General features: G+C 71.3%; 109 protein-coding genes, 1 pseudogene and 2 riboswitches (2 of these 112 cut by a window edge). Of the genes and pseudogenes, 60 read left to right on the forward strand and 50 right to left on the reverse strand.

What is annotated here, in order from left to right; all coding sequences use genetic code 11:
* Together ACZ3II_RS10360 and ACZ3II_RS10365 are read right to left on the reverse strand one after the other, a co-directional pair.
* Positions 1-249 carry the 5' end (the start) of a glutamate synthase-related protein gene (locus ACZ3II_RS10360; RefSeq protein WP_465517315.1) on the reverse strand. 1329 nt of this gene lie to the left of the window's left edge, so only the first 249 of its 1578 coding nucleotides appear in the window; the start codon lies at positions 247-249; its stop codon lies beyond the left edge, outside the window.
* Positions 250-259: 10 nt separating this feature from the next.
* A complete protein-coding gene (locus tag ACZ3II_RS10365; protein WP_465517316.1) occupies positions 260-1219 on the reverse strand; it encodes a hypothetical protein in 960 nt (319 codons plus the stop codon).
* 78 nt (positions 1220-1297) lie between these two features.
* Between ACZ3II_RS10365 and ACZ3II_RS10370 the strand changes: the two genes are divergently transcribed.
* Positions 1298-1738, forward strand: a complete 441-nt coding sequence (locus ACZ3II_RS10370; protein WP_465517317.1) for a hypothetical protein — start codon at positions 1298-1300, stop codon at positions 1736-1738.
* Between the two features lie 4 nt (positions 1739-1742).
* Here ACZ3II_RS10370 and ACZ3II_RS10375 read toward each other — a convergent pair whose 3' ends face one another.
* Positions 1743-3317 (reverse strand): serine/threonine protein kinase, encoded by a 1575-nt coding sequence (locus ACZ3II_RS10375; RefSeq protein ID WP_465517318.1) that lies wholly within the window; start codon positions 3315-3317, stop codon positions 1743-1745.
* 146 nt (positions 3318-3463) lie between these two features.
* Between ACZ3II_RS10375 and ACZ3II_RS10380 the strand changes: the two genes are divergently transcribed.
* Positions 3464-4624, forward strand: a complete 1161-nt coding sequence (locus tag ACZ3II_RS10380; RefSeq protein WP_465517319.1) for a hypothetical protein — start codon at positions 3464-3466, stop codon at positions 4622-4624.
* Positions 4625-4662: 38 nt separating this feature from the next.
* Here ACZ3II_RS10380 and ACZ3II_RS10385 read toward each other — a convergent pair whose 3' ends face one another.
* Positions 4663-5217, reverse strand: coding sequence for a hypothetical protein (locus tag ACZ3II_RS10385; RefSeq protein WP_465517320.1), 555 nt, complete (start codon positions 5215-5217; stop codon positions 4663-4665).
* Between the two features lie 282 nt (positions 5218-5499).
* Between ACZ3II_RS10385 and ACZ3II_RS10390 the strand changes: the two genes are divergently transcribed.
* Together ACZ3II_RS10390 and ACZ3II_RS10395 are read left to right on the forward strand one after the other, a co-directional pair.
* Complete coding sequence (locus tag ACZ3II_RS10390; RefSeq protein ID WP_465517321.1) at positions 5500-5637, forward strand: hypothetical protein; 138 nt, start codon at positions 5500-5502, stop codon at positions 5635-5637.
* Positions 5638-5658: 21 nt separating this feature from the next.
* Positions 5659-6864 (forward strand): glycosyltransferase 87 family protein, encoded by a 1206-nt coding sequence (locus ACZ3II_RS10395; RefSeq protein WP_465517322.1) that lies wholly within the window; start codon positions 5659-5661, stop codon positions 6862-6864.
* On the opposite strand, the gene ACZ3II_RS10400 is transcribed toward ACZ3II_RS10395, so the two are convergent.
* Positions 6827-7744 (reverse strand): hypothetical protein, encoded by a 918-nt coding sequence (locus ACZ3II_RS10400; protein ID WP_465517323.1) that lies wholly within the window; start codon positions 7742-7744, stop codon positions 6827-6829. The genes ACZ3II_RS10395 and ACZ3II_RS10400 overlap by 38 nt on opposite strands.
* A 126-nt stretch (positions 7745-7870) precedes the next feature.
* On the opposite strand from ACZ3II_RS10400, the gene ACZ3II_RS10405 reads away from it, so the two are divergent.
* Together ACZ3II_RS10405 and ACZ3II_RS10410 are read left to right on the forward strand one after the other, a co-directional pair.
* Positions 7871-8191 (forward strand): PRC-barrel domain-containing protein, encoded by a 321-nt coding sequence (locus ACZ3II_RS10405; protein ID WP_465517324.1) that lies wholly within the window; start codon positions 7871-7873, stop codon positions 8189-8191.
* Between the two features lie 73 nt (positions 8192-8264).
* Entirely contained in the window at positions 8265-8417 is a 153-nt protein-coding gene (locus ACZ3II_RS10410) for a hypothetical protein (RefSeq protein WP_465517325.1), read from the forward strand.
* 6 nt (positions 8418-8423) lie between these two features.
* Here the strand turns inward: ACZ3II_RS10410 and ACZ3II_RS10415 are convergent, their stop codons facing one another.
* The 4 genes from ACZ3II_RS10415 to ACZ3II_RS10430 all read right to left on the reverse strand — a co-directional run bounded on the left by ACZ3II_RS10415 (position 8424) and on the right by ACZ3II_RS10430 (position 11871).
* Positions 8424-9020, reverse strand: coding sequence for a MarR family winged helix-turn-helix transcriptional regulator (locus tag ACZ3II_RS10415; protein ID WP_465517326.1), 597 nt, complete (start codon positions 9018-9020; stop codon positions 8424-8426).
* Between the two features lie 45 nt (positions 9021-9065).
* Positions 9066-9854: a hypothetical protein gene (locus ACZ3II_RS10420; protein WP_465517327.1), complete on the reverse strand. Its 789-nt coding sequence runs from the start codon at positions 9852-9854 to the stop codon at positions 9066-9068.
* A gap of 66 nt (positions 9855-9920) precedes the next feature.
* Positions 9921-10469, reverse strand: coding sequence for a carboxymuconolactone decarboxylase family protein (locus ACZ3II_RS10425; RefSeq protein WP_465517328.1), 549 nt, complete (start codon positions 10467-10469; stop codon positions 9921-9923).
* Between the two features lie 223 nt (positions 10470-10692).
* Complete coding sequence (locus tag ACZ3II_RS10430) at positions 10693-11871, reverse strand: PP2C family protein-serine/threonine phosphatase (protein WP_465517329.1); 1179 nt, start codon at positions 11869-11871, stop codon at positions 10693-10695.
* A 101-nt stretch (positions 11872-11972) separates the two neighbouring features.
* Here ACZ3II_RS10430 and ACZ3II_RS10435 point away from each other — a divergent pair, with 101 nt between their 5' ends.
* The gene (locus ACZ3II_RS10435; RefSeq protein ID WP_465517330.1) at positions 11973-14597 is read left to right on the forward strand and encodes a putative bifunctional diguanylate cyclase/phosphodiesterase; all 2625 of its coding nucleotides are present in this window, start codon (positions 11973-11975) and stop codon (positions 14595-14597) included.
* Here ACZ3II_RS10435 and ACZ3II_RS10440 read toward each other — a convergent pair.
* On the reverse strand, positions 14587-15606 hold the full coding sequence (locus ACZ3II_RS10440; protein ID WP_465517331.1) for a helix-turn-helix transcriptional regulator: 1020 nt from the start codon (positions 15604-15606) through the stop codon (positions 14587-14589). The genes ACZ3II_RS10435 and ACZ3II_RS10440 overlap by 11 nt on opposite strands.
* Positions 15607-15669: 63 nt before the next feature.
* On the opposite strand from ACZ3II_RS10440, the gene ACZ3II_RS10445 reads away from it, so the two are divergent.
* From ACZ3II_RS10445 to ACZ3II_RS10455, 3 genes are all read left to right on the forward strand, one after another.
* Positions 15670-17136, forward strand: coding sequence for an MFS transporter (locus ACZ3II_RS10445; RefSeq protein ID WP_465517332.1), 1467 nt, complete (start codon positions 15670-15672; stop codon positions 17134-17136).
* Between the two features lie 158 nt (positions 17137-17294).
* The gene (locus ACZ3II_RS10450) at positions 17295-17720 is read left to right on the forward strand and encodes a hypothetical protein (RefSeq protein WP_465517333.1); all 426 of its coding nucleotides are present in this window, start codon (positions 17295-17297) and stop codon (positions 17718-17720) included.
* Positions 17721-17758: 38 nt separating this feature from the next.
* The gene (locus ACZ3II_RS10455) at positions 17759-18457 is read left to right on the forward strand and encodes an HAD family hydrolase (RefSeq protein WP_465517334.1); all 699 of its coding nucleotides are present in this window, start codon (positions 17759-17761) and stop codon (positions 18455-18457) included.
* Positions 18458-18511: 54 nt separating this feature from the next.
* Here ACZ3II_RS10455 and ACZ3II_RS10460 read toward each other — a convergent pair whose 3' ends face one another.
* Positions 18512-20797, reverse strand: a complete 2286-nt coding sequence (locus ACZ3II_RS10460; protein ID WP_465517335.1) for a putative bifunctional diguanylate cyclase/phosphodiesterase — start codon at positions 20795-20797, stop codon at positions 18512-18514.
* Positions 20798-20944: 147 nt separating this feature from the next.
* Between ACZ3II_RS10460 and ACZ3II_RS10465 the strand changes: the two genes are divergently transcribed.
* The 5 genes from ACZ3II_RS10465 to ACZ3II_RS10485 all read left to right on the forward strand — a co-directional run bounded on the left by ACZ3II_RS10465 (position 20945) and on the right by ACZ3II_RS10485 (position 27829).
* Positions 20945-22936, forward strand: a complete 1992-nt coding sequence (locus ACZ3II_RS10465; RefSeq protein ID WP_465517336.1) for a cellulase family glycosylhydrolase — start codon at positions 20945-20947, stop codon at positions 22934-22936.
* A gap of 107 nt (positions 22937-23043) precedes the next feature.
* Positions 23044-23703 (forward strand): lytic polysaccharide monooxygenase auxiliary activity family 9 protein, encoded by a 660-nt coding sequence (locus ACZ3II_RS10470; RefSeq protein ID WP_465517337.1) that lies wholly within the window; start codon positions 23044-23046, stop codon positions 23701-23703.
* Positions 23704-23836: 133 nt separating this feature from the next.
* Positions 23837-24382 carry a hypothetical protein gene (locus ACZ3II_RS10475; protein WP_465517338.1) on the forward strand — a complete coding sequence of 182 codons (546 nt, stop codon included), beginning with the start codon at positions 23837-23839 and terminating at the stop codon, positions 24380-24382.
* A gap of 85 nt (positions 24383-24467) precedes the next feature.
* Entirely contained in the window at positions 24468-26075 is a 1608-nt protein-coding gene (locus ACZ3II_RS10480; RefSeq protein WP_465517339.1) for an RICIN domain-containing protein, read from the forward strand.
* Between the two features lie 530 nt (positions 26076-26605).
* Positions 26606-27829: an alkaline phosphatase gene (locus tag ACZ3II_RS10485; RefSeq protein ID WP_465517340.1), complete on the forward strand. Its 1224-nt coding sequence runs from the start codon at positions 26606-26608 to the stop codon at positions 27827-27829.
* On the opposite strand, the gene ACZ3II_RS10490 is transcribed toward ACZ3II_RS10485, so the two are convergent.
* Positions 27816-28811 (reverse strand): LacI family DNA-binding transcriptional regulator, encoded by a 996-nt coding sequence (locus tag ACZ3II_RS10490; protein ID WP_465517341.1) that lies wholly within the window; start codon positions 28809-28811, stop codon positions 27816-27818. The two genes, ACZ3II_RS10485 and ACZ3II_RS10490, sit on opposite strands and share 14 nt — an antisense overlap.
* A 155-nt stretch (positions 28812-28966) precedes the next feature.
* Here ACZ3II_RS10490 and ACZ3II_RS10495 point away from each other — a divergent pair, with 155 nt between their 5' ends.
* Genes ACZ3II_RS10495 through ACZ3II_RS10510 form a run of 4 tightly spaced genes read left to right on the forward strand, consistent with a single transcriptional unit; the run spans position 28967 to position 34237 of the window.
* A complete protein-coding gene (locus ACZ3II_RS10495; protein ID WP_465517342.1) occupies positions 28967-30271 on the forward strand; it encodes an ABC transporter substrate-binding protein in 1305 nt (434 codons plus the stop codon).
* Positions 30268-31185, forward strand: a complete 918-nt coding sequence (locus ACZ3II_RS10500; protein ID WP_465517343.1) for a carbohydrate ABC transporter permease — start codon at positions 30268-30270, stop codon at positions 31183-31185. Before ACZ3II_RS10495 ends, ACZ3II_RS10500 begins: the two co-directional genes overlap by 4 nt.
* Positions 31182-32018: a carbohydrate ABC transporter permease gene (locus ACZ3II_RS10505; RefSeq protein ID WP_465517344.1), complete on the forward strand. Its 837-nt coding sequence runs from the start codon at positions 31182-31184 to the stop codon at positions 32016-32018. Before ACZ3II_RS10500 ends, ACZ3II_RS10505 begins: the two co-directional genes overlap by 4 nt.
* 17 nt (positions 32019-32035) lie before the next feature.
* Positions 32036-34237, forward strand: coding sequence for an alpha-L-rhamnosidase (locus ACZ3II_RS10510; protein WP_465517345.1), 2202 nt, complete (start codon positions 32036-32038; stop codon positions 34235-34237).
* A 462-nt stretch (positions 34238-34699) separates the two neighbouring features.
* On the opposite strand, the gene ACZ3II_RS10515 is transcribed toward ACZ3II_RS10510, so the two are convergent.
* Complete coding sequence (locus tag ACZ3II_RS10515) at positions 34700-35131, reverse strand: MarR family winged helix-turn-helix transcriptional regulator (protein ID WP_465517346.1); 432 nt, start codon at positions 35129-35131, stop codon at positions 34700-34702.
* An 84-nt stretch (positions 35132-35215) separates the two neighbouring features.
* Here ACZ3II_RS10515 and ACZ3II_RS10520 point away from each other — a divergent pair, with 84 nt between their 5' ends.
* On the forward strand, positions 35216-36265 hold the full coding sequence (locus ACZ3II_RS10520; protein WP_465517347.1) for an alkene reductase: 1050 nt from the start codon (positions 35216-35218) through the stop codon (positions 36263-36265).
* Positions 36262-36843, forward strand: a complete 582-nt coding sequence (locus ACZ3II_RS10525) for an NAD(P)H oxidoreductase (protein ID WP_465517348.1) — start codon at positions 36262-36264, stop codon at positions 36841-36843. Before ACZ3II_RS10520 ends, ACZ3II_RS10525 begins: the two co-directional genes overlap by 4 nt.
* Here ACZ3II_RS10525 and ACZ3II_RS10530 read toward each other — a convergent pair.
* Positions 36809-37396 carry a TetR/AcrR family transcriptional regulator gene (locus ACZ3II_RS10530; RefSeq protein WP_465517349.1) on the reverse strand — a complete coding sequence of 196 codons (588 nt, stop codon included), beginning with the start codon at positions 37394-37396 and terminating at the stop codon, positions 36809-36811. The genes ACZ3II_RS10525 and ACZ3II_RS10530 overlap by 35 nt on opposite strands.
* A 97-nt stretch (positions 37397-37493) precedes the next feature.
* Between ACZ3II_RS10530 and ACZ3II_RS10535 the strand changes: the two genes are divergently transcribed.
* Entirely contained in the window at positions 37494-38408 is a 915-nt protein-coding gene (locus ACZ3II_RS10535; protein WP_465517350.1) for an alpha/beta hydrolase family protein, read from the forward strand.
* A gap of 321 nt (positions 38409-38729) precedes the next feature.
* Here the strand turns inward: ACZ3II_RS10535 and ACZ3II_RS10540 are convergent, their stop codons facing one another.
* Positions 38730-38906, reverse strand: coding sequence for a hypothetical protein (locus tag ACZ3II_RS10540; RefSeq protein ID WP_465517351.1), 177 nt, complete (start codon positions 38904-38906; stop codon positions 38730-38732).
* A 213-nt stretch (positions 38907-39119) separates the two neighbouring features.
* The gene (locus ACZ3II_RS10545) at positions 39120-39944 is read right to left on the reverse strand and encodes a poly-gamma-glutamate hydrolase family protein (protein ID WP_465517352.1); all 825 of its coding nucleotides are present in this window, start codon (positions 39942-39944) and stop codon (positions 39120-39122) included.
* Positions 39945-40342: 398 nt separating this feature from the next.
* On the opposite strand from ACZ3II_RS10545, the gene ACZ3II_RS10550 reads away from it, so the two are divergent.
* Positions 40343-40615, forward strand: a complete 273-nt coding sequence (locus ACZ3II_RS10550) for a zinc ribbon domain-containing protein (RefSeq protein WP_465517899.1) — start codon at positions 40343-40345, stop codon at positions 40613-40615.
* On the opposite strand, the gene ACZ3II_RS10555 is transcribed toward ACZ3II_RS10550, so the two are convergent.
* The 5 genes from ACZ3II_RS10555 to ACZ3II_RS10575 all read right to left on the reverse strand — a co-directional run bounded on the left by ACZ3II_RS10555 (position 40612) and on the right by ACZ3II_RS10575 (position 44188).
* Positions 40612-41784 carry a spore photoproduct lyase family protein gene (locus ACZ3II_RS10555; RefSeq protein ID WP_465517353.1) on the reverse strand — a complete coding sequence of 391 codons (1173 nt, stop codon included), beginning with the start codon at positions 41782-41784 and terminating at the stop codon, positions 40612-40614. The two genes, ACZ3II_RS10550 and ACZ3II_RS10555, sit on opposite strands and share 4 nt — an antisense overlap.
* Positions 41785-42174: 390 nt before the next feature.
* Complete coding sequence (locus ACZ3II_RS10560) at positions 42175-42348, reverse strand: hypothetical protein (protein ID WP_465517354.1); 174 nt, start codon at positions 42346-42348, stop codon at positions 42175-42177.
* A 31-nt stretch (positions 42349-42379) separates the two neighbouring features.
* A complete protein-coding gene (locus ACZ3II_RS10565) occupies positions 42380-42571 on the reverse strand; it encodes a hypothetical protein (RefSeq protein WP_465517355.1) in 192 nt (63 codons plus the stop codon).
* A 111-nt stretch (positions 42572-42682) separates the two neighbouring features.
* Positions 42683-43726: a hypothetical protein gene (locus ACZ3II_RS10570; protein WP_465517356.1), complete on the reverse strand. Its 1044-nt coding sequence runs from the start codon at positions 43724-43726 to the stop codon at positions 42683-42685.
* 87 nt (positions 43727-43813) lie between these two features.
* Entirely contained in the window at positions 43814-44188 is a 375-nt protein-coding gene (locus tag ACZ3II_RS10575; protein WP_465517357.1) for a DUF6223 family protein, read from the reverse strand.
* 190 nt (positions 44189-44378) lie between these two features.
* On the opposite strand from ACZ3II_RS10575, the gene ACZ3II_RS10580 reads away from it, so the two are divergent.
* The 3 genes from ACZ3II_RS10580 to ACZ3II_RS10590 all read left to right on the forward strand — a co-directional run bounded on the left by ACZ3II_RS10580 (position 44379) and on the right by ACZ3II_RS10590 (position 49045).
* The gene (locus ACZ3II_RS10580) at positions 44379-45467 is read left to right on the forward strand and encodes a sensor histidine kinase (protein WP_465517358.1); all 1089 of its coding nucleotides are present in this window, start codon (positions 44379-44381) and stop codon (positions 45465-45467) included.
* Positions 45464-46129 carry a response regulator gene (locus ACZ3II_RS10585; RefSeq protein WP_465517359.1) on the forward strand — a complete coding sequence of 222 codons (666 nt, stop codon included), beginning with the start codon at positions 45464-45466 and terminating at the stop codon, positions 46127-46129. Before ACZ3II_RS10580 ends, ACZ3II_RS10585 begins: the two co-directional genes overlap by 4 nt.
* Positions 46130-46261: 132 nt before the next feature.
* Complete coding sequence (locus tag ACZ3II_RS10590; RefSeq protein ID WP_465517360.1) at positions 46262-49045, forward strand: FAD-binding and (Fe-S)-binding domain-containing protein; 2784 nt, start codon at positions 46262-46264, stop codon at positions 49043-49045.
* Positions 49046-49619: 574 nt separating this feature from the next.
* Here the strand turns inward: ACZ3II_RS10590 and ACZ3II_RS10595 are convergent.
* The 3 genes from ACZ3II_RS10595 to ACZ3II_RS10605 form a co-directional block, all read right to left on the reverse strand.
* Positions 49620-50084 carry a MarR family winged helix-turn-helix transcriptional regulator gene (locus ACZ3II_RS10595; RefSeq protein ID WP_465517361.1) on the reverse strand — a complete coding sequence of 155 codons (465 nt, stop codon included), beginning with the start codon at positions 50082-50084 and terminating at the stop codon, positions 49620-49622.
* A complete protein-coding gene (locus tag ACZ3II_RS10600) occupies positions 50081-51307 on the reverse strand; it encodes an FAD-dependent oxidoreductase (RefSeq protein ID WP_465517362.1) in 1227 nt (408 codons plus the stop codon). Before ACZ3II_RS10600 ends, ACZ3II_RS10595 begins: the two co-directional genes overlap by 4 nt.
* An 83-nt stretch (positions 51308-51390) precedes the next feature.
* Positions 51391-52572 (reverse strand): LacI family DNA-binding transcriptional regulator, encoded by a 1182-nt coding sequence (locus ACZ3II_RS10605; protein WP_465517363.1) that lies wholly within the window; start codon positions 52570-52572, stop codon positions 51391-51393.
* 59 nt (positions 52573-52631) lie between these two features.
* On the opposite strand from ACZ3II_RS10605, the gene ACZ3II_RS10610 reads away from it, so the two are divergent.
* On the forward strand, positions 52632-54047 hold the full coding sequence (locus ACZ3II_RS10610) for an MFS transporter (protein ID WP_465517364.1): 1416 nt from the start codon (positions 52632-52634) through the stop codon (positions 54045-54047).
* Between the two features lie 88 nt (positions 54048-54135).
* Positions 54136-54675 (forward strand): Rho termination factor N-terminal domain-containing protein, encoded by a 540-nt coding sequence (locus tag ACZ3II_RS10615; protein WP_465517365.1) that lies wholly within the window; start codon positions 54136-54138, stop codon positions 54673-54675.
* 35 nt (positions 54676-54710) lie between these two features.
* On the opposite strand, the gene ACZ3II_RS10620 is transcribed toward ACZ3II_RS10615, so the two are convergent.
* Genes ACZ3II_RS10620 through ACZ3II_RS10635 form a run of 4 tightly spaced genes read right to left on the reverse strand, consistent with a single transcriptional unit; the run spans position 54711 to position 57290 of the window.
* The gene (locus ACZ3II_RS10620; protein WP_465517366.1) at positions 54711-56015 is read right to left on the reverse strand and encodes an alpha-amylase family protein; all 1305 of its coding nucleotides are present in this window, start codon (positions 56013-56015) and stop codon (positions 54711-54713) included.
* Between the two features lie 21 nt (positions 56016-56036).
* Positions 56037-56261 carry a helix-turn-helix domain-containing protein gene (locus ACZ3II_RS10625; protein ID WP_465517367.1) on the reverse strand — a complete coding sequence of 75 codons (225 nt, stop codon included), beginning with the start codon at positions 56259-56261 and terminating at the stop codon, positions 56037-56039.
* Entirely contained in the window at positions 56261-56827 is a 567-nt protein-coding gene (locus ACZ3II_RS10630; RefSeq protein WP_465517368.1) for a DUF2975 domain-containing protein, read from the reverse strand. Before ACZ3II_RS10630 ends, ACZ3II_RS10625 begins: the two co-directional genes overlap by 1 nt.
* A gap of 55 nt (positions 56828-56882) precedes the next feature.
* Complete coding sequence (locus ACZ3II_RS10635; protein ID WP_465517369.1) at positions 56883-57290, reverse strand: DUF6157 family protein; 408 nt, start codon at positions 57288-57290, stop codon at positions 56883-56885.
* A 123-nt stretch (positions 57291-57413) separates the two neighbouring features.
* Between ACZ3II_RS10635 and ACZ3II_RS10640 the strand changes: the two genes are divergently transcribed.
* Positions 57414-57665 (forward strand): hypothetical protein, encoded by a 252-nt coding sequence (locus tag ACZ3II_RS10640; RefSeq protein WP_465517370.1) that lies wholly within the window; start codon positions 57414-57416, stop codon positions 57663-57665.
* Positions 57666-57698: 33 nt separating this feature from the next.
* Here ACZ3II_RS10640 and ACZ3II_RS10645 read toward each other — a convergent pair whose 3' ends face one another.
* On the reverse strand, positions 57699-58505 hold the full coding sequence (locus ACZ3II_RS10645; protein WP_465517371.1) for an SDR family NAD(P)-dependent oxidoreductase: 807 nt from the start codon (positions 58503-58505) through the stop codon (positions 57699-57701).
* A gap of 106 nt (positions 58506-58611) precedes the next feature.
* On the opposite strand from ACZ3II_RS10645, the gene ACZ3II_RS10650 reads away from it, so the two are divergent.
* Together ACZ3II_RS10650 and ACZ3II_RS10655 are read left to right on the forward strand one after the other, a co-directional pair.
* Positions 58612-59451, forward strand: coding sequence for a polysaccharide deacetylase family protein (locus ACZ3II_RS10650; protein WP_465517372.1), 840 nt, complete (start codon positions 58612-58614; stop codon positions 59449-59451).
* Between the two features lie 134 nt (positions 59452-59585).
* Positions 59586-60425 carry a hypothetical protein gene (locus tag ACZ3II_RS10655; RefSeq protein ID WP_465517373.1) on the forward strand — a complete coding sequence of 280 codons (840 nt, stop codon included), beginning with the start codon at positions 59586-59588 and terminating at the stop codon, positions 60423-60425.
* Between the two features lie 55 nt (positions 60426-60480).
* Here ACZ3II_RS10655 and ACZ3II_RS10660 read toward each other — a convergent pair whose 3' ends face one another.
* Complete coding sequence (locus ACZ3II_RS10660) at positions 60481-61488, reverse strand: enoyl-CoA hydratase/isomerase family protein (RefSeq protein WP_465517374.1); 1008 nt, start codon at positions 61486-61488, stop codon at positions 60481-60483.
* A gap of 61 nt (positions 61489-61549) precedes the next feature.
* Positions 61550-61758: riboswitch (cobalamin riboswitch) on the forward strand.
* 122 nt (positions 61759-61880) lie between these two features.
* On the opposite strand from ACZ3II_RS10660, the gene ACZ3II_RS10665 reads away from it, so the two are divergent.
* The 4 genes from ACZ3II_RS10665 to ACZ3II_RS10680 are packed head-to-tail and all read left to right on the forward strand — an operon-like array spanning position 61881 to position 67922.
* Positions 61881-64250: a ribonucleoside-diphosphate reductase subunit alpha gene (locus ACZ3II_RS10665; RefSeq protein ID WP_465517375.1), complete on the forward strand. Its 2370-nt coding sequence runs from the start codon at positions 61881-61883 to the stop codon at positions 64248-64250.
* Positions 64250-65245, forward strand: a complete 996-nt coding sequence (locus ACZ3II_RS10670; RefSeq protein ID WP_465517376.1) for a ribonucleotide-diphosphate reductase subunit beta — start codon at positions 64250-64252, stop codon at positions 65243-65245. The genes ACZ3II_RS10665 and ACZ3II_RS10670 overlap by 1 nt, the downstream gene beginning before the upstream one ends.
* 38 nt (positions 65246-65283) lie before the next feature.
* Positions 65284-66048, forward strand: coding sequence for an ABC transporter ATP-binding protein (locus ACZ3II_RS10675; protein ID WP_465517377.1), 765 nt, complete (start codon positions 65284-65286; stop codon positions 66046-66048).
* Positions 66033-67922, forward strand: coding sequence for a hypothetical protein (locus ACZ3II_RS10680; RefSeq protein ID WP_465517378.1), 1890 nt, complete (start codon positions 66033-66035; stop codon positions 67920-67922). Before ACZ3II_RS10675 ends, ACZ3II_RS10680 begins: the two co-directional genes overlap by 16 nt.
* A gap of 153 nt (positions 67923-68075) precedes the next feature.
* On the opposite strand, the gene ACZ3II_RS10685 is transcribed toward ACZ3II_RS10680, so the two are convergent.
* Both ACZ3II_RS10685 and ACZ3II_RS10690 read right to left on the reverse strand, forming a co-directional pair.
* Positions 68076-68513, reverse strand: coding sequence for a hypothetical protein (locus tag ACZ3II_RS10685; RefSeq protein WP_465517379.1), 438 nt, complete (start codon positions 68511-68513; stop codon positions 68076-68078).
* Between the two features lie 255 nt (positions 68514-68768).
* Positions 68769-69842, reverse strand: coding sequence for an aldose epimerase family protein (locus ACZ3II_RS10690; RefSeq protein ID WP_465517380.1), 1074 nt, complete (start codon positions 69840-69842; stop codon positions 68769-68771).
* Positions 69843-69922: 80 nt separating this feature from the next.
* Here ACZ3II_RS10690 and ACZ3II_RS10695 point away from each other — a divergent pair, with 80 nt between their 5' ends.
* The 9 genes and pseudogenes from ACZ3II_RS10695 to ACZ3II_RS10735 all read left to right on the forward strand — a co-directional run bounded on the left by ACZ3II_RS10695 (position 69923) and on the right by ACZ3II_RS10735 (position 76940).
* A complete protein-coding gene (locus ACZ3II_RS10695; protein ID WP_465517381.1) occupies positions 69923-71104 on the forward strand; it encodes a PP2C family protein-serine/threonine phosphatase in 1182 nt (393 codons plus the stop codon).
* Positions 71104-71472: an STAS domain-containing protein gene (locus ACZ3II_RS10700; protein WP_465517382.1), complete on the forward strand. Its 369-nt coding sequence runs from the start codon at positions 71104-71106 to the stop codon at positions 71470-71472. Before ACZ3II_RS10695 ends, ACZ3II_RS10700 begins: the two co-directional genes overlap by 1 nt.
* A complete protein-coding gene (locus tag ACZ3II_RS10705) occupies positions 71472-72347 on the forward strand; it encodes an amidohydrolase family protein (RefSeq protein ID WP_465517383.1) in 876 nt (291 codons plus the stop codon). The genes ACZ3II_RS10700 and ACZ3II_RS10705 overlap by 1 nt, the downstream gene beginning before the upstream one ends.
* Before the next feature lie 11 nt (positions 72348-72358).
* Positions 72359-73276 carry an MBL fold metallo-hydrolase gene (locus ACZ3II_RS10710; RefSeq protein ID WP_465517384.1) on the forward strand — a complete coding sequence of 306 codons (918 nt, stop codon included), beginning with the start codon at positions 72359-72361 and terminating at the stop codon, positions 73274-73276.
* A 69-nt stretch (positions 73277-73345) separates the two neighbouring features.
* Entirely contained in the window at positions 73346-73555 is a 210-nt protein-coding gene (locus ACZ3II_RS10715; RefSeq protein WP_465517385.1) for a hypothetical protein, read from the forward strand.
* A gap of 214 nt (positions 73556-73769) precedes the next feature.
* Complete coding sequence (locus ACZ3II_RS10720) at positions 73770-74360, forward strand: hypothetical protein (protein WP_465517386.1); 591 nt, start codon at positions 73770-73772, stop codon at positions 74358-74360.
* A gap of 54 nt (positions 74361-74414) precedes the next feature.
* Positions 74415-75026 (forward strand): annotated as a pseudogene (locus ACZ3II_RS10725) (DedA family protein); the annotation flags it as partial.
* 85 nt (positions 75027-75111) lie between these two features.
* Positions 75112-76305 carry a sensor histidine kinase gene (locus ACZ3II_RS10730; RefSeq protein ID WP_465517387.1) on the forward strand — a complete coding sequence of 398 codons (1194 nt, stop codon included), beginning with the start codon at positions 75112-75114 and terminating at the stop codon, positions 76303-76305.
* Complete coding sequence (locus ACZ3II_RS10735; protein WP_465517388.1) at positions 76296-76940, forward strand: response regulator; 645 nt, start codon at positions 76296-76298, stop codon at positions 76938-76940. The genes ACZ3II_RS10730 and ACZ3II_RS10735 overlap by 10 nt, the downstream gene beginning before the upstream one ends.
* Before the next feature lie 318 nt (positions 76941-77258).
* Here ACZ3II_RS10735 and ACZ3II_RS10740 read toward each other — a convergent pair whose 3' ends face one another.
* The 4 genes from ACZ3II_RS10740 to ACZ3II_RS10755 all read right to left on the reverse strand — a co-directional run bounded on the left by ACZ3II_RS10740 (position 77259) and on the right by ACZ3II_RS10755 (position 79984).
* Positions 77259-77768, reverse strand: a complete 510-nt coding sequence (locus ACZ3II_RS10740) for a PepSY domain-containing protein (protein ID WP_465517389.1) — start codon at positions 77766-77768, stop codon at positions 77259-77261.
* A 95-nt stretch (positions 77769-77863) separates the two neighbouring features.
* Positions 77864-79129, reverse strand: a complete 1266-nt coding sequence (locus ACZ3II_RS10745; RefSeq protein WP_465517390.1) for a sensor histidine kinase — start codon at positions 79127-79129, stop codon at positions 77864-77866.
* Positions 79122-79799 (reverse strand): response regulator transcription factor, encoded by a 678-nt coding sequence (locus ACZ3II_RS10750; protein ID WP_465517391.1) that lies wholly within the window; start codon positions 79797-79799, stop codon positions 79122-79124. Before ACZ3II_RS10750 ends, ACZ3II_RS10745 begins: the two co-directional genes overlap by 8 nt.
* 41 nt (positions 79800-79840) lie before the next feature.
* A complete protein-coding gene (locus tag ACZ3II_RS10755) occupies positions 79841-79984 on the reverse strand; it encodes a hypothetical protein (RefSeq protein WP_465517392.1) in 144 nt (47 codons plus the stop codon).
* A gap of 294 nt (positions 79985-80278) precedes the next feature.
* Between ACZ3II_RS10755 and ACZ3II_RS10760 the strand changes: the two genes are divergently transcribed.
* Positions 80279-81457 (forward strand): macrolide family glycosyltransferase, encoded by a 1179-nt coding sequence (locus ACZ3II_RS10760; RefSeq protein WP_465517393.1) that lies wholly within the window; start codon positions 80279-80281, stop codon positions 81455-81457.
* Here ACZ3II_RS10760 and ACZ3II_RS10765 read toward each other — a convergent pair.
* Entirely contained in the window at positions 81441-82409 is a 969-nt protein-coding gene (locus ACZ3II_RS10765) for a CU044_5270 family protein (RefSeq protein ID WP_465517394.1), read from the reverse strand. The two genes, ACZ3II_RS10760 and ACZ3II_RS10765, sit on opposite strands and share 17 nt — an antisense overlap.
* On the reverse strand, positions 82406-82900 hold the full coding sequence (locus ACZ3II_RS10770) for an RNA polymerase sigma factor (protein WP_465517395.1): 495 nt from the start codon (positions 82898-82900) through the stop codon (positions 82406-82408). Before ACZ3II_RS10770 ends, ACZ3II_RS10765 begins: the two co-directional genes overlap by 4 nt.
* 157 nt (positions 82901-83057) lie before the next feature.
* Between ACZ3II_RS10770 and ACZ3II_RS10775 the strand changes: the two genes are divergently transcribed.
* The 3 genes from ACZ3II_RS10775 to ACZ3II_RS10785 are packed head-to-tail and all read left to right on the forward strand — an operon-like array spanning position 83058 to position 85638.
* Positions 83058-83711 carry a response regulator gene (locus ACZ3II_RS10775; RefSeq protein ID WP_465517396.1) on the forward strand — a complete coding sequence of 218 codons (654 nt, stop codon included), beginning with the start codon at positions 83058-83060 and terminating at the stop codon, positions 83709-83711.
* Positions 83708-84787, forward strand: coding sequence for a sensor histidine kinase (locus ACZ3II_RS10780; protein ID WP_465517397.1), 1080 nt, complete (start codon positions 83708-83710; stop codon positions 84785-84787). The genes ACZ3II_RS10775 and ACZ3II_RS10780 overlap by 4 nt, the downstream gene beginning before the upstream one ends.
* A gap of 29 nt (positions 84788-84816) precedes the next feature.
* Complete coding sequence (locus ACZ3II_RS10785; protein ID WP_465517900.1) at positions 84817-85638, forward strand: cytochrome c biogenesis CcdA family protein; 822 nt, start codon at positions 84817-84819, stop codon at positions 85636-85638.
* 12 nt (positions 85639-85650) lie between these two features.
* Here ACZ3II_RS10785 and ACZ3II_RS10790 read toward each other — a convergent pair whose 3' ends face one another.
* On the reverse strand, positions 85651-85977 hold the full coding sequence (locus ACZ3II_RS10790; RefSeq protein ID WP_465517398.1) for a DUF7638 domain-containing protein: 327 nt from the start codon (positions 85975-85977) through the stop codon (positions 85651-85653).
* 93 nt (positions 85978-86070) lie between these two features.
* Between ACZ3II_RS10790 and ACZ3II_RS10795 the strand changes: the two genes are divergently transcribed.
* The gene (locus ACZ3II_RS10795; protein ID WP_465517399.1) at positions 86071-87159 is read left to right on the forward strand and encodes a hypothetical protein; all 1089 of its coding nucleotides are present in this window, start codon (positions 86071-86073) and stop codon (positions 87157-87159) included.
* Between the two features lie 65 nt (positions 87160-87224).
* On the opposite strand, the gene ACZ3II_RS10800 is transcribed toward ACZ3II_RS10795, so the two are convergent.
* The 3 genes from ACZ3II_RS10800 to ACZ3II_RS10810 form a co-directional block, all read right to left on the reverse strand.
* A complete protein-coding gene (locus tag ACZ3II_RS10800) occupies positions 87225-89024 on the reverse strand; it encodes a flavin-containing monooxygenase (protein WP_465517400.1) in 1800 nt (599 codons plus the stop codon).
* Between the two features lie 143 nt (positions 89025-89167).
* Positions 89168-89806 carry a TetR/AcrR family transcriptional regulator gene (locus ACZ3II_RS10805; protein WP_465517401.1) on the reverse strand — a complete coding sequence of 213 codons (639 nt, stop codon included), beginning with the start codon at positions 89804-89806 and terminating at the stop codon, positions 89168-89170.
* Positions 89803-90891, reverse strand: a complete 1089-nt coding sequence (locus ACZ3II_RS10810; protein WP_465517402.1) for an ArsR/SmtB family transcription factor — start codon at positions 90889-90891, stop codon at positions 89803-89805. The genes ACZ3II_RS10805 and ACZ3II_RS10810 overlap by 4 nt, the downstream gene beginning before the upstream one ends.
* Before the next feature lie 66 nt (positions 90892-90957).
* Here ACZ3II_RS10810 and ACZ3II_RS10815 point away from each other — a divergent pair, with 66 nt between their 5' ends.
* From ACZ3II_RS10815 to ACZ3II_RS10845, 7 genes are all read left to right on the forward strand, one after another.
* The gene (locus ACZ3II_RS10815; protein WP_465517403.1) at positions 90958-92190 is read left to right on the forward strand and encodes an MFS transporter; all 1233 of its coding nucleotides are present in this window, start codon (positions 90958-90960) and stop codon (positions 92188-92190) included.
* Between the two features lie 36 nt (positions 92191-92226).
* Positions 92227-92313, forward strand: a riboswitch (ZMP/ZTP riboswitch).
* Positions 92314-92333: 20 nt separating this feature from the next.
* Positions 92334-93545 carry a benzoate/H(+) symporter BenE family transporter gene (locus tag ACZ3II_RS10820; RefSeq protein ID WP_465517404.1) on the forward strand — a complete coding sequence of 404 codons (1212 nt, stop codon included), beginning with the start codon at positions 92334-92336 and terminating at the stop codon, positions 93543-93545.
* 209 nt (positions 93546-93754) lie between these two features.
* Complete coding sequence (locus ACZ3II_RS10825; protein WP_465517405.1) at positions 93755-94759, forward strand: ABC transporter ATP-binding protein; 1005 nt, start codon at positions 93755-93757, stop codon at positions 94757-94759.
* The gene (locus ACZ3II_RS10830; RefSeq protein WP_465517406.1) at positions 94756-95394 is read left to right on the forward strand and encodes an ABC transporter permease; all 639 of its coding nucleotides are present in this window, start codon (positions 94756-94758) and stop codon (positions 95392-95394) included. The genes ACZ3II_RS10825 and ACZ3II_RS10830 overlap by 4 nt, the downstream gene beginning before the upstream one ends.
* Positions 95391-96047: an ABC transporter permease gene (locus ACZ3II_RS10835; protein ID WP_465517407.1), complete on the forward strand. Its 657-nt coding sequence runs from the start codon at positions 95391-95393 to the stop codon at positions 96045-96047. Before ACZ3II_RS10830 ends, ACZ3II_RS10835 begins: the two co-directional genes overlap by 4 nt.
* Positions 96047-96976 carry an ABC transporter substrate-binding protein gene (locus ACZ3II_RS10840; protein ID WP_465517408.1) on the forward strand — a complete coding sequence of 310 codons (930 nt, stop codon included), beginning with the start codon at positions 96047-96049 and terminating at the stop codon, positions 96974-96976. Before ACZ3II_RS10835 ends, ACZ3II_RS10840 begins: the two co-directional genes overlap by 1 nt.
* Before the next feature lie 173 nt (positions 96977-97149).
* Positions 97150-98931, forward strand: coding sequence for a carbohydrate-binding module family 20 domain-containing protein (locus ACZ3II_RS10845; protein ID WP_465517409.1), 1782 nt, complete (start codon positions 97150-97152; stop codon positions 98929-98931).
* A 47-nt stretch (positions 98932-98978) separates the two neighbouring features.
* On the opposite strand, the gene ACZ3II_RS10850 is transcribed toward ACZ3II_RS10845, so the two are convergent.
* The 7 genes from ACZ3II_RS10850 to ACZ3II_RS10880 all read right to left on the reverse strand — a co-directional run bounded on the left by ACZ3II_RS10850 (position 98979) and on the right by ACZ3II_RS10880 (position 104892).
* Positions 98979-99893 (reverse strand): DUF7710 domain-containing protein, encoded by a 915-nt coding sequence (locus tag ACZ3II_RS10850; protein ID WP_465517410.1) that lies wholly within the window; start codon positions 99891-99893, stop codon positions 98979-98981.
* A 13-nt stretch (positions 99894-99906) separates the two neighbouring features.
* A complete protein-coding gene (locus tag ACZ3II_RS10855) occupies positions 99907-101370 on the reverse strand; it encodes a serine/threonine-protein kinase (protein ID WP_465517411.1) in 1464 nt (487 codons plus the stop codon).
* 71 nt (positions 101371-101441) lie between these two features.
* A complete protein-coding gene (locus ACZ3II_RS10860; protein WP_465517412.1) occupies positions 101442-102188 on the reverse strand; it encodes an anti-sigma factor in 747 nt (248 codons plus the stop codon).
* A 61-nt stretch (positions 102189-102249) separates the two neighbouring features.
* A complete protein-coding gene (locus tag ACZ3II_RS10865; RefSeq protein WP_465517413.1) occupies positions 102250-102870 on the reverse strand; it encodes a sigma-70 family RNA polymerase sigma factor in 621 nt (206 codons plus the stop codon).
* A 251-nt stretch (positions 102871-103121) separates the two neighbouring features.
* On the reverse strand, positions 103122-103412 hold the full coding sequence (locus ACZ3II_RS10870; RefSeq protein WP_465517414.1) for a hypothetical protein: 291 nt from the start codon (positions 103410-103412) through the stop codon (positions 103122-103124).
* A gap of 5 nt (positions 103413-103417) precedes the next feature.
* Positions 103418-103870: a carboxymuconolactone decarboxylase family protein gene (locus ACZ3II_RS10875; protein WP_465517415.1), complete on the reverse strand. Its 453-nt coding sequence runs from the start codon at positions 103868-103870 to the stop codon at positions 103418-103420.
* Between the two features lie 173 nt (positions 103871-104043).
* A complete protein-coding gene (locus ACZ3II_RS10880; protein WP_465517416.1) occupies positions 104044-104892 on the reverse strand; it encodes a helix-turn-helix domain-containing protein in 849 nt (282 codons plus the stop codon).
* Positions 104893-104989: 97 nt separating this feature from the next.
* On the opposite strand from ACZ3II_RS10880, the gene ACZ3II_RS10885 reads away from it, so the two are divergent.
* Both ACZ3II_RS10885 and ACZ3II_RS10890 read left to right on the forward strand, forming a co-directional pair.
* A complete protein-coding gene (locus ACZ3II_RS10885) occupies positions 104990-105940 on the forward strand; it encodes an LLM class flavin-dependent oxidoreductase (protein WP_465517417.1) in 951 nt (316 codons plus the stop codon).
* Positions 105894-109115, forward strand: a complete 3222-nt coding sequence (locus ACZ3II_RS10890) for an AfsR/SARP family transcriptional regulator (protein ID WP_465517418.1) — start codon at positions 105894-105896, stop codon at positions 109113-109115. Before ACZ3II_RS10885 ends, ACZ3II_RS10890 begins: the two co-directional genes overlap by 47 nt.
* 37 nt (positions 109116-109152) lie before the next feature.
* Here the strand turns inward: ACZ3II_RS10890 and ACZ3II_RS10895 are convergent, their stop codons facing one another.
* Positions 109153-110094 (reverse strand): LysR family transcriptional regulator, encoded by a 942-nt coding sequence (locus ACZ3II_RS10895; protein WP_465517419.1) that lies wholly within the window; start codon positions 110092-110094, stop codon positions 109153-109155.
* 65 nt (positions 110095-110159) lie between these two features.
* On the opposite strand from ACZ3II_RS10895, the gene ACZ3II_RS10900 reads away from it, so the two are divergent.
* Together ACZ3II_RS10900 and ACZ3II_RS10905 are read left to right on the forward strand one after the other, a co-directional pair.
* Complete coding sequence (locus ACZ3II_RS10900; protein ID WP_465517420.1) at positions 110160-111044, forward strand: EamA family transporter; 885 nt, start codon at positions 110160-110162, stop codon at positions 111042-111044.
* Between the two features lie 302 nt (positions 111045-111346).
* Positions 111347-111589: the beginning of an NAD-dependent epimerase/dehydratase family protein gene (locus tag ACZ3II_RS10905; RefSeq protein ID WP_465517421.1), read on the forward strand. 507 nt of this gene lie beyond the right edge of the window; only the first 243 of its 750 coding nucleotides appear in the window; the start codon lies at positions 111347-111349; its stop codon lies off the right edge, out of view.

Consider the following 111589-nt stretch of genomic DNA (forward strand, 5'->3'; position numbering starts at 1 on the left):
GTTGTTCTCCTTCTTCGCCGACGCGTACACCCATCGGCGCTGGTCCCGGGTGAACGGGCGCTCCTCGTCGTTGGCCGCCACCACGTACTGCCGCAGCTCCGGCCCGATCGCCTCGATCAGATAGCGGCCGTGCCCGATCACCGGGAAGTTGCGCAGCAGCGCGTGGTTCCTCTGGAGCAGATCCCGGACGGCGACGGCGGCCACCGCGGACACAGCGGCGGCAGCGGCCGCCCGTAAGCCTCGACCCATGCCCCGGAGGTTAGCCGCCGGTCCCCAGCTCTAAACAATCATCCAGCCACGTGGAGACGGCCGGCAGCGACAGCAGCAACAGGGCCACCAGATGCAGCACCGCGCCGATCGAGAAGATCACCACCGCGGTCCAGGCATGGAACACCGCGCTGTCCCCGGCCGCCGCCCGCAATCCCAGCGCGACCAGGGTGACGGCCGCGAACTGCCACACCATCACGAGCATGCCTGTTCCGTACGCGGCCCCGCGCACCGCCCGCCGCCCGGTCAGCCGGGTCAGCACCACCGCGCCGAGCAGCAGGATCGCGGCGACAGCGGTGCCCCCGGCGGCCACCGTCGCCCGGGTGAGATCGCCGGCCGGCCTCTCCTGCGGCGCGAAACTCATCAGCGCCGCGGCGCCGACCGCGAACAGCACCGTCCCGCCGAGCAGCCCGGCCGCGGTGCTCACCAGGGCCCGGCCCAGGCTGCCGCGGTTCTCGTCGCGGTACTCGGCGAGATCGGCGCGGGCCGCCGGCAGCAGCCACAGCAGCGCCGACACGGTGATCGGCACAGTGAACAGGAGCGTCCCCACCGGGACCAGGACCAGCATCAGATAGATCGGCCCGATCCGGTTCCACGAGTGCGACAGCTGATCCACCGCACCGAGGAGCATCAGCCCGCTCAGGGCCACCGCGAGCGGCCCGAACGTCCACAGCACTGACCGCCCGGCCGGCCGCCCGTTCGCCGCCCGGATCGCCGCGAACGCCACCAGCGCCGGGACCGCCAGGATCACGGCGACCACGGTCAGAAAGATGACAGACTCGCCGGGCGCGCTCGCCGCCCCGCCGATCGACGGGCTGAGCGCCTGCGTGACGAAGACGCCGAGCATGGCTCCGAACTGCACCGACGCGCCGGCGAGGGCCAGCCAGGCGGTCCAGCGGGCGGCCCGGACCGCTGCCGGTTCGACGGTGACCTCGAGCGCGGGGATCGGCATGCTCAACTTTCTACCGGATATCCATTTGGGGGCGTCGACTACTGTCTTGATGGATCTTGAATGACGGGGAGTGGAACGATGTGGAAACGATGGCCGATTCTGGCCGTCACGGTGACGGTGTGCGCGCTGGCCGGATGCGGCGGCACGACCTCAGCCTCCGGAAGCGGTAGCAAACCCAAGAGCACGACGACGAAGTCGACGACCAAGACGACGACCAAGACCACCACGAAGCCGACGACGAAACCGCCGACGGCGCCCGCCGACCGTTTCGTCACCGTGGTGAAGACCGAGCTGCCGGCGGTCGCGGCCGGCCGCACCGACCAGGAGATCCGGGCGATCGGCGACACCGCCTGCGACGACCTGGCCGCCGGCAGGAAGGCCGACGTGATCGTGGCGACCACTCGGACCCTCGGCACTCTCGACGCCGAGGCCACCGACCAGGCCACCGCCCGCGAACTGATCAAACTCGCCATCGACGCGATCTGCCTGGACCAGTCCCCTCGCGTCGACGAGTTCTAGCGGCTCACGTCGGGGAAGGGCTGGGCATCGGTCCGCGGTCGACGAAACTGAACGTCGACGCCGGCGGGGCGTCGCCCAGCTCCTGTACGTAGAACTCCTTGTCGTCCCACTGCAGGAACCCGTAGTCCTCGCTGGAGATGGTGAAGGTCGGCCGGCCCCTGTCGTCCTTCTGCCCGGTCGCCTCGATCTGGAACAGGGTGCCCACGCTGAGGAAGCACTCGGCTTTCACCACGGCCGCCGCGGCGTCCGGGTCCAGCTGCACGCCGAGACAGTTCTGCTCGTCGGGGGCCTTGGGGTCGTGCAGCGACTTGATCAGGAAGTCCTTGCCCATCGGGACCAGCCGGAACTCCGACCGGATCCCGGTCCCGTCACCGGCCTGCAGCTCGAGGTTGCCCTTGTCCATCGCCAGATCCTTGTTGATCTCCGCGACGTGGATCAGGGTCTTGCGCTGGCCGCGCCGGATCTCGTCCAGCTTCTGCGCGGCCGTCAGCGCCTTTGCGGTCGTCGCCGACGGCTTGGGCGCGAGGCTGGCGCTGCCGCTCGGCGCCGGGCCCACGGCTTCGGGGGAGCCGCTCGGCAGGAAACGGATCGCGGCCCCCACCCCGGCTGCGGCGAGGATGGCGGTTGCGGCGACGGCCACCGCGGTCGTACGCCCACGCGTCGCCTTCTTCTCCGGCGGTGCCGGGACCGGTGCCGGGTCCGCGGCTCGCACCGGCGCGGGGATCACCATCGTGTCCGCCTCCACCAGCCCGGCAGCGACCGGGGCCTCGCCCGCCAGCAGCAGGTCGAGCAGCTCACGCGCGGTCGGGCGGTCCGCCGGGTCCTTGGCCAGGGTCCGCTCGACCAGGCCGCGCAGCGGCTGGGGGACACCGGTCAGGTTGGGTTCCTGGGTGAGGATGCGCATCGCGGTCGCTGCCGCGGAATCGGCGGCGAAGGGGGTCCGGCCGGTTGCCGCGAACATCACCACCGCGCCCCAGGCGAAGATGTCGGCGGCCGCTGTGACCGGCCTGCCGTCCGCCGGGTCGAAGCGTTCCGGCGCCATGTAGGACACCGTTCCGACCATCTGGTCGGTGCGGGTGTGCTGGCTGGTCGCCTCGAACGCCCGGGCGATCCCGAAGTCGATCACCTTGATGCCGCCGCGGGCGAACAGCACGTTGCCCGGTTTCAGGTCGCGGTGGATCACCCCGGCGCCGTGGATCGCGGTGAGCGCCGTCGCGATGCCGACCGCCACGCCCTGCAGCGCCGCCCCGGACAGCGGGCCCCGCTCGCGGACCTCCACGGCCAGGCTGGGGCCGTCCACGTACTCGACCACCAGGTACGGCGGCTCGTGGTCGGGGTCGGCGTCCAGGACCTCCGCGGTGGAGAACGACGGCACCTGCTTGGCCCGGTTCACCTCGCTGCGGAACCGGCCCCGGAACTCGGTCTCGTGCGCGAACTCCGCCCGCACCATCTTGATCGCGACCAGCCGTCCCCCGTCGCTGTCGCGTCCCAGGTAGACGGACCCCATGCCGCCTTCACCGAGCCGCCCCACCAGCTCGTACCGCCCGAGAACCGCCGGGTCCCCCGGGCGCAGCGGCATGCTCATCTTTCTCTGGCCCCCCTCTGGCTTCGCGCCCCGGGAGTCTACTCACCCTGATCATCCGGCCCGGCCCGGCGTCCACCGCGCGGACCTCCGGCATTGACGGCGGGCGATAGGTTGGCGTTTTCGACCGACCTGGGGGATCGATGCGACGATATCTGTCCTGGCTGACGGCGCTGAGCGCGGCGCTGACCATCGGTTTGTCCGTCACCGCGGTGGCGCCGGCCTCGGCCGGCCCACCGGATCGCGACCGCCAGTTGCGCGCCCGGATCACCGCCCTGCTGCCGGACGACTACCGGGCCCGGCTCGCGGAACTGGACGAGCGGCTCGGCGTGACCGAGGGCGACCCGCGTGACATCGCCGAGGCCGTCATCGACCCGGACGACTACGAGTGCGACACCACCGAGCTGATCACCTGGCTCGAGGCGAGCATCGCCGACTGGACGCCGGAGGACATCGAGAACGTCCTCGTGGTCATCGTGCTCAACCTGGTCTTCTACGACGCGCTGCTGTTCCCGGAGCCGGCCGCGGGCCGCTATTTCGGCGCCGACGGCGAGTACACCACCAAGCTCCAGCGCTCGTTCGGCAACCTGAAGCGGTTCTGGGACATCGACGGGCGCGACATCGAGATGGTGCCGGCGCACGGCAGCACGCTGCGCGACGTGCCCCGCATGACCCGCGTCCTGCAGATCGCCCTCGAACTCTCCGAGGCCGAGGCCACCGAGGCCGCCACCGCGCTGGCCGCGATCGTGAATCAGCCGAAGTACGACTACGGCAACCACCCGATCTTCACGTTCAACGCGTTCGCCTTCACCGCCGACGGGCAGGAGTTCCCCGGCGCCGGCATCCCCACCGACAAGATCATCATGGGGGACGGGATGCTCGACGGGTTCCGGGCCATCGGCCTGTCCGACGTCGCGCCGAACGCCATCCTCGGCCACGAGTACGGCCACCACATCCAGTTCGAGCGTGACCTCTTCACGTCACCGCTGACCGGCCCGGAGGCCACCCGCCGCACCGAGCTGATGGCGGACAGCTTCAGCACGTACTGGGCGTCGCACCAGCGTGGCGACGATCTGCGCTGGAACCGGGTCCGCAAGACGCTGCAGACCTTCTACAACATCGGCGACTGCGCCTTCGACGACAACGGCCACCACGGCACGCCGAACCAGCGGCTGCGTGCCGCCGACTGGGGCCACGACCTGGCCGTACGGTCGTGGCCGCCGACCCGGGTCCTGCCCACCCTGACGTTCGCCCGCCTGTTCGAGCGCAAGCTCCCGGCCCTGGTGGCCCCGGACGCCGGCTGACCGGTGACGGGCCGCCCACGGCGGGCGGCCCGTCACCGTCAGCGGGGTTGCAGGGTCTTCAGGACGCCGGTGAGGACGGTGGTCAGCTCCGGGACGTGTCTCGCCGCGTCCGCCTCCGAGGTGACCGGCGCCGTCAGCTGGAGTTCGGCGCTGATCCGGGCGTTGCGCGAGTACGCCGCGGCGTGCACCGTCCTGCCCGCCTTCAGGCGGTTCGCGGGGTCGGCGAAGACCACCGCGCGGTCGCCCACCCCGTCCAGCGGCAGCACCAGGAGCTGCCTCTCCCGGGCCGCCTGCTCGTCGACGGTGAAAAGCTCACGCCGGTCCTGGCCGGACCTGTCGATGTCCACGGTGATCCGCAGGCCGTCGCCGCCGGGAACGCCGTAGTCGCAGATCAGGTAGTACTTCGCCGCGATGTCGTGGGCGCTCGGCGCATCCTGTGGGATCCGGTCCCGCCCGTCGACCTCGGGGCACCCCCCGTTGACCGTGTGCCACGGTCCGGCCGGGGGCGCGGACGGCGCCGGCGCGGCGGATGTGCTCGCACACCCGCCGGCCAGCGCCAGGGCAGCCACGACCGGGGCCATTCGCTGACGCATCACTCCTCCATGGACGCTCTCCTCGTTGATCTTGTCAAGCGCGTGCAACACGGGGTCCCGGCCAGGGACGGTCCGGCGGACGTGCCGGCGCTGGTGATGTCCCGTGCGGGGAGGTCTGGCGGCTGCACGAGGTGGGCGTGACGCGCCACCACGACCTCAGGCGCTGCTGGTCCTGCCGCCCCGCTCGGCTCGGCCGGCCGCGACAAGCCGCGGCTCCTGGTCGCCACCGGCGGCGATCTCCCCATGTCCTTCAAGTTTGAGACACAGGAGAGAGGGTTCGCCATGAGAGCAGTGCGATTTCACGAGCACGGGACCCCGGACGTCCTGGGCTACGAGGATGTCGAGCAGCCCGTCCCCGGTGCCGGTGAGGTGCGGATCCGGGTGGCCGAGACATCGTTCAACCCAGCCGGACGCCTCTGATCCACGTTCTACGATGTGATCATGGTTTCCTGGAGTGCCCGCCGGCTCGTGGCGTCCGGCCCGATCCTGATCGTGATCGTCGTCGCCGCCGCCGTGACCGGCGTGGCCGCCTGGCTGGACGCGCCCGCCGTCCTGAGCGTCCACGGCAGGTTCGTGGATCTCTCCGTCTACCAGTACGGGGGCCAGTTGCTGCTCGACGGGTCGCCGCTCTACGGCTCCCGGGACCCGGCGACCAACCTGCGATTCACCTATCCGCCGTTCGCGGCGGTGGCGATGACGCCGCTGGCCGTGCTGCCCGGCTGGCTCGCCGTCGCGTTCTGGACCGCCGCGTCGGTGGCCGCGCTCGCCGTCACCGTCGTGGTGGCGGGCCGCGCGTGCGGCCGTACCCTCGCCACCCGGACCGTCGCCCTGCTGACCGCCGGCGCGCTGGCCCTGGAGCCGGTCTGGCAGAACCTCACGTTCGGCCAGATCAACCTGCTGCTGATGCTGGCGATCCTCGCCGATCTGGTACGACCCGAGCGGCGCTGGGCGGGCGTGCTGATCGGGATCGCCGCCGGCGTGAAACTGACGCCACTGGTGTTCGTCGTGCTGCTGGTCCTGGTCGGCAGGCGGGCGGCGGCGGTCCGGGCGATGCTCGCCTTCGCCGCCACCGTCGCGATCGGATTCGCTGTCGCCCCGTCCGCGGCGGCCACCTACTGGACCGACAACCTGATCAAAGCCGGCCGGGTCGGCCCACCGGAACTGGCCCACAATCAGTCGATCTTCGGCCTGCTCACCCGGCTGCTCGACCATCCGCCGTCGACCCGGTCGTGGCTCCTGGTCGCCGGGCCGATCGCCGTGGCGATCGTGGTCGTCGCCGCGGTGTGCTGGCGCCGCGGCGACCGCGTCCTCGGCGCCGGCCTGGGCGCGCTGGCCATGCTGCTCGCCTCCCCGGTCTCCTGGTCGCACCACTGGGTGTGGGCCGTGCCGATCGGGCTGGCGCTGTGGCAGCGCAGCCGGTGGGTGAGCGTGGCGTGGACGGCGGTGTTCCTGTTCCGCCCGTTCGTGTGGCCGGCGTGGGGGGACCGCCGGGAGTACCGCTGGGGCCCGCTCGATCACCTCGCCGGCAACGCGTACGTCCTGGCCGCTCTCGCCCTCACGCTGTGGGTGGCGGTGCTGCTGTGGTGGCCCCGCACGCCGGCCGGCAGCCCTACGGAACGCGGAACCCTGACCGGGCGTTCAGCCTGACCGGCTCGCGGGTGTAGCACAGGTGGCGCAACTGTTCCGCGGGTGAGCTGATGTTCCAGTCGCGGAGCATGCCGAGGACGATCCCGGCGGCCCGCTCGCCGCCGTCGACTCCCAGCGGCAGCTTCGTGTGCTCGGCGTCCGTCGTACCGAAGGTGATCCGCTGGACGTTGACGCCGTACTCGTTGACCCAGCCGCTGATCTCCTGATTCACGCTCCTGTCCACCGGGGTGATCTCCCAGCCGAAGTGCGGCACGTACGCGGCCAGCGCCGGAAGATCCGCGGCGAGCGACACGAGCAGGCCGCGCAGACTCGCCGCGAAGTCGTCCCAGGTGGTCGCCTCCGGCGCTTCGTAGAGCATCATGCCGATCAGCGACCGGCTGGCGTCGCTGCGTTCGTCCGGCTCGGCGTTCCAGAGGTGGCGGGGCCGCCAGCCCTCGCTCCATTCGGCGTTGCTGTACTCCTCGTTCTCGGCCGCCTCGGCCGGCTCCACCCACACTGTCACCGAGGAACGTCGCAGGTCGCGCTCCACCCTTACCCGCGGTCTGCGCCAGAACGCGAACGCGTCCGGCCCGCCGACCAGCACCGGCGGCCCGAGCACGGCGGTCACCGCGGCCAGCGTGGCCGCGTGCAGCGCCGGCAGGTCGCCGGGCGGGCAGACCTCGGTGACCTCGAGGTCGGTCTGCTCGCCGAACCCGAAACCGTCCTGGCCGTAGCTGATCTTCGTGGACCAGGCCCGGAGCGGGCCGCCCGTCTCGATGGCGAGCCGGTACTCACCGTCCTGAACGGACCAGCCGGCGGCCCCGGCGATCCGCTCGATGTCGGACCGCGCCCACGCCCCGAAGTCCTGACCGGCAAGCATCCCCGCAACATTCTCGATCATGGCGGCGATGATAGGCGCAGACCGGGTGATCTTCCTGCGCCGATGGGGTGACCTGGCCTGACTCCAGGTGCGATCGGTACGGGGGCGGGTAGCCGCAGATCCAGCACGCCGATACGAGGAGGCACGGTGAACGCGAACTCGCTGTACGGGTACGACGTCCACGACTGCACCGGCGACAAGATCGGCACCATCAAGGAGGTGTGGAACGACGACAACGGTGGCCCGGCATGGGCCGGTGTCCGCACCGGCTGGTTCGGCACGGGGGAGTCCCTGGTGCCGTTACGGGACGCCGACCTGCAGGGCGAGCGGGTCGTGGTGCCGTTCGAGAAGGCGTACGTCACGAACGCCCCGGACGTCGGCGAGCCGCTGTCCGGAGACGGGGTCGCCCGGCTCCACCAGTACTACGCGATGCGGTGGGACGGCAGCGGCCGTGCCCACCGTGCGTAGACCCCGGGGCCGGTGGGTATCGCAGAGCGTGTCCACCGGCCCGACCCTGAGGGGAAATACGATGAACTCCGCCGTGAGCATCGCAGTGAAGACCGCGCTGCCGCTCGTGACCAGTGCCGCGACCGCCTACGTGATGCGCCGGACGCGGCTGCCGAGCATGGCCACCCCGGTCGTCAGCCTCGTCGTCGGCGGCGCGGTGGCGAAGCTGGCCCAGCGCATCCGCTGACCGCGGTCACGCGTTCTCGTGGTCCGGGCAGCTCACCCGCAGCTCGGCGTCGCCGAACGGGGCGTCGACGAAGTTGCAGTGATGCGGCCGCGCCGGGCCGGGGTGGGCGTCCGGCACGAAGAACCGGCACGTCAGGCACATGCGGGAGATCGGGATGGCGTTCCGGTCCTGCAGTTCGCGGATCAGCGTGGTGGTGCCGCGCAGCATCGCCGCGAAGTCGTCGCCGGACAGGGCCGCGACCGCCCCGGTCAGCTCCTCCGACTGGACGCTGAGCCGGGCCGCCTCCTCGCGGCCGGCCGCGGTCAGCCCGAGCAGCAGGGCCCGGGCGTCGGCGGGGTCACGCGTACCCTCCAGAAGCTCCTTCTTGCGGAGCACCTTGACCGCGTCGGAGACCGTCGGCGGCGTGGACGCCAGCTCCTCCACGATCTCGCCCTGCCGCAGCGCGCGGCCCCTGCCGTGCAGCAGGGTGACGATGTCGGCCTGCAGCGGGGACAGGTTGTGCGGGCCGGTGTTGCGCCATGCCTGCATCCGCACGGCCTGGCCGAGCCGGGCCAGGCCGATCAGCAGCTGATTCGCCGGCGGCGGCCCCGGGACATCCGGCATGTCGACCACCTCTTCCGTACCGGCGAGTGATCATATCCTGCCCGGTCAGCGCCGGAACGTGCCCGGCAGGGAGAGGTCCCCGGAGGCGACGTCGAAGACGTTCTCCACCCGCAGCAACGGGTCGTGCAGGTCGGCGTTGACCTTGAGCGCCGCGGTGACCCCGTCGAACCGGAAGGACTCCGGGAAACCCATCGCGGTCAACGGCACCGCGATGCGTACGGTCTGACCGGTCAGTTTCGTCGGATAGGACGGGCTGTCGATGTAGATCGGCGCGCCCGGCCACGTCTTCGGCAACCGGGGCTTCTCGCCGGGGGCGATGTCGCGGACCTTGAGCGCGCCGTCCGGGCGGGTGGTGTCCGGCACGAGCACCACCCAGTGCGAGTGCCACAGGCCGCCGTCGTCGTCCTTGCTGCCGTTGCGGTTCTCGTCGGCCAGGGGAGTGTCGTCGAAGTCGGGATGGCTGGTCGCGGCCAGCGCGAGCACGCCGCTGTCCCTGGTGAAGCCGACGGTGGACGCGTTCAGCGAGATCGGCCAGACGTAGCTGAGGACCTCGCTGCCGGCGAACTGGCCGGCCTTCTCCGGTGTGACCGAGCCGGCCCGGCCGCGGACCTTCTCGGTGAAGACGACCTTGTCGCCCTGTCGCCGGACCTGGGTCTGGACCAGGTCGAACGCGGCCGGCTTCGTGTCGCCGGGCTTCGAGGTGATCGTGTCGCCGTGGTGGTGGTGACCGGCGTGGTCGTGCGCCTCCGCCGAGACCTGGCGCGGGCCGGCGATCAGTGCGGTGGCGGTGACGGCGGTCAGCGCGGCGGCCGCCGGGATGATCCAACGAGGCATGATCGTGCCTTTCTCCGGGATGGTGGGTGGGCGGCGGCGGCGCGGGGTTGCGCCGCCGCCGGTGCATCAGTCGCGCAGGGTGACGCCGTCGACCGCCGGGAAGTCGAGAATGGTCTGGCCGACCGAGTTGAAGTAGTTGGTGAAGGTGTTCAGGGCGACCGCGGCGACGATCTCGCCGATCTCCCCGTCGCCGTACCCGGCCTTGCGGACCGCGTCGAGGTCCTCGTCGGCGACGAAGCCCTTGGTGGCGAGGACCTGCTTGGCGAAGGTCAGCGCGGCCTCCACCTTGGGGTCGGAGGAGCGGGCGTCCCGGCTCGCGACCAGGTCGCCGGGGGAGACGCCGGCCTTGGCGCCGAGCACGGTGTGCGCCGCGAGGCAGTAGCCGCACTCGTTCTGCACGGCGGCGACCAGGGCGATCTGCTCCTGCACCCGGGTCGGGAGCAGGCCCTTGGACAGGGCGCCGGAGAACTGCAGGTAGGCGTCGAGCACGGCGGGCGAGTTCGCCATCGCCCGCATCATGTTCGGCGTGACGCCGAGGGCTCGTTCGACGCGGCCGAGCAGGGTGCGGGCCTGGCCCTCGGCGGTGGCGGGGTCGACGGTGGCGAGACGAGGCATGTCGGTTGCTCCTTGCTGTTTCCGGTTTATTTGGCACTGCCAACAATATGCCTCTGAGCCGGTGCCGCAAGACGGGTGGGATGTGGGCTGGGACACCCCCGCATACCTGGGGCGCGCCGCCACGTGGCACCGGAGACGTTCGTGTTGATCGGGACACGTCACCCGCGTGCCGGGCGGTTTCCTCTGCGAACAGCGTGCCGGGGGGTGTTCTCGCGCTCGGCTGTCAGCCGTCGCGGCGCCATTGCAGCATCGCGGCGGTGGCGTCGTCGTGGAGTTCGCCCTCCTCGTAGGAGACGATCGTGTGGATCAGCCGCCGCATCGTCTCCGGGGCCGGGATGCCCTCACCCAGCGTGGCCAGCAGGAACTCACCCAGCTGTTCCACCCCGAACAGCGTGCCGGAGGCGTCCCGCGCCTCGGTGATGCCGTCGGTGAAGAAGACCAGCGTGTCACCCGGTTCCAGCTGCTGCTCGACGGCCCGCGGCGGCCGGTTGACCATGCCGCCGAGGCCGAGCGGCAGCATGTTCGGCGCCGGAAGCTGCGGCAGGGACCGGCCGTCACGCAGGAACAGTTCGGCCGGATGGCCCGCGCTGATCCGCCGGTAGACCCCGGAGACGATGTCCAGCTCGGCGAGCAGCGCGGTCACGAACAGTCCCGGGTACTGGGCGTGGATCCACTTGTCGATCGACCGGTAGGTGTCGGCCAGGGAGAGGCCGGAGCGACGGGCGTTACGGTACGTGTTCAGCGTCAGGGTGGTGAGGGCGCTCGCGCTGATCCCGTGCCCGACGGTGTCGAACAGCGCCACGTGCAGCACGTCCCCGTTCGCCGCGTAGTCGAAGGCGTCCCCGCCGACCTCGTAGCAGGGTTCCAGCACGGCGGTGACCATGGTCCCGTCGACGGCGAACGTGAGCGGCGGCAACTGGTTCCAGATGATCTCGGCGGCGAGTTGCATCGGCATCCGGCGCCGGGTGTGCTCGACCGCGTCACCGTAGAACCGGCGGCTCGCGATCAGCTCCGCCACCAGCGCGGCGATCACCTCGAGATCGTCGCGGGCCGAGTCCGGCGGCTGGGCCTTCATCGACAGTTCCAGCACTCCGAGCCGTTCCGCGCCGTGCAGCAGCGGCAGCCACAGCAGCCCACCGGCCCCCGTCGTCAGCCACTGGTGCCGCGCGGTGGTGAACGCCCGGCCGGCCGGCGTGTCCTCCACCTGCAGGGTGGTCGCGGTGTCGACGGTCGTGCCGCGCAGCGGATGCAGCGCCATCTGCCCGTAATCGATCAACAGCACGGTGGCGGTCTCCGCGCCGAACAGCGGCGCCGCCTCGGCGAGCACCGCGGGCAGGTCCTCGGCCCGGCCCCGATGGCGGAGATCCATCAGCCGGCGTACGGCTTCCATCGCTGCGAGCATCCCCTCCATCTTCCCCACCCGGCCCTCTCCGAAGCAGCCCTCGTCGACCGCCGATCCGGGTAAGGGCTCAACTTCGGCGGAGTGGTGTCGATCGGGGGGACGTGCCGCGTCCGCCGCTATTCGCTGATCGGGCGTTCCAGGCTGTCACCGGGCTGGCGATCGCCGACGTCGCGGCCTTCCTGCTGCAGGAGCGGATCGGGCGGCTGTGGCCGGAAGCGGTGGACTGGCTGCTGCTGATCGCGGTGATCGTGCCGACCCTGATGCTGTGCCGGCGGGTGCGTACCGACCCGGCGTCCGCGCCGGCGGTCCGCCGCTACTGGTATTCGGTGCAGATCGGGATCACCCTGTTCGTCGGCGTCGCACTCCTGCGCGTGCTCGCCGGGCTGGGCCTGGACGGGTGGCTGCTGCCGGCGTCGGTGGTGCTGCACGTCGTCGGCGGGCTGGTGCTGACCTGGCCGCTGGTCGGCCTGCCGTTCAGCGCGCACGGTAGGGCCCGCCGCGCCGGGGTCTGGCTGGACCTGGGCACCCTGACGGCCGCCGCCGGGCTGCTGATCTGGCATTTCGTCGCGTCCGAGCAGTTCGCCGACGGCCGGGTCACCGTGCCGCGGGTGCTGGCCGCGACGGTGATGATGGGCGCCGGGACCAACCTGGTGTTCCTGGCCGCCAAGGTGGTGCTGGCGGGAGTCGACTCGTTCGCCCGGCACGGGCTGTACTGGATCGGCGCCTCCGCGCTGATCGGCGGCTTCGGGTCGGCGATCGCCTTCCTGCATCCGCGTCAGCCGGACGGGAACCTCCTGGTCCTGGTCCTGCCGCTGGCGGCGTACGCGGCGGCGGCCGGCGCCCGGGTGCAGGTGGTCGACACCGCGGCGGGCGACCGGACGCGGCGCACTCCTGACGGTTACAACCTGATGCCGTACGTGGCCATCGCCGCCGTCGACACCATGGTCATCTACCAGGAGCTTCGCGGCGCCGGGAACGGCCTGCTCATCGACGGTGTCGCGGTCACGCTGACCGCGCTGGTGGTGATCCGGCAGCTGATCGCGTTCCGGCTGAACGACGCTCTGCTCGCCCGGATCGGGGTGCAGGAGAACCGTTTCCGGCTGCTGGTGCAGAACTCCACCGACATGGTCACCATCACCGACCCGTCCGGCGTGCTGACCTATGTCAGCCCGGCGGCCCGGCGGATCCTCGGCGTGGAACCGGACGAACTGGCCGGCACCGACATGACGCTGCGGGCGCATCCGGACGACGTGGCGGCGGCCGGCGGCGACACGGCGACGTACCAGGTGCGGTTGCGGCACGCCGACGGCACGTACCGATGGCTCGAGGTGATCTCCACGGACCTGACCGGCGAGCCCAGCGTCGGCGGGATCGTGCGCAACGCCCGGGACATCACCGAGACCCGGGAAGTACGCGACCGGCTCAGCTACGAGGCCGGCCACGACGTGCTGACCGGCCTGGCGAACCGGGCGCTCTTCACCAAACGCCTGGCGGCCGCGGTGACCGGCCCGGGACCGGTCGGCATCGTGCTGGTCGATCTGGACGACTTCAAGACCGTCAACGAGACGTCCGGGCACGCCACCGGGGACGCGCTGCTGGTGCACGTGGCCGAGCGGGTGCGGGCCAGCGTACGGCCCACCGACACGGTCGCCCGGCTCGGCGGCGACGAGTTCGCGATCCTCTTCGACGGCGCCCCGCCGGCGGACGTGAACCTGGTGCTGACCCGGATCGCGGCGGCGCTGCTGGAGCCGGCCCTGGTCGCCGGCGAGCCGATGACCGTACGCGCCAGTTTCGGGGTGGTCGACGGCCGCGGCGGGGACGACCCGGGCGAGCTGCTGCGGCAGGCCGACATCGCGATGCACGAGGCGAAGGCGCGCGGCGAGGGCGGCGTCGAGCGCTACCAGCCCGGCATGGAGGCCCGGGGCGCCGAGCGCAGCCGGCGGGCCGCCGCCCTGCGTACCGCGATCCTCGAGGAGCAGCTGGTCGTGTACTTCCAGCCGGTGGTGACCCTGCCGGACGGCCGGATCACCGGCGCGGAGGCGCTGGTGCGCTGGCAGCATCCGGTCGACGGGCTCCTCGGCCCGGGCGCGTTCATCGACGTCGCCGAGCAGACCGGGCTGATCATTCCGCTCGGCGGCTGGGTGCTGCGCGCGGCCACCCGGGAGGCGGCGACCTGGCCGGATCCGCTGACGGTGTCGGTGAACGTGTCGGCCCAGCAACTGCGCGAGCCCGGCTTCGTGGCGGTGGTGGCGGCGGCGTTGCGCGACAGCGGCCTGCCGGCCCGCCGGCTGACGGCCGAGATCACCGAGTCGGTCGCGGTCGGCGGCGGGGCGACGGGTGACAACCTGCAAGGCTTGCGGGATCTGGGGGTACGGCTGTCGCTCGACGACTTCGGCACCGGCGCGTCCACGCTCACGCTGCTCGCCACCTGCCCCGTCGACCAGATCAAACTGGACCGTTCGTTCGTGCCGGACGGCGGCTCGGAGGCGATCGCCGCGGCGGTGGCGCAGATGGCGCGGGCGTTCGGGCTGGACGCGGTGGCCGAGGGGGTGGAGACCGCCGGGCAGGCGGCCCTGCTGACCCGCTTGGGGTACGGCAAGGCGCAGGGTTTCCACTTCGCCCGCCCGATGCCCGCCGCCGATCTGCGGGCCCGTCTCGGCGGTCCGGCCGCCGGCGAGGCGGTGGGTTCGGGCCGGGCGGCCCCGGCGGCCGGTGTCAGCGGCTGACCGGGTTCGGGCCCCGGCCGCCGGTCGCGGTGGCGAGCCGCTGGCCGATCCGGTTCATCGCGGCGCGCAACTCCGGCGGCTCGACGTCGCTCAGATCGCTGTCGAAGGTGACGAACAGACCCGCGATCCCGGCCCACGACCAGCCGCCGATGGTGAGCCGGCTGCGACTGTCGCCGGCGGGCTCGACGACGGAGCCGCCCGGCGCCCAGCGGGCGACGACGGAGGCGGGCAGATCGAGGACCGCCGAGCCGACGCACTGCCACCGGCCGGGGGTGTCGCCGCGGTCCGGGTTCCGGACGACCAGGCGGGTCAGGTCGTCGTGGGTGAGTGGCTGCGGGGTGAAGACCGCGCCGCCGCCGGTGCGGGGGAGGATCCGGTCGACCCGGTAGGTGTGCCAGGTACGGTCGCGCTGGTCACGGGCGATCAGATACCAGCGCCCGGCCCAGACGGCCAGGTGATGCGGCTCCACCGCACGGGGCGGGCGGAAACCGGGCTCGCCCGGATCGGGAACGGCGCCGTCGGGGTTGCGGTAGTCGAACGACAACACCCGGGTGGTACGGATCGCGGCGCCGACCGTCCGCAGCGTGGCCACGTCGACCGGCGCGGCCGAGAAGTCCCAGTAGTTGCGCAGCGAGGTGACCTCGAACGCCTCGCTCGCCGCGCGGAGCCGGGCCGGCATGACCTGGCGCAGAGTGGTGAGCGCCCGGGCGACGGCGTCGTCGATGCCGGACACCGTCGCCGGCGCGGTCTGCAGGGCCAGCGCGATCGCGATCGCCTGGTCGTCGTCGAGGACGAGAGCCGGCAACCGGCCGCCGGCGCCGAGCCGGTAGCCGCCACCGGCGCCCATCACGGCGTTGACCGGATAGCCCAGCTCACGAAGGGTGTCGACATCCCGCCGCAGGGTCCGCGCCGACACGTCGAGCCGGGCGGCGAGGTCGGCGCCGCGCCACTCGACGCGTGCTTCGAGCAGGGACAGCAGGCGCAGGATCCGCGCGGAGGTGTCGGCCACGGAGCACACGCTTCCAGATGTGGCGGTCAGTCCGTGACCGCCACGGTTGCCACTGTGCCCGGCATGAGCACACATTCCCCTTCCGCCGGGACTCTCCGGCCGCCCGCGATCACCGACCGGCGGGCGTCGATCGCCCTGCTGGTCGTCCTGTTCGCCTCGTTCATGGACCTGCTCGACGTCACCATCGTCACGGTCGCCGCCCCGGACATCGCCGCCGATCTCGGCGCCGGCCGGGCGCAACTCCAGTGGACGGTGGCCGCGTACACCCTGGCCCTCGGATCGGGCCTGATCACCGGAGGGCGCATCGGGGACGCGTACGGTCGCCGCAAGATCTTCCTCGTCTCCCTGGCCGGCTTCGCTGTCGCGTCCGCGGCCTGCGCGCTCGCCCCGACCGCCGAGGCGCTGATCGCCCTGCGCGCGGTGCAGGGCCTGGCGGGCGGATTCATGGTTCCGCAGGTCTTCGGGATCATCCGCTCCTCGTTCGCGCCCGCCGCGATGGCCAAGGCGTTCGGCGCCTACGGAGCGGTGCAGGGCCTGGCCGCGGTCGCCGGCCCCCTGCTCGGCGGCGCGCTCGTCGACGCGGACCTGTGGGGCCTGGGCTGGCGCACGGTCTTCTGGATCAACATCCCGGTCGCTGTCGCCGCCCTGCTGCTCGGGTTCCGGGTGCTGCCCGAGTCCACCGCGCCGCAGCGGGCCCGCCCGGACATCGGCGGCGCGGTGCTGTCCGCGGCCGCCGTCGTGCTGGTGCTGCTGCCGCTGGTCCAGGGCCGGGAGTGGGGCTGGCCGTGGTGGGGCTGGGCCCTGCTGGCGGCCGGGCTGATCCTGTTCGCGGGTTTCCTCGCATACGAACGCCGGGTGCCCTCCCCCATCCTGGACCCGGCGCTGCTGACCGTCCGCCCGTTCACCGCCGGGCTCGCGGCGTCGGTGCTGTTCTTCGGCGCGCTGGCGTCGTTCTTCCTGGTCCTGTCGATCTACCTGCAGTCCGGGACGGGCCGCTCGGCGTGGGAGACCGGCCTGGTGATCCTGCCGTACGCGATCGGTTCGATGCTCACCTCCGGCGCCGGGGTGGCGCTCGCCGCCAAGGCCGGCCGGGCCCTGCTGATCACCGGCTCCCTGACGCTGGCCGCTTCGCAGGGCCTGCTGTGGCTGCTGGTCCGCGACGGTGACACCCCCGGATACCGGACCCTGGCCGGCGCGCTGTTCCTCGGCGGCCTCGGCCTCGGACTGGCCGCGCCGATCCTGGTCACCGTCGTGCTGGCCGGTGTGCCCGGCCGCCAGGCCGGCGCCGCCGGCGGGGTGCTGTCCACCGTCACCCAGGTCGGCGGGGCGGCCGGGATCGCCGTGCTCGGCACCGTCTTCTTCAACGCCCTCGACGACCCGGCAGTGGCGGGCGGCGCCCCGGCGCTGTTCGGGCACGGTCTCGCCCGGGTGATGCCCTGGCAGGTCGCCGCCTACCTGCTGGCGGCGCTCGCGATGCTCGCCCTGCCCCGCACCACCGCGGCCCCTGATCCGGGTACGGCATCCCCGTGACCTGCCACCGGGTGGACTCGATCTCTCCCGATAGTCCTTCATGCACTCGCAGTCCTCGGAATGGCATAGATGAGTGGCGATGCCTTCGGTAGCTTCGCCTCGACCAGGCTGTCGTCGACGCGATGAACGCCGCCACCGCGGATTGGTAGGTTGAACCGATGAGGGTGCGGCCGTCACTTCCACTTGCTGCCTGGCTTCTGGTCGTGGTGGCCGCGCTGTCCGGCTGCGACGCCGCGGGCGAGCCCGGCGGCGACACGTCCGGCGTACGAGCCCCGACCGGCCCGGCACAGCCGCAGACGTTGCCGGTCCGGAGCGACCTCGTCGACGCGCGGGTCGTCCAGTGGCGCGACTGGCGCAGCGTCGACGATCGGACCCTCCAGGTGACCGTGACGGCCGGGCCCGCCGACTGCTACGGCGCCGACCCGGAAGTGGCGGAGAGCACGACGGTGGTGGGCATCCGGGTCCGTGTCGGACTGCTGCCCGAGGCGGCACGCAAGGACTGCGTGACCATCGCCAAGGAGTCGGTGGTCACGGTACGGCTCACCGCTCCTCTGGGCGGCCGCACTGTCGAACCCATGAGCTGACGCCGGACGGGAGCGGGCCTGCCGTTAAGGTCACCGTCATGGTTACCCCGTACGACGCCGTGCTCTTCGATTGTGACGGTGTCCTCGTCGACTCCGAGCGCATCACCAACGGCGTGCTCCGGACGATGCTGCACGAACTCGGCTGGCAGATCTCCGAGGCCGACTGCTTCCGCCTGTTCGTCGGCCGGGCGCTGCGTGACGAGACCGCCGTGATCACCGCCCACACCGGTTTCACCGTGACCGGCGCCTGGCTCGACGAGTTCCGGCAGCGCCGCAACGAGGCGCTCGTCCGCGACCTGCTGCCGATTCCCGGCGCGGTCGCCGCGGCCCGCGACATCGACCGGCGGTACGGGGGCAACGTCGCCTGTGCCAGCGGCGCCGACCGGCACAAGGTGGAGTTGCAGCTGGCCAAGGTCGGCCTGGACACGACGTTCGCCGGCAAGGTCTTCAGCGGGATGGAGACGCCCCGCAGCAAACCGGCCCCGGACGTGTACCTGGCCGCCGCGGCCGCCCTCGGCGTCGACCCGGCCCGCACCGCCGTCGTCGAGGACACCCCGACCGGGGTTCGGGCGGGCGTGGCCGCCGGCGCCACCGTCTACGGCTTCTGCCCGCCGGGGAGCCCGTCGCACAACGTTCCGCGGGTGCTGCTGGACGCCGGCGCCGCCCACATCTTCACCGCCATGACGGAACTGCCCGCCCTTCTGGCCGGCCGTCCCGTCTCCCGTACGCCGGTCTGAGCGCACCGGGCCGGCTGCCGCATGGCACATGCCGGTTGACCTGACGGCGGGGCCTCACGTCGCGGCGGTCTGCCACTGCCGGCTGAGAAGGGCGCTGATATCGGAGGCCTCCATCGGCCGGCCCAGGTGGTACCCCTGGCCGACCGTGTAGCCGAGCCGCACGAGGCGCTGGGCCTGCTCCTCGTTCTCGATGCCTTCGGCGACCGCCTCCAGGCCGAGGGCCTGAGCGAGTTGCGCCACCGCCCGGGCCACGGCCTGCCGGGCATCCGCGTCCGAGGTGCCCGGTTCGGCCAGTTCGATGCCGTCGACGAACGACTTGTCGAGCTTGACCATGGCGGCGGGGAAGGCCTGCAACAGGCTGAGGGAGGACTCGCCGGTGCCGAAGTCGTCGAGGGCGAGCCGGACGCCGAGTCCATGGAGGTCGTGCAGGACCCGCGACACCTGCGGGCCGCGAAGCACCGCGGATTCGGTGAGTTCCAGGACCAGCCGGTCAGCGGGCAGGCCGCTGTCGGCCAGCGCCGTGCGTACGTCGTCGACGAAGTTCGGATCGTGCAGCTGGCGCACCGATACGTTGGGTTCGACCTTCTGCAGCGCGCCGGGCCCGAAGGCGGCGAGCCAGGCGGCCCCCTGGCGGCAGGTCTCGCGCAGGACCCACCGGCCCAACGGCACGATGAGGCCGGTGCGTTCCGCCGCCGGGATGAAGTCCAGCGGTGACACCAGGCCACGGTGCGGGTGATGCCACCGGACGAGCGCCTCGACACCGATCAGCCGTCTGCTGTCGAGGGCGATGATGGGCTGGTAGAGCAACCGGAACTCGCCGGCGTCGAGAGCATGCCGCAGTTCGCCACCGAGGCGGGCGTCGGCGAACATCGGCCCCGCCAGGTCCGCGGAGTACCGCACCGCATTGCTCTTGCCGCGCTGCTTCGCCGTGTAGAGGGCGACGCCGGCGTCGCGCAGCAGAGCGCTCGGCGCCGTCCCGGCCGGCGCGGTGGCGACACCGATGCTGGCGTGCACCAGCAGGCGGTGCCCGCTGATCGGTTCGGCGGCCGCGGCCAGGATGTGCTCCGCCAGCCGGTCGCCGATGTTCCCGGCGCCGGTCGCCAGCACGGCGAACTCGTCGCCGCCGAGGCGGCTCGTCTGGCCGTCGTCGCCGACGGCGCCGAGCAGCGTCGCGGCGAACGCGGTCAGGAGCTGATCGCCGATGTCGTGACCGAGGCTGTCGTTGACCGACTTGAAATCGTCGAGATCGACCAGAAGCACGGTGGTGTCACCGGATCGCGCGGCGGATTCGAGCCGGTCCCGGAAGAGCGCACGGTTGGCCAGACCGGTCAGGGAATCGTGGGTGGCCTCGTACCGCAGCCGCTGTTCGGACTCCTCGCGCTCGCGCAGCAACCCGGCGTTCTCGCGGACCACCAGGTACTGCCGGAGCATGACCAGAGCGATGACCATGACACCGACGACCGCTACCGTACGGGCCGGCGTCGAACCCTTCCGGAGCAGCACGTCCACGACCGGAGTCTGCACCGCGGCCACCGCCAGGTACGGCAGCCAGGTGTTGGGGCGGCGCGGGGGCGTGCCGGACGAGATCTGCTGGCGGTGGGCGGCCAGCGCGACGAGCACCGGGATCACCGGAAGGACCAGGGACTGCGCGATCGCCTGCCACTGGGCGACGCGCTCGACCGCGAGCATCGCCACCACCGCGGCGGTCAGTCCCATGGCGGCAAGAAGCCGCACGGAGACCCGGTCGATGGGGCCACCGCTGATGTACGAGACCTTGGTGATGCTCCCGGCCGCGAGAAGGAACGCCAGCAGGACCATCGCCGTGAGCGGCCGGTCCCAGGATCCCTGCGTGAAGATCAGCGGAACGAGCCCGAAGTGATAGAGCACCGCCGCACAGCCGAGGAACGCGATGGAACGGTCCAGCCACTGCCGGCCCCGTTCGCGCCGGGTCGTGACGCCGAGCGGAACCCGGGCGACCGCGTAGATCCCGGCCAGCACGCCCGCGCAGACGCACACGGTCGCCGCGGCGGGCATCTCGGGGTAGGCGGGACGGCTCCGGAAGGCCGCGGCGGCGAGCAGCCCGTAGCCGGCGGTCAGGAGAACGCATCCGCCGAGCAGGTGCAGCCAGAACCGGCGGGCCACCGGCGCCGGGCGGACGGTGCGGAGCATCGTCAGGATCGCATGACCGGCGATCGCGGTGCCCACGGGCATGAAGACGTACGCCACCGACGTCGGGCCGATGCCGGTCGGCCACCACCACAGGAACCAGAGGAGGCCGGCCGACGCGTTGCCCACCGCGGCGACCAGACACCACCACGAGGCACGGCGGCGGTCTCCCATGTCAGATTGTTCGGCAGTCCTGCCGATATCCGTAGCCGGATCGCGGCGACCGTCAGGCGGGCACGGCCTCCGCCTCGGGCCGGCGCCGCGCGGTGGGCGTACCGAAAAGAGGGTGTTGCTTTGTTTCCCGGGGATTAAATAGTGTCGATGTTGCTGGGAGCGCTCCCAGCCTCCCGTTCCCATCCCCTGGAGACTGTTGTGACACTCAGATCGCGTCGCGGGCGCCGGCTCGCCGCCGCTCTCGTCGGGGCCGCGCTTGCGGTGACCGGCGCCTCCGCCCTGCCGCACGGGGCGGCCGCCGCGCCGCCCGCCAACGACTGGCTGCACGTCAAAGGCAACAAGATCGTCGACGCCGCCGGGAATCCGGTCTGGCTGACCGGCGCCAACTGGTTCGGCTTCAACGCCTCGGAACGCGTGTTCCACGGCCTCTGGTCGGCGAACATCACCGACGTCACCAAGTCGATGGCTCAGCGTGGCATCAACCTGGTCCGGGTCCCGATCTCCACCCAGTTGCTGCTGGAGTGGAAGAACGGGCAGGCGACCGCGCCGAACGTGAACACCTACGCCAACCCGGAACTGACCGGGATGAACAGCCTGCAGATCTTCGAGTTCTGGCTGGACCTGTGCGAGCGGTTCGGCATCAAGGTCATGCTCGACGTGCACTCCGCCGAGGCCGACAACTCCGGCCACGTGCACCCCGTGTGGTGGAAGGGCACGATCACGCCGGAGAACTTCTACCAGGCGTGGGAGTGGGCGGCGGCCCGCTGGAAGAACGACGACACCCTGGTCGCGTTCGATCTGAAGAACGAGCCGCACGGTACGCCCAACGATCCCGTCCGCGCCAAGTGGGACTCGTCCACCGACGTCGACAACTGGAAGCACACCGCCGAGACCGCCGCCAAGCGGATCCTCGCGATCAACCCCGAGGTGCTGATCGTCGTCGAGGGCCAGGAGGTCTACCCGCGGGAGGGGGAGACCTGGAGCTCGCCGAACACCGATCCGGACCGGTCGCCGAACTACTACTACAACTGGTGGGGCGGGAACCTGCGCGGGGTCAAGGACCACCCGATCAGCCTGGGCGCGAACCAGGACCAGCTGGTCTACTCGCCGCACGACTACGGGCCGCTGGTGTTCAACCAGCCGTGGTTCGACAAGCCGTTCGACAAGGCGTCGCTGACCGATGACGTGTGGCGGCCGAACTGGTTCTACCTGCACGAGAACAACACGGCGCCGCTGCTGATCGGCGAGTGGGGCGGGCGGCTCGGCCAGGACGCCCGGCAGGACAGGTGGATGACGGCGCTGCGCGACCTGATCGCGGAGAACCAGCTGCACCAGACGTTCTGGGTGCTGAACCCCAACTCCGGCGACACCGGCGGCCTGCTGCTGGACGACTGGAAGACCTGGGACGAGGAGAAGTACGCGCTGCTGAAGCCGGCGCTGTGGCAGCACGCCGGCAAGTTCGTCGGCCTCGACCACCAGGTCCCGCTGGGTGGGGACGGCAGCACGACCGGGATCAGCCTGGGCCAGCGGTACGGCGACGGCGGCGGCGAGGGCGACAGCACGGCGCCGAGCGCCCCGGGGCAGCCCACGGCGGGCACCGTCACGGCGAACAGTGTGGCGCTGAGCTGGGCGGCGGCGACCGACAACGTCGGCGTGACGGCGTACGAGGTGCTGCGCAACGGGACCGTGGTCGCCACGGTGTCGGCGACCTCGTACACCGCGACGGGGTTGACCGCCAGTACGGCGTACACCTTCAGTGTCCGTGCCCGCGACGCGGCCGGAAACGTCTCCACCGCATCGCCGGCCCGCAGTGTCACGACGGCGAACGGCGGGGGAGGGGAGAGCCAGGGCTGTTCGGCCACGTTCACGACGCTGGGCTCGTGGTCCGGTGGCTTCCAGATGGAGGTCACGGTCAAGAACACCGGCACGACGGCCCGTACCGGCTGGACCGTGAGCTGGGCGTACCCGTCCGGCACGACGGTCGGCTCGCTGTGGAACGGGGTGCTGAGCACGCCTGCCGTGACCGTCCGTAACGCCCCCCACAACGGTGCCCTGGCGCCCGGCGCCAGTGCCACGTTCGGGTTCGTCGGCAACGGGCCGGCAGCGACTCCCGTCGGTCTGACCTGCACATCGTCGTGAAAGAGACATTAACCAGATAGACATGAGTTGATATCACGAAACATCGGTGCAATGCTGGGCCGGGAGCGCTCCCAATTCCCCGAACGCGACCCAAAGGAGGAGGTAACGTGCCCCCACACGAAACCCGACGCTCCGGCCGCCGGCTCGTCCAGGTGTTCATCGTGCTGATCGCCATGGTGGTCAGCACGGTGCCCTGGACCGGCGCCGCGAGTGCGCACGGCACCATCGTGTCCCCGGCCAGCCGCGCCTACCAGTGCTGGCAGACCTGGGGCAGCCAGCACACCAACCCGGCCATGCAGCAGCAGGACCCGATGTGCTGGCAGGCGTTCCAGGCCAACCCGGACACCATGTGGAACTGGATGTCCGCGCTCCGGGACGGTCTGGGTGCCCAGTTCCAGGCGAAGACCCCGGACGGCCAGCTGTGCAGCAACGGGCTGACCCGTAACAACAGCCTGAACCGGCCCGGGGCGTGGAAGACCAGCACTGTCGGCAGGAACTTCACCGTGCGGCTGTACGACCAGGCCAGCCACGGCGCCGACTACTTCCGCGTCTACGTCAGCAAGCAGGGGTTCAACCCGGCCACCCAGACTCTCGGCTGGGGGAACCTCGACTTCATCACGCAGACCGGCCGCTACGCCCCGGCGCAGAACATCTCGTTCAACGTCAACACGTCGGGCTACACCGGCCACCACGTCCTCTTCGTCATCTGGCAGGCCTCGCACCTCGACCAGGCCTACATGTGGTGCAGTGACGTGACCTTCGTCTGATCGGCACGATCCCGGCGGCCCGGATCTCCCCGGTCCGCCGGGCCCCTTGTTCTCCCGGCTGGTCGTCAGGGCTGTCTCGGCGGGATCGAGACAGCCCTGACGACCGGCCGGATCCCCGGAGGCGAGGAGAGAGATGAAGACCTTCTTGCGGTACGGGCTGGCGGCCGCGACCCTGCTCGCCACGTCGGCGGGCGCGTTCGCCCTGGCCAAGCCCGGCGCTGAGCCCGAGAGCCTGCGGGCGCAGATCGAGACCCGGATGCGTACTGTCCTCGAACAGGCCGACCCCGGAGAGCATCAGCACGCCGGGCATGCCGTCCCGCCGTCGGCCGGCGCGGCGAAACCGGCGGTGGTGTGCGGCGTGCGCATCTACGGCCACGAGCCGGCGGCGGCGACCACGCTGGACGACGTGCGCACCGTCTACGGCTTCCACCTGTGCGGGGTCGCCGAGGCGCAGCGGCCCTGGGACGTGGCGGTCAAGCTGGCCGGCCCGGTCATCCTCGACATGACCTCCGACCCGCCGGGCATCCAGGTGGTCGAGGCGACGGCCGAGGTGAAGTACGTCGACCGGCTGTGGCAGATGTTCCCACCCCGGTACGCCGAGGTGGCGGCCGTCGAGGCGCTGTCCGCCGAGCAGATGGCCGGGCTGCGGGAACGCTACGACGACGCGGCGGGACTCTGACCGTACATCGGGTGTAGTCTATCTCCGCTCTGTTAGCGCTCACATCCCCAATCTGAGCGTTCCCCTACCCGAGTGGAGATCCCCCATGTCCGTCCGGAAACGCCCCTGGCGTGCCGCCCTGATCGGCACGGTCGTCACCGTGCTGGCCGGCGCCGGCGCCGCGTTCGGCCTGCAGCAGGCCAGCGCCGCCACGGTCAACACCTCGGCCTGGTACGCCCTGGTGAACCGCAACAGCGGCAAAGCCCTCGACGTCTACAACCTGTCCACCAGCGCGGGCGCCGGCATCGCCCAGTTCACCCGCAACGACGGCAACTGGCAGCAGTGGCAGTTCGTCGACGCGGGCAGCGGCTACTACAAGATCAAGAGCCGGCACAGCGGCCTGCTCCTCGAACTGCCCAACGCCACCGACGGCACCCAGCTCATCCAGAACACCGACAACGGCACCACCCGCCAGCAGTTCACCCTCAAGGACTCGCCGGACGGCTACGTGCGCCTGCTCAACCGGCACTCCGGCAAAGCCGTCGAGGTGTGGGAGCACTCCACCGCCGACGGGGCGAAGGTCGCCCAGTACGCCGACCTCGGCAACCCCAACCAGCAGTGGCAGCTGGCCCAGGTCGCCGGCGGTGGCACCGCGGCGGGCTGCGGCACCGGCACGTTCCAGTCCGAGGTGACCGTCAGCGGCAGCACCTGGACGGCCCGCAACGCGTCCGGTTCGGCCGTCTACACCGGCACCGACTTCCGGGCCGCCGTGCAGGCCGGCATCGGCAGCCTCACCGCCGGGCGCACCGGCATCCAGCGGGTCGTGGTCCGCGGCAACGGCACGATGACCGCGGGCAGCCGGATCTCCCTGGCGAGCTACACGTCACTGTCGGTGTGCGGCACGATCAACGTGACCGGTACGGGCAGCGGCGACTACGCCCCGATCTACGCGCGCGGGGTCAGCAACATCGAGGTCCCGTACCTCAATCTGACCGGCGCCCCGATCTACGGCATCTTCATGCGCAACGTCAGCAACGTCTGGCTCGGCCAGATCGACATGCGGCTCAGCGCCGGCCTCGGCGTACGCATCGACAACCGCGGCGACACCTCGCAGTGGACCCGCAACGTCAAGATCGACAATGTGTACGTGTCCGGCGCCGGCTCGCACGCCGTCGAGACGTACGGCGTCGACGGCATCACCATCGGCACCGTGACCGCCCGCAGCGTCGGCGAATCCGGCCTGCTCCTCAACCAGACGATCAACGCGACCGTCGGCACCGTCGACGCGGACAACGCCGGAGCCGGCACCGGTTACGCCGCGTTCCGGATGGCCAACCGTAACGGCAGGGTCGGATCCTCCTACCCGAACAACATCAAGGTCGGCCTGGTCAAGGCCCGCGGCGGCGGCCGGGGCGTCTTCTGCGTCTCGGAGAGCGGCGGCGCCACCATCGACCGGGTCGACATCGCCAACACCGGCAACAACTCCATCCTGGTGGAGAACTGCTACAACGTGGTCATCGCAGGCGTCTCCGGCACGGTCTCCGGTGGTGGCGAGGTGCGGATCGCCTCGCGTACGGAGTTCGCCCCGTCCAGCGGCATCCGCTTCCAGAACCTCTCGGTCTCCAACACGAACGTCACCTGGAGCCCGTGCACCGGCACCAACAACACGATCAGCAACGTCACCCGCTCCAACTCGACGCTGACCTGGTGCTGACCGCATGATCCGGTGTGTGGAGTTCGGCCGCGTATTTCGCCCGAACTCCACACACCGTCCCGTCCCCCCGGCTGGTCGTGGTGGCTGTCTCGGCCGCTTCGAGACAGCCATGAGCGCCAGCCGGAAAACCCCGGCTGGTCGTCAGCGCCGTCTCGAGCAGCGGGAGACAGCACTGACAGCCGGCCGATCGGCGGCGTCACCGGCATCGCCGGACTCGCGGTGCCGCGGCGCCGAGTTCATCCACCGGTCCTGGCCGACCTTGACGTAGGCATCCACCTGCCACCGAAGCCCGAATCGTTGCCACGGGAGGCCGGGGGGCGTCCGAGGGCGTCCTGCTGCGGGGCGAAGGCCACGCTTTGTCATCACTGGGGGGCCGGCGGCCGCATCGCGGCGGTGGTGAGTGCTGAGGGTGATCGGGCTGGGTCGGCTGGTGGGCGCACACCTTCCGGGCGAATCTGTTGTTCTTCGGGTGTTCAAGGGCGGGAAGGCGTTTACTGACGTCGATGTCCTCGACGCTCAAGGAGGAGCCCGTGCTGACACGAACCGTGCGGTGGCTGGCGGCTGCCGGCCTGATCGTGGTCACCCCGTTCGCCGTACCCGAGGAAGGGGAGAGGCGCGCCCCGAAAGTCCGCAATGTCATCTTCGTCAACGGGGACGGCATGGCGGCCGCCCACCGGGAGGCGGCCCGCCTGTTCCACGCCGGCCTGGGCGGGCGGCTGGTGATGGATTCGTTCCCCGTCTCCGGGCAGCTCACCACCAGCCCCGACGACCCGGAGTCGGCGATCACCGACTCGGCGGCCGGGGCGAGCGCCTGGGCGACCGGCGTGGCCACCTACAACGGCGCGATCAGCGTCGACCCGGACGGCCACCCGCTGCCGGTGCTCGGTGGGCGGGCCAAGGCGGCCGGGAAGGCGACCGGGCTGGTCACGACCGCGCAGGTCACCGACGCGAGCCCGGCCGCGTTCTTCTCGAACGCCGTCGACCGGGCGGCGCAGGACGACATCGCCCGGCAGTACCTGGAGGTCACCAGGCCGGACGTGATCCTCGGCGGCGGCGAGGACTGGTGGCTGCCGGCGGGCACGCCCGGCGCGTACCCGGACCGCCCGGCCGAGGACCCGGAGGAGTACAGCCGCGGCACCGAGGGCAACCTGATCGAGAGGGCGAAGGCGGACGGCTACCAGTACGTGTCCACGCCCGCCCAGCTCGCCGCGGCCCGGCCGGGGAAGGTGCTCGGGCTGTTCGCCAACGAGGAGATGTTCCAGCAGCGGCCGGAGGGCCAGGGGGACATCTACCGGCCGGTGGTGAGTCTCGCCGACATGACCCGCAAGGCGCTGTCCACGCTCTCCACCGACCGGGACGGGTTCTTCCTGCTGGTCGAGGAGGAGGCGGTGGACGAGTTCGCGCACCGCAACAACGCGGCCCGCACCCTGCAGGCGATGGGCGAGCTGGAGAAGGCGGTCGCGGTCGCCAAGGAGTATGCGAGCCGGCACCCGGACACCCTGGTCGTGGTGACCGGCGACCACGAGACCGGTGGCCTGGCGGTCGAGGACGTCGACGACGCGACGCCTGCGCAGGACGGGCCGTTCCCGGTGAAGGGTTCGGCGCTGCGGTTCCGGATCGACTGGACGACGACCGATCACACCGGTCAGGACGTGCCGGTGACCGCGTACGGGCCGCAGGCGGAACGGTTCACCGGCAAGCACCCGAACACGTACGTCCACGAGGTCCTGCAACCGATCCTCACGAAGCGCTGACCGGCCCGGTCGAGCGGCGGGCCCGCAACGAGGTGGCGGCCATGTACTTCCGGGGTTCGGTCCGGCCCCGAAACCGTTCGAGGAGCATGGTCGCCGCCTGCGCGCCCATCTCCACGCCCTCCTGATCGACCGAGGTCAGGCCGATCAGGGGGTGTGCGGCCAGGTCGGTGTTGTCGTATCCCGCGACGGAGACCGGGCGCCCGGCCGCGGTGACCGCGGCGAGCGCGCCGAGGGCGATGTCGTCGTGCCCGGCGAAGATCGCCGTCGGGGCGTCCGGCCGGGCCAGCAGCTCCTCGGTGACGCGCTGGGCCGACCCGGAGCTCTCGTCGCGGCGGGCCACCCGGATCAGGTCGCCGAGCCCGGCTTCGATCATGCGCTGCCGGTAGACCTCGAGCCGGATCGCGTGCGGGGTGCCCAGCCCGGGAACGGTCATGATCTCCGCCTCGGTGAGGTGCGCGATGCGCCGGTGCCCGAGACCGATCAGGTGGTCCATGACGGCCCGCGCGCCGGCGATGTCGTCACCGACCACCGTGTCGTACCCCCGGGGTGTGTCGTGCCGTCCCAGCATGACCACCGGGATCCGGCTGGCCAGCTCCTCCAGCCACTGTGCGTCGACCGTCGGCGCGACCGCGATGATGCCGTCGACCAGGCCGTCGGCCAGTGACCGCAACGTGTCGTAGCCGGGGCCGTCGGCCGGGGCGAGCACCATCTGGTACGGCGTGCCGGCCACCGCCCGCTTCGCGCCCTCGACGATCTGGGTCATGAACCGGGCGTCGACGTGCGGGACCTCGAGGCCGATCCGGTAGCAGGAGCCGCGCAGCGCCCGCGCGGCCACGCTCGGCCGGTATCCGAGCCGGTCGATAGCGGCCTCGACCCGCTCGCGCATGGCCGGGCTGACCCCGTAGGCGTTGCGGATCACCTTCGACACGGCGGCGCGGGACACTCCGGCGGCGCGGGCTACGTCGTTGATCGTGACCGGCATGGCCCTCACTGTAGACCGGTCTCCGAACCGCCGGATCGGCAGTCCTTGAAACGTTTCGCCGAGTGTCTTGTGTCACGTATGTAGATCGGTCTACTGTTGCGCCCATCTCCCATGGAGACCGATCTACAAACATCCGCGAAATCGGAGGTTCACATATGAAGCGCGGTGCCGCGATCCTTCTCGCCAGCGCCCTCTCGCTGTCCGCCTGCAGCGCGGGCTCGCTCGGTTCCAGCGACGACGCGGGTGGCAAGACCCCGATCACCTTCCTGACCAACAACGACCCCGCCAACGTGAAGGTGTCCGAGGCGGTCATCGCGGCGTTCGAGGCGAAGCACACCGACATCGACGTCAAACTCGACACCCGGCCACAGGGCAGTGAGGGCGACAACCTGCTGAAGACCCGGCTGTCCACCGGGGACATGGCCGACGTCTTCGAGTACAACTCCGGCTCGCTGTTCCAGGCCCTCGCCCCGCAGAGCAACCTCACCCCGGTCACCGGCGAGGCCTGGGTCGGTGACCTGGACGCCACGTTCCGGCCGGTCGTCACCGCGAACAACGAGGTCTACGGCGCGCCGTGGGGCGGCATCACCGGCGGCGGCATCTTCTACAACATCCCGCTCTACCAGAAGCTCGGCCTGCAGAAACCGCAGACGTGGGCGGACTTCATGGCCAACAACGCCAGGATCAAGGCGGCCGGGGTGGCGCCGGTCCAGCAGACCTTCAGCGACACCTGGACCTCGCAGATCCTGGTGCTCGCCGACTTCCACAACGTCAACGCCGCCGATCCCGGCTTCGCCGAGAAGTACACGAAGAACCAGGCGAAGTACGCGACCACGCCCGCCGCCCTGGCCGGGTTCCAGCACCTGGAGGACCTGAAGAAGGCCGGGTACTGGAACGCCGACTATGCCTCCGCCAAGTACAACGAGGGCCTGGCCGCCGTGGCCACCGGCAAGGCCGGCCACTACCCGATGATCACCTTCGGCATCTCGCCGCTCGGTGTGGCCGCCCCGGACAATGTGAACGACGTCGGGTTCTTCGCCCTGCCCGGCACCGACCCGAGCAGGAACGGCGCGACCCTGTGGGAGCCGTCCGGCATCTACATCCCCAAGACCACCCAGGGGGACAAGCTGGCGGCCGCCAAGAAGTTCCAGGCGTTCGTCGCCTCCCCGGAGGGCTGTGCCGCCAACGCGAGCGCCAGCCCGGTCGGCGGCCCGTTCGCGGTCAAGACCTGCAAGCTGCCGGACGACGTGGCGACCGCGGTGAAGGACCTGACCGCGTATGTCGAGGCCGGTAAGGCCAGCCCCGCCCTGGAGTTCCTGTCGCCGATCAAGGGCCCGGCCCTGGAGCAGATCACCGTCGAGGTCGGCTCCGGCATCCGCCCGGCCGCCGACGGCGCGAGGCTCTACGACGAGGACGTGAAGAAGCAGGCCCAGCAGCTCGGCCTCGAGGGCTGGAAGTGACCGCTCTGACCGAGCCGGTGACCGCGGCCGCGGAGACGACGCCCGCGGACCGTGGTCGCCGGCGCAGCGCGTACCCGTACTGGTTCGTGGTCCCCGGCGGTTTGATCTTCGCGGTCTTCTTCCTGGTGCCGTCGATCATGGCGTTCTGGTTCAGCCTGACCCGCTGGACCCTGTTCGACCAGGAGTTCATCGGCCTGGACAACTACGTGCAGTTCTTCCGGGAACCCGCGCTGGCCTCCGGTCTCTGGCACACCCTGGTGTACGGGACGGTCACCTCCGGCCTGAAAGTGATCCTCGGGATGGCCCTCGCCGTGCTGCTGACCGGCCCGATCCTGGGCCGCGGCTTCATGCGGTCGGTGGCGTTCTTCCCGGTGCTGGTCAGCACCATCGGGGTCGGCCTGACGTTCCAGGTGCTCATGCACCCGACCCGCGGCGTCATCAACCAGGCCCTCGACCTGGTCGGCGTCACCGGCCCGGCCTGGCTCGCCGACCCGAGCTGGGCGCTGCTGTCGGTGGCGCTGGTCGACGTGTGGCAGGGCGTCGGCCTGGCCACGGTGATCTACATGGCCGGCATCCTGTCCATCCCGCCCGAGTACTTCGAGGCCGCGAAGACGGACGGCGCCGGCGCCTGGCACCGGTTCCGGCACGTCACCCTGCCCCTGGCCCGCCCGGCGACGGTCTCGGTGATCATCCTGTCGCTGATCGGCGGGCTGCGGAAGTTCGACCTGATCTGGGCGATGACCAAGGGCGGCCCGGGGTTCACCTCGGACGTGATGGCGTCGGTGATCTACAAGCAGTACCAGGCGGGCTTCTACGGGCTGTCCACCGCCGGCAACGTCGTGCTGTTCCTGCTGGTGATCCTGATCGTGCTGCCGCTCTTCCGGTTCCTCAACAGAAAGGACGAGACCTCGTGAGCGCCGTACGGGTGAAGCCGAACCACCTCCTCAGCAGCCTGGCGATCGTCCTGTTCGGCGTGGTGTTCCTGGTCCCGTTCGCCTTCATCGTGCTGACCGCGTCGAAGACCCAGCAGGAGTCGGCGCTCCTGCGGTTCTCCTGGCCGACCGAGTGGGCGTTCGTCCAGAACCTCCAGGCCGTCATCGAGTCCCGGGACTACCTGCTGATCATCGCGTTCATCAACAGCACGATCCTGACCGTCGCCAGCGTCGGCGCGGTGGTGATCCTGGCCGCGATGGCCGCGTTCGTGCTGCAGCGCCGCACGAGCCGGGTCACCCGGGCGGTGAACCTGATCGTGCTGTCCGGCCTGGTCCTGCCGCCCGCCGTCGTCCCGACCATCTGGGTGCTGCAGAAGCTCGGCCTGTTCAAGACCATGCCCGGCCTGATCCTGGTGGAGATCGCGTACGCCATGGCGTTCTGTGTCCTGCTCTTCCAGGCGTTCCTCGCCGGGGTGCCGCGCGAGCTGGACGAGGCCGCCACCATCGACGGCGCCGGCCCGCTCAGCCTGTTCTTCCGGGTCGTGTTCCCGCTGCTGCGGCCGATCATCGTGACGTGCGTGGTGGTGCAGTCGGTGTTCGTCTGGAACGACTTCGCCAGCCCGCTCTACTTCCTGCCCGGTGACGAGAACGCCACCGTGCAGCTGACCCTGTTCAACTTCCAGGGCCAGTACGCCAGCGCCAACAACCTGCTGTTCATGGACATCCTGCTGGTCACGGTCCCGCCGCTGATCATGTTCATGATCTTCCAGCGCCAGATCGTGTCCGGCATGATCGCCGGCTCGGTGAAAGGGTGACCATGTTGCGAGGTCGGATGATCACACCGGCGACCGAGCTGGGCAGCGCGCCGCTGTTCCGCAGAGAGATCACCCTCGAACCCGGCGAGGTGAGCCGGGCCGTTCTGACGATCAGCAGCTTGGGTGTGCACGAGGCGCGGATCAACGGGACACCCGTCGGCGACGACGTGCTCAGCCCCGGGTGGAGCGCGTACGAACACCGCCTGCGCTACCTCACCCACGACGTCACCGCGCTGCTCACCGAACGTTCCGTGCTGACCGTGCTCGTCGGCAACGGGTGGTACCGGGGGCGGCTCGGGTTCATGGGCGGCCGGGCGTTCTACGGCGACCGGCTGGGAGTCATCGCCGAACTGGAGATCGAGTATGCGGACGGGCGGCGGCAACTCGTCGTCACCGACGAGACGTGGACCGCCGGCGGGTCGGACGTCATCGCCGACGACCTCTACGACGGCCAGACGATCGACGCGCGGCGGCGGGCCGGACAGCCCGAGTGGGTGCTGCCGGTGCGGGTGCTCGACTTCGACCGGGGGCGGCTCACCCCGTACATCGGACCCCCGGTCACCAGGCACGAGACCCTCGTACCGCAAAAGATCTGGACCTCGCCGTCCGGCCGGACCCTGCTCGACTTCGGGCAGAACCTGGTCGGCTGGATCCGCGTGACCGCCACCGGGCCGGCCGGCTCCGAGATCCGCGTCCGGCACGCCGAGGTCCTGGAGAACGGCGAGCTGGGCACGCGGCCACTGCGCGACGCCCAAGCCACCGACCGTTTCATCCTCAGCGGTGGCGCGGACGTCTTCGAGCCCACGATGACCTTCCACGGTTTCCGGTACGCCGAGATCACCGGCCCTTTCACCACCGCCGAGGCCGTCGTCGTGCACTCCCGGCTGCAACGGACCGGCGAGTTCGCGTGCTCCGACGAACTGCTCAACCAGCTGCACCGCAACGCCGTCTGGTCCACCAAGGGCAACTTCCTGGACCTGCCGACCGACTGCCCGCAACGCAACGAACGCCTCGGCTGGACCGGTGACATCGCCGTGTTCGCCCCGTCCGCCGCCTACCTGTACGACGTCGAGTCGTTCCTCGCCGACTGGCTCGCCGACCTGGCCGCCGAACAGCGGGCCGCCGGCGGGCTCGTGCCGTTCGTGATCCCGGACGTCCTCAAGTTCCAGCCGCACCCGCCGGACTTCCCCGACCCGGACAGCACCGCCTTCTGGTCCGATGCGGCGGTGTGGGTGCCGTGGACGCTGTGGCAGGCGTACGGGTCCCGTGAACTGCTGGAACGGCACTATCCGTCGATGGTCGCGCACGTGCGCCGGGTCCGGACCCTGCTGTCGCCGTCCGGAGTGTGGGACGGGTCGTTCCAGTTCGGGGACTGGCTCGACCCGGACGCGCCGGCGGACGCCCCGGCCAAGGCCAAAGCGGATCCGGGCGTGGTCGCGACCGCCGCCTACTACCGCAGCCTGACCATCACCGCCGCGACGGCCGCGCTGCTCGGCCACGATCCGACCGAACTCCGGGAACTCGCCGACCGCACCCGGGCCGCGTTCCGTGCCGCCTATGTGTCGGCGGACGGGCGGATCCACTCCGACTGCACCACGGTCTACACGCTCGCCATCGCGTTCGGGCTGCTCGACCCGGCGGGGGAGGAGACGGCGGGGCGGCGGCTGGCCTCCCTGGTGGCCGAGAGCGGATACCGGGTGTCGACGGGGTTCGCGGGCACCCCGTACATCCTCGACGCCCTCACCCGCACCGGGCACCTCGCCGAGGCGTACCGCCTGCTCCTGGAACGGCAGTGCCCGTCCTGGCTGTACCCGGTCACGATGGGCGCCACCACCATCTGGGAACGGTGGGACTCGATGCTGCCGGACGGCTCGATCAACCCGGGGGAGATGACCAGCTTCAACCATTACGCCCTCGGCGCGGTCGCCGACTGGATGCACCGCACGATCGGCGGGATCGCGCCCCTCACCCCCGGTTACGCCGAGGTGCTGATCGCCCCGCGTCCCGGCGGCGGCCTGACCCACGCCCGCACGTCCCTGGAGACGCGCCACGGCCGCGTCGAGGTGTCCTGGCGCCTGGAGGACTCCCGGCTCACCGTCGACACGACGCTCCCTTCGGGGGTGACCGGCGTGCTGTCCCTGCCCGGCCATCCGGAGATCCCGCTGACCGCTGGAACCCACAACACCACGCAACGGTACGGGCCAACGACGGTACCGTGACTCGCGGCAGCCGCGGCAGGCGTCCCCTCCCGGCCGTCTGCCGGGTGCGGCTCATGCATGCGCGTTACGGCTACCCCTCGGCTGGTTCTCATGGCTGTCCCAGCGCCATGATCCGCCCACCCCAGCGTGTTGGGTTCGGCCGCTATACGCGCCCGAGTTCCACACGCCGGGTGGGCTGCTTTCCGGCGTGTTGGGTTCGGCCGTTGTGCGCGCCCGAGTTCCACACGCCGGGTGGGCTGCTTTCCGGCGTGTTGGGTTCGGCCGCTATACGCGCCCGAATTCCACACGCCGGGTGGGCTGCTTTCCGGCGTGTTGAGTTCGGCCGTTGTGCGCGCCCCAACTCAACACACCCGGTGGTCGCCTGGGAGCGTGTGTAGTTCGGGTGCTCCACGTGCCCCAACTACACACGCTCGGTGGTGTTGAGTTCGGGTGCGGGGGACGGCCGAACTCGACACGCGGGGGTTACGGGGATTGGCCGAGGGCTTTGCGGAGGAGGTCGGCCAGCTGGGCCTGTTCGGCCAGGGTCAGGTTGGAGGTGGCGGCGCGGGCGAACTCGAACGATCTCTCGAACGCGGCGTTCAGGTCGTCGCCGGCGGGGGTGCGGATGAGCTGGCGGGAACGGCGGTCGTTCGGGTTGGCGTGCCGCTCGACCAGGTCGCGGGCCTCCAGGCGGGTGACGATCTGGGTGATGTTGGAGGCGTCGCAGCCGAGCTCGTCGGCGAGCTCCCGCATGCCCCGGGGCTGCGCGATCCGGCCCAGCACGCAGGCCTGCGCGACGCTCATCCCGTGCTGCTCCGCGGCGGTCTCGTAGGCGCGGTCGTACGCGTCGACGAAGTCGAACATCGCACGCTCGGCCTCGGTCGAGGGGGAGACGGGCCCGGAGGGAACGGCCATGACCCGAATCCTAACACTTGATTCACTCAACTAAATATGCCACCGTGATGCTTGAGTCAATCAAGGATCCACGGAGGGATCGTCATGCCCGACATCTTCGAGCCGGTCACCATCGGCAAGCTCGAACTACCGAACCGCCTGCTGATGGCCCCGATGACCCGCAGCCGCGCCACTGCGGACGGACTCGTCACCGACCTGACCGCGGAGTACTACCGGCAGCGCGCCGGAGCGGGCCTGATCATCAGCGAGAGCATTCAGCCCAGCGCGATCGGGCAGGGCTACATCCGCACGCCCGGGCTGCACACCGGCGCGCAGGTCGACGCCTGGCGCCGGGTCACCGACGCCGTCCACGAGCGGGGCGGGCGCATCGTCGCCCAGCTCACGCACACCGGCCGGATCGGGCACCCCCGCCTCTACCCGAACGGGGAACTGCCGGTCGCCCCGTCCCCGGTCGCCTCCGGCGAGCAGTTGTTCAGCCCGGAGGGGATGCTCGACCACCCGGTGCCGCGCGAGCTGACGGTGGACGACATCCGTACCACGATCGACGATTTCGCCGCCGCGGCCCGCAACGCCGTGGACGCCGGGTTCGACGGGGTGGAGCTGCACGGCGCGAACGGCTACCTGATCCACCAGTTCCTCGCCGACAACACCAACCTGCGCACCGACGCGTACGGGGACCGGATCCGCTTCGCCGTCGAGGTCGCCACCGCCGTCGCCGGCGCCATCGGCGCCGACCGCACGGGAATCCGGCTGTCCCCGGGCAGCACGTTCAACAACATCCGGGAGGCCGATCCCGCGCCGGTCCACCTCGCGCTGCTGGCTGAGCTGGACCTCGCGTACGTGCACCTGGTCGAGGTCGGCGACCGGGACCTGACCCGGCGGCTGCGGGCCGCATGGTCCGGCGCGTTCCTCCTCAACCCGCACCCCGACGGGTTCCCCGCGTCCGCCGGGGACGCCGTGGAGGCGGTCGAGTCCGGAGTGGCCGACGCCGTCGCGCTGGCGACCCTGTGGCTGGCCAACCCGGACCTCGACGTGCGGATCCGGGCCGGTGGGCCGTACAACACCGCCGATCCGGACACCTTCTACGGCGGGGACCACACCGGCTACACCGACTACCCGGCGCTGAGCGCATGAGCCGTACCCACGCGCTCGTGGTCCTCGCGCACCCGCGCGCCGACTCGCTGACCGCCGCCACCGCGTCCCGGGCCCGGGCCGTCCTGATCGCCGACGGCGCCACCGTCGACCTGCTGGACCTCTACGCGGAGGGCTTCGATCCCTCGTTGCGCCCCGACGACGAGCCGGACTGGGGCGACGCCGCGAAGGAATATTCGGCCGAGGTACGGGCACACATGGCCCGGATCGCCGCCGCCGACCTGATCGTCGTCGTCTTCCCGGTCTGGTGGTTCGGGCTGCCGGCGATTGCCAAGGGCTGGGTCGACCGGGTGTGGAACCGGGGCTTCGCGTACGAGCCGTCCACCCTCCGGGGCAAGCGGATGCGGTGGGTCGGGCTGGCCGCCGGTTCGGCAGCCGACTACGCCGGACCCGGCCTGGACAGGGCGATCGACGTGCAGTTGCGCGTGGGGATCTCGGAGTACTGCGGCATCACCGACGCCGCCGTGCACCTGATCCACGACACGCTCACCGAGCCACGGGTCACCGCCGTCGACGCGATCGTGCTCACCGGTCCGGTTGCTGCTGGCGCAGACCGGTGACGAGCAGGGTGACGATGCGGCGTACGTCGTAGTCAGGGTCCTGCGCGGTCCAGGCGACCAGGTCGCCGACGGCGCGGATCAGCTCGTAGGGCCGGATGTCGGCGACCACCTCGCCGGACGCCCGCGCCGCGTCCAGCAGGTCGGACAGGACCGGGACCAGCCGGTCGAGGAACAGCTGGTGCAGGGCCGTGAAACCGGCGGCGTCACCCTGCCACACCTTCGCCACGCCGTGCTTGGTGGCGAGGAAGTCGACGAACAGGTGCACCCAGTCGAGCAGTGCGGCGAACGGGGTCGGCGCGGACGCGAGCAGCGCCGGGCCGGCCTCGGCGCACGCGTCGATCTGGTGCCGGTACACCGCGACCAGCAGGTCCGCCCGGGTCGGGAAGTGCCGGTAGAGGGTGCCCATGCCGACTCCGGCGGCCGTGGCCACCTGACGGACCGTGGCGTCGACACCGGAGGTCGCGAACACCTCGGCCGCCGCGTCCAGCAGCGCCCGTTCGTTGCGGGCGACGTCCGCCCGGCGCTTGGGCGCCGTACCACCTGATCCAGTCACCCGCCGATTGTGTCACGGCTCGATCTTGCAAAACGGAACAGCGCTCCGTATCTTGATGCGGAGCGCTGTTCCGTTTCCTCGATCTCAGGAGCCCCCGATGGCGATCGTGTCCCTCAAACCCGTCGTGCTGCCCGCCCCCGGCCGCGGCGACGACCTGCAACTCCGGGTCTCCGCACCCACCACCGGCGACGGCCTGCCGGTGATCGTCCTCGCGCACGGCTTCGGCGGCGCGATGGACTGGTACGACCCGCTCGTCGACCACTGGGCGGCCAACGGCTTCGTCGTCGTGCAGCCCACGTTCCTGGACTCCAAGACGCTGGGTGTCACTCCGGCCGACCCGCGGTACCCGGTCATCTGGCAGACCCGCGTCGACGATCTGGTGCGCGTCATCGACGATCTCGCCACGATCGTCGGCGCGGTGCCCGGGCTCGCCGGCCGGGTGGATCTCGAACGGCTCGCCGTCGCCGGGCACTCGTGGGGTGGGCAGAGCGTGGGCATGCTGCTCGGGGCACGGGTCCTCGATGCCGATGGGCGGCCTGGGGTGGACCGTACCGATCATCGGGTCAAAGCCGGTGTGCTGCTGGCCACCACGGGGCTCGGCGGGGCGGAGCTGGCCCCGTACGCCAGGGAGAACTTCGCCTTCATGAACCCCGACTTCACCGATCTGAAGACGCCGGTCCTGGTCGTCGCGGGGGACGCGGACCAGTCGGCGCTGTCCAGCCGCGGGCCGGACTGGTTCACCGACGTGTACCACCTCAGTCCGGGGGCGCAGGGCCTGGTCACGCTGTTCGGCGCGGAGCACTATCTCGGCGGCATCCATGCGTACCGGTCGGCCGACACCACCGACGAGAGCCCGGCGGGGGTGTCGCTGATCCGGCGTACGTCGACGGCCTTCCTGCGTACGGCGCTCGGCATCGACGCGGCCGCCTGGGACACCGAGGTCACCGCCGTCCGCGCCATGCCGGATGCGGTGGGCCGCATCGACACGCCCGCGACATCGGCCGGCGCATAACTCCTCACGGTATTGATCCGGGTTCAGCGCCCGCGTCGGCGTCCCCGCCCGATCTTGTCGATGCGGCATCGGGGTGAGGCGCACAAGATCGGCATCGCGCCCGAACTTGTGCGTCTCACGCCGGAGAGCCGATGCTCCGAATCCACGCTCGCGGACCTGGCCGATCGTGGGCTGGGCAGACCGGTGCGTACCGCACAACATCGGCAGCGGCCCGGCCCTCAGCGGTCATGGCATCGTCGGCGACATTCTCCACCGCGTTCCCGATGATGCCGCCGCCGGAGAAGTGCAGCGTGTCCGCGCCGGGAAACGACACCGTCTCATCTAGTCGATATCGAAGATGCTGTGTTTGTCGTAGAAGTGAAGGACGTAGCGGCAGCGGGAACAGATCATCAGGGTCATGCGATGACTGGTGAAGCCCCACCGGCTGTCCTGGCGCGACTCCTCCTGCTGGAACTCCGTGCCATGACATAGCGGGCAAGCGAGCTGCGGTTCCGTCACGGAGACCACGTTAGCGGCGTTCTTCGGGACCAGGTCGCCGGAACGTTCGTTCTCTCGCCCGGCGATGTCCGTGGAACCCGGTTCGCCCACGACCTCGTACCGATCGGCTGCTGGTCCCTGACCGGCTGGCATCCGTGCGTGGCCTGCGACGGTTGCGGTGCGCTGGTCGCCTTCCGGACGGACGACTGCCGGGTGGCCCAGGAGACCCGCCGGTCACGCCGCGGCGATGGCGGCGCGGGTGGCCTCGACGAAGGACCAGAAGGCCGCAGTGGTGGTTCTGCGCCGTCCGGCCCGGGTGTTGGCGCCGAACATCGCGGCCCGCAGCGGGGTGGTCAGTTCCAGCTGTGCTCCGGCGCCGCTCAGGTTGCGGTTGACGATGTTGGCGGGGTGCTCGCCCGCGAGGCCCGTGCCGGTGGCGTCGCGGGCATGGATGCCCGCGGCCGCGTACGCCGTGATCAGGTTGTCCTTGAGAACGGTGTCGAGGCCGCCGACCAGAACGGCGGCGGGCTCGGCGAGCGGTGGGACGAGACCGGTGGCGTCGCCGGGCCGGCAGCCGTGCAGCGCGATCACGCGGCGGGCGCCGCCGCAGAGCGATCCGGCGATCGGGTCGTCGCAGTGCGTCGCCGTGACGTGCAGCTTCGCGTTGCCGTCGCTGAGCAGGCCCTCGAACATCCAGTAGTCGTACGCGGGGCCGGACGGGGCGAAGGTGTCCGGGTGGTATCCCGCGATCGCCAGGCACAGCTCGGAGGTGCCCGGCTCGATCCCGCCGCCGTGCGGAGCGACGATCGTGACCTGCGGAAACTCCGCCGAGGCGGCCGGATCGTCGTCGAACGACGGGTGCCGCCGGAACCTCCGGGCGTAATGGACGCCCTCGGTGAGGTCAGGCTGGGCGTAGAGGTCGGTGTTGGACTCGTACGTGTCGGCGGAGGCGGCGGCGCGCGCCGGGGCAGGCGCCACCCCCGCGGCGCCGGTGGTTGCGGCGGCCATCAGAGTCAACAGGGAGCGCCGGGAGGCGAGGGTTTCCATGTTCGCTGTCATCGAGAAACCTCCGTGGAAACCCGCGGCGTTAGCCGTGGGGAGGGATCGGATTTCCTGCGGAGCAGGTCAGGGGTGACCCATTCGCTGTCAAGGCGGATGGGCGTCTGGTCAGACGTTGCGCTGGTGCTCGACATACCTCTTCCCTCTTCACGATCTCCAGGGTTGCGCCGCCGACGGCAGCCCGGCAGAACACCCACGACGCCCGCGTCTGGGCCAAGCAGGTCGTCGACCACCACAGCTTGATTGCCGTCGAAGACTTCAAGTCGAGGTTCCTGACCAAGACGTCGATGGCCCGCAAGGCCGCCGACAACGCGATCGGCGCGTGCAAGGCCGAACTGATCGAGCGTGGTATGCGGGCGGGCCGCACGGTGGTGCTGGTGCCGCCCGCCTGCACCACCATGACCTGCTCCGGGTGCGGCGAGAGAACCAATCTCCGCCTCGGGCTGGGTGTCCGTACTTCCGAGTGCGCCGCTTGCGGCTACACCGCAGACCGTGATCTCAACGCCGCGAGGACGATCCTCGCCACGGCGGAACGCGACCGTGCCAGTGCCGACGACGTCAGACATCAGATCGCCTCCTCCCGAGAGCGTCGATTCGATGCAGTCCGAGCTGGGAATCCAGGGCCTGGCCCCGGAGGAAGATCCCCCGGATCCATCCGTGGGGATCGTTAAGTCCAGTAGAGGATGCGGCAGGTGGGGAGTCGCTGGGCGATCTCGGACTCGAACCAGGTGCGGAGGCCGGCCATCAGGGGTGCCGGATAAACGTACTTGACCGCGCCGAACTTGCCGTGTTTGCGGGAGCGGGCCTCCTCGTCCATCTCCAGCCGGGTGCGCGGATACCAGCCGAGCAGCACCTCCTTGCTGCCCGGCGTGAAACGGTGGGTGATCAGTTCGGCGGTCAGATCCAGCCGGGGTACGCCGTCGACCGCCGCCGCCACGTCCGCGAGCAGGGCGCCGTACGCCGTACGCCAATCGCCGGCCGGCATGATCGGGGCGATCGTCAATCCGACCGGATAACCGTCCAGCGCGAGCCTCCGCAACGCGGCCAGCCGATCGTGCAGCCGGCTCGTCCCGCCCTCGAACCGGGTCGTCACCGGCAGGCAGTTGACGCTGAACCGGACCCGCGTACGGCCGTGATGAGGCAGCCCGACGAGACCGTCCACATCGTCGAACTTGGTGGTCCAGCGCAACTGCACCGGCGCGTCCCAGGCGCCGAAGTGTTCGATCGCCCGCCGCCAGCTCCCGGTCAGGTGCTCCAGCGCGAGCGGATCGGTGTAGCAGGACGCCTCGAACGTCGTACCCTCGTCGCGTCTCGCCGCCCGGCGGCTGGTGATCGTGCCGCGCCCGGCGTAGTCGGCGAGCCCGTCCAGGATCACGTCCAGATCGGCGTAGACGCGGGTCACCGGCGGCCCGGACAGCGAACCGGCCAGATAGCAGTACTGGCAGTGCGCCGGGCAGCCCTCGGCGAGGTCGAAACGCCAGTCCGCGCTGGGTGCGATCGGCTGCAGACGCCGGCGCGACGGGGGACTCACCACGATCGCCAGGGTGCTTTTCGCGCGGGCGTACGTCTCCCGGTCCGTCTCGCCCCGGACACCGGTCAGCCGGGCCGACCGCAGCCGCTCCACCTCGATGCCCTGGGCCTCGACCAGCGCCATGATCCGGTGGGCGTGCGGATGATCGTACGCCGCCGGGGTCGCCACCACCCGCCGCGGAACCCACCGCCGGGCCGGGCGCGCCGGCGGCGCCACCTCGCTCAGGTCGTACGTGGTGACGCGCTCGCCACTGGCACTGTGCGGCGCCGCCGGGACGTCCCGGGCAAGCGGCTGATCAAGGTCGGTCATCTCCGACGATTACCCCCGGCAGCGCCGGTGTACCGGTCAGGACGGCTCCTCGGGCGTGCTCAGGAACTCGTCGATCTCCCGGTCCCACGCCGCGATCTGCTCCCCGGCCGGTTCCCCCGAGACGGATGCGGAGATCGTGCTGCACACCCTCGACCTGCCCGGCGACCGGAACGTGCGCCACCTGGTGGACGACGTGCCCGACGCGGTGGCCGCCTGTCAGGCGGCCGGGTGCGCCGTTCGCGAGCCGCCGTTCGAGGTGGCGATCGGCAGGTGTGCGGTGCCGGCCGACCTGAACGGCAACGTGCTGTGCCTTCTGGAGCTGAGCAAGGGCCGCGAACCGCCGCCGCGACGGGAACGTGAGGCTCCCCGCTCCCGTCGCGTCGTGATGCCCTACTGCTTCGCCGGGGCCGCGGGCGTGGCGTCCGCGCGCTTGCGGGACCGGAAGGCGCGCGGGTCGAACGCCCCACCGGGGTGCTGCTGGACGAATTCGCCCTGCGCGTCGGTGATCAGGCCCTGCGCCCGGTCGAGATCGTTCTGCAGAAACCGGTTCTGTGCGTCGCTCATGTCTGGTTACCTACCCGGGAAGCCGGCCGGGCTAACGGCCGGCCTCCCCGGGGAGGGGCTCGGACGTACGGTGCCCGGTGTCGTCGACCAGCCCGGGCGCCATGCTGCCGCCGTGCGCCTCCTGCGCCGGATGCTCCTGGTCGCGGCGCTGCCCGACGTCGGCCGAACCCGGCCCGTCCTCGGTGGTGAACTCGCTGACCTGCTCGGGATCGACATCACTCATGATCCCGCTGTACCCGGATGGCGGCCCCGTACGCCGAAGTCTCGATCATCGGCCGCCAGACGCGAAAAGGTGAACGAGACCGCGCCGGTGGATGCCGTGCCGCCGCCGTGGTCAGCGGCGGGAGGTGACCTCCAGCGAGCCCATGCCGCCGGCGGCGTCGATGTTCAGGCCCGGGCCGCCGCCCAGGGAACCGGACTCGACGACCGCGCCGGAGCCCTTGCCGCCGCTGCTGTCGCCGTAGAGGGTGACGTTTCCGGCGCCGTCGCCGATGGCGACGCGGGCCGGGATGCGGGAAGCGGTGCGGATGCGCCAGGTGCTGACGCCACCGGCCATTCTGATCGGGAGTACGCCGGACACGCGGCCCAGTGACACGTTCATGCTCTCCGCGCCGCCGTCCAGGTCGATGCGGCTGACCGGGCCGGCGGTGGTGTCCAGGTTGAGGGTCCGCACGCCGGCGCTGATCCGCAGATGCCAGGTGATCCGGTCGCTGAGCAGGACCTCCAGGGTGGCCGGGGCGGAGCCGGCCCGGTTCACGTCGACCCGCAGGACGCCGTCGCCGAAGGTGCTGGCGGCGGCGCCGAGCGGGGACGCGACCCGGAACGGGGCGTCGCCGGTGTCGGCGGTACGGACGGTCAGCTCGGTGACGCCGGAGACGAACTCGAAGCGGGCGTTCCGGACGGCCTTCCGTGGCGGCGCGGTGGTGGTGGGAGCGGGCGGCCCGGTCGTCGGTGCGGACGAGGGAACGGTGGGTGGTGAGGGCGGCGGGGTGACGGGCGCGGGTTCCAGGGGGATGGTCGCGGGCGGCGGCGGTGGCGTCTCGGCGGCCTGCTGGCGGATCTCCGAGTCGGCCAGCGGGCGGGCCAGCAGCACCGTGCCGGCGACGACCAGCATCGCCGTCATCCCGGTGAGAATGACGGGGCGTTGCAGCCAGCGGCGTTCCGGCGGAGCCTCGGCGGTCTCCCCGGGCTCAGCGCCCGGGCGGAACGCGGACAGCGGCAGGAACGACTGCCAGGCCGAACCGTCCTGAAGCCGGTGCGGGGCGTCCGGCCAGTAGTCGGCGATGTTCGGCAGGGCGGCGCCCGGCGGGGTCTCCGGTCTCGTGGCGGGTTGGTCCACGTAACGGCCCACCCGCAGGCCGTTCTCGTCCGAGCCCACGCATTCTCCTTGCGGCATCGATGGCGACCCCCGTGGAACCTACGAGCACGGAGCGTATCGATCGATTGGCGTGCTGCCAATAGTGGGTCATGACCGAAAGCGCTCAGGAGTGTGAACGTGCACAGAAGCGCGGCGGGCGACGGCGCCGAGGACGGTGGCGAGCACGCCGAGGACGAGCGCGGCGAAACCGCCGACGATGCCGTTGCCGGTTCCGGGGCCGCCGTCGGCGGTGATCACCACGAAACCGCCGGCGAGGATGCCGATCGCGCCGGCGGTCAGCGCCAGCAGCGGTGCGCGGGAGCCGGGACGGCGGCGGCGGATCACGGCCCGGACCGCGACGACCACACCGGCCAGGGCGATCAGCGCGGCGGCGGCGCCCAGAACTCGTCCGCTGGTCATGGCGTAGGTGGTGGTGGAGGCGCTCAGGACGGGTCCGCTGACCTCGGCATAGATGTCGATCATGACAGTCCTCCCGGTGTGGATGACGATGCGGTGTGGATGACGATGCGGTGTGAATGACGGACCCATCGTGGGCGGGTGGACCGGTGTGGCGCGTCGTGCCGGTGCGGACACTCCGGACTGCTGCGGATGCGGTAGCCGGCTACGGCGCCGGGAGGATTCCGCGGCGGTGGAAGGCGGCTAGGGTCGGCGCATGCGCTGCGATGTCCGGGACGGGGTGATCGCCGCCGGGGTGGCGGTGATCCTGGTGATCACCGGGCTGTCCGGGCACCGGCCGGAGAGCGCCGCCGCGATCGCCGGCGTCGTTCTGCTGGCCGCCGGCGGGCTGGCGCTGGCCTGGCGGCGGCGGTTCCCGGTCGCGGTCCTGATCGTCACCGGGCTCTGCGCCGTGGGATATCAGGCCGCCGGGTTCGACGTGTTCGCGGTGGCCTACCTGGTCGCGGTCTACGCGGCGATGCGCGCGGGCCGGCGGGCCGCCACCGTCACGGTCAGTGTGGTCATGCTGGCCGCGCTGCCCCTGACCGCGATGGCGTCTGGCCTGCCGGCGAAGAGTTCCCGCAGCGTCCTCGAGCTGGCGTGGCTGATCGCGGCCGGCGCGGCGGGCGAGGCGTTACGGCAGGCGGAGCGCCGGGCCGACGAGGCGGAACGCACCCGGGAGCAGAGCGCCCTGCGCCGCGCCGGGGAGGAGCGGCTGCACATCGCCCGGGAGCTGCACGACTCGCTGACACACCAGATCTCGGTGATCAAACTTCAGGCCGAGGTGGCCGTACACCTCGCTCGCAAAAGGGGTGAACCGGTGCCGGACGCCCTCCTGGCGATCCGCGATGCCGGGCGCGAAGCGGCCCGGGAACTGCGCGAGACGCTCACGGTGCTGCGCGACGACGGCGACTTCTCGCGGTACGGGTTGCAGCACGTCCCCGGGCTCCTCGACGGTGTCCGTGCGGCCGGGCTGACCGCCACGCTGACCACCACCGGGGAGCCCGGGGCGCTGCCGCCGGCGGTGGACCGCACCGGCTACCGGATCGTGCAGGAGTCCCTGACGAACGTGGTCCGGCACGCCCGCGCCGCCTCCGCGACGGTGTGCATCGACTATCACCCCGACCGGGTCCGGATCCGGGTCGACGACGACGGCGCCGCCGCGCCGCCGTCGCCGCAGCCGGGCGTGGGCCTGCTCGGCATGCGGGAACGGGTCACCGCCCTCGGCGGCACGCTCCGCGCCGAGCCCCGCGACCAGGGCGGCTTCACCGTCCATGCCGAACTCCCGCTGGCCGGCACGCCATGATCCGGGTGCTGCTGGTGGATGATCAGCCGCTGATCCGCAGCGGGTTCCGGGCGCTGCTGGACGCCGAGGACGACATCGCGGTGGTCGCCGAGGCGGGGGACGGTCTGGCCGGCGTCGAGCAGGCCCGCCGCCACCTGCCGGACGTGGCGCTCGTCGACATCCAGATGCCGCTCGCCGACGGCATCGAGGCGACCCGCCGGATCGCCGCCGATCCGGCGCTGGCGGGGGTGCACGTGGTGGTGCTGACGAACTACGGCCTGGACGAGCACGTGTTCCACGCCCTGCGCGCCGGCGCCGCCGGTTTCCTGGTCAAGGACATCGAGCCGGAGGACCTGCTGCACGCCGTCCGGGTCGCGGCCCGCGGGGACGCGCTGCTCGCCCCGTCGATCACCCGGCGGCTGATCGACCGGTTCGTGACCGCGCCGCCCCGCCCCACGGCCCTCGGCGAGCTGACCAACCGGGAACGGGAGGCGGTCGCCCTGGCGGCCCGCGGCCTGACCAACGACGAGATCGCCGCCCGCATGGTGATCACCCCGATCACCACGAAGACGCACCTCAACCGGGCGATGACCAAGCTGCGGGCCCGGGACCGGGCACAGCTGGTGGTGATGGCCTACGAGTCCGGCCTGGTGATCCCACCCGGCCGGCTGGAGCGCGAGTGATCTCACAGGGTGTCCGGGCGCTCTGCGGGGTGTGATCCGGGGCCGATTACCATGACGGCGACGTCCGAAGCGCGTTCACCGCCGCACGATGCCCAAGGCGGAACACACCACGAACACAGCCTTGGAGACCGCGTGACCAGTGCCGATCTGACCGCCCGCCTGCGCGCGGCCGGTGTCACCGACATCCTCACCGACGCGGCGCACCGGTCCGCGTACTCCAGCGACGCCTCCCTCTACCGGGTGGTGCCGCAGGCGATCGTCCGCCCCCGGCACGACGACGACGTCCTCGCCACCCTCGCGGTGAGCCGGGAGACCGGGGTCCCGATCACCGCCCGGGGCGCCGGCACGTCGGTGGCCGGCAACGCGATCGGCCCCGGCATCGTCCTCGACTTCAGCCGGCACATGAACAAGGTCCTCGAGGTCGACGGCGCCGCGAGGACGGCCCGGGTCCAGGCCGGGACGGTGCAGGCGGTGCTGCAGGCCGCGGCCAAGCCGTTCGGGCTGCGGTTCGGCCCCGACCCGTCGACGCACACCCGCTGCACCATCGGCGGCATGATCGGCAACAACTCGTGCGGGTCACGCACGCTGGGGTACGGGCGGACCTCCGACAACACGCTCGGCCTCAAGGCGTACACGATCGACGGCGAGGAGCTGTCGCAGTCCAAGACCGTGGACCGGCTGCGCGACGTGATCGGGGCGAACCTGGCGATCGGCCGCACCGAGTTCGGCACCTTCGGCCGCCAGGTCTCCGGTTACGCCGTCGAGCACCTGCTCCCGGAGAACGGGTTCAACCTCACCGAGTTCCTGGTCGGCAGCGAGGGCACCCTGGCGATCGTCACCGAGGCGACGGTCCGGCTGGTCGCCGACCCGAAGTACCGGACGCTGATCGTGCTCGGCTACCCCGACTTCGGCACCGCCGGCGACGTCATCCCGAAGATCCTCGAGTTCAGCCCGACCGCCTGCGAAGGGCTCGACCACCGGATCTGCGACGTGGTCCGGTCCCGGCGCGGCCCGGGCGCGGTACCTCCGCTGCCCGGCGGCGCCGCCTGGCTGATGGTCGAGATCGCCGGCGACGACCCGGGCGAGGTCCGTGAGCGGGTCACCGAGCTGGTCGCCGCGGCCGAGGCCGTCGACCACCGGATCGTCGAGGACACCGCCGAGGCCGCCCCGCTGTGGAAGATCCGCGAGGACGGCGCCGGGCTCGCCGGCCGCGCCCCGAGCGGGCTGCCCGCGCACGCCGGCTGGGAGGACGCGGCCGTGCCGCCCGCACGGATCGGCGCCTACCTGCGGGACTTCGACGCGCTGACCGCGCGGCACGGGCTGTCCGTGATGCCGTACGGGCACCTCGGCGACGGCTGCGTCCACGTGCGCCTGGACTTCCCGCTCGACAAACCGGACGGCCCGCAACTGTTCCGCGCGTTCCTCGAGGACGCCGCCGACCTGGTCGTCAGCTACGGCGGGTCACTGTCCGGTGAACACGGCGACGGCCGGGCTCGCAGTGAGCTGCTGACCAGGATGTACTCGCCCGAGGCGATCAACCTGTTCCGGCAGATCAAGGGCGTCTTCGACCCGAACAACCTGCTCAACCCGGGCAACCTGGTCGACCCGGACCCGGTCGACGCCAACATCCGCGTCTCGCAGGCACGCAAGGTGACGGTGCCGCTGGCGCTGGCGTACCACCACGACGGCGGCGACTTCAACCAGGCCGTGCACCGGTGCACCGGCGTCGGCAAGTGCCGGGTCGACACGACGGTGCTCGGCGGGGTGATGTGCCCGTCCTTCCTGGCTACCAAGAACGAGAAGGACTCCACCCGGGGGCGGGCGCGGGTCCTCCAGGAGATGCTCGACGGGGACCTGGCGCCGGACTGGCGCTCGGAGGCCGTACACGACGCCCTCGATCTCTGTCTGTCCTGCAAGGGGTGTGCGTCGGACTGCCCGACCGGGATCGACATGGCGGCGTACAAGTCGGAGGTCCTGCACCAGAGCTACAAGGGGCGGGCGCGGCCGCGGTCGCACTATTCGCTCGGCTGGCTGCCTCGCTGGTCGAACGTGGCGGCGCTGATGCCCCGTTTCGCGAACTTCATGATGCGCCTGCCCGGTGTCCGGGGGCTGGCTCTCTTCGCGGCCGGTGTCGACAAGCGGCGTAACATCCCTGCTTTCGCTTCTCGGACATTCCGGTCCTCCTTCACGCCGGTCGACACCGGTAAACCGATCGTTCTGTTCGTGGACAGCTTCACCGACCACTTCTCGCCCGCGGTGGCCCAGGCCGCCGTGGACGTGCTGGTCGACGCCGGGTACGCGCCGCGGATCTCCAGCCGGAAAGCCTGCTGCGGCCTGACCTGGATCTCCACCGGCCAGCTCGACGCCGCCCGGCGCATCCTCGGACGCACCGTCGCCGAACTGCACGAAGCCGTCAAGCAGGGCATTCCGATCGTGGGCCTGGAGCCGTCCTGCACCGGCGTGCTCCGCCAGGACGCCGTCGAACTCGTCGACAACGAGGCGGCCCGCGAGGTCGCCGAGGCGACGATGACGGTGGCTGAGCTGCTTGCGGCCACTCCCGGTTACACCCCTCCCAGCCTCGACGGGGTACGGGTCATCGCCCAGCCCCACTGCCACCACCACGCCGTGATGGGCTGGGACGCCGACGCCAAACTGCTCAAGAAGGCCGGCGCGACGGTGAAACGGCTCGGCGGCTGCTGCGGCCTGGCCGGCAACTTCGGCGTCGAGCGGGGTCACTACGAGGTGTCGGTGCAGGTCGCCGAGCAGCAGCTGTTGCCGGCTCTGAAGGCGGCCGAGGAGGGGGACATCCTGCTCGCCGACGGCTTCTCCTGCCGTACCCAGGCCGACGACCTGGCCGGCGTCTCCGGCGTGCACCTGGTCCAGCTTCTGCAGAGCCGTTTGAAGCAGCCCCGCTGAGTCGCGTGGGGAGTTCGGCCGCGCATCGCGCCCGAACTCCCCACGCCGCGCGGTTCGCGGAGATCTTGGACGGTTTGCGCCGGTCATATCCGCTCACGATCGGCTGGGTTTGCGATCCTGTACGGTTCGCGCCGGGCTCACTAGGTCGAGGCGGCGGGCTCGCGATCTTGTGCGGTTCGTGCCGGTGTCTCCTGCCCAAGATCTGTGGGGTGGGCGATCTTGGATGGGAAGCGTCGGGTTTCCGGAGTGGGGCGCACAAGTATGGGCGGCCTGGCGATCTTGTTTGCGGGGCTCCGGTGCCGATTCACCAAGATCGGTGGGAGCTGGCGGGCGAACGTGATCACCTGGCTGACCGGGACGGGGTCTGCGATGATCGCGTGCTGGCTGGCGGTGCCCGCTTGGTCCCGGGGCGAGGCGTTGAGTCGGGCTGCGGCGTTGGTCTCGGGGAGGCGTTGAGTCGGGTCGAGGCGTTGGTCTCGGGGAGGCGCTGGAGGGCGATCGCCGGCTTGCGGTCTGGGTTGGGCGGTGCATGTGTGGGGCGGTGCGTCCGCGGGAGGCGAACCCGGGCTCAGCGCTACTGCGGGCCCAGCGTGGTCATCTGGGCGCGGTAGATCGCGCTCATCTCGTCGTAGTGCCTGGTCAGCAGGCGGATCTCGGCGGGGGTGTGGCGGCTCAGCAGTTCGGCGACCGCGCCACCGAAAGACGTGTAGACCTCGGCGCCGGCGGCCAGCCGCTCCGGGACGAGGGTGACGATGACACGGCGGCGGTCCTCGGGGTCGCGGTCGGCGGTGACGTAGCCGGCGCGCTCCAGACGGCGGATCATGCTGGTGATCGCGCCGGTGGTGAGGTTCGTCTGCTCCGCGAGCTGCCCGGCCGTGGCGGTGCCCGAATCCATCAGGAAATCCAGGCACTCCATGTCGGTCACGGTCAGTCCCAGCCGTGCCGCCGCGGCATGCCGGAACATGACCGACAAACGGGACGACTCGCGGCCGGCGCGCTGGAAATCGGCGATCGCTTGGGTACGGGCACTGTCGTTCACGCAGAGATTATGGACGCCTCCGGAACGGTCACCCGGTGCAGCCGTGGCAGCAGGCGTGTCATCACCAGCCGTTGCGCCCGCCCGCTGCCGGTGAGCCGGCGCATCATTCCGGCGGCGGTGTCCACGGCCTTGAACGCGTACCGTGCCATCTCCTCCTGGTACGCGGAGATCGCTTCTTCGAGCTTCGGGCCGGGGCTTTCGCCGTACGCCACAAGGGTTTCGGCAAGTTTCTCGCCGAGAAGTGCCGCGTCGCGGAGGGCGGTGTTGCCGCCGTGCGCGCCGAACGGTGGCATGGCGTGGATCGCGTCACCGATGACGGTGGCCCTGGGTAGCGGCCAGGCGGCCGGGCGCTGTCCGACAGCGAACGTGCTCAGCAGTGTGCTGTCATCGTCGGCTGCCGCGACCAGTTCGCGGACGAGCGGGTGATAGCCGCCCGACAGCCGGATCGCGAGTTCCCGCAGTTCCTTCGTGCCGGCTGCCTCCCGCTGTGGGAGGACCAGCCCCCACATCACGTAGTCACTCATCCCGAGCCGTGGACTCTCCCGGAACCGCATCGACGTGAAGAAGAACGCCTGTCCCGGAACGTCCGCCAGCGCCAGGACCCCGCTGTCCGCCAGTACCTCCGGGATCACGCTGCGCCCGTTCCGGATCAGCGGCGTCCGCCCGTAGATCCCGGCCATCCCGGTGTCCGACGGCTCCGTCCCGGGCGCGATGCGCCCGCGCAACGTGGACCCGATCCCATCCGCCGCCACCACCACGGACGCCGTCACCGCACCACTGTCCGCGAATCGCAGCACCAATCGTCCGTCCGCCGCTCCCGGTCCCGCGGTTTCCTCCTCCACCGTGATCGCAGCCCTGCCGTAGTGGACGCGCCCTTCCAGGCCCGTGAGCAGAATCGACCGTAAGACCTGGCGATCCATCTGGCGTTCGGCGTCGTCGGTGGGCTTGAAGTTCAACGTGAAGGCGTCCCGCAGGCGGCTGTTCGTGAACCGGAAGGTGCCGCCGGGTGCGCCGCCCGTGGCCACTGCCAGCTCGTACAGGTGCGCGGGCAGGCTGTCCCGCAGCGCGCCCAGCCCGTCCCCGTCGACCGTGATCCGGTATCCCTGGCGTCGTACGAACGGGCCGGGATCCGCTTCGTACACGTGCACGTCGATGCCGGCGCGCAGTAAGCGTTGCGCCAGGCAGAGACCCGCCAATCCGGCACCCGCAACAGCAACGGTCACTTCCCGTGGTCCATGCATGTCGATACCTTAGCCATTAAGATAACTCTGTGCAATTGTTGGTTGGGGGTGCGGTTTGGGCTGGGTCAGTTCCCGCGCACCCCGCCGGAAGTGTGGAGCGGGCCGGTGCTGCCGCGGATGATCAGCTCGGTGGGCAGGGTGAGGCCGGCGAGAGGGGCGGCGCCGAGCAGTTGAGCGGCGGCGGCGCGGCCCTTCTCCTGGTGCGGCTGGCGGATGGTGGTCAGGGGCGGGTGCGACCAGGCGGCGGGTGGGGCGTCGTCGAAACCGATCACGGAGAGTTGATCGGGGACGGTGATGCCGCGGTCGGCGGCGGCGCGGAGGGCGCCGAGGGCGAGTTCGTCGCTGGCGGCCAGCAGCGCGGTCGGCCGGGCGGGGCGGTCGAGCAGCAGGGCGGCGGCGCGGTGGCCGGCGTCTCTGCTGTACGGGCCACACTCGATCACCGGCACCGTGCTCCAGTCGAGGCCGGCGGCGGTGAGCGCGTCCCGGTAACCGGCGAGCCGTTCGCGGATGACATGGGAGCGGGCGGCCCCCTGGCGAACGGCGCCGGCGGGGCCGAAACGCCCATCCGGAATCAGTGGCAGAGCCAGGACGGCGATCGATCGGTGTCCGAGTTCGATCAGGCGTTGGGCGGCGATGGCAGCCGCCGCCCGGTCGTCGATGCCGACATGGCCGGCAGGCGGGTGGACCGTCGCGGCGGTGCCGGGTCTGGAGTCGGTGGCGGGTAGGGCCGGGGCGGCGGCGCCGAGGGGGACGGGGTGGGGTGGGCCGTCGACGATGACGGTGGGGAGAGCGCGGGAGAGGGCGGTGGTGACGCGGGTATCGCCGTCGAGGTCGCAGTGGAGGACGAAACCGTCGACGACAGTGCGGCGGACGATGTCGTCGCTGCTGCCGCGGGGGATCAGGACCAGGCCGGCGCCGTACTGCTCGCACACCTCGCCGAGGCCGGTGACGAACAGGGCCTCGGCGGGGTCGGACAGGGCGAACGTCAGCGGGTCGTCGAAGACCAGGCCGATCACGCCGGCCTGACGGCGGCTGAACGTGGCGGCGATCGGGTCCGGGCCCGGGTAGCCGAGGCGGGTGGCCTCGGTCAGGATGCGTTCCCGCAGGTGGGTGCTGAGTTGATCAGGGCGGTTGTACGCGTTCGACACCGTCGCCTTGGACACCCCCAGCGCGCGGGCCACGTCGGCCAGGGTCACGCCGCGACCGGGGCGGCCGCCGCCGGCGCGCTTTCGGGAGGTGTCGTTCACGAAGCGATGCTAGCGTTCTGAACTAGTTAAGACTGAACTAGTTCAGAGGCGGCGTCGTGATGGGTTCTCGGAACGCGTACATCTCCCTCGCTCTGTCGTTCCTGCTCTGTGGGTTGATCTTCAGCACCGCGATGGCCCGGCTGCCCGCGCTCCGGGACGGGCTCGCCCTCAGCGAAGGGCAGCTCGCGGTGGCGCTGGCCGGGCTCAACGCCGGGGCGATCGCCGGGCTGCAGGTCGGTGCGGTGCTGTGCCGCCGGGTCGGCAGCCGGGTGGTCCTGCGCGTGGGGCTACCGGTGTTCTGCCTGCTGCTGGTGCCGATCGCGGTGGCGTCGACGCTGCCGCTGCTGGTCACGGCGTTCGCTCTGTCGGCGGCGGTCAACGGCATCCTGGACGTCGCGATCAACGCCAACGGTGCGGCGGTCGAACGGCGGTACGGCGGGGTCGTCCTCTCCCGCCTGCACGCCCTGCTCACCCTGGGCGGAGTCGTGGGCGCGGTCGCCGGGGCCGCTGCCGCACGCCTCGACGTGGCCGCGGGCTCGCAGTTCGCGGCGACAGCGTTGCTCGGCGCTGCCGTCGCCGCCCTCGCCGCCCGCCACCTCGTCCCCGACGCGCCATCCGATGCGATTCCGGCGTCGCCGCCGCAGAAGAAGGGGGAGGCCCGTCCGGCCACGGCCGGCTCTCATGGCCGTCTCGCCGGGCCGGGGACAGCCATGAGACCCAGCCGTGAGGTTCCGGCTGGTCGTGAGGGCTGTCCCGGGGCGGTGGAGACAGCCCGGCCAGCGAACCCTGAGCGGCTCGTCCCGAAGGGCGGCGTGAGCGGGCGGGCGGTGGCGGATGCGGGGGAGTGGCTAGGCCGGGACGGAGAGGAGAAGAACAGGGTCGGGGGACGCGGGACGGGCGCCGGGAGGGTGGGGCGGTGGGTTGCCGGGTTCGGGGGACTGGCGTTCTGTGTGTTGCTGGCGGAGGGGAGCGCCAACGAGTGGGCGGCCGTCTACCTGCGGGAACTCGGGGGCAGTGCAGCGCTCGCCGCGGCCGGGGTCGCGGTGTTCCTCGGGGCGATGACGGTGGGGCGGCTGGCCGGGGACCACGTCCGGCAGCGGTTCGGGGCGGCGCCGCTCGTCCGGGCGGCGGCTCTGCTCGCGGCCGGCGGTCTCGGGCTCGCCCTGGTGGCGACGGATCCTGTTGTGGGGCTGGGTGGGTATGCGCTGCTCGGGCTCGGCCTGTCGGTGATCTTTCCGGTGGTGCTCGGGGAGGCCGCGCACCGGGCGGGCGCCGAGGGCGGTTCGCCGGCGGGGGCGGTGGCCCGGATCTGCACGATCGCGTACCTCGGGAGCTTCCTCGGGCCCGGGCTCATCGGTGTGCTGGCGACCGCGGCCGGGCTCCGGAGCGCCCTGATTCTTCCGGTCGCGACCATGATCGTGGCGGCTCTCGGGGCGGGGTTGCTGCGCCGTACGCGGAAAGGGTCGAGGTGTTGATCAGTGCCGGCCCGATCCCCGGAACGTCTTACGCATGAATAACGAAGAGAAGGGAAATTTCGGTATACGACCGAATTGAGGGGGAGCCGTGTCGACCAAGATTGAACTGCGGGAAATGAAGGCCGCCGACCTGCGGGAGCGTGCCCGTGAGGAAGGTATCCCGGGGATCTCGAACATGCGCAAGGACGACCTGATCGAGGCGCTGGCCGACGACGATCGGGAGGAGGCGGGCGCTGCCGGGGACGCCGGACCCGACGGCGGCCGCATCCGCACCGGTGACCGGTCGTCGAAGTCGCTGAAGTACTCGCAGGAGATCACCTCCCCGGACGACGAGCCGGAACGGGCCGGCCGCAGCCTCGCCACCACCAGCCACGAGGTGATCCGCCGGTGGGCCGAGTCGCGCGGCGGCACGGCGGCCACCGTCGACGGCACCGAGCACGACGGGCACGCGGGTGTGCTGCGGTTCAACTTCACCGGCGATGCCGGCCGGCTGCGTGAGATCAGCTGGGAGGACTGGTTCGAGACGTTCGACACCCGCGGGCTGAACTTCATCTACCAGGAGGAACGCAGCGACGGCGAGCAGAGCAACTTCTTCCGCCTGGAGAACCCGGACCGCGAGGACGCCTGACCCCGCGGCTGGCCGTCACCCGGATCCGAACGGGCTCAGCCGCCGCTGGACAGCACCGCCCAGCCGCGCGGCGGCAGCGTGATCTCCGGGCCGGCGAGGGTGGCGGCGCCGGCCAGGACGGCACGGGCGTCGGCGGCGGGCAGGGCGGCCGGGGCGTCGTCGAGGTTCAGGGCGGTCAGGATCGCGCCCGAACCGGTGGCGGTCCGGAGCAGGATCGTGCGGTTGTCCAGGTGCACGACGTCGGTGTGGGCGCGGATCAGCCAGGGGTGCCGGCGGCGTACGCCCAGCAGGGTCTGAAGGATCGGGAAGATCTCGCCGGGCGCCGGGGGTGTGGCCGGGAACTCGGGACGGACCGCGTCGTCGCCGCCGTGGCGGTGCTCCTTGACGCCGGTCCAGGCGTATTCGTCGCCGGCGTAGACGCTCGGCACCCCGGCGACCGTCGACAGCACGGCCATCGCGTGCGGCACGAACTCCGCGCCGATCGCCGACGCGATCCGGGTCGTGTCGTGGTTGCCGGCGAACGTCGACGGGACGAAAGTGGCCAGCAGATCGTTGTGGCGTTTCACGGCGTGCGCGAGCTCGAACAGGTTCCGGTCGGCGATGCCGTGCCAGAGACCCTGCCACAGCTCGTACTGGGTCACCGAATCCATCGTGGAGACGCGGACGATCTCGGCGAAGTCGCCGCGGATGACCTCGCCGGAGATCCACGCCTCCGGGTGGCGGGCGCGGACCCGGGGCAGCACGCCGGCCCAGAACGACGGCGGGACCGCGTACGCGGCGTCCAGGCGCCAGCTGTCCACGCCGCGGTCCAGCCAGTGCAGCATCACGTCGGTGACCAGGTCGGCGACAGCGGGGGACGAGTGGTCCAGGGCGACCAGCGCGTCGTGGCCCTCGAACACGTCGGCCCGCACCGGGTCGCCGGGACGCCAGCCGGACCAGTCGACGCGGAACATGCCGGCGGTGGGTGCGTCCGGGCCCTGCTCCTCGAGGGCGCGGAACGCGGGATGCGTACGCCCGAGGTGGTTGAAGACGCCGTCCAGCTGCACCCGGATGCCGCGCTGACGGGCCGCGGCGACGAGCCGGTCGAAGTCGGCGTCGTCACCGAGCCGCGGGTCGATGCGGAAGTGGTCCTCGGTGTCGTACCCGTGGGTGCGGGAGGCGAAGATCGGGCCGAGCGCGATCCCGTTGAGTCCGAGTTCGACCACGTGGTCGAGCCACGCCTCGATCCGCCCGAGCCGGTGGACGACCCCGGACTCCGGGCTCGCGGGCCGCACCGGGGCGCCGGTGAACCCGAGCGGATAGAGATGCCACCAGATCACATGATCATGCCAGGACGTCACGGGACGAAGCATAGATCCGGTCTAGCGGGACGGCACGGTGAACAGGTCGCCGGGCTGGCACTGCAGCACGTCGCACAGGGCGGTGAGCGTGCTGAACCGGATCGCGCGGGCGTGCCCGTTCTTCAGGTTCGACAGGTTCGCCAGCGTGATCCCGACGCGCGCGGACAGCTCGGTCAGGGTCATGCCGCGTTCCGCCAGCAGCTTCTCCAGGTGTACGTCCACCCGGTGCTCCTCGTCCGGCGGCATCACACCACCCCGTCGAGTTCGACCCGCATCGCCTGCCCGCGCCGCACGATCTCGCCGACCGCGAGCACCGCGATCCCGAGGAACAGCCAGGTGAGCGGTACGAGGAAGTCGACCACCGCGTACGTCCCGCCGGCGCCGACCGTGTCGCTCAGCACGAACCGGGCCACCGACTCGACCGCCCACACCGCCGGCCCACCGGCGATCAGCAGGATCCCGAGCGCCCGCAGCCGCCCCGCCAGCGCCGACCGGAACGGGTCACCCGCGCTCGCCTGCCGCACCGCCCGCCACAACAGCACGAGCACCACCGTGATCAGCGCGAACCGGGGCAGGGTCGCCGCCAGCTCGAGACCCCGCTGCGCCCAGCCCGGATCCTCGACGACCACGTCCAGCGAGGACCCGGGCCGGACACCGGGCGGAAGGCCGGCCGGCTCCCTCTCACCGATCGCGATCGGCACCTCGATCGGTTGCCCCGACACGATCGCGACGGTCGACGCGGCAGTGCCGACGCCGGCCGCGACCATGCCGAGCCCGAGCATGCCGCGCAACTCGTTCAGCCAGTCCGCCATCACGCCTCCTTATCGATTATCAATATATCGATAGTCGATAAGGCATCGAGGATTGTCAAGCCCGCTTCGCGCGCATCGCCCTGACCACCTTCAGGGCGCCGGACTCCAGATGGTCGCGGTAGTCCGGCGAGTCGACCGCGCAGAGCGCGATCCGGCCCCGCTCGTCACAGATCAACCCCCAGCCGTGCGTACGGGCCAGCGGTGACGTGCGCAGACACGGCTGGTCCTTGCTGAAGAACCGGGCGCGCAGCTCCGCCCTCTCGTCGTCGCCGGCCTCCAGCCCCTGCCGCGCGAACCACGACTCGAAGAGGACATCCTCCTGGGTGTACGTGAACGGGCGCTCCGACAACATCTCGTACTGGATCTGCGCCACCGTCCGGCCGGCCCCACGGGCCACCGGCACCTTCCCGTGATCCACCCTGCAGTCCTCGGCCACCGCGATGAACGTGCTGATGTAGTTCATGCCGACGCAGCGTATTAGCGCCGGGCCAGCCGCCGGCCGGTCGGTCCATGCCGGGTGGGACCTTCGTCCCTGTCGGCAGGTTGGGATACGGTCGACGATGGGTCATCGACGGAGGTGGTTGCGGTGGCGTTCCTGCTCATCGTTCTGGCGATTCTGCTCACCGCCGCGGTGCTGCCACTGTGGCGGCAGCCGCGGGACAAGCCCGAGCCGGAGGACGCCCGCGCCGAACGCGGGCCGGAGCCGACAACCCTGGAAGGGGCGCTGGTGGCACAGTTGATCAGCGGCGAGATCGCCGCCACGCAGTACCGGATCGCGGTCGCCCGGCTCGCCGCCCGCGACGAGGAACGCAACCCGATGTCCGTGCCGGACGCGTGAGGCCGCCGGGCGTCCCGGCAGCCTCACGAGACGTCATTTCGGCGCGGATCCCGGCTCGGCCATCCGGCGGTGCATCTCCGCCTTGACCTTGTCCGGGGCGACCTTGCTGGCGACCGCCTGCGCCCGGGTCCTCACCGACCCGGCGAGCACCTTCTCGTCGCCGTCCAGCAGCGCCTTGATCGCCTGCTCGGCGACCTGCGCCGGATCGTCCTTGTCGCTCGCCCCGACCCGGGTGTCGTCCATGTCGGCCCGGTGGAAGAAGTTCGTGTCGGTCGGGCCCGGCATCAGCGACGTCACGGTCACCCCACTGTCCTTCAGCTCGGCGCGCACCGCCTCGGCGAACGACTGCACGAACGACTTCGACGCGTTGTAGACCGCCTGATAGGTGCCCGGCATCATCGACGCGATGGAGGAGGTGATCAGGACCCGGCCGCGCTTGCGGGCCACCATCGGGGGCAGGGCCAGCTTCGCCAGGTGTACGGTCGACGTCACGTTCACATCGATCACATTGAGTTCGTCCGCGAGGTCCGTCCCGCCGACGAACTCGCCGCCGATGCCCCGGCCGGCGTTGAGCGCCAGCACGTCGATGTCCCGCCCGGTCGACGCGATCGCCGCCCAGGCCCGCTCCACGCCGTCGCGCCGGGCCAGATCCGCCCGGACCGCCGTCACCTGGTTCACGCCGTCGCGGCGCAGCCCGGCCGCGGCCTCCTCGATGCCCTCCTCCTCGGCGATGACCAGCAGGTCGTAGCCGTGCTCGGCGAGCTGCCGGGCCAGCTCGTACCCGATCCCACTGGAAGCGCCGGTGATCACGGCGAACGGGTTCGCACTGTCTGTCGTCATACCCGACCGGGTGCCCGCCGCGGCGGCGCTTAATCATCGCGAACCGATCGGCCACTTCCGTTCCCGGCCCGTCACGCCTAGTGTCCACAAAGCTCGATCGACACGGGTGACTGGAGACGTCTTGTTGCTGCGCCGTACCTCCGTAATCGCCGGTCCGATGGTCGCGATCCTGGCCGCGGGGGTGCTCGTCTCCGAAGTCGGCGCCGCCGCGACGGTCGAACCCGCGGTGAAGGCCGGGGTGGCCGCCGCCGCCGTCGACACCTCCGGGCCGTACGGGTCGATGCGCCGCACCGGCTCCACGGCCGTGGCGCTGACCTTCGACGACGGGCCGGACCCCAAGGTCACGCCGCAACTGCTGGACCTGCTCAAACAACAGAAGGTCAAGGCGACGTTCTGCCTCACCGGGTGGCGGGCCCGGGACAACCAGGCCCTCGTCCGCCGGATCGCCGCCGAGGGGCACACCCTCTGCAACCACTCCTGGCAGCACCTGGAGGACCTCGGCAAGCGCGACGACGCGACGATCCGCAAGGACCTGCAGAGCACCACCCAGTGGATCCGGCAGGCGGTGCCGGGCGTCCCGGTCGAGTACTTCCGGGCGCCGTTCGGCAACTGGTCCGCACGGCTCAACGCGATCGCTCTGGAACTGGGCATGACCCCGCTGTCGTGGAACGTCGACGACCAGTCGTGGATGAGCGGGACGTACGGCAAGGGCAGCGCGATGGTCCAGCACATCGTCACCATCGTGCAGAAGGAGACCCGCCAGGGCTCCATCGTGCTGGGTCACGACATGGCGAAACCGTGGACGGTCACCGCGTACCGCACCCTGATCCCCTGGCTGAAGCAGCGCTTCCAGCTGATCCCGTTGCCCGTCTTCCGGTTCCAGGCGCCGGACGGCCTCAGCCGGCGCCCGCGGGTGAAGGCGCCCGCGTCAGCCGCGAATGGCTGACCAATTCTTCACCAGAAATCCATCCTCAGCGAGTTGACGTTGATTGATACGCTCCGCCCGCCTTACTGAGGAGGAGAGACATCGAAGTGAAGAGACTATCCAGCATCGCGTCCGTTCTCGCGCTTTCTCTGGGGATGGCGATCGCTCCGGCGGCGGCGGCCTCGGCGGCCACGAACCGGAGCGGGGCGGAGCGGCTGAACATTCCGAACAGCAGCGCGTGCAAGGCCGGCCGCACGGTCATGCAGGGCATGGTGGCCGGGCCGGGCGGGGCGCTCTACATCGTGTTCACCAAGGCGGCGGGCGCGGAGCCGGTGCTGTCGCGGTGGACCCGGGACGGCACGGCGTGGGACGGCGCCAGCTGGATCTGCGCCGGCGCGCCGACCTCCATCCCGGCGCTCGGGCACGGCAACGACCTGGCGTACCACGCGAACTACCTGGGCGGCGGCCCGGCGCTGATCGCCACCCAGGGCAGCCAGTCGGCGTTCCTGAGCAACCAGGTGACGATCATCAAGCTGAGCTCGGCCGGGGCCATCGGCGCCGTCTCCGAGGTGACGCTGCCGATGAACATCAGCGGCCTCTGCTACAGCGCGACGGCGGCCGGCGGCGCCGGCAAGTACGCCGCCCGGCGGCTCGGCAGCCTGTGGACGCACGCCGGGTCCGGGGCGCTGACCAGCGGCTGGACGCTGGTGAACAGCAGCATCACCAGCCACGACAACCGCTCCGACCAGGGCATCGACTGCTCGGAGAACTACATCTGGAACACCAAGTCGATCAACACCTCGTCGGCCCAGACCGGCTGGAACTGGGTCTACCAGTACAACTGGTCCGGCGGCGACGTGGAGAGCGACATCGGCGTCCCGGGTAACGACCTGGTCGACGAGATCGAGGACGTCACCCACATCGGCGGCGAGTTCTTCGTCGGCATCAACCGCAACGACGGCCTCGCCGACTCGGTGAAGGTCTTCGTCGAGTAACACGGGCGATCCCAGCGAATGGCTCCGGTCCATGGACCGGAGCCATTCGGCGCTGTCAGGAGAAGCAGGCGTCCACCACGGCGGGGGAGACCTCGGCGAGGGTGGCCGGGTTCCAGCGCGGCCGGCGGTCCTTGTCGATGATCTGGGCGCGGATCCCCTCGGCCAGGTCCGGCAGCCGTAGCAGCGCGGCCGACAGCCGGTACTCCTGGTCGAGCGCCGCCCGCAGCCCGGGCAGCCCGGCGGCCGTCCGCAGCGACCGGAGGGTGACGACCAGGGACGTCGGCGACTTGGTGCCGATCTCCTTGGCGGCGGCCTGTGCGGCGGGCGACGGGTGGGCGGCGAGCCGGTCGACGATCGCGGCGACGTCGTCCCCGGTGTAACAGGAGTCGATCCACGAGCGGGCGCCGTCCAGGTCGCCGGTCGCCGGGGCGGTGGCGACGGCGGCCACGGCGGCGGCCGGATCGCCGTCCCGCAACCCGCGTTGCAACGCGGGCAGCCGCGCGGCCGGGACGTGGTGGTCGGCGAGACCGGCGGCGATCGCGTCGGTGGCGCCGATGGCCGTGCCGGTCAGCGCCAGATGGGTGCCGATCTCGCCGGGGGCATGCGACAGCAGCCACGACCCGCCGACGTCGGGGTGCAGGCCGATGCCGGTCTCGGGCATGGCCAGCCGGGACCGCTCGGTGACGACCCGGATCGCGGCGTGCGCGGACACCCCGATGCCGCCGCCCATCACCAGGCCGTCCATGAACGCGACGATCGGTTTCGGGTATGCGGCGATGGTGGCGTTCAGCCGGTACTCGGTGGCGAAGAAATCCAGCGTCCCGGTGCCGCCGGAGACCGCGTCGGCGTGCATCGACCGCAGGTCGCCGCCGGCGCACAGCCCGCGCTCCCCGGCCCCGCTGATCAGCACCGTCGTGATCGCGGGGTCGGAGGCCCACGCGTCGAGGGCCCGGCCGATGATCTCCACCATCTCCAGGGTGAGCGCGTTGATCGCGGCGGGCCGGTTGAGGGTCAGATGGCCGAGACGGCCGGTCACATCAGCGAGCACGGGTGGTGGGGTCACCGCGTCATCTTAGAGATCAGACACACCATGTTGGGTTGCGGTTTTTCCCAGCCGTCCATATATGGTGTCTCCCGCAGCTGGTTCGGCCGGTCTTCCCAGACTCGGCCGAGGCAACAGGGAACCCGGTGGGAAACCGGGACTGCCCCGCAGCGGTGAGTGGGAACGACCGCCGTCATGAAGCACTGGGCTCGCGAGCCTGGGAAGCGACGGCCAGTAGGCATGCGTACGACGCCCACGAGTCCGAAGACCTGCCAGCGCGCCGCACACCGGCCGGTGTGCGGCGGTCGAAGGCCGCGTGGGACGGCCGACGCCGATCGTGTCCGCGTGGCCGCCGTGCCCGCGGGCCGGATGGTGTCCGCCCTCGCGCGTCCTGGAGCTCGCGAGGAGAGGGCATGACGCTCACACCGGAGAAGATCACCGGCGTGCCGGAACAACGGCGGCATGCGATGCAGGTGCGCAAGAGAAACGGCGACCTGGAAGCGGTCGACGTCAACAAGATCGTCACAGCGGTCGAGCGGTGGGTCGCCGACCTGGACGAGGTCGACCCGCTGCGGGTGGCGACGAAGACGATCAGCGGCCTGTACGACGGCGCGACCACCGAAGAGATGGACAAGCTGTCGATCCAGACGGCGGCGGAGCTGATCGGCGAGGAGCCGCAGTACTCGAAGCTCGCGGCGCGGCTGCTCACGGCGTACGTCGGCGAAGAAGTCCGTGGTCAGGGTGTGGAGTCGTTCAGCCAGTCGATCCGGTACGCGCACGGGCTGGGGCTGATCGGCGACGAGACGGCGGCGTTCGTGGCGGCGCACGCGGGCGAACTCGACGACGCCGTGGACCCGTCCGGTGACCTGCGGTTCGAGTACTTCGGACTGCGGACCGTCGCCGACCGGTACCTGCTGCGGCACCCGGAGACCCGGCTGGTCGTGGAGACGCCGCAGTACTGGCTGCTGCGTGTCGCGTGCGGCCTGTCGACGGGCGTCGCGGAGGCGGTCGGCTTCTACCGGCTGATGTCGTCGCTGGCCTATCTTCCCAGCTCACCGACCCTGTTCAACTCCGGCACCCGGCACACCCAGATGTCGTCGTGCTTCCTGGTCGATTCGCCGAAGGACGAGCTCGACTCCATCTACGAGCGCTATCACCAGGTCGCGAAACTGTCGAAGTTCTCCGGCGGCATCGGCATCGCCTGGTCGCGGGTCCGGGGCCGGGGCGCGCTGATCCGCGGCACGAACGGCAAGTCGAACGGCATCGTCCCGTTCCTGAAAACCCTCGACGCCGGGGTGGCGGCGGTCAATCAGGGCGGCCGGCGCAAAGGCGCGGCGTGCGTCTATCTGGAGCCGTGGCACCCGGACGTCGAGGAGTTCCTGGAACTGCGCGACAACACCGGTGAGGAATCGCGGCGTACCCACAATCTGAACCTGGCGAACTGGATTCCGGACGAGTTCATGCGCCGGGTCGAGGCCGACGCCGACTGGTCGCTGATCGACCCGTCGGACGCCCCGGAACTGCCCGACCTGTTCGGCGCGGCCTTCGACGAGGCCTACCGGGCGGCCGAGAAGAAGGCGGTCAGAACCGTCAAGGCCCGGGATCTGTACGGGCGGATGATGCGCACCCTGGCGCAGACCGGCAACGGCTGGATGACCTTCAAGGACCGGTCCAACGCGCTGTCGAACCAGACCGGCGAACCGGGCAACGTCATCCACCTGTCCAACCTGTGCACCGAGATCCTCGAGGTGAACAGCGACGACGAGACGGCGGTCTGCAACCTCGGGTCGATCAACCTGGGCGCGCACGTCACCGCCGACGGGGTCGACTGGGCGAAGCTGCGGGACACCGTCCGCACGGCCGTGGTCTACCTGGACCGGGTCATCGACATCAACTACTACCCGTCGCAGCAGGCGGCGAAGTCCAACCCGCGCTGGCGGCCGGTCGGCCTGGGCCTGATGGGCCTGCAGGACGCGTTCTTCACGCTGCGGCTGCCGTTCGACTCGGCGGCGGCGAAGGAGCTGTCGACACGGGTCCAGGAGGAGATCTTCCTGACCGCGCTGGAACAGTCGGCGCAACTCGCGGCGACGTTCGGCGCGCATCCGGCGTACCCCGAAACCCGGGCCGCCAAGGGTGACCTGCACGCCGACCTGTGGGGCGCCGACCTGACGCAGAATGCGCGCTGGAATGCGGTTCGCGCCGCGGTGAAACAGCACGGGCTGCGGAATTCGCTGCTGATCGCGATCGCGCCGACGGCCACGATCGCGTCCATCGCCGGCTGCTACGAATGCGTCGAACCGCAGGTCTCCAACCTCTTCAAACGGGAGACGATGTCGGGCGAGTTCCTGCAGATCAACACCTATCTGGTACGGGAGCTCAAGTCCCGTGGCCTGTGGACCGCCGCCGTTCGCGAGCAGATCAAACGGGCCGAGGGCTCGGTCCAGGCGATCGCCGAACTGCCCGCCGACGTCAAGGAACTGTTCCGCACCGCGTGGGAACTGCCGCAGCGCGCGCTGATCGATCTCGCCGCCGCCCGGGCGCCGTTCATCGACCAGTCGCAGTCGCTGAACCTGTTCCTGGCCGCCCCGACCATCAACAAACTCTCCTCGATGTATCTGTACGCCTGGAAGTCCGGCCTGAAGACCAGTTACTACCTGCGCTCGCGGCCGGCGACGCGCATTCAGCAGGCGACCGTGTCGGTGGCCCCGGCGCTGATTCCGGCGCTCACCCCGGCCGAAGCCTGCTCCCTGGAAAACCCCGAATCGTGTGAGGCCTGCCAGTAATGCTGCTCGACCCCGGAATGGACCTGACCCTGCGGCCGATGAAGTACCCGCACTTCTTCGACCGTTTCAAGGACGCCATCAAGAACACCTGGACCGTCGAGGAGGTCGACCTGCACGGCGACCTCGCCGACCTCGCTCGTCTGTCGCCCGCCGAACAGCATCTGGTGTCGCGGCTGGTCGCGTTCTTCGCCACCGGCGACACCATCGTCGCGAACAACCTGGTCCTCAACCTGTACCAGCACGTCAACTCCCCGGAGGGCCGGCTCTACCTGTCCCGGCAGCTGTTCGAGGAGGCCGTGCACGTCCAGTTCTATCTGAACCTGCTCGACACCTACGTCCCCGATCTCGCCGAGCGGACCGCCGCTTTCGCCGCCGTCGAGAACATCCCGTCGATCGCCCGCAAGGCCGAGTTCTGCTTCAAGTGGATCGACTCGGTCTTCGACCTGCGCAAGCTGGAGACCAAGGAGCACCGGCGGGCGTTCCTGCTCAACGTGATCTGCTTCGCGGCCTGCATCGAGGGACTGTTCTTCTACGGCGCGTTCGCGTACGTCTACTTCCTGCGCTCCCGCGGCGTGCTGCAGGGGCTCGCGTCCGGCACCAACTGGGTGTTCCGGGACGAGAGCATGCACATGGCGTTCGCGTTCGACGTCGTCGACCAGGTGCGCGCCGAGGAGCCGGACCTGTTCGACGACACGATGGAACAGCAGGTCCGCGACATGCTGGCCGAGGCCGTCGAATGCGAGGTGCAGTTCGCCGAGGACCTGCTCGAACAGGGCGTCTCCGGAATGTCCCTGGCGGACATGCGCGAATACCTGCAGCACGTCGCCGACCGGCGGTTGCAGGCGCTCGGGATCGCCCCGATCTACGGCAGCGGCAACCCGTTCGCGTTCATGGAGCTGCAGGACGTCCAGGAACTGTCGAACTTCTTCGAGCGGCGGGTCTCGGCGTACCAGGTCGGCGTGACCGGAAGCGTCAGCTTCGACGACGACTTCTGAGGGTCACCGGGACGCCGCCGCCCGACTAAGATCCACGAGTGACCACATCGGACATCGCGCTGGAGCTCGTCGGGCTCGTCAAACGGTTCGGCCCCAAGACCGCGGTCCACGACGTGACGCTGTCGGTGCCCGCCGGGTCCTTCTACGGACTCGTCGGGCCCAACGGCGCCGGCAAGACCACCTCCCTGTCGATGGCGGTCGGCCTGCTGCGACCCGACGCCGGGCACGCCCGGATCTTCGGCGTCGACGTGTGGGCCGACCCCATCGAGGCACGTGCCCTGGCCGGGGTGCTGCCCGACGGGCTCGCCCTGCCGGAACGGCTCACCGGCCGGGAGATGCTGGTCCACCTGGGCCGGCTGCGCGGCCTCGACCAGGTCACCGCGGCCGCCCGGGCCGCGGAGCTGCTCGACGTCCTGGACCTGCTCGACGCCGAACGCACCCTGGTCAACGACTACTCCACCGGCATGCGCAAGAAGATCGGCCTGGCCACCGCGCTGCTGCACGGCCCGCGCCTGCTGATCCTCGACGAGCCGTTCGAGGCCGTCGACCCGGTGTCCGCGCTGACCATCCGCGGCATCCTGCAGACGTTCGTCGCCGCCGGCGGCTCGGTCGTGCTGTCCAGCCACGTGATGGCCCTGGTCGAACAGCTCTGCGACCACGTCGCCGTGATCGACACCGGCCGGGTCGTGGCCGCGGGCACCCTCGCCGAGGTACGGGCCGGCGGCAGCCTGGAGGACCGGTTCGTCGAACTCGTCGGCGCCGCGGACGCCGTCCGGAAGGCGCCGTCGTGGCTCGCGTACTGATCGCCATGCGCCTGCGGGTGCTTGCCCACTCGCTCACCGGCGCCCGCGCCGCCAACATGATCACCGGTGGGGTCGCCGGGCTGCTGCTCGCCATCGGCACCGTCGTGCTCGCCGCGAGCGACCTCGCCCCCGAGATCGTTCGGGACGACCTGCTCGCGATCCTGCTGGCCTGCTGGATGTTCGGCTGGATCCTCGGCCCGGTCTACACCGGCGGCGACGACAGCCTGCGGCCCGAGCACTTCGCACTGCTGCCACTACGGCCGCTGCGGCTCGCGTTCGGCCTGCTCATCGCCGGATCGGTCGGGATCGCGCCGCTGGTCAGCCTGATCGCGTTCACGGCACTGACCGCCCACGCCGCGAGCCTCGGAACGGCCGCCGTCCTGGTGTCGGTGGCTGCCGCCGTACTCCAACTCGTCTTCGTCCTCGCCCTGTCCCGCCTGGTCGTCGGGCTGCTCGCGGTGGCGGTGCGGTCCCGGTTCGGCGCGATCCTGGCCGCGCTGATCAACGCCGGCATGGCCGTGCTGCTCAACCAGTCCTGGGTGCTGATCTGGGCGGCGGCACAATCAGAGCTTCTGACGTACGGGTTCCCGCCGCGCTTCACCACCGTGCTGCACTGGCTGCCCTCGTCGTGGGGCCTCAACGCGGTCGTCGCGGCCGGGCGCGGCGACTGGGCGCCGGTCCTGGGCCTCCTCCTCGGCCTCGTCGCGCTGATCGCCGGGGTGCTCGCGCTCTGGGCACGGCTGCTGGTCCGGCGGATCACCACCCGCGCGTCCCAGTGGGCGCCGAAAGGCAGCGGCGTGTCCGGTTCGCTGCTGGACCGGCTCGCCGCCCGCGGGGCCACCGGCACCGTCGCCGCGAAAGAACTGCGCACCTGGTCACGCGACCTGATGCGGACGCACCTGTTCTTCTACGCCCTGTTCTTCGGCACCCTGTACACCCTCGTCCCGGTGATCGCCGGCTGGTGGGGGATGCTGCCGTGGACCGGCCTGATCGTCGTGTCGATGGCCGCCGCCACCTCGGCGAACCTGTTCGGCCTCGACGGCACCGCCCTGTGGCTCAGCCTGGTCAACCCCGGCGGCGAACGCGCCGAGATCCGCGGCCGGCAGCTCGCCTGGCTCATCCAGGTTGCCCCGGTCGGCATCCTGCTCACCGTGGCCGGCACCATCGCCGGCGGCGACGCGCAGACCTGGCCGTGGGCGCTGTCCCTGCTCGCCGCGATGATCGGCGGCGGCGCCGGCCTCATCGTGCTGGTCTCGGTGTACGCGCTCGTCCCCGTCCTGGAACCCAAACGCCGCAGCGGCAACCCCCTCGAAGCCGGGCAGATCTTCGGCCAGCTCATCGTGACCCTGCTGCTGACCATCCTCACCGCGGCGCCGGCCGCCGTGGTCGCGTGGCTCGGCACCCGCTACGACCAGCCGCTCGTCACCTGGTCGGCGGTCGCCGTCGGTCTCGCCACCGGCGCCTGGCTCACCGTCTGGGGCGGTCGTCAGGCCGGTCGCCGCCTGCGCGCCACCGGCCCGGAACTGCTGGCCGCGATGCGCGGCGGCGGCACGGTCGCGGTCACCGTCTCGAAGCGCCAGGCGAACGCCACGAAACTTCCCAAGGGCCAGTCGGCGCTGGTCACCCTGATGTGGACGCTGTGCTGGATCCCGCTGATCCCGCAGGGCTTGATCCCACTCTTCATGATCTTCAACGACAGTACGGCGCGGGTGTGGTTCGCCGCCCTGTACCTGTCCGACCCGTGGCGCATCCCGGCGGCGGTGGCGTTCATCGCGCTCGGCGCCGCGATGCTCACCATCGGCATCCTCGTCCCGATCCGCCACAGCCGCACCCCGTCCACGCCCGAGCCCGACCGCGTCCTCGAGAAGGTGTGACTCCCCGCCCACAGATCGCCGGCCGTCGTCCAGACCGGTTATGGGTCGTCCGTAGCCGGTCTGGGCGACGGCCGACGCGCGCTACGGTTTGTCGGCCGTCGTTCAGGCGGGCCATGGGGCTGCGGTAGCCGGGGTGGGCGACGGCTGGGGAGGTCAGGGCGGGGGTGCGCTGATGGCGATGCAGGTCAGCGCGGACTGGGCCGGGCGCTCCTTCACCTGCCGGGCGATGCTGTCCTCGTCCATGCCGGGGAGGATGCATGTCCGCTGCGATTCGGTGATCTTCTGCAGGGTGGCGCCGATGTCGGGCAGGCGGCCGGCGCAGACGTGGCGGACTGCCAGGTACAGCGAGTTCAGGTCGCCGCTGTCGGACTTCACCGCCACCCACGACTCGAACTGCCGTGTCTCCCACGCGCACGTGGCGCGGCTGAGGGCTTCCAGTTCGGCGAAGTCCGCGTCGGTGAGGGGCCGGCCGAGCTGCGCCTCCAGGTCCGCCCGGTAGGCGGCGGGCTGGTAGCCGGCCGACGGTGACGCGGCGGGTACCGGCGCCGGGCCGGCCGGGGCCCCGCAGGCGGCCGTCGTCGCGGCGAACATCACACCGGCCAATGCGGCCCGGAACACACCGCCGTGGCGTCCGCGTTCTCCGGAATCCGTCGGCCTGTGCTGCCTGATCTGCACCGTTGCTCTCCCCGTCTGGTCACGTCGACGGGACACTGTCCCAGCCGACGATCATCGCCTCAACCGGATTGTCCGAGGCCCGGTCCAGCCACGGACCCGGCCGGGATCTGTCTCCGGTGCGGCGCGGAGCAAGGGTTCGGTGGGCCGCCCGGAAGCGGCCCACCGCAAGCGTCAGGCGGACCGCACCGTGAAGGTGTGCGTCGTCGTGGAGGTGTAGGTGTCGCCGGGGCGCAGGACCGTCGACGGGAAGTCCGGTTGGTTCGGGCTGTCCGGGAAGTGCTGGGTCTCCAGCGCGAACGCGTCGCCCTGCCGGTACTGCCGGCCGGTGGCGCCGCGGAACTTGCCGTCGAGGAAGTTGCCGGCGTAGAACTGCAGGCCCGGCTCGGAGGTCTCGATGGTGAGGCGGCGGCCGGACGCCGGGTCGTCGACGATCGCGGCCAGGCGCAGCTCGTCGTCACCGGCCTCGCCGGACAGCACGTAGTTGTGGTCGTAACCGCGGCCGATGGTGAGCTGCGGGTGATCGTCACGCAGCCGGGAACCGATCGGCTGCGGGGACCGGAAGTCGAACGGGGTACCCGCCACCGGGGCGACCTCACCGGTCGGGATCAGCGTCGCGTCGACCGGGGTGTAGTGCTCGGCCTCGATGTGCAGCAGGTGGCTCTCGATGGTGCCGCTGCCCTCGCCGGACAGATTCCAGTACGCGTGGTTCGTCATCGCCAGCACGGTCGGCCGGTCGGTGGTGGCCTGGTAGTCCAGCCGCAGGCAGTCGCCGTTGAGGGTGAACGTCACGCTGGCGTGCACCGCGCCGGGGAAGCCCTGCTCGCCGTCGGCGGAGTTGTACGCCATCCGCACCCCGCCGTCGACAGCGGTGGCCGTCCAGACCCGCTGGTCGAAACCGTGCGAACCGCCGTGCAGGGTGGTCTGCCCCTCGTTCTGCGACAGTTTGTAGGTCTCGCCGTCGAGGGTGAAGGCGCCGTTCGCGATCCGGTTCGCGTACCGGCCGACGGTCGCGCCGAAGAACGGATTCCCGGCCAGGTACGCGGGATCGGTGTAACCGGCCAGGTCGGCGAACCCGAGCGTCACGTTGCCGAGCACCCCGGCGGCGTCCGGGACCAGCACGGACTGGATGGTCGCGCCCCACGTGAGGATCGACACCGACATGCCGTTCGCATTGGTCAGCGTCCATTTCTCGATCACCGTGCCGTCGGCCAGCTCGCCGAACGGTGCCTTGTCGATACTCGTCATGGCGGCATGGTCTCAAACCACCCGCCGGGGCCTGTCAGTGACTCCGGGTGATCCCGAGCGCTGGGTCTAGGCTGGCTCGTATGAGCGATTCGGAATGGTTCGACGCGGTACGCAAAATTTTGAACCGCTCACATGTCTGGACCCCGGAAGACATCCCGCGCAGCGTCAACGCCGCCCTCGCCGGTCTCGGCGTCCAGGTGCGGATCTGGCTGATCGACCACGAGCAGGCGGCGTTGCGGACCCTCCCGGACACCGGCCGGATCCTGCCGGTCGACGACTCACCGGCCTTCACCCTCGTGACCAGCCGGGTGGACGGCGACCGGCTGTGGGTTCCGATGGTGGACGGCACCGACCGGCTCGGCGTCATGGAGTTCTTCCCGGCCATCCCCGCCGTGGCGCGCTGCGAGATGATCGCCGGCCTGGTCGGTCATCTGATCGCCACCGTCACCGAACGGGGCGACCTGATCGAGTCCACCCGCCGCACCCGGCCCATGTCGCCCGCCTCCGAGCTGCTGTTCCGGCTGCTGCCGCCGCTGACCTCGTGCACCGACCGGGTCGTCACCAGCGCCGTCCTGCAGCCCTGCTACGAGGTCGGCGGCGACGGCTTCGACTACGCCCACGACGACACCACGGCCGGTCTGCTGATCCTGGACGCGGTCGGGCACGGGCTGCGCGCCGGCCTGGTCTGTGCCGTCGCGCTGTCCGCGGTCCGCGCGGTCCGCCGCGCCGGGGGCGGCCTCGCCGAGCAGGCCCGGGCCGCCGACGCCGCCCTGCTGGAACAGTTCCCGGACAGCCGGTTCGCCACCGCGGTCCTCGCCGAACTCGACCTGGAGACCGGCCGCCTGCGCTACCTCAACGCCGGCCATCCGGCCCCGCTGCTGCTGCGCGGCGGCACGATGGTCCGGGAACTCGCCGGCGGCAGGCGGCTGCCCCTCGGGATCGAGGACGACGCCGAGATCACCGAGGAGACCCTGGAACCGGACGACCGGCTGCTGTTCTACACCGACGGCGTCACCGAGGCCCGCGCCACCGACGGCAGCCGGTTCGGCCTGTCCCGCCTCGTCGGCCTGGCCCAGAGACACGAATCCGCCGGCCTGCCCGCCCCGGAGACGCTGCGCCGCCTCGCCCGGGCCGTCCTCGAGCACCAGGATGGCCCGCCCGCCGACGACGCCACACTGCTGCTGGTCCAGTGGTCCGCCTCCGCCGTATCGAATACTGTCCCGTGGGCGGAACAGACGGTGCGAGAGGATTCGACCAGGTGATGACGGACCATACCCTCACGGTCACCACGAGGACGGTGGGCGAACGTGTCGCGGTGCTGTCCGTCGCCGGTGAGATCGACCGGGACAACCGGGAGGTCCTCGCCGCCGCCGCCGACGACGCCCTCGGGAAAGGCCGCCACCTGCTCGTCCTCGACCTGACCGGGCTCGAGTTCTGCGACTCCAGCGGCCTCAGCCTCTTCGTCGACCTGCACCGCCGGACCGGGGCGCTGGACGGCGGGCTGTGGCTCGGCGGGGCCCAGCCGCTGGTCACGACGGTCATCCTGGCCACCAGCCTGGACCGCCTGCTACGGCTGCACCCGGCCGCCACCGGGGCCGTCGACGCGGCGCTCGCCGCGGCGGACGGCTGATGCGGATCGACTGCCACCAGCATCTCTGGCCACCGGCGCTGGTCGAGGCGCTGCGGGCCCGCGACACCTTCCCCTACCTGCGGGACTGGACGCTGTACCTGCCCGGGGAGAACCCGTACCCGGTGGATCCCGCGGCGCACGACGCCGTGCGGCGGCGCGACCGGGAGATCAGCGAGGGCACCGGGCGCGTCCTTCTCTCCCTGTCCAGCCCGCTCGGGATCGAACACTTGCGGGGTACGGGCGGAGCCGCGCTGATCGACACCTGGCACCGCAGCGCCCTCGCCCTGCCGGACTTCTTCCACATCTGGGCGGCCGCATCGGTGACCGATCCCGACCCGGACGCCCTGGGCCGGGTGCTGACCCGGGACCGGATCGCCGGCCTGCAACTGCCGGCCACCGCACTCGGTGACCCGGCCGCCATCGAACGGCTGTCACCGCTGCTCACCGTCCTGGAACGGGCCGGGAAGCCACTGCTCGTGCACCCCGGGCCGGCGCTGCCCGCAGAGGGCGCGCTGCCGGACTGGTGGGCGGCCGTCGTCCCGTACGTCGCCCAGATGCACCGCTCGTGGGCCGCCTGGCACGTCGCCGGCCGCACGCTGCACCCGTCGCTGCGGATCGGGTTCGTCGCGCTGGCCGGGCTCGCCCCGCTGCACCACGAACGCCTCGCCGCCCGCGGTGGCGCCCTCGGCACGCCCGACCCGAACGTGTTCTACGAGACCTCGTCCTACGGTCCGGACGCCATCGAAGCCCTGATCAGGGTCGTCGGGGAGAGCACGGTCGTGCACGGTTCCGACCGGCCGTACGCGCAGCCGCTCGACCCGGCCCGGTTCCCCGCCGCCCTCTTCGGCGCCAATCCGCGGCGCCTTCTCGCCTAGACTCACCGGTCATGGTCGCTGCGGAACTCGTCGAAGTGCGTCCGGGGATCCACGCGTGGGTGCAACCGGACGGCTCCTGGTGGCTCAACAACGCCGGCGCCGTCTCCGGCGGCGGCGACCTGCTGATCGTGGACACCTGCGCGACGGAGACCCGGTCCCGGCGGTTCCTCGGCGCGCTCGGTGCGGCCACCGGCGGGCGGGCGCCGAAGTTCGCGGTCAACACCCATCAGCACGGCGATCACACGTACGGCAACAGTCTTCTCCCGGACAGCACGGTGCTCATCGGGCAGCAGCATATGCGGGAAGGCCTGCGGGTCGACCCGATCATCGACGGGTGCCCGCCGTTCTGGGAACCGGTGCCGGACTGGGGCGCCGTCACCCGCCGCCTGCCCGACCTGGCCGTCGACCGGTCCCTGACCGTCCACCTCGGCGACCGGCGGGTCGACCTGCGGCATCCCGGCGGCCCCGCGCACACCACCGGCGACCTGATCGCCTGGGTTCCCGGCGAGCGGGTGCTGTTCACCGGCGACCTCGTGTTCGCCGGCCTGACCCCGCTGGTCTTCATGGGTTCGGTTCCCGGCGCGCTGGCCGCGATCGACTGGCTGGCCGCCTTCGAGCCGGAGGTGCTGATCCCCGGCCACGGCCCGATCCTGACCGGCGACGACATCCCCCGCGTCCTGGACGAGCACCGCCGCTACTACCACCTGGTCGAACAGGCCGGCGCCGACGGCCTGGCCCGCTCCCGCACCCCGCTGGACGCGGCCCGCGCCGTCGACCTGGGCGAGTTCGCCACCTGGGCCGACGCCGAACGCATCGTCCTGAACCTGCACCGCGTCTACGCCGACCACCACGGCACCCCGTTGGACCTGACGGCCGCCTTCAGCGACGCGGTCGCCTACCACGGCGGCCCCCTCCCCACCCACGTCTGACCCGCCGCCGGGCGCGAACTCGGCCGGGACGGCACGGCACGCTGGCCGGCCCGTGCTTCAATATCGCGCATGACCTGGCTCTCGGTCGCCGGGCGGTTCCGCCGGGACGAGGCGGCGTTGCTGCGGGCCGTCGGTGCGCTCGATGCGAGCCGGCGGCCTACGCGGTACGGCGTACCGAAGCCAAACGCCGTGGCCACCGCATCCCGCACCCCCGCGACCGCCGTCCGCGCGGCGACGTCTGGTACGGCGACCGGGCCCCGGCGGCCCGGTTCGCCCTGAGTCACGTGCTGCGGCGCACCGCCGAAGGCCGGCCGGTGCGCGGTGAGAGAGCCGACCCGGAGGCACTCGCCGAGGCGGTAACCCCGGCTGGTTCTCACGGCTGTCTCACCGCCCCCGAGACAGCCGTGAGAACCAGCCGGGGTCTGCGGTAACTCCATCGAACCGGCTCATCGCCATCACGGTTTCCGCACAAACGGCCGGTAATTTCCCGGCCATGAACCGGGAACGGGATGTGACGAGGCCGCGGATCGTCGTCGTGGCGGCCGGGATGCTCGCCGGCGGAGGCGCGCTGATCGTGGGGGAGGCCTGGCGGGCCGCGGAGCGCCTCCTCCTCGGGCTGGCGTTCGAGGAGCAGATGCAGGGCTGGCAGGGGAGTGAGTTCGGGCTGGTCCGGGCGGTCGGGGCGGCCGGTGCGGGGTTCGCCGCGGTGGATCTCGCGGGGGCGGCGATAGGGGCGGCGGCCGGGTGCTGCCTGATCCTCGCCGGGCTGTTCACCGTCTTCGGGCACAACTGGGCGCGGGCGGCCGGCTGGGTCCTCGGGGTTCCGGTGCTCCTGTGGTGCGGTGTGCTGCTGGTCTTCTACGCCGTCGCCGGGGTGCCCGCGGAGGATCCGGCGGAGGCGTGGCCGTACTGGCTGGACCATCTCGACATCGTGCTGCTCAGCGGCGGCGCGGTCCTGCTGATCGCCGCACTGATCTGCCAGACGGTGCCGAGGGCCGACACCTACTTCCGGACCCGCCGGCAGGCCCCGGCCGACGACGGCACCCTCACCGAACTGCTCACGAACTGTGGTCGACCACAGTAGATCCTGAGCTGCGCCCCATGGGTTCGGCAGGTGCCGCTCCCTAGCGTCGAGAGCATGATTCTTGCTGATGGGGGCGGTATCGCCGACTGGGCCGTGACGCTGATGGAGAGGCTCGGCGGGCCGGGCGCGGGACTCGCGATCGCCTTGGAGAACCTGTTCCCGCCGTTGCCGAGTGAGGTGATCCTGCCACTGGCCGGGTTCACCGCCAGCCGGGGTGAGCTGAGCCTGCTCGGCGCGCTGTTCTGGACCACGTTCGGGTCGGTGGCCGGGGCGGTGGTGCTGTACGGGCTGGGCGCCTGGTTCGGCCGCGACCGGATGCGGGCGGTCGCGGCCCGGTTGCCGCTGGTACGTCTCGCCGACGTGGACCGTACCGAGCAATGGTTCGCCCGGCACGGCGGCAAGGCCGTCTTCTTCGGCCGGATGATCCCGATCTTCCGGAGTCTCGTCTCGCTGCCGGCCGGGATCGAGCGCATGCCGCTCGGCCGGTTCCTGCTCTACACCACCGCGGGCAGCCTGATCTGGAACACCGTCTTCGTCGTCGCCGGTTACCTCCTCGGCGAGAACTGGCCGCTCGTCGAGAGGTACGCCGCGGTCCTGCAACGCGCAGTGATCCTGGTCGTCGTGGCCGCCGTGGCCTGGTTCATTGTCACCCGGCTGCGCCGCGCGACAATGCATCGATGAGTGCTCTGATCCGGCCGGCTCTCATGGCTGTCTCGCGGGTCGTGGGACAGCCATGACGGCCAGCCGAGTAATGCGGCAGTTCGCGGGAGTCGCCGCCGGGGCGGTGACCTGGGTGGCCGGTGCGGGGTTCCTGCTGGGCGCGGGATTGTCGCTGTCGGTCGCGGTTCTGGTGCCGGGGCTGCGCGACCGGGTCCGGGCCGGGGCGCGGTGGCTGGCGCTGGTGGAGCGGAGGCGGGTCAATCGGCTGCTGGACGCGGGGGTGGACGGTCCGGTCGATGGGGATCGGGCGGTCTTCTACCTGGCGGGCCGGGTCGGGGTCGGGCTGCTCGCGGCGGTGGTGTGGTTCCTGTTGGTGCTCGGGGTCGGTACGGCGATCATGGTGCTCGCCGACTGGGTGGCCGGGCGGGCGTTCGACGGGATCGAGCCGACCCTGTTCAACATCGTCTATCTGACGTGTGCCGGGGCGATCCTGCTGTTCCTGAACGTGCAGGGCATCCTCGCGGTCGCGCGGATAGAACGTTCGTTCGCCCGGCGGTTGCTGGGTCCGGGCCGGAATGCGGCCTACGAACGGCGGATCGCCGAGCTGTCGCATGCGCGGGCCGAGGTGGTGGCGGCGGTCGACGCGGAGCGCCGTCGTATCGAGCGGGACCTGCACGACGGGATCCAGCAACGGCTGGTCGCTCTGGGCATGCTGCTCGGCCAGGCCCGCCGCCTCACCGAAAGCGCCGGCACGGCGGGAACGGACAGCGGAGGCGAGAGCGGCGGGGAACGCGCGGGCGGCAGGAACTTGGCGGTGGAGGAGCGGGTGACGGCGCTCGTGCGGCAGGCGCACGAGGAGGCGGCGGATGCGCTCGCCGAGTTGCGGGAGGTGGCGTGGCGGGTGTTCCCGGCGGCGCTGGACACGGGTGGGCTGGCCGCCGCGCTGGAGATGGTGGCGGACCGATCGCCCGTGCCGGTCGAGATCGCCGTGGAACTCGGGCCGGAGCCGCTGCGGGAGGTGGAGACGGTGGCGTACTTCGTGGTCTGTGAAGCGGTGACCAACGCGGTCAAGCACTCCGGCGCGCACCGGATCACCGTGCGGGTGGCGCGGGACGGCGCCGCGTTGCGGGTGACGGTGGACGACGACGGGAGCGGGGGCGCGGACCCGGCGGGTGGCGGGCTGACCGGGCTGGCGCGGCGGGTCGAGGCGATGGACGGGCGCTTCCGGGTCGTCAGCCCGCCCGGCGGCCCGACGGCGATCGAGGCGGTGCTGCCGTGCGGCTGATGCTCGCCGAGGACTCCGCGTTGTTACGGGCCGGGCTGGAACGCCTCGTCACCGACGAGGGCCACGAGGTGGTCGCCTCGGTCGGGGACGCGGACGCGCTGCTCGCGGCGATCGCGGCCGGACCGCCGGACGTGGTGGTCGTCGACGTGCGGATGCCGCCCACCCACACCGACGAAGGGCTGCGCGCGGCCCTGGACATCCGCCGCCGCTGGCCGGAGGTCGGGGTGCTGGTGCTGTCCCAGTACGTCGAGCGCCGGTACGCCTCCGAACTGCTCGGCAGCACCGCCTCCGGGGTCGGGTACCTGCTGAAGGACCGGGTGGTACGGGTCGGGGAGTTCCTCGACGCGCTGACCCGGGTCGGTGCGGGCGGCGCCGCCTTCGACCCGGAGGTGGTGCGGCAGCTGCTGGCCCGCCCCGCGCACGCCGACCCGCTCGGCACGCTGACCCGCCGTGAGCGTGAGGTGCTGGACCGGATGGCGCAGGGACAGACCAACGGCAGGATCGGCCAGGAACTGTTCATCTCGCAGAGCGCGGTGGAGAAGCACGTCAATGCGATCTTCGAAAAGCTGGGCCTCACCACCGACGGCGGTTACATCAAGCGGGTGCTCGCCGTGCTGCGGCATCTGGGCGGGTGAGAACTCAATTCCTGGGCCGCCCGGAACGGGGCGGCCAGCCTTTGTCCGGGGTCAGATGGGGCGGCCATGACTCATTGGCCGGAACCTCTGCCGCACGGAGCCGGCTGACGTATTTCTTCTCGTTCACCGGCCAGTGGACCTCCCGGTCACGCTGCTGTCGTGTCCTGTTCACGTGCGTTCCCCCGATTCAGTCGCGTACTCCATCGTGACGCGTCTGTGAAAGAACGGACAATCGAATCAAGGACTGCGATGGCGTACGCCCGGAGAATGGCACGCCGGGATCACCGCAAAAGGGTGATCCCGGCGTGTGGTGACCGGTCAGTCGTTGTCGTCGGCGGTCTTCGTGACGACCGTGAAGGTGGCGTCCAGGTCGACGTCCCACTCCTTGCCGGCGCTGTCGCGGACCTCGGCCTCGTAGCCGTCGCCGGACGCCTCCACGTCCAGGACGGTGCCGCCACCGACGGCGTCGCGGGCGGCGGTCTCGGCGGAGGCGCGCTGCTCGGCGGTGAGCGCGGGGCCGGCCTCGTCGTCGTCGGCCTCCTGGGACAGCACCTTCAGGTCCTTGTCGAGGACCACGCTCACCTCGGCGCCGTCGGCCTTGCGGATCTCCACCTCGTACGCCTCGCCCTGGTCGTCGCTCTGCTCCACCTCGACGACGGTGCCGGGCACGGCCTGGAGCGCGGCGTTGGCGGCACGGTCACGGTCGGCGCCGGACACCTCGTCGGCGCTGGCCGCGGTCGCCCACACGGTGCCACCGGCGCCCAGCGCGGCCACGACGGCCACTCCGGCGATGATGACGCGCTTGCTGCGGAGCTTGGCGGTGTTCATCGGCTTGCTGCCTCTTTTCGATCGGGAACATCCGGTACGCCTGACAGCGTGCGCCTGGCCTCCTGAAGCTCACCTGAACGCGGCTGAACGGGTTTTCAGGAACCCGGTGCCACGGCGGGTAGCCGTACCAGAAATCTGGCTCCTCCCCCCGGGGCGACCGTGACCGAGACCGCCCCACCGTGCGCCACCACGATCTCCCGCACGATGGCGAGGCCGAGGCCGCTGCCGCCGGCGTCGCGGGCCCGCGCCTCGTCCAGGCGGACGAACCGTTCGAAGACGCGTTCCCGCTGGTCCTCGGGGATGCCCGTGCCGTCGTCGTCGACCGTCAGCTCGACGCCGTGATCGGTGGGACGGACCGTGATCGCGATCGTCGCGGCGGCGTGCCGGGCCGCGTTGTCGGCGAGGTTGCGCACCACCTGGGCCAGCGCGGCCTGATCGCCGCGGACCCGGCCCGCCCCGACGCCGGTGGTGTCGACGGTGAGTCCGGCCCGGCGCAGCCGTCTCGCCTCGGCCAGCGCCAGATCGTCGAGGTCGACGTCCTGCGGTGGGTGGGCCCCGGCGCCGCCGGTACGGGTGAGCAGCAACAGTTGGCCGACCAGGCGTTCCATCCGGCCGGACTCCTCCAGCACCGCCTCGGCCAGCTCGCCCTCCGGCAGCGCGCCGGGATGCGACCGGGCCACCTCGGCGGCCTGCCGGATGCCCGCGAGGGGGGACCGCAGCTCGTGCGAGGCGTCGGCGACGAACCGCTGCTGCCGGTCGCGGGAGTCCTGGAGGCGGGCCAGCATCCGGTTCATGGTGCGGGCGAGGCGGTGGATCTCGTCGCGGGACGGCGGCTCGGGGACCCGGCGGTCGAGGCGTTCGCCGGTGATCTCCTCGACCTCGCGGCGGATCCGTTCGACCGGGGCGAGGGCGCGCGTGACGACCAGCCAGACGATGCCGCCGATCAGGATCAGCACCACCGGCACGCCGATCAGCAGCGGCGGGACGAGGGCCTCGGTGGCGTCGTCGACCTCCTCCAGGGAGGCGGTGACCCGGACGGTGTAGTCACCGGCTCGCTCGGTGACGGTGAGGGTGGGGTCCTCGTCCGGCTCGTCCGGTTCCGGGGAGGACGCGACGACCTGGCCGGTGGCGTCGCGGATCTCCCAGCTCATGTCGTCGTCGAGCCGGACCCGGCCCGGTGTGGCGGGCCCGATCTGTGCGGCGGCGGCCGAGGCACGGGCCTCCGCCGCGGACGCGATCCCGTCACGCAGCGTGGCCCGGGTCAGCAGCACCAGCGCGATCGCCCCGCCGGTCAGCGCCACCGCCATCACCAGCACCGCCGCGATCGTGGTCCGCCACCGGACCGATGCCCGCTCAACCACCGTCGCCCTCCAGCCGGTAGCCCGCCCCGCGCAGCGTCTGGATCGCCTCCCGGCCGAACGGGCGGTCGATCTTGTTGCGCAGGTGCCTGATGTAGACCTCGACGATGTTCGGGTCGCCGTCGAAGTCGACGTCCCACACCGCCTCGAGGATCTGCCGTTTCGACACCACGTCACCGGCGTTGCGGGCCAGGAAGTCCAGCAGTGAGAACTCCCGCGCGGTCAGCTCGATCTCGGTGTCGCCGCGCCACACCTTCCGGGCCGCCGGGTCCAGGCGCAGGTCGCCGGCGGTCAGCTGGACCGGCCGTTCCCGGGCGCCGCGCCGGGCCACCGCCCGCAGCCGCGCCACCAGCACCGGGAACGAGAACGGCTTGGTCAGGTAGTCGTCGGCGCCGGTGTCCAGGCCCTCGACCTGATCCCATTCGCCGTCCTTGGCGGTGAGCATGACGATCGGCGTCCAGTCCTTCTCGGCGCGCAGCGTCGCGCAGACCTGGTAGCCGTTGAGGCCCGGCAGCATCAGGTCGAGAACGATCACGTCGTAGTCGTTCTCCCGGGCCATCCACAACCCGTCGGTGCCGTCGGCGGCCACGTCGACGGCGAACCCCTCGGCCTCCAGGCCGGCCCGCACCGCCCAGGCGAGCCGTTTCTCATCGTCGACGACCAGTACACGCATCCGGTCATCCTCGCGGGTCCCGGCTGAACGCTTGCTGAAACTCAGCGCCACGGAGTGTCGTTGCGGAACGGGAACTGCATCCGCACCCCGTCACCGACCGGCACGACGATCGTGGAGTTGCTGGCCGACCAGGTGTCCGGGATCAGGAACATCCGGTCGCCGCCGATCCCCTCGGGCGGTGTCACCAGCAGGCTGACCTGGACGCAGTCCCTCCTTCTCCTCCTCCGGGGCCTGGCCGCCGTTCTCGGTCGTCGGTTCCGTCGCGGTCCACGAGGTTCCGTTGGCGGGCGGATCCGAGCCGGCTTCCGGGCTGTCATCGCCGCAGCCGGCCGGACCGATCAGGGCCAGAGCGACCAGGAAGACGAGGCTTCTTCTGATCGGCATGACGCCCTCGCTCTCACCCCTGACGCTAACCGCGGAACAGCTGTTCAGCGCCGGTGTGTCGGAAGTCCGCGGCCGGGGCATTTACATTCTTCCTCATGGCAACCGTCGCGTTCTTCGCGCCCGCCGCCGCCGGGCACGTGAATCCCACCCTGGCCCTCGCCGCCGAGCTGGTGCGCCGCGGGCACCGGGTCACCTACGCCACCACGGCGACGTACGCCGAGCGGGTCGCGGAGACCGGCGCCGAGGTCGTGCCGGTCACCTCCACCATGGAGAGCCGCGGCGGCCGGGTGCCGCAGATGCACGGCAAGGAGTTCGTCCTGGCGATGAACATGCTGTTCGGCGAGACCAGATCGATGCTGGCCCAGTTGCGCGACGCCGAACGTCCCGACCTGGTCGTGCACGACGGCACGATGGGCTGGTGGGGCCGGATCCTGGCCGGGCGCTGGCGGGTGCCGTCGGTGGAGGTGTGGCCCAACCTGGTCAGCAACGAGCACTGGTCGATGGCCGAGAAGTACACCACGGTCAACCCGCTGAGCCCGCGGTTCCTGCTCACCGCCGTCCGTCTGACCGGTTACCTGCGGAAACAGGGCGTCACCGGCGACCTGCAGGGGTTCATGCGCGGCGACGGCGCGGCGATGCGGTTGGTGACGATCCCGCGCGCGTTCCAGTACGCGGGGAACACCTTCACCGACCGGTACGCGTTCGTCGGCCCGCTGCTGTCCGAACGCGCCTTCCAGGGCGACTGGGAGCCGTCCGGGGACCTGCCGGTGCTGCTGGTCTCGCTCGGGACCGCCTACAACGCCAGGCCGGAGTTCTTCCGGACCGTCCTGGCGTCGGCGGCCGGCCGGCCCTGGCAGGTGGTGGTGGCCGCCGGCGGCGTGGACCCGGCCGCGCTCGGGACGGTGCCGCCCAACGTCGAGGTGCACCGGCACGTGCCGCAGCTGGCGGTGCTGCGGCACGCGCGGGCGTTCGTCACCCACGCCGGGATGGGCAGCGTCATGGAGGGGCTGCGCTTCCGGGTGCCGATGGTGGCCGTGCCGCAGATGGCCGAGCAGCGCGCCAACGCCGACCGGATCGCCGAACTCGGGCTCGGCGCGGTGCTGCCGCCGGAGCAGGTCACCGCGGACGGCCTGTGGCGAATGGTCGAGGAGGTGGCCGGTTCCGGCCGGATCCGGGAGCGCCTGGACGGGATGGCGGAGGAGACGGCCGCCGCCGGAGGGGTCCCGGCAGCGGCCGACGCGGTCGAAGCGGCGCTGGTCACCGGCCGGACGTGAACTCCGCTGTCCGGTACGCCTCGTACCCGATCACCGCGGGGATCCGGACGTTCAGCTTGCCGGCGGTCTCGGTCAGCATCTGCTCGTTGCCGAGGAGCCGCCCGGTGGCCGGATCGATGATCAGCGTGTACCGGCTGGGCAGGCCGCCCATGTCGGACAGCAGCGAGAACGCCTGGCCCGGCCGTCCCAGCCGGTCGGTGACGACGCCGTCGTAGGTGAGGCCGGGCAGTGCGGCGACCGTCCGTAGCACCGCGGCCTGCACGGCGGGGGTGAGCACCCGTTCGCGGGCGAGGTCGGTGACGGCGACGATGGTCTCGGCCGGCCCGTTCTCCACCGGATGCCCCTGCCGCAGCCACGCGGTGATGCCATTCACCGGCGGCTTCTCCCGCCACATCACCGGGAATTCGCCGGCCCGGTACTTCTCGGTGTGGTCGAGATCGAACAATCCGGGCATACCGTCCAGGAGCCAGGCGACCTTCCCGTCTTCCGGAATGTCATGGCCGGTGATCTTCCGTCCGGAATCATCGGGGGCCCGCCATGACTCGGTACGACCGGGCACGACGGCACTGCTGACCAGATCGCCGTCGACTCGTGTCCACAGATACCAGGACTGGATGACCAGGTGTTCGTGGTCGCCGCTCCCGGGTGGTGGGGCGGTGGCGGCCCGGTCGGCGATCGCGTTCAGCTGTGCCGCCGCGTCACCGCCGCCGCCCGAATACGCCAGCAGGGGAGGAGTGACGGCGAACGCGGGCTGTGGCCGGGGCGCGAGGAAGTAGGCCAGCAGCAGGGCCAGGACCGCCGCGACCGCCACGACCAGGCGGCGGCGCTTCCTCGCCGGCCGGGGCTGCGCGGAGGCCAGGATGCGCCGCAGATCGGCCTCCTGATCGGGAACGGCGACGAGGGGCGGGCCCGCCGCGGGGTCGAGGGATTCCAGGATCCGGGTGACGTTCACGCGAGCTCTCCCTTCAGAGCGGCGGAGGACGGGGCCGGGGCGATCTCCCGGCGCAGGCGGGCACGGGCGCGGTGCAGCCGCATGGCGAACGCCGGGACCGAGCAGCCCATCGCCCGCGCCGCCTGCCGCAATGTCAGGCCCTCCCAACTGACCAGGCGCAACGCCTCGGCGTCGGCGTCCGGCAGCCGGTCGAACGCGGCCGCCACACTCAACCGGCTGGCGACCGTGTCGGTGTGCCCGGCCACCCGGACGGCGAGGGACGTGCGGCGTTGCGCGCCCCGCCGCTCGTTGGCCAGCACGTGCCGGGCGGTCCCGTACAGCCAGGGCAGGGGATCCGGCGGCACCTCGCCGATCCGCCGCCACGCCACCAGGAAGACGTCGGCGGCGACGTCGCGCACGTCGGCGTCCTCGATCCGGCGCCGCACATATCTCTCGACAGCCGGATAATGCTGCCGGTACAGCCGCGTGAAGCGGTCCTCAAAGTCGTCCATGTGCCCTCACACCCTGTCTGTGTCCGGCACGCCGGTCGGCTTCACACCCGATTCCGATTCTCGGCCGGTCCTGTCGGCGACGACACTCCACCGGTAGGCGGAGTTGATCGCCCGGCCGCTGCCTCTAGGGTCGTGGGCCGGTGCAGGTGCGCGATCGGTGAGGGCGGTGGGAGACGTGGTCCGGGTGGTCGTGGTCGACGACGAGGCGCTGGTACGGTCCGCGTTCAGCCTGATCCTGAACGCCGCCCCGGACGTCGAGGTCGTCGCGGCCACCAGCGGCGCGGGCGCGTTCGCCGCCGTCGTCGAGCACCTGCCGCACGTGGTGCTGCTCGACATCCGGATGCCGGACGTCGACGGCCTGACCGTGCTGCGCCGGATCCGGTCGCTGCCCGAACCGCCGGTGGTGGCGATGCTGACCACCTTCGACGCCGACGAGTACGTGCTCAGCGCCCTCGACAGCGGCGCCGCCGGGTTCCTGCTCAAGGACACCGACCCGGAGGACCTGGCGCAGCTGGTGCGGACCCTGTCGGCCGGCGGGCTGGCGATCTCCTCGAAAGCCTCCCGGACGCTGCTGCGCAACCTGCCCGGCGAGGCGCCCTGCCGGTTCGACACGCTCACCCGCCCGGAGCGGGACGTGCTGCTCATGCTCGCCGAGGGCCTGTCCAACGCCGAGATCGGGGTCCGCCTGCACCTGGGCACCGGCACGGTCCGCGAACACGTCAGCGCGCTGCTGGCCAAACTGCGGGTGGCCAGCCGGATCCAGGCGGCGCTGCTCGCCCAGCGCGCCGGGCTGCTGGACGCGGCCCGATGAGGCAACGGGCCATCGACGTCGGCCTGATCGGGCTGGCCGCCCTGGACATCGGGGTCGACCTGTGGAGCGACGCGCCGGTCAGCATCGCCTCCGGGGTGGTCGGCTGCGCGGCCCTGCTGCTGCGCCGCCGCATGCCGCTGACCGCGTTCCTGCTCACCCTGCCGTGCGCGCTCCTGGAAGCCGCCCTGGTCGCGCCGTTCGTCGCCCTCTACACCCTGGCCGTGCAGTCCCGGGACCGCCGCCTGCTGGCCGTCTGCGCGACGATGTTCGCCCTGGCCCAGGCCGCGCCGTCGCCGTTCCAGGACGACCCGGTGATCGACTCGGACACCCTGGTCTACCTCGCCTACGGTGTCGCCACCGCCGCCGCGCCGGTGCTGCTCGGCCAGCTCGTGCTCACCCGCCGCGACCTGTCCCAGCGGCTCGAGGAGATCGAGGAGGTCAAGGAGCACGAACGGGTCCTGCACGCCCAGGCCATCCTCGCCCAGGAACGCGCCCAGCTCGCCCGCGAGATGCACGACGTCGTCTCGCACCAGGTCAGCCTGATCGCCGTACAGGCCGGGGCACTGCAGGTGGCGGCCCCCGACGGCCCGTCCCGCGAGGCCGCCCGCACCATCCGGGCGCTGAGCGTCGGCACCCTCGACGAGCTGCGGACCATGGTCGCCCTGCTGCGCGGCGCCGGCGACGACACCACCCAGCTCGCCCCGCAACCCACCCTCGCCGATCTGAAAGCCCTGGTCACGGGCAGCGGCATCGAGGCTTCACTGACGGGAGACCCCGACCTCACGGTGGGCACGCCCCTTCAGCGAGCCCTTTTCCGTACGGTTCAGGAAGCGCTCACCAACGTCCGCAAACATGCGCCGGGCGCGACCGCCACCGTCGAACTCTGGCGCGACGGCGGGACGGTCGGCGTCACCGTCACCAACACCCCGCCGACCCGCCCGGCGCTGCCCCTGCCCGGCGCCCACCAGGGCCTGGTCGGCCTGCAGGAACGCGCCGACCTGCTGAACGGCAGCCTGGAGTCCGGCCCCACCTCCGGCGGCGGTTTCCGGGTCCGGATGAGCCTGCCGGTGAACTGACCGGCACCTCCCGCACGTTTCCCCCGGTGATGGAGACGATCACTTTCGCGCTGGCCGCCGGACTGCTCGCGGCGTTCAACCCGTGCGGCTTCGCGCTGCTGCCCTCGTTCCTGGCGCTGCTGGTGGCCGGGCCCGGCGGCGTGTGGCGGGCGCTGCGCCTGTCCGCCGCCATGACCCTCGGCTTCGTCACCGTGTTCGGCCTGCTCGGCGTGGTGCTCAGCCTCACCACCGTGCCGATCCAGCGGCACCTGCCCTGGGCGGCGGTGGTGATGGGAGTCGTTCTGGTGCTGCTGGGCGGGTGGTTGCTGTCCGGGCGGGAGCTGGGGGTACGGCTTCCGCGGCTGGCCGCCGGGTCCCCTTCACATTCCCTTCTCGCGCTGTACGGGTACGGCGCCTCCTACGCCGTCGCATCCCTGTCCTGCACGATCGCGCCGTTCCTGGCCGTCACCGGCCTCGTTACGGGCGCCGCGGACATCTCGACCGGAATCGGCGCCTTCCTGGCGTACGGCGTAGGCATGGGGTTGATCGTCGGTCTCCTGGCCATGCTGGTGGCCCTGGCACGCGAGGCGACAGTGCGCCGGACCCGCGCCGCGCTGCCCTGGATCTCCCGGGTCAGCGGCGCGTTCCTGCTGCTCGCCGGTCTCTACGTCACCTATTACGGCTGGTACGAACTGCGCCTGCTGACCGACCGGACCGCCCGTCACGACCCCATCGTCACCGCGATGCTCGGCGCCCAGGGCGCCGTCACGACCTGGCTCGACACCATCGGCATCGGCTGGATCGCCGTCGCGTTCGCGGTGATCGTGGTCGCCTCGTCGGCTGTCACGGTGGCCCGGCGCGCCCGAGCCTGACCCGGCTTCCTCCTACTGATCAGAATCGGAGGCCGGCCCGGTCGGCGACGATCTCCGCGCGGACCAGTTCGAGGAGCCGCCCGATCCAGTTGCGGCCCTCCAGTCGGCCAGGTGATGCGCCGACGCCCGTGCGCCCGCAGTGAGCTCGGTGGCGACCCAGCCGCTCGCCAGTTTCGCCCGGAGCCCGTCCAGATCCATCCAGTCCCAGCAGTAGATCGCGCCGTCCGCGAAGATCAGCAGGTCGGTCAGGAAGTAGTCCCCGTTGCGGATGAAGACATGCCGCCAGGTGCCCTCGATCCGTTCCCCGTCGATGACCCGGGAGGTCCTGTTCTGCGCCACCGGGCGAGCCTAGTGGCTCTTGCCGGGGGAAAGGGTTGCCGGTGGGGCTGCTGCCCGCCATCATCCGGCTGTGCCGGATCGAGGACAGCCTTCATGACCGTACGGGTGACAGCCGCGCAGCGCCCGGGAAGCCCGGATCGTCCGGGTCGGGCCCGCACTGTTGTTCTCGGCAGTGTGGCCGTCGTGCTCGACGGGCCCCGAGGCGACGCGCTGTCGCTGTCCTTGCGGGACCCTCTGACCGAATCCGCCTGGACCGACCTGGTCCGGGCCGCCGCCGCTCCGGTTTCGCCCGGTCCGGCGGCTGCCGGTGGCGCGGCGGTCTGCCGGTGGACCGACGCGGTGATCGAGGTGCTGGTCGCCGGGGGCGCGACCGCGTTCGTCGGTACCCGGGACGGCCGGTTCCACCGGCTGGCCGTGGAGGGCGTCCGCGGGTGGCCGCGTGCCGACGTCGCCACTGTTCTCCTGATGAACGACGGGGTCGCCGCCGTCACCGGCAGCCTGAGCCGGGACGGATTCCCTGAGACGCACGACATCCTGGAACTCGTCGCGGACGGCGGGGCGCAGGCGCTCGTCGATCACGTCCATGCGGTCGAGAGCACCGATCCGCGATGCCTGCGCCGGCCACGCGCCAGACCGCACGACGACAAGGCCGCCGTCTTCGTGGTGACCGAGGCGTTCCCTTCGAGCGACCGCATCCAACCGCCCCACTCCACCCTCCGGAGGGCCTACCTGGCGCTGGCCAGGCACGATTTCGACGCGGCGGCGGACCTCTTCCGGGCGGTCGCCGTGGCCACCGAGAACGCGCCCCTGGACGACGAGGGCCTGTGCCACGCGCACTTCGCCGCGGGCAACGGGTACGCGACGGCGTTGGCCGGCGCGGGCCGCCTCGACGAACTGATCGGACTCGCCGCCCTCGGCCACTCGATGGCGCGGCGGCAGCTCGGCGTGCGGCTGTATGCCGACGGCCGGGCCGGGGACCTGCGGGAACGGGCTCTCGCCGGCGACACCCTTGCCCTCTATCTGCTGATCCGCCTGCTGCGGCTGCGGGGCGACGACGCCGCCGCCCGGGAGGCAGCCGAGCGGATCGCGCCCGGCAACGAGCACGCCCGGCGGATCCTCGACGAGCCGCGCTCGTCGCTGCCGTCAGCGCCGGAGTACGACCGCTTCCGCGACCAGTTCTGATCAGCCGTTCCGGTCCGGGTGCCGCTCCCACCGCCGTCGTGACGGTGAAAGCGGCACCGTGCGGGTCAGGACAGGACCTCGTCGATGCTGTCGGCGCGCCAGTTGCGCAGCAGCTCGTGGAAGACCACCGGGCCCGGGCCGAACGAGAAGTTCACCGGGCGCGGATTGCCCTCGCCGTTGTAGTAGCCGGGCGTGCATTCGGCCTGGAAGTTGAAGTTCTTCGGGGCCGTCTCGAAGATCGTCTGCGCCCACGCCTCCTCCGCCTCCGCCGTCGGCTCGATCCGCTTCGCGCCCTTGGCGTTCGCTGCGGCGACCAGCGCGCCGATGTGGATCGCCTGCTCCTGCAGCACGTGCACGAAGTTGACGGCCGCCGCGTTCTGCAGGGCGCCCAGGTGGAACAGGTTCGGGAAGCCGTGGCTGTAGAAGCCGTGCAGCGTCCGCGGCCCGTTGCGCCAGTGGCCCAGCAGCGGCATGCCGCCCCGGCCGGTGACCGGGAGGGTCCCGGAGACGACACCGGAGATGCCGACCTCGAACCCGGTCGCGAAGATCACCACGTCGACCTCGAACTCCTCGTCACCGACGACGATCCCGGCCGGGGTCATCCGGGTGATGCCGCCGTGGTCCGCGGTGTCGACCAGCGTCACGTTCGGCCGGTTGAAGGTCTGCAGGTAGAAGTCGCTGAACGTGGGCCGCTTGCACATGTAGCGGTACCACGGCTTCAGCTTCTCCGCCGTCTCCGGGTCCTCGACGATGCCGGCGACCCGCGCCCGGATCTCGTCCATCTTCCGGAAGTCGGCGATCTCGTCGAGGTACTCCCGCTCCTCCTCGGAGATCGTCGGGTCGAGGGTGCCGGTGAGCATCTGCCGCTGCAGGCGGGCGGTGGCCGTCCAGCCGTCGTCGATCAGGTCCACGTCGACGTGCCCGCCGGTGACGAGGTTCAGGAAGTTCTCCATCCGCTCCCGCTGCCAGCCCGGCTTGACGCTGTCGATCACCGACTGATCGGTCGGCCGGTTGCCGCGGTAGTCGACGGTCGACGGGGTGCGCTGGAACACGTACAGGTGCTCGGCGGCCTCGGCCACGTGCGGGATGGCCTGGATGCCGGTGGCGCCGGTGCCGACCACGGCGACCCGCTTGCCGGCCAGGCCGGTCAGGTTGCCGGACTGGTCACCGCCGGTGTACCCGTAGTCCCACCGGCTGGTGTGGAACGTGTGCCCCTGGAACTCGTCGATGCCGGGGATGCCCGGCAGCTTCGGCTGGGTCAGCGTGCCCGACGAGATCACCACGTAGCGGGAGGTGAACTCGTCGCCGCGGTCCGTCTTCACGGTCCACTCGGCGGTCTCGTCGTCCCAGGTCAGCTCCACGACCCGGGTGTGGAACATGGTGTCGTCGTACAGCTCGAAGCGCTTCGCGATCGCGATGCAGTGCTGCCGGATCTCCTCGCCCGGCGCGTACCGCCACTTCGGCACGTAACCGACCTCTTCGAGGAGCGGCATGTAGACGGTCGCCTCGATGTCACAGTGGATACCGGGGTAGCGGTTCCAGTACCACGTGCCGCCGAAGTCGCCGCCCTCGTCGATCATCCGCAGGTCACGGACGCCGGCCTCACGGAGCTTGGCGCCGCTCAGCAGGCCACCGAACCCGCCGCCGATCACCGTCGCCTCGACCCGGTCCCGGACCGGCTCGCGCTCCTGGAACGCCGTGTACGGATCCTTGGCGTAGTAGCCGAACTCGCCGGCCGCACGCTGGTACTGGGTGGCCCCGTCCGGCCGGATGCGACGGTCACGTTCGGCCCGGTAGCGGGTGCGCAGGGCCTCCAGTTCCGCGGCGCTGAAGCGATGGGGCGAGCTGGGGATGGTGGGGGACATGCTGGGCCCTTCCGCGTGGTTCGTCCGGTGCGCAGATCCGATCAAGCGCCCAATTTAAAGCAACTGCTTGAACTTGTGGAGAGCGCGGGGGTCCGATGTGGGCGGTCCGCTTGCGGTTAACCCGTTGTTCTCCGTACGGGGGGTCAGGTCACGGGCGCTCGATACAGTCCCTCCAGGGCGTCGATGAGGCTGGTCGCGGTCGCCTCCCAGACGGGGCGGGCGTCGGCGCGGGCCGGCATCGTGCGTTCCCGCTGGGCGCAGAAGTGCAGGATCAGCGTGTGTGCCATGTCGTCGCGTTCCGCCTGGACCTTTCCGGTCAGCGCGGGCAGCTGCCGGTGCAGGCCGCCGAACACGGCGTGCAGGGTGGGCGCCTCGGCGACCTCGGCGGCGGCCAGCTCCCGCAGGTTCGGCTCGGTCATCAGCTGGGCGGCGAACCGGGCGTACCAGCTGGGGTTGCCGAGGTCGGCCAGGTGGTCGGTGATCGGCCGGACCACACAGGTCACCCAGTCCCGCAGGCGGGTGCTGTCCCGGTGCTGCCGCAGCAGCCGGCGCCGGATCACATCGGTCGGTTCCGCGTGCCGCCGGATGATCTCCCGGACCAGATCGTTCTTCCCCCCGAAGTGGTAACCGACGGCGGCGTTGTTGCCCTGCCCGGCCGCCTCACTCACCTGCCGGTTCGACACCGACGCCACACCGTGCTCGGCGAACAGCCGCTCCGCGGTCTCCAGGATCCGGACCCGGGTGCTCTCCACCTGCTCGGTGCGCGCCTTGACGTGACTCATGCTGGGCTCCGGTCCTCTGTGTCCCGTACAGGATAGGAGTGCCGTGAATCACGCTCGCGGGGGTCACCTTCCCCTTCGCCCGGCTTCCGATCGCCCTGTCCGTAATGCGGTGCCCGGGGCCCGGCGGCCAGGGCGTCGCCGAGGCCGGTCCGGCGGTAGAGCACCGAGCGGCCCGCGCGGGCGCGTTCCACCAGGCCGGATCGGTGGAGGACGGCCAGGTGGTCGCCGACCGCGCCGACGGCCATGCCGAGCGCCCGGGAGAGGTGGCTCGTGCTCGCCGGGCCGGCCAGCATGGTCAGGATCAGCGCGCGGGACCGGCCGATCAGCGCGGCCAGGTGTTCCGGCGCCTGCGGCGGGCCGTGCTCCAGCAGGGTCGCGACGCCGCGTGCGGGGTAGACGATCGCTTTCGGCCACGGCTCGTCGGCGAAGACGGCGTACTCCGGCCAGATGAAGACCGACGGGACCAGCAGCAGGCCCGCGCCGCCGAGATCGGTCGCCCCGCCCGAGCGGCCCACGAAGTCGATGCCGCCGTCCCGCCAGCGCACCTTCGGATGCAGCCCGGCCAGGGCGGCGGCCCAGCCGGCCCGGCCGAGGTCGGCGGAACGGTGCACGACGTCGCGTTCACACAGCAGCCGCAGGCGCGGCCAGTCGGCGGCGAGCAGGGCCGTCCATGCGGCGTCGAGGAAGACGGCGAGCCGGTCGAGCATGTCCGCCGAGGTCAGGAAGGTGCGGGCGGCCTCGGGCATGCGGTGGCCGAGGTAGAAGTCGAGTTCCTCGCGGACGCCGCCGGCCGGCGCCGCCCGCAGCGCCGCGAGATCGTCGCCGATCGTCTGGCCGAGCCGCTGCGGTGGCGGGCAGAGGAACGTCGCCCCGGACACCTCGGTGTGCAGCGCGAGGATCGCGGCGAGCGCCGGATCGTCGCGCAGGGCCGCGAACCCGGGCCGCAGCCGGGACAGCCACGCCTCGGAGACGCCGCGCGGGTGCGGGCCGGCCAGCGCGCGGATGAGACTGAGCAGGTCGAAGACGGGCGACAGGGCGAACCTGGTCCGCAGCAGATCCTCCGCACCGGCCACGAACCGCAACACGCCCCGACCTTACGTCACACGGCGAAACATTGGTGACCGGCGGCGGCCCGCCCCGATGCTGGCGCCATGACCGCTCCGGAACGCCAGGCCACCTATCGTGAGGTCTTCGCGGAACCCGTCTTCCGCACCCTGTTCGTCGCCCGCACCCTCGCGATCAGCGCGAACTCGCTGCAGATCTTCGCGCTGTCGGTGCTGGTCTACGCGACCACCGGGTCGCCGCTGATGAGCGCCCTCGCGTTCGGGGCCGGTTTCCTGCCCCAGTTCGCCGGCGGTCTGCTGCTCGGCTCGCTGACCGACCGGCTGCGCTCCCGGCCGCTGATCGTCGCCGGGTACCTCGCCGAGGGCGCCCTTGCCGCCGTCCTCGGCCTGGCCGGCCTTCCCGTCGTGGTGAACCTGCTGCTGGTCGGGCTGGTCGCCTGTGTCACCCCGGTGTTCGCCGGCGCCGCCTCCAAGGTCATCGCGGATCGGCTGACCGGCGACGCGTACGTCCTCGGCCGTTCCCTGACCGGCATGTCGGGATCCGCTGCCCAGTTGCTCGGCCTGGCCGGCGGCGGCGTCGCGGTGGCCGCGCTCGGGGCCGAGGAGGCCCTGCTGTTCGCCGCGGCGTGCCATCTGGTTGCCGCCCTTCTGGTCAGATCCGGTCTGCCGGGCGAGCCCGCCCCGGCCTCGACCGGCCGTGGGGGAGCGGTGCGGGACAGCTGGGCGGGCGCGACCGCCCTGCTCGGCGACCCGGTCGTCCGCCGGCTGCTGATCGTCCAGTGGCTGCCGTCGGCGTTCGCCGCCGGGGCGGAGGCCCTGCTCGTCGCCTACAGCGCCCGGCGCGGGTTCCCGGCCGGCGCCGGCGCTCTCCTGATGGCGGCTTCGCCGGCGGGGATGCTGCTCGGCAACTTCGGCATCGGCCGCCTGGTGCGCCCCGTCGTACGGGAGCGTCTCAGCGCCCCTCTCGTCGTCCTGCTCGGCGCGCCGTTCGTGCTGCTCGCCGCCGACCTGCCGCTGCCGGTCACGGTCGCGCTGCTGGCGGTGGCCGGCTGCGGCTTCGCCTACTCCATCGGCATCCAGCGCGAGTTTCTCGAAGCCGCCCCCGAGGATCGTCGCGGCCAGCTGTTCGCGCTGCTCACCACCGGTTTGATGGCGCTGCAGGGCGTCGGTCCGCTGATCGTCGGCGCCGTCGCCGAGTTCACCTCACCGGCCACCGCGATCGCCTGCGCCGGCCTCGCCACGGTCCTGATCGCCCCGCTCGTCCACTTCCGCCGGCCCCCGGCTCCGGCAGCCACGCTCGGGGGACGGACGGCCGGATAATGGGTGGCGGGCGGCTGGTGGGCGGCCGCTAGGGTGAGTCCGGGCCGTGACTGGCGTTCGGGTGGGTCACCATCGGGGAGCGGCCTGCCGATCATGGCTGAGCCGCGCGCCTGGGCGATCCGACGAGTCCCTGGAGCCCGCTCATGGCCGTACGGAACATCGCCCCCCTGCCTGCCGTCAACGCCGGTTTCCTCGCTGTGCTGATCGGGTTCACGAGTTCGGCGGCGATCGTGTTCAGCGCCGCCCGGGCCGCCGGCGCCGACGACGCCGAGCTGGCGTCCTGGATGCTGGCGCTCTGCGTCGGGATGGGCGTCACCTGCATCGGCCTGTCCCTGCGATACCGGGCGCCGATCGTGACGGCCTGGTCGACGCCGGGCGCCGCGCTGCTGGCCACCGGGCTGAGCGGGCACACGATGCCGGAGGCGATCGGCGCGTTCGTGGTCTCCGCGGCGCTGATCACCGTGACCGGGGTGACCGGCTGGTTCGGCCGGGTGATGGACCGGGTGCCGACCGAGCTGGCCGCCGCGCTGCTCGCCGGGGTGCTGATCCGTTTCGGTATGAGCCTGTTCTCGTCCGCCAACACCGACGTCACGCTGATCCTGGCGATGTTCGGCACCTACCTGGTGTGCCGGCGGTTCCTGCCCCGGTACGCGGTGCTGGCCGCGCTGCTCGTCGGCGTCACGGTGGCCGCCGTGACCGGCACGTTCCGGCCGGGAGCCGTCCGGTTCTCTCTCGCCGAGCCGGTCTTCACCATGCCGTCGTTCTCCTGGCAGGCGGTGATCGGGGTGGCGGTGCCCCTGTTCGTGGTCACCATGGCGTCGCAGAACCTGCCGGGTGTGGCGGTGCTGCGCAACGACGGGTACGAGGTGCCGGTCTCCCCGCTGATCACCTGGACCGGCACGGTGAACCTGCTGCTGGCCCCGTTCGGCGCGTTCGGCCTCAACTTGGCCGCGATCACGGCGGCGATCTGCACCGGCCCGCAGGCGCTGCCCGACCCGCGCCGCCGCTATCTGGCCGCCGTGTGGGCGGGCGTCTTCTACCTGATCGTCGGCGTGCTCGGCGCCACGATCACCTCGCTGCTCGGCGCGCTGCCCGCCGTACTGGTGCTCGGGATCGCCGGGATCGGGCTGCTCGGCACCATCGGCAGCTCACTGAGCACGGCACTGCGCGGTGACCGCTGGCGGGAGGCGGCCGTGGTCACGTTGCTGGCCACCGCTTCGGGGATCGAGATGCTCGGCATCGGCTCGGCGTTCTGGGGGCTGATCGCGGGCGTGCTCACGGCGTGGGCGACGGGTGCGCTGCGCCGCCGGGCCGAGGTCGTGCAGGGCGAGACGCACGAGGCGGAGCGATCCTGAGCGACGGTGGCGGGCGTATCGGATCATAGTTTCCGCGAGCGCCGGACCGGGGATCAAGCGCGCGATGGTGACCAGTGGCTTGTGACGCGCGTCGCGGGGTGACGTGATCGACACCGGGTCTGGCATGGTCGGGACGTGACTCGCATTGACATACTAATCATACCCATAGAGTATGAATTACAGGATCCACAAGATCGACCGGGAGCGCCATGATCACATTCGAGGACGTCGTCAAGGTGTACCCCGGCGGCAGCACAGCGGTGGACCACCTCAGCCTGGAGTTGCCCACCGGCAGGATCACCACGCTGGTCGGGCCGTCCGGCTGCGGAAAGACCACGTCCCTGCGGATGATCAACCGGATGGTCACGCCGACCTCCGGGCGGATCCTGATCGACGGCGAGGACGTGGCGGGCAAGGACGAGGCGCTGCTGCGGCGCGGCATCGGCTACGTCATCCAGCATGCGGGCCTCTTCCCGCACCGGACAGTCCTGGACAACGTCGCCACCGTGCCGGTGCTGCTCGGCGAGACGCGCCGGGCCGCGCGCACCAAGGCGCTAGCGCTGCTGGAGCGGGTCGGGCTCGGCGAGGACTTCACAAAACGCTATCCGGCACAGCTCTCCGGTGGCCAGCAGCAGCGGGTCGGGGTGGCCCGGGCGCTGGCCGCCGATCCGCCGATCATGCTGATGGACGAGCCGTTCAGCGCGGTCGACCCGGTGGTCCGCGCGCAGTTGCACCAGGAGTTCCTGCGGCTGCAGCAGGATCTGGGCAAGACCATCGCGATGGTCACCCACGACATCGACGAGGCGATCAAGCTGGGCGATCACGTCGCGGTTCTCCGTGCGGGCGGTCACCTCGCCCAATTCGGTACGCCGCGCGAACTGCTCGCCGAGCCCGCCGACGATTTCGTCGCCGAGTTCGTGGGCCGCGACCGGGGCCTGCGCAGCCTGTCCTTCGACACCGCCTCGCAGCTGCCGGTGAAGCCGGTCGACGGCCTGTCGCTCGACGACTCCGGCCGGCCCCTGGGCTGGCCCGGCCCGGACGGGCTGCAGCCCACCGGCGGCGTGTTCACCAAGGAGGACTCGCTGCGCACCGTGACCGACCTGGTGATCAGCTCCCCGGTCGGGATCGCCGTGCGGGTCGGCCCGGACGGCGCCGCCGACGGCCTGGTCAGCCACCATGACCTGGCCGACTATCTGGCGAGCCGCCGCTCATGATCCAGTACCTGCAGAACAACTCCGAGATCGTCTGGCAGGCGCTCCAGGAGCACCTGTACCTGGCGTTGCTGCCGGTGCTGCTCGGGTTCGCGATCTCGCTGCCGCTGGGCTATCTGGCGGTCCGGTTCTCCTGGCTGTACCACCCACTGGTCAACACCTTCGGGGTGCTCTACTCGATCCCGTCGCTGGCGCTGTTCGTGTTCCTGCCGGTCCTGCTCGGCACCAAGGTCCTGTCGCCTGTCAACATCGTGGTCGCGCTCACCATCTACACGGTCGCGCTGCTGGCCCGTACCGTCGCCGACGGCCTGCGCTCGGTGGACCCGATCGTCATCCAGGCCGCCACCGCGATGGGTTACCGCCGGCTGCGCCGTCTCACCGCGGTCGAGCTGCCGATCGCGCTGCCGGTCATCCTGGCCGGGCTGCGGGTCGCCACCGTCTCCAACATCAGCCTGGTCAGCGTCGGCTCGCTGATCGGCATCGGCGGCCTGGGCCAGCTGTTCACCCGCGGCTTCCAGCTGTTCTACATCGAGCCGATCCTGGTCGGCATCATCCTGTCGGTGCTGCTGGCCGGCCTCGCCGACCTGATCATCGTGCTCGTGCAGCGGGCGATCACCCCGTGGACGCGTGCCGCATGAACCTCTCCTACCTCACCGACCCCGCCCACTGGGACCCCAGCACACCGGGCGGCATCCCGCAGCTGATCCTGTCCCACCTGGGGTACACCGCCCTCGCCCTGCTGCTCGGCGTGATCATCGCGCTGCCGGTCGGGCTCTACATCGGCCACACCGGCAAGGGGTCGTTCATCGCGATCAACGCGGGCAACGCCGGCCGGTCGCTGCCCACCCTCGGCCTGTTGATGCTGATGGTCACCCTGCTCGGGCTGGGCCTGCTGCCGGTGCTGATCGCCCTCACCGTGCTGGTCATCCCACCGATCCTGACCTCGGCGTACGCCGGGATGCGCACCCTGGACCACCGGGTCGTCGACGCCGCCCGGGGGATGGGCATGCGCTCCTGGCAGGTGCTCGCCCGCGTCGAGCTGCCGATGGCCCTGCCGGTGCTGATGAGCGGTTTCCGCAACGCCGCGCTGCAGGTCGTCGCCACCGCCACGGTGGCGGCCGCGGTCGGTCTCGGCGGGCTGGGCCGGCTGCTCATCGACGGCCTCGCCGTCAACGACTACTCCAGGGTTCTGGCCGGCGCCATCGTGGTCGCCGGTCTGGCCGTGCTCGTCGATCTGTTCCTGGCGCTCATCCAGCGCTGGATCGTCTCACCCGGATTGAAAGGCTCCTGATGAAACGGTTTTTGACCGCCCTGACCCTCCCCCTGGCCCTGACCCTGGGTCTCACCGCGTGCGGTACCGACAGTGATCCGCTCGCGCCCTCCGCCGGCGCCTCGGGTGCGGCGGGCGGCGCGGTCACCGTCGGCTCGGCGAACTTCCCGGAGAGCCAGCTGCTCGCCGAGATCTACTCGCAGGCCCTCGAGGCCAAGGGGGTCAAGGTCACCCGCAAGTTCAACATCGGCGCCCGTGAGGTCTACCTCAAGGCGCTGCAGGACGGCTCCATCTCGCTCCTTCCCGAGTACAACGGGGCGCTGCTGGCCTCGCTGTCGACCGGTGGGGTGCCGGAGGGCGTCTCCAGCCCCACCGACGTGCTCGCCGCCCTGAAGAAGGTGCTGCCGGCCGGCACCGAGGTCCTCGAGCAGTCGGCCGCCGAGGACAAGGACACCCTGACCGTCACCTCGGAGGTCGCCACCAAGAACAACCTCAAGAGCATCGAGGACCTGAAGGCGGTGGCCCCGACGCTGGTCGCCGGCGCCGGGCCCGAGTTCGCCGAGCGGCACCAGGGTCTCAAGGGCCTCGAGTCGGAGTACGGGGTGAAGTTCAAGGAGTTCAAGCCGCTGGACGCCGGTGGCCCGCTGACCGTCAACGCCCTCAAGGACGGTGACATCCAGGTCGCCAACATCTTCTCCACCGACTCGTCGATCGTGGCCAACAAGTTCGTCGTCCTGGAGGACCCGAAGAACCTGTTCCTGTCGCAGAACATCCTCCCGCTGATCCGCAGCGAGGCGAACAACGCGACCGTCACCGGCGCTCTCAACGGCGTCTCGGCGAAGCTGACCACCGAGAACCTGACCTCCTACCTGGCCCAGGTCCAGGTGGACAAGAAGGACATCACGGTGGTCGCCAAGGCGTTCCTCTCCGAGAACGGCCTGGCTTCGTAGTATTCGCGGCTTTTCGGAAGCGCCGTCCCGTTTCGGGGCGGCGCTTTCTCTGTTTCCGGCAGATGTCTTGACGGGCCTACTCGTTGATATCTATCTTTGCCGCAAAGATTTTCAGAAAGTTTCAGGCCTGTTGCTGCAAGGGCTTGCAAACCCGTTCCCTCCTGGAGGTTGATGTGGACAGTCCCCGCAGGCGACACCGCCTGACCCGCATCCTCGCCGCCACCACCCTCGTGCTCGGCCTCGGCGGCTTCGGTGTCGCCCAGATCGCCGGCAGCCCCGACGCCTTCGCCGCCCCGCCCGGGGAGAAGGACGTCACCGCTGTCATGTTCGAGTGGTCGTTCGCGTCGATCGCCCGTGAGTGCACCACCAAGCTGGGCCCGCTCGGTTACGGATACGTGCAGGTCTCACCGCCGCAGGAGCACATCCAGGGCAGTCAGTGGTGGACCTCGTACCAGCCCGTGTCGTACAAGATCGCCGGTCGCCTCGGCGATCGCACCGCCTTCGCCAACATGGTGAACACCTGCCACGCGGCCGGCGTCAAGGTCGTCGTGGACACCGTCATCAACCACATGTCCGCGGGCTCCGGCACCGGCACCGGCGGCACCTCGTACACCAAGTACAACTACCCCGGCCTCTACTCCGACGCCGACTTCCACGGCTGCCGCAGCGCCATCAACAACTACTCCAACCGCTCCAACGTCCAGGATTGTGAACTCGTCAACCTGTCGGACCTCAACACCGGCAGCGACTACGTCCGCGGCAAGATCGCGGGCTACATGAACGACCTGTCGTCGCTCGGTGTGGACGGCTTCCGCATCGACGCCGCCAAGCACATGTCGGCCGCCGACCTGGCCGGCATCAAGGCGAAACTGAACAACCCGGGCGCCTACTGGAAGCAGGAGGCCATCTACGGCGCCGGCGAGGCCGTCCAGCCGTCGGAGTACACCGGCTCCGGTGATGTGCAGGAATTCCGGTACGCCTTCGACCTCAAGCGGATCTTCCTCAACGAGAACCTCGCCTACCTGTCGAACTTCGGCGCCGCCTGGGGCTACCTGCCCAGCAACCAGGCCGCCGTCTTCGTCGACAACCACGACACCGAGCGCAACGACTCGACGCTCAACTACACCGACGGCTCCGCCTACACCCTTGCCCAGGTGTTCGCGCTGGCCTGGCCGTTCGGGGCGCCCGACGTCAACTCCGGTTACGAGTTCAGCAACCACGACGCCGGCCCGCCCAACGGCGGCACCGTCAACGCCTGCTACACCGACGGCTGGAAGTGCCAGCACGCGTGGCGCCAGATCGGCAACATGGTCGGGTTCCGCAACACCGTCCGCGGCACCGCCGTCACCAACTGGTGGAGCAACGGCGGCGACCAGATCGCCTTCGGCCGCGGCGACAAGGGCTACGTCGCGATCAACCACGAGGGCAGCTCGCTGACCCGCACCTTCCAGACCTCCCTGCCGGCCGGCACCTACTGCGACGTGCAGCACGGCGACCCGACCAGCGGCGGCGGCTGCACCGGCACCACCTACACGGTCAACGCGTCCGGCCAGTTCAGCGCCACCATCGCCCCCGGCGAGGCGGTCGCCCTCTACGTCGGCGCCAGCGGCCCCACCCCGTCGCCGTCGGTGTCCTCGCCGTCCCCGACCCCGTCGGGCACCGCCACGGCCGGCGCCGGATTCAACGTCACCGCCACCACCTCGTACGGCCAGAACATCTTCGTCGTCGGCAACCAGGCCGCTCTCGGCAACTGGGCTCCGGCCGGCGCGATCCCGCTGTCGGCTGCCGCCTACCCGGTGTGGAAGGGGACGGTCTCCCTGCCGGCGGGCACGACGTTCCAGTACAAGTACCTCCGCAAGAACACCGACGGCAGCGTCACCTGGGAGTCCGGCAGCAACCGGACCGCCACCGTTCCGTCCAGCGGCCAGGTCACTCTCAACGACACCTGGCGCTGATCACCGCACCGCATCCCGGTCCGGCCGCCCGCACGGGTGGCCGGACCTCATGCGTCGGGGCGGCCGCCGGTCAGGTGGATGTGGTCGAGGCCGGGGCCGAACGCGGCGATGTGATCGGGGGTGCCGTGGTGCGGCTGCGACGGGGTGAACCGGCCGTCGCGGACCGCCGTGTCGTAGGCGCCGCCGAAGACGTATTCGGCGAGGGCGCCGCTGACCCCGTGCTCCGCGGCCCAGGCCAGTCCGGCCTCGGGAGTCTCGAAGACCGCAGCCGGGAACCGGGAGCCCACCCCGTTGAAGATCCAGACCGTGGGCCAGGCCCGATCGGACATCCGGGCCGGCTTGCGCCGCAGCCCCTCCGGGGTGAACCAGAATTGATCCCGGCTGTGCCGGGTCGCGAGAACCACCGGCTCCGGAAGGACACCCCGAAGAGCTTCCCCGGGGGCAGTGTCGGCCACGGCGTTCCACAGATGCACGCAGATCAGCGCGTCGGCGGGGTCCGCGGTGGCATAGGCGACCGTCCTGGACCACAGGTCGCTGGAGCCGCCGCCGCGCAGGGACGGCGCGCCGAACTCACCGGTCAGCGCGGACCAGGTCCGGTCCTCTGCCACCCATTCCGGGAGGACGGTGCTGAGCCGCTGATACTCGGCCTTCGACAGAACCCGGTCCAGATCCAGCCAGCCGAGGCGATGCGCGATCTCGGCGTAGGCGGAAGCCGCGGCGTCCCGCACCATGTCGGCGGGGAGAATCCCGGAGTAGACGCCCTTCACACCGGTCGCGGTGAACAGCCCGCTGTTGCGCAGCGTCTCGTACTCCGCCCGCCACCGCTCCACACCGTCGTCGACCGCGGCCATCGCTTCGAGGAGGAGGAACTCGGCCGACTCGTCACGGCTGTACATGCCGGGCCGCCGCAGTGCCCGGTTCAGCTGCTCCCGATGGTGCCGGTACGCCGCGTCCTGACTCATCACAACGATTATGTCAGCGTGCCGCGGCCGCTTCGAACAGGTCGACGAGGCGGTGCCGCAAGCCGGTGGTGGCGGCCCAGTCGCTGTCCGGGACGCTCCACCGCAGCTGGTGGGAGCAGCGCCCACCCGTCATGATCAGCACCCGGCGGTCGTGCATCAGGGGCCTGCCACCGGGACGCCAGGTGTACTCCCAGTCGGCGCCACCGTGTTCCACCGACAACGTGGTCATGCCGATCCGCTGGTATCCGGGCAGGTTCTCGCTCTTCTCCCGGCTCCGCCAGTAGCCGAGTGGACCGTCCGGGGCGGTGGTGGCGACGTTGACGGTGAAGGCGCGCCGCCCACCCGGATCGCTGAAGCACACGTCGTCGTCCCGCGCGGAGCGTCGCCAGCCGGCCGGTAGCGCGACGGTGAAGCCGGCCGGGTCCCGGGCCCACAACCAGCCCTCGGGCAGACCGGGCGGGAACGTGCCGGTGGCCGCGGCGACCGGCTCCACCGGGCCTCCGAGACGGCACGCGTCGACGACCTGCTGTGACATCAGCGCCGACACGGGGCCGGCCGGTGGCGGGGCCCGGCGGGCGCCGGCCGCGCCCAGGGCCGTGCCGGTGCCGATCGCCAGCAGGGCGGCGGCGCCCGCGACGACCACCCGCGTCCGGAGCCGGGAACGGCGGGCCGGCGGCGGGGGATCGGTCACCGCCCGCAACCGGCCTTCGGTCTCGTCCGCCGAGGGGCGCCGCGCCGGGTCCTTGCCGAGCAGATCGAGCAGCAGCGGCGTCAACGGTCCGGCCAGCACCGGCTCGTCGGGTGGGTCGGCGAGCAGTGCCCGCAACGCCGCCGCGCCGTTGCCGCGGGTGAACGGCGGCCGGTCCTCGACGGCGAAGTACAGCGTCGCTCCGAACGACCACAGGTCACCGGCCACCCCGGCCTCCCGGTCCGGCAGCCGTTGGGGCTGCTCCAGCAACCGCTCGGGTGCGATGTAGCTGGGCGACCCGAGCCGCGGATCCGGCCCGTCGCCGCCGATCGCCGCCAGCCCGAAGTCGCCGAGCACCACCCGGCCGTCCGCCGCGAGCAGCACGTTGTCCGGTTTGACATCGCGGTGCAGCACCCCGGCCCGATGCGCCGCCCGCAGCGCCGCCAGAATCCGCAGGCCGATCCGGGCCGCCTCGGCCGGCGGCAGCGGCCCGTCCTCACGCACGGCCTGGTGCAGCGATCGCGACGCCACGTACTCCATCACGATCCACGACCGGTCCCGGGCGGTGATCACGTCGTACACCTTCACCACGCCGGGATGGTCGAGGCGGGCCGCCGCCCGTGCCTCCCGCACCGCTGTCTCGGCCAGCCGCGGGCCGCCCGCCGGCGCCAATTCCTTGATCGCGACCGTACGCTGCAACAACGTGTCCTCGGCACGCCAGACCCGGCCCATCCCACCCGAGCCGATCAACTCCCGGAGCCGATAGCGCCCGTCCAGGTCCTCGGCCATCTCCTCACCCCGTTCATCGCGGAATCCGCAAAGGGTTCGGAGTCCCGGGGTACGGCGGATGGGTGCCGGGGTCAGGTGATTTCCACCAGCGCGTCCAGTGGCTGAGTAGGGGTGGCCGAGCCGCCCGCCGGTTCCACCGTGATGCCGACCGCCGCCATCGCCGGCAGGCCCTCGACGACCTGCACCGCCGCGGACTGACCCTGGTCCAGGGCGCCCTCCGAGACCGGGCCACCGGTCCGCACGGTCCACATCTGATAGACCCGCCCCGCGTCCGGCGGGCCGTCCGCCGCCAGCATGATCACTCCGGCGTTCTGCAGACGGGAACTCGCCACCGTCACATGGCCCCCGCTGGTCAGCGGTTCCTGCCGGGTCACCACGTCGGGTGAGCCCAGGACCGACCGGACCCTGGCCTCCGCGGCCCGCGCGGCCTCGGCGAGCTGTCGCGCGTCCCGTACCCGCTGGTCCTGCACCTCGTAGACGGCCGCCGCCGCGCCCATCGCTGTCACGACCGCCGCAGCCGCCGCGATCAGGCGGAGGCTGCGCCCGGTCCGGGCCCGTTCCGGCGCGGCGGGACGCCGGGAGACCTGCGGCGGCAACTGGCGGACGTCGGCGATCACGGTGAGGACGTTGTCGCGCAGCCGCGGTGGGGGCACCGACCACGACGCGTCCGCAAGCCGGGCCGTCACCTCGAACAACTCGTCGGCTTCCGTCCGGCAGGCCGCACAGTCGAGGAGGTGGCGGTCGAAGGCCGCCCGCTCCAGATCGTCGAGGGCGTCCAGCACATACGCCCCGATCAAGGAATGCACGTCAGCGCTCACGCCACGCCTCCCGTGGCCGCCCCCGAGCCACGCCGTCCCGATCGGTGCCCGCTGTCTCGCGTCATGCCGGCACCCCCTCCTCGGTCGACAGGCAATCCCGTAAGCGGACCAGACCGTCCCGCATCCGGCTCTTCACCGTCGGTAACGGAACGTGCAGTAATTCTGACACCTGTGGATACGAATGGCCCTGATAGAACGCCAGGGTCACCGCCTGCCGCTGCAATTCCGTCAGCACGTCCAGGCAGTGCCGCACCTGCTGCCGCTCCAGCCGGACCGCCACCGTGTCGGCCACCTCGTCGTACGGCGTGTCCACGGACGCCGCGCCCACCCGGACCGCCCGGTCCGACGCCGCCTGCTCCGAACGGACCCGGTCGACCGCCCGCCGGTGCGCAATCATGAGGATCCATGCCGTCGCTGACCCGCGTGCCGGATCGAATCGCGCCGCCGACCGCCACACCTCGACCAGCACCTCCTGCGCGACCTCCTCGGCCTGCGCCGGATCCCGCAACACCCGCCGGATCAGCCCGTAGACCCGCGGTGACACCAGGTCGTACAGCTGGCCGAACGCTTTCTCGTCCCCACGGGCCACCGCCGTCATCAGCGCGTTCGCGTCCGGAACCCTCTCCGGGGACGGCACCGGAGTCAGATGCTCCGGCCGGTCCCCGATGCCGCGCTCTCCCATGGCACTCCGTCTCTCGAAAGCACACGATGCGGCCCAGGCGCCCGGGCCCCCTCGCGAGCACAAGCGCGCCGTCTCAGGAGATTCGGAGCCGCGGTGCCCGCGGATGGGACGCGCGCGGCCGGTGATTTCGCACCGGTCAAACCACGATTCGGTACGGCTGCCGAAACCCTGGAACGTGGCTACCACGCCGGCCCGGTGCGGGTCCAGGCGCGCCTCGCCCGGACTCCTCCTCGTTTCGCTCTCGCGGCCCGTCAGCGCTGATCGACGAGCTGGCCGTCGCGCGCTGTCCTGTCCTTCGTCAGTGCCATGGCCAGTGGCGCTTCCGGGAAGGTGCCGATCGCGGCGAGCGCGGCCTGCATCTGCGGGCCGCTCGCCCAGTGCCAGGTGTCGGTGTACGTCTCGTCGTCGAACCGGATCAGCACCGTCGCCGTGAGCCCGGGATGGGCCCCCCGGACCGTGCCGATCAGCGAGGCCCGCCGGGCCAGGAACTCCTCGAGATCGGCGGGCTCGACCGTGTAGGTGTGGGTACGGACCGTCGTCATCGTCGTCACCACGATCCGGGGGCCTGGCGAATCGGGGCGTTCAGGCGGTTGAACAGATTCGTCACCGCCATCCACAGCAGCAACGAGGCCAGCTGCTCTTCGGTGAAGTGGTCCGCCGCCGCGTCCCATACGTCGTCCGGCACGGCGTCGGCGCTGTCGGAGAGCCGGGTGACCGCTTCGGCCAGCGCGAACGCCGCCCGCTCCTCCTCGGAGTAGTACGGCGTCTCCCGCCACGCGGTGACCAGCCCGATCCGCTCGTCGCTCACGCCGAGTTTGCGCAGGCTCTTGAGCCCGCCGTCGACGCAGAAGCCGCACCCGTTGATCTGGCTGACCCGCAGATGCACCAGATCCATCAGCTCCTGCGGCAGTCCTTGCGAGTGGGCGGCCTTGATCAGTTCCTGAATGGGGGCCATCGCCGCGGGCACCAGAACCGCCGGATTCTTCATACGCTGCGCCATCGTCTTCCACTCCTCGTGTAGGTCCTTCTGTCCTGCCCACGAGGTTGCCGAACCCGGTTGATACATCCGCGATGCGTTCACGATGCATCGCCTCCCCGGCCGCATCGGGGCGCCGGCGGTCCTGGTGAATGCGCTGTGGAGTTGTCAAGGAACAAAAGGACCGGGCGGCTGTCTCAGCTGACGAGCAGGCGCAGTGAATCCGAGAGGAGCCGGTGGAGGGCGGCTTCGGTCGCCGTATCGGCGGGCAGGTGGACGATCAGCCGTTGATCGTCGTCATCGGGCAGCTCGAGCACCTCGAAGGCGAGGCGCAGCGGGCCGGCCACCGGGTGAGCGATCGGGAACACCCCGCTGTAACGCGGCAGGCCCGGAACGGTCTCGACCCGGCGGGTGAAGGCGTCACCGGCGGTCACGGTGAGCTCGTCGGCCAGGGCGGCGATATGCGGATCCGCGCGGAACGGACCCTGTTTGAGCGCGGCGACCTCGTCGTCGGCGATCCGCTCCCACTCGGGGAAGGCGTCGCGCGCACGCTTGTCGGCGAGGACGAAACGGGGCAGGTTGGGCTGGGCTGCCTCCAGCAGACCGAACGGTCCCATCAGCCGCTCATAGCCGGAGGTGTGGGCCAGAATGTCACCGAGCCGGTTGAGCAGCACGGCGGAGGACGGCTCGAGACGGTCGACGAGGGCGCGCACGGTCGGGCGCACCGTGCGGGCCGGACGGGTGCGGCCGAGACAGTTGTAACCCGGGTCGGCAGCCTTGGTCAGGCGGAGCAGATAAGCGCGCTCGCCGGCGGACAACCGCAACGCTCCGGCGAGCGCGGACAGCACCTGCGGGGAGGGCCGGCGGTCACGGCCCTGCTCGAGCCGGATCACATATTCCACGCTGACGCCGGCGAGAGCGGCGACCTCGGAACGACGCAGCCCTGGGGCGCGGCGGCGTGGGCCGGCAGGCAGCCCGACCTGAGCCGGGGTGATCGCCGCCCGGCGGGTCCGCAGGAATAGTCCGAGTTCGTTGTCGCTCACCATCCGACCGTAACGCCGCCGGAGACCGCGAAGGTGTCCCTGCTGCTACCACCATCAGCACGGCCTCCACAAAGGCCGGTGAGCGGAGCACTCTCGAAGCGTGAACGAGAGAATCGTCTTCGGTTTCGGAGCACACAGTGACATCGACGACGGGCCGGAGCTGCTGCGCATGACGCAACAGGCCGACCGCGACGGTCTGGACATCTTCTCGCTGTCCGACCATCCCTACCTCGGCGGGCGCCTCGACGCGTATGCGGCCATCGGATTCGTCCTCGGCCGCACGAGTCGCCTCGCGGCGTTCGCCAACGTCACCAACCTGCCCACCCGGCCTGCCCCGGTGCTGGCGCGCACCGTGACGTCGCTGGCGGCGCTGTCCGAGGGCCGCGTGGTGCTCGGCATGGGCGCGGGCGGCCTGTGGGACCGCATCGCCGACATGGGCGTCGAGCCACTCGGCCCTCGCGAGGCCGTCGACGCCTTCGAGGAGGCGATCGTCCTGGTGCGCAAGCTGTCGGGCGGCGGCCCGCCCGTCACCCACCGGGGCCGGCACTATCGGGTCGAGCGGATCGATCCGGCTCCCGTGCCCGCTCCTCCGGTGTGGACCGGGTCGGTGGGCCCGCGGTCGCTCGCCGCGACCGGGAGGGTGGCCGACGGCTGGATCCCCGGGCATGCGGCCGACTGGCGCAGCGAGCGATATCGCACCTCGCGCCCGGTCATCGACGAGGCGGCGGCAACCGTCGGCCGGGCGCCGGGACAGGTCAGGACCATCTTCAACCTTCCGGGCCGCATCACCGACCGCCCGCTGCCCGCCACGCGCGACAGCGACGGCCGGTGGCTCGGCGGTTCGGCCGGCCAGTGGGCCGAGGAACTCACCGAGGCCGTCCTCGATTTCGGCGCCTCCGGATTCATCCTGTTCTCCCCGAGTGGCGGAGCACCCGATCCGGTGTCGCTGGGCCGCTGGGCCACGGAGATCGTCCCCGCCGTCCGCGAGGCGATAGATTCCCATCGTGGCGTTCCGGTTCCGGCTCCTGGGCCCGGTTCGGGTCGTCGATGACGGCCGGCCGCTGCCCGGCATCGCCCCGCGACACCGGGCGGTCCTGGCTTACCTGCTGCTCCATTCCGGCCGGGTGATCAGCATGGAGAAGCTGATCGACGCGATGTGGGGATATGACCGGCCGGAGACGGCCCGCTCGCAGATCCACGCCGCGATCACCGCCCTGCGCCGGGCGCTGCGCGGCGCGGGCAAGGGCGCGCGCACGGCCGGCGACGAGGCAGCCCGCGAGATCCTGCAGACACGCCCGGGCGGTTACGTGCTGCTTCCCGGCGACGGGCAGCTCGACGTGCACGAGTTCGACGAGCTGGTGTCGGGCGGCCGCTTCCGGGAAGCCCTCGGCCTGTGGGACGGCGAGGCCCTGGCCGACATCCACGCGAGCTACGTGCCGAGCGCCCGCGCCCTGCTCACCGACCGGCGGCTGACCGCGATCGAGCGGCTCATGGAGACGTCGCTGGAGGCCGGCGAGCACACCCGGATCGTCGACGAGCTCGCCGGGCTGGTGGCCGCCAACCCGTTGCGGGAGCGGCTGGCCGGACAGCTGATGCTGGCGCTGCACCGGGCCGGGCGGCAGGCGGACGCGCTGGCGGTGGCCCGGTCCTATCGCACGGCCCTGGCCGAGGAGCAGGGGCTGGACCCGGGACACGACTTCACCGAGCGGGAGAGGACGGTGCTCGCCGGGACCCCGGCGGCCGAGAGCAGGAATCATCTGCCCTACGACATCGCCGACTTCACGGGCCGTGACGCCGAGCTCGACGAGATCCTGTCCGGGGCGGCCCGAGCCATCGTGACCGTCGACGGGATGGCGGGCATCGGCAAGACCACGCTCGCGGTCCGGGCCGCCCACCGCGTCGCCGATCGGTTCCCCGACGGGCAGCTCTTCCTCGACATGCGGGCGAACACCCCCGGCCAGGAGCCGCTGCCGGCCTCCGCGGCGCTGGAGCTCCTGCTGCGGCAACTGGGGCTCACCGGCACTCCTCGCGGGGAAGCCGAGCGCAGCGCGATGTGGCGCACCGAGCTGCGGCGGCGCCGGGTGCTCGTGCTTCTCGACAACGTGGCCGACGAGGCGCACGTGCGGCCGTTGCTGCCCGGCGTCTCCGAGAGCCTGATGCTGATCACCAGCCGGCGCCGGCTGGTGAACATCGACGCCGCCCGCGCCCTGTCCGTGGAGGTGCTGCCGCCCGGGGACGCGATCGCCCTGTTCACCGGCATCGTGGGGGAGCGGGCCGGGGCGGAGCCCGATGCCGTCCGGGAGGTCCTCGGCCTGTGCGGCAACCTGCCGCTGGCCATCCGGATCGCCGCGGCCCGGCTGCAGCACCGCCCCCGGTGGACCGTCGCCTATCTGGCCGGGCGGCTGCGTCTCGCCGAGCTGGCCACGCCCGAGCGCAGCGTCGCGGCCGCCTTCACCGTCTCCTACGAGCAGCTGGACGAAGCCGAGCAGCGGATGTTCCGGCTGCTGGGCGTGGCGCCCGGCCGCGACATCGAGCCGCATGCCGCCGCCGCGCTCGCCGGCATCCCGGTCCCGGACGCCGAGGACCTGCTGGAGGCGCTGCTCGACGCGCACATGCTGGTGCAACGGGAGCAGGGCCGCTACACGATGCACGACCTCCTGCGGGAGCACGCCCGCTCGCTGGGCGCGGAGGACGATGCGCTGATGCGGCTGCTCGTCCACTACCTGCACCGGTCCCGGGCGGCGGTGCGGCAGCTCTACCCCGGCAACGTCGGCGACCGGCCCGGGCTCCCGCCGGTGCTCACCCCGGTGGAGCCGGTCGACGGGCCCGGCGAGGCGATCCGATGGCTCGACGCGGAACGCGGCAACATCATCACCACGGTCACCTACGGCCCGCAGGTCTGCGTCGGTCATCTCGCTCACGCGCTCCGGCCCTACCTGGACCGGCAGGCCCACCACGACGACGCCGTCATCCTGCATTTCACGGCACTGGAGCGCAGCCGCCGCAACGGTGACGCCGACGTGCAGGGCCGGGCGCTGGCCGACCTGGCGTGGACGTACTGGCGGCGCGGCGAATACGAGCGAGCCTCGGACTGGGCGGGACAGGCGCTCGACATCGCCACCGATGAGTTCCCCCGGGCCCTGGCCCTGCATGCGCTCGGTAACGTGGCCGGCCGCCGGCGCGAGACCGGGCGGGCCGAGCGCTGCCTGAAAGAGGCACTCGACCTGGCCCGGATCGCCGGTGACCGGGCGCGTGAGGCGTTCGTCCTCGGCGACCTCGGCATGGTCCTCGACCAGTTGGGCCGGCACGACGAGGCGAGACGCCACCTCGATCTGGCCCTCGCGATGCATCGCAAGGACGGCAACCCGCTCGGCGAGGCAGGGGTTCTGCACCAGATCGGCGTCGTCCTGTGCCATCAGGGACAGCCCGCCGACGCGATCGTCCGGCACCGCCAGGCCGGCGACCTCTACCGGGCGATGGGCAATCGCAGTGACGAGCCGTCCGCGGCCAACGGGATCGGTGAGGCGCACCTGAGCGCGGGGCAACCGGACCTGGCCGTCACCGAGCATGAACGGGCGGCGGAGCTGGCAGCGCGCGTGCACAACCAACCCGAGGTGGCGCGGGCGCATCACGGACTGGCCGCGGCTTTCCTCCACCGGCGCGACCATCGATCGGCGGCCGTGCACGCCCACACGGCGGCGCTGGTCTACCGGGAACTCGCAGTCCCCGACGCCGATGACGCCGAGATTCTGGAACTGCTGGCCAGGGCGTCGCGGTCCGGGGACGACGAGCCGATCCGGGGCGCTACCGAGGGCGAGATCACCGAACTCGCGGCCCGCTTCCCGATGCCGTTGCCCCGGCTCTATCTGGCCTGGCTGCGGATATGCAACGGCTCGGCGGTCGATCCCGGCGGGCTGTTCGGCACCGAGCAGGCGGGACGGACACTCGACCGCTTCCCGCAGTGGCCCGCACGCGGGCGGGTCCCGGTCGCGGGAGACGGGACCGGCAACTACTACGTCCTCGACGCGGCGACAGGCGCCGTGTATTTCCTCGACACCACGGAGGGCGATGGCTACACCTACATCGCGGGCAGCGACGTGATGCGTTTCGTACGGTTCCTGCTCGAGGGTGAGCGGGGCTGGCCGTTCCAGCAGGAGTACGTCACCGGCCGCGACCCGGCCATCCTCGACACCGGCGACCGCAGCCTGCTGCCATGGCGCACCTGACCCGGCCGGCTGTACACCTGGCGGGAAACGGCCGGGGTCAGGTGGTGGGGACGGTGTGGAGCAGGTTCAGCAGCAGGGCCAGCGGCGGCCAGCCGGTCCGGCCGGCGCGGACCACCGTGAAGGTCCGCAGGATCGGGCACGGGTTCCGCAGCGGGAGCAGGCGGACGCCGGGGTGGGTCGGCTGGTCGGCGGGCAGCAGGCCGATGCCGAGGCCGGCGACGACCAGGTCCTGGAGCAGGGCCAGGCTGTCGGCACGGTGGGTGATCAGTGGCTCGAAGCCGGCCATCGAGGCGATCGTCCGGATCACCTGCTCGTCGGCGGCGCCCCGGGAGTTGACGATCCAGTCGTGATCGCGAAAGCGGGCGAGGACGGCAGGTGCGGGAAGCTCCGGATCCGAGGGGGCGCCGGCATGGTGGTCGGCGGAGAAGGGCTCGGTGGCGGGGACGCCGAGGGCCCACTCGGTGGACCAGAGCGGTTGCGACACCACGGAACGATCCGGTGTGGCGGGGGCGAGGTTGTAGTCGTAGGTCAGGGCCAGGTCCACGTCGTCGGTGGCGATCAGGGCCATGGCCTCGGCCGGTTCGTGTTCGTGGATACGGACGCGGACCTTCGGGTGATCGACGGCCAGGCGGGACAGGACCGGCATGAGGGAGAGGCGGATGGCGGTGGCGAAACCGGCGACACGCAGGGTTCCAGCGGGCTCCGCGGACGGGTCCAGGTCGAGACGGGCCGCTTCCAGGGCGGCCAGGATCGTCACGGCGTGCTCGGCCAGCCGCCGGCCGGCCGGGGTGAGCCGGACCCGCCGGCCCTCCGGCTCGATCAGCGCTGTTCCGGCCTCCCGGGCCAGCGCGGCGATCTGCTGGGACACCGCCGACGTGGTGGTGTGCGTCTCGTCCGCGACGGCACGCATCGATCCCAGTCGAGACAGCATGAGGAGAGTTTCCAGGCGGCGTACGTCCACGGGCTCATTGTTAAGCACCGGCGAACGACATGTCCACGATTGTTACGTGGACGCGAGCGGTTGCGACGGCTTCTACTGGCGGCATGACGCTCACCGCCGTACCCCGCCGTCTGAACTCCCCGGGTGGGACCGCCCGCAGCGGAGCCGCCCTCGCGGTCGCCGCGATGGCCTGCGTGCAGGTCGGGCTCGCGGTCTCGGTCGGGCTCGTCGAACACATCGGCGCGACCGGCGCCGCCTGGATCCGGCTGGCGTGGGCGGGGATCATCCTGCTCATCGTGGTACGGCCACGCCGCTCCGACTTCCGCGCGGGAGGTCTCCTGCCGGCGGTGGCGCTCGGGGTGGTCACCGGCACGATGACCATGCTCTTCATGTCGGCTGTCGCGCGGCTGCCGCTGGGGACCGCGAGTGCTCTGGAGTTCCTCGGGCCGCTCGCCGTGGCGGTCGTCCGCGGTCGCACCCTGCGCTGGCCGTTGATCGCCGCCGCCGGTGTGCTGCTGCTGACCGCGCCGTGGCACGGCGGGGCGGATCCGGTGGGCGTGGCGTACGCGCTCGGCGCCGCGGTGTGCTGGGCGGCCTACATCCTGCTCACCCAGCATGTCGGCGACGAGAGCAGCGGCATCCGTGGACTGGCCGTCTCGATGCCGGTCGCGGGACTGGTGGCGACCTTTGCCGTCGCCGTCGTGCCCGGCATGCCGGTCTTCGCCCGGCTCACCCCGGAGATCCTGGTGGCAGGGCTGTTCCTGGCGGTGCTGCTGCCGGTGATTCCGTTCGTCCTCGAGTTCCTCGCGCTGCGCCGGCTGACGACCGCCGCCTTCGGCACGCTGATGAGTCTCGAACCCGCGATCGCCGTGCTCGTCGGCCTCGTCATGCTGCACCAGATCCCGGATCTGGTGGCGGTCGCCGGGATCGCTCTGGTCGTCGCTGCCGGCATCGGTGCTGAGCGGTCCGGTTCCCGCCCGCGAGCCTGAGCACCCGGAGTTGGGTTGCACGAGCGCCCGTGAGCTGAGCATCCGGGGTTGGGTTGCACGAGCGCCCGTGAGCCTGAGGGTCCGGAGCCTGGGCGGCGTGAGAGGGCGCGAGCTTTGAGCGTCCGGAGCCCAGGTGGCGTGAGCAGGGGGCGAGTCTGAGCGTTCGGAGCCGGACGGCGCGAGGGAGGCTTGAGCGTTCGGAGCCGGGCGGCGTGAGTGGGGGTGAGAGTGAGCGTCGGGAAGGGTTGTCAGGTGTGATTCGGCGGTGAATGGGCAGGTCGGGAAGTATGGCGGTGATTTTGATGACGGGCGCCTCCGGGCGGATCGGGCGGATGCTGCGCAAACGTCTCGAGCATCACGAGCTGCGTCTCACCGATCTGCACGGCGATGACGGGGTGGCGGCACTGGACGTCACCGACGGGCCGGCGGTCGAGCGGGCCGCCCGTGGGGCCGACGCGATCCTGCATCTCGGCGGGATAGCCGGGGAGGCGGCGTTCGAGGAGTTGCTGGCGGTCAACGTACGCGGCACCGAGCGGGTTCTCGAA

The sequence above is a fragment of the Actinoplanes sp. NPDC019969 genome (assembly GCF_055562375.1).

What these genes read in the sequence shown, in the direction of transcription:
- ACZ3II_RS10900 (WP_465517420.1), top strand. Translation starts at nt 110,160, where the DNA reads ATGACGCTCACCGCCGTACCCCGCCGTCTGAACTCCCCGGGTGGGACC.
- ACZ3II_RS10525 (WP_465517348.1), top strand. Translation starts at nt 36,262, where the DNA reads ATGAGCCGTACCCACGCGCTCGTGGTCCTCGCGCACCCGCGCGCCGAC.
- ACZ3II_RS10380 (WP_465517319.1), top strand. Translation starts at nt 3,464, where the DNA reads ATGCGACGATATCTGTCCTGGCTGACGGCGCTGAGCGCGGCGCTGACC.
- ACZ3II_RS10740 (WP_465517389.1), bottom strand. Translation starts at nt 77,768, where the DNA reads ATGAACACCGCCAAGCTCCGCAGCAAGCGCGTCATCATCGCCGGAGTG.
- ACZ3II_RS10870 (WP_465517414.1), bottom strand. Translation starts at nt 103,412, where the DNA reads ATGACGACGGTCCGTACCCACACCTACACGGTCGAGCCCGCCGATCTC.
- ACZ3II_RS10830 (WP_465517406.1), top strand. Translation starts at nt 94,756, where the DNA reads ATGATCCAGTACCTGCAGAACAACTCCGAGATCGTCTGGCAGGCGCTC.
- ACZ3II_RS10375 (WP_465517318.1), bottom strand. Translation starts at nt 3,317, where the DNA reads ATGCCGCTGCGCCCGGGGGACCCGGCGGTTCTCGGGCGGTACGAGCTG.
- ACZ3II_RS10455 (WP_465517334.1), top strand. Translation starts at nt 17,759, where the DNA reads ATGGTTACCCCGTACGACGCCGTGCTCTTCGATTGTGACGGTGTCCTC.
- ACZ3II_RS10495 (WP_465517342.1), top strand. Translation starts at nt 28,967, where the DNA reads ATGAAGCGCGGTGCCGCGATCCTTCTCGCCAGCGCCCTCTCGCTGTCC.
- ACZ3II_RS10695 (WP_465517381.1), top strand. Translation starts at nt 69,923, where the DNA reads ATGAGCGATTCGGAATGGTTCGACGCGGTACGCAAAATTTTGAACCGC.
- ACZ3II_RS10365 (WP_465517316.1), bottom strand. Translation starts at nt 1,219, where the DNA reads ATGCCGATCCCCGCGCTCGAGGTCACCGTCGAACCGGCAGCGGTCCGG.
- ACZ3II_RS10520 (WP_465517347.1), top strand. Translation starts at nt 35,216, where the DNA reads ATGCCCGACATCTTCGAGCCGGTCACCATCGGCAAGCTCGAACTACCG.
- ACZ3II_RS10750 (WP_465517391.1), bottom strand. Translation starts at nt 79,799, where the DNA reads ATGCGTGTACTGGTCGTCGACGATGAGAAACGGCTCGCCTGGGCGGTG.
- ACZ3II_RS10555 (WP_465517353.1), bottom strand. Translation starts at nt 41,784, where the DNA reads ATGACCGACCTTGATCAGCCGCTTGCCCGGGACGTCCCGGCGGCGCCG.
- ACZ3II_RS10565 (WP_465517355.1), bottom strand. Translation starts at nt 42,571, where the DNA reads ATGAGTGATGTCGATCCCGAGCAGGTCAGCGAGTTCACCACCGAGGAC.
- ACZ3II_RS10395 (WP_465517322.1), top strand. Translation starts at nt 5,659, where the DNA reads ATGGTTTCCTGGAGTGCCCGCCGGCTCGTGGCGTCCGGCCCGATCCTG.
- ACZ3II_RS10420 (WP_465517327.1), bottom strand. Translation starts at nt 9,854, where the DNA reads ATGCCTCGTTGGATCATCCCGGCGGCCGCCGCGCTGACCGCCGTCACC.
- ACZ3II_RS10760 (WP_465517393.1), top strand. Translation starts at nt 80,279, where the DNA reads ATGGCAACCGTCGCGTTCTTCGCGCCCGCCGCCGCCGGGCACGTGAAT.
- ACZ3II_RS10480 (WP_465517339.1), top strand. Translation starts at nt 24,468, where the DNA reads ATGTCCGTCCGGAAACGCCCCTGGCGTGCCGCCCTGATCGGCACGGTC.
- ACZ3II_RS10880 (WP_465517416.1), bottom strand. Translation starts at nt 104,892, where the DNA reads ATGGTGAGCGACAACGAACTCGGACTATTCCTGCGGACCCGCCGGGCG.
- ACZ3II_RS10670 (WP_465517376.1), top strand. Translation starts at nt 64,250, where the DNA reads ATGCTGCTCGACCCCGGAATGGACCTGACCCTGCGGCCGATGAAGTAC.
- ACZ3II_RS10840 (WP_465517408.1), top strand. Translation starts at nt 96,047, where the DNA reads ATGAAACGGTTTTTGACCGCCCTGACCCTCCCCCTGGCCCTGACCCTG.
- ACZ3II_RS10825 (WP_465517405.1), top strand. Translation starts at nt 93,755, where the DNA reads ATGATCACATTCGAGGACGTCGTCAAGGTGTACCCCGGCGGCAGCACA.
- ACZ3II_RS10710 (WP_465517384.1), top strand. Translation starts at nt 72,359, where the DNA reads ATGGTCGCTGCGGAACTCGTCGAAGTGCGTCCGGGGATCCACGCGTGG.
- ACZ3II_RS10655 (WP_465517373.1), top strand. Translation starts at nt 59,586, where the DNA reads ATGGCGATCGCTCCGGCGGCGGCGGCCTCGGCGGCCACGAACCGGAGC.
- ACZ3II_RS10815 (WP_465517403.1), top strand. Translation starts at nt 90,958, where the DNA reads ATGACCGCTCCGGAACGCCAGGCCACCTATCGTGAGGTCTTCGCGGAA.
- ACZ3II_RS10610 (WP_465517364.1), top strand. Translation starts at nt 52,632, where the DNA reads ATGGGTTCTCGGAACGCGTACATCTCCCTCGCTCTGTCGTTCCTGCTC.
- ACZ3II_RS10625 (WP_465517367.1), bottom strand. Translation starts at nt 56,261, where the DNA reads ATGCCGCCGGACGAGGAGCACCGGGTGGACGTACACCTGGAGAAGCTG.
- ACZ3II_RS10705 (WP_465517383.1), top strand. Translation starts at nt 71,472, where the DNA reads ATGCGGATCGACTGCCACCAGCATCTCTGGCCACCGGCGCTGGTCGAG.
- ACZ3II_RS10875 (WP_465517415.1), bottom strand. Translation starts at nt 103,870, where the DNA reads ATGGCGCAGCGTATGAAGAATCCGGCGGTTCTGGTGCCCGCGGCGATG.
- ACZ3II_RS10865 (WP_465517413.1), bottom strand. Translation starts at nt 102,870, where the DNA reads ATGGGAGAGCGCGGCATCGGGGACCGGCCGGAGCATCTGACTCCGGTG.
- ACZ3II_RS10690 (WP_465517380.1), bottom strand. Translation starts at nt 69,842, where the DNA reads ATGACGAGTATCGACAAGGCACCGTTCGGCGAGCTGGCCGACGGCACG.
- ACZ3II_RS10575 (WP_465517357.1), bottom strand. Translation starts at nt 44,188, where the DNA reads ATGATCGACATCTATGCCGAGGTCAGCGGACCCGTCCTGAGCGCCTCC.
- ACZ3II_RS10720 (WP_465517386.1), top strand. Translation starts at nt 73,770, where the DNA reads ATGAACCGGGAACGGGATGTGACGAGGCCGCGGATCGTCGTCGTGGCG.
- ACZ3II_RS10425 (WP_465517328.1), bottom strand. Translation starts at nt 10,469, where the DNA reads ATGCCTCGTCTCGCCACCGTCGACCCCGCCACCGCCGAGGGCCAGGCC.
- ACZ3II_RS10855 (WP_465517411.1), bottom strand. Translation starts at nt 101,370, where the DNA reads ATGGCCGAGGACCTGGACGGGCGCTATCGGCTCCGGGAGTTGATCGGC.
- ACZ3II_RS10370 (WP_465517317.1), top strand. Translation starts at nt 1,298, where the DNA reads ATGTGGAAACGATGGCCGATTCTGGCCGTCACGGTGACGGTGTGCGCG.
- ACZ3II_RS10465 (WP_465517336.1), top strand. Translation starts at nt 20,945, where the DNA reads ATGTTGCTGGGAGCGCTCCCAGCCTCCCGTTCCCATCCCCTGGAGACT.
- ACZ3II_RS10795 (WP_465517399.1), top strand. Translation starts at nt 86,071, where the DNA reads ATGACCGTACGGGTGACAGCCGCGCAGCGCCCGGGAAGCCCGGATCGT.
- ACZ3II_RS10715 (WP_465517385.1), top strand. Translation starts at nt 73,346, where the DNA reads ATGACCTGGCTCTCGGTCGCCGGGCGGTTCCGCCGGGACGAGGCGGCG.
- ACZ3II_RS10510 (WP_465517345.1), top strand. Translation starts at nt 32,036, where the DNA reads ATGATCACACCGGCGACCGAGCTGGGCAGCGCGCCGCTGTTCCGCAGA.
- ACZ3II_RS10630 (WP_465517368.1), bottom strand. Translation starts at nt 56,827, where the DNA reads ATGGCGGACTGGCTGAACGAGTTGCGCGGCATGCTCGGGCTCGGCATG.
- ACZ3II_RS10415 (WP_465517326.1), bottom strand. Translation starts at nt 9,020, where the DNA reads ATGCCGGATGTCCCGGGGCCGCCGCCGGCGAATCAGCTGCTGATCGGC.
- ACZ3II_RS10545 (WP_465517352.1), bottom strand. Translation starts at nt 39,944, where the DNA reads ATGACAGCGAACATGGAAACCCTCGCCTCCCGGCGCTCCCTGTTGACT.
- ACZ3II_RS10490 (WP_465517341.1), bottom strand. Translation starts at nt 28,811, where the DNA reads ATGCCGGTCACGATCAACGACGTAGCCCGCGCCGCCGGAGTGTCCCGC.
- ACZ3II_RS10635 (WP_465517369.1), bottom strand. Translation starts at nt 57,290, where the DNA reads ATGAACTACATCAGCACGTTCATCGCGGTGGCCGAGGACTGCAGGGTG.
- ACZ3II_RS10580 (WP_465517358.1), top strand. Translation starts at nt 44,379, where the DNA reads ATGCGCTGCGATGTCCGGGACGGGGTGATCGCCGCCGGGGTGGCGGTG.
- ACZ3II_RS10400 (WP_465517323.1), bottom strand. Translation starts at nt 7,744, where the DNA reads ATGATCGAGAATGTTGCGGGGATGCTTGCCGGTCAGGACTTCGGGGCG.
- ACZ3II_RS10515 (WP_465517346.1), bottom strand. Translation starts at nt 35,131, where the DNA reads ATGGCCGTTCCCTCCGGGCCCGTCTCCCCCTCGACCGAGGCCGAGCGT.
- ACZ3II_RS10550 (WP_465517899.1), top strand. Translation starts at nt 40,343, where the DNA reads ATGACCTGCTCCGGGTGCGGCGAGAGAACCAATCTCCGCCTCGGGCTG.
- ACZ3II_RS10820 (WP_465517404.1), top strand. Translation starts at nt 92,334, where the DNA reads ATGGCCGTACGGAACATCGCCCCCCTGCCTGCCGTCAACGCCGGTTTC.
- ACZ3II_RS10700 (WP_465517382.1), top strand. Translation starts at nt 71,104, where the DNA reads ATGACGGACCATACCCTCACGGTCACCACGAGGACGGTGGGCGAACGT.
- ACZ3II_RS10785 (WP_465517900.1), top strand. Translation starts at nt 84,817, where the DNA reads ATGGAGACGATCACTTTCGCGCTGGCCGCCGGACTGCTCGCGGCGTTC.
- ACZ3II_RS10805 (WP_465517401.1), bottom strand. Translation starts at nt 89,806, where the DNA reads ATGAGTCACGTCAAGGCGCGCACCGAGCAGGTGGAGAGCACCCGGGTC.
- ACZ3II_RS10585 (WP_465517359.1), top strand. Translation starts at nt 45,464, where the DNA reads ATGATCCGGGTGCTGCTGGTGGATGATCAGCCGCTGATCCGCAGCGGG.
- ACZ3II_RS10535 (WP_465517350.1), top strand. Translation starts at nt 37,494, where the DNA reads ATGGCGATCGTGTCCCTCAAACCCGTCGTGCTGCCCGCCCCCGGCCGC.
- ACZ3II_RS10665 (WP_465517375.1), top strand. Translation starts at nt 61,881, where the DNA reads ATGACGCTCACACCGGAGAAGATCACCGGCGTGCCGGAACAACGGCGG.
- ACZ3II_RS10850 (WP_465517410.1), bottom strand. Translation starts at nt 99,893, where the DNA reads ATGAGTCAGGACGCGGCGTACCGGCACCATCGGGAGCAGCTGAACCGG.
- ACZ3II_RS10560 (WP_465517354.1), bottom strand. Translation starts at nt 42,348, where the DNA reads ATGAGCGACGCACAGAACCGGTTTCTGCAGAACGATCTCGACCGGGCG.
- ACZ3II_RS10780 (WP_465517397.1), top strand. Translation starts at nt 83,708, where the DNA reads ATGAGGCAACGGGCCATCGACGTCGGCCTGATCGGGCTGGCCGCCCTG.
- ACZ3II_RS10645 (WP_465517371.1), bottom strand. Translation starts at nt 58,505, where the DNA reads ATGACGACAGACAGTGCGAACCCGTTCGCCGTGATCACCGGCGCTTCC.
- ACZ3II_RS10475 (WP_465517338.1), top strand. Translation starts at nt 23,837, where the DNA reads ATGAAGACCTTCTTGCGGTACGGGCTGGCGGCCGCGACCCTGCTCGCC.
- ACZ3II_RS10445 (WP_465517332.1), top strand. Translation starts at nt 15,670, where the DNA reads ATGAGCACACATTCCCCTTCCGCCGGGACTCTCCGGCCGCCCGCGATC.
- ACZ3II_RS10450 (WP_465517333.1), top strand. Translation starts at nt 17,295, where the DNA reads ATGAGGGTGCGGCCGTCACTTCCACTTGCTGCCTGGCTTCTGGTCGTG.
- ACZ3II_RS10385 (WP_465517320.1), bottom strand. Translation starts at nt 5,217, where the DNA reads ATGCGTCAGCGAATGGCCCCGGTCGTGGCTGCCCTGGCGCTGGCCGGC.
- ACZ3II_RS10835 (WP_465517407.1), top strand. Translation starts at nt 95,391, where the DNA reads ATGAACCTCTCCTACCTCACCGACCCCGCCCACTGGGACCCCAGCACA.
- ACZ3II_RS10770 (WP_465517395.1), bottom strand. Translation starts at nt 82,900, where the DNA reads ATGGACGACTTTGAGGACCGCTTCACGCGGCTGTACCGGCAGCATTAT.
- ACZ3II_RS10460 (WP_465517335.1), bottom strand. Translation starts at nt 20,797, where the DNA reads ATGGGAGACCGCCGCCGTGCCTCGTGGTGGTGTCTGGTCGCCGCGGTG.
- ACZ3II_RS10730 (WP_465517387.1), top strand. Translation starts at nt 75,112, where the DNA reads ATGCGGCAGTTCGCGGGAGTCGCCGCCGGGGCGGTGACCTGGGTGGCC.
- ACZ3II_RS10800 (WP_465517400.1), bottom strand. Translation starts at nt 89,024, where the DNA reads ATGTCCCCCACCATCCCCAGCTCGCCCCATCGCTTCAGCGCCGCGGAA.
- ACZ3II_RS10430 (WP_465517329.1), bottom strand. Translation starts at nt 11,871, where the DNA reads ATGCTCGCAGCGATGGAAGCCGTACGCCGGCTGATGGATCTCCGCCAT.
- ACZ3II_RS10685 (WP_465517379.1), bottom strand. Translation starts at nt 68,513, where the DNA reads ATGTTCGCCGCGACGACGGCCGCCTGCGGGGCCCCGGCCGGCCCGGCG.
- ACZ3II_RS10390 (WP_465517321.1), top strand. Translation starts at nt 5,500, where the DNA reads ATGAGAGCAGTGCGATTTCACGAGCACGGGACCCCGGACGTCCTGGGC.